Origin of the sequence: Rhodococcus sp. SMB37 (genome assembly GCF_004345605.1) — a bacterium.
Taxonomy (GTDB): Bacteria; Actinomycetota; Actinomycetes; order Mycobacteriales; family Mycobacteriaceae; genus Rhodococcus.
On sequence record NZ_SLVY01000019.1, the window covers coordinates 1 to 115,343 of the forward strand.

Here is a 115,343-nt window from a genome sequence, read left to right on the forward strand (position 1 = left end):
GGAATCAGTCTTCTTCCCTGCCATTGTTCAATGATCAAGTAGCACGGCATCAATCACGCGCAGCGACACACCCTATTACCGAAGCATCTTTAGGTTAGGTTTGCCAATGCTATTTATGAATGGCGTTCACTTTAGGATGTACGACTGCAGGACGCAAGGGTGAAGTTCATGCACATCCATTGCGCGGCAACGCACTGACATCCGGTCCCGGCAACAATGACGCACCGGCTGTGATGCGCGATCGCGCACACCACAGCCGGGTCGATCGAACTATGCGACAGCGACCTCGTTCGGCTGGTCCGGGAGCTCGGTGGATTTCACGATCACACCGCTCGTGAGATCGACGGCGTGAATGGTGTTGCTCGCAGGCTCGGTGACGTATCCGATATCGCCGTCGACCACGAGGGCCGGGTGCGGGTTCTGCCAATCGTCCGGCCCTTCCCACGGTGCGATCACGGGGTACTGGCCCCTCATCTCGCCTGTGGCCGGGTCCATGACATAGATGGATCCGTCGGTTGCGAGAACGTAGGCCTGGTCGTTCGGTCCGCGAGCGATGCCGCGCCAGGTGTACTCGATACCGTCGGGCAACTCGATCGCTTCGTACGTGTGCGCTTCGGTGTCGATCAAGGTCACCATGTTCAACAGGTAGCCCTCGGCGTCGGGGTCGTTCTTGTAGTCGCCGACGATGAGCGGGCTCGTTTCCGATACGTAGGCGTTGCCCATCCGTCCGTATTCGTCAGGAGCGGTGAGCTTCTCGAACGCGCCGTCATCGTAGAGAAGAGCCCCGTCCTCGCAACCGAAGACCACAGCCTCATCGGCTGCTGTTCCTTCCCCGTGGACGCCCGGGCATTCCTCGCTTCGCGCCACCTCGTTCGACTCCGTGTCGAGTGCCCGCACGCCGGTACGGCCGTCGGCGTTGCCGATGGTCGTGAGAAGCGTGCCGTCCTCGAGGACGATCGACACCCCGTGGTGGGCCTCATCGCCGGGGACCATCCGGGTCGAAGGCAACTCGTCGTTGTTCGTCAGCAGCGCGTCGGTGTCGAACACGACGGTGTTGCTGGTGCCGTCGTCGTAGAGGACGGTCTTGCCATGGTGGCGGACGACGTGCGCCGGAGTCTCGGCCTCGAAGACGAGATCGGTCAGTTCCGGTGTGGCGGTGTCGAGTACCTGGAAACCGCCGGTGGTCGTCACGAGAAGATGGCGGCCGTCGCCGACTGCATTGAGCCGGGTGAACTCTTCGGAGTCGAACTCGCCGAGAATCTCGAGGGTGTCCCCATCGAGTACTACCAGCCCGTTCTCGATCGCGACCGCAATGCCTCCATCGGTCGAGGCGTCAGCGGAGGGCGAAACGGTGGTCGGGTCGGTTACCGTCTGCTCATCCGAGCCGCTACATGCGGTGGCCAGCAATGCGGCGCCGACTGCAGCCGCAATTGCTCCTTTTCCGGGCACATGTCGTAGTCTCATCGATCTTCCTCTCGGTATACGGTTATCAGGGAGATAGCCCGGCGGTGATGCGCTCGGTGTTGGCGCGCATCATCTCCAGGTAGGTTTCGGCGCCTTGTCCGGGTTCGGTGAGCGACTCCGTGAACAGTTCGATCACGTCCACGTCGACGCCGGCTTCGTCGGCGAGGACCTGGACCAGGCGGTCGGGTTGTGACGATTCGGCGAAGATCGCCGGTACACCGGATTCGACGATGGCGGAAGAAAGTTCGCGCAGGTCGCTCGCGCTGGGCGACGCGAGCGTGGTACCCCCGGGGATGATCGCGCCCACAACACGGAAGTCGAATCGTTGAGCGAGATAACCGAAAACGTGGTGATTGGTCACCAGATTGCGCCGGTCTTCGGAAACGGAATCGAACGCCGCGATCATTTCCATGTCGAGTTCTTCGAGTTCCGCGCGGTAACGTTCGGCGTTCTCGTCGATCATCTCCTTGTCGATGCCGTCGATCGATACGAGCGCGGTTTCGAGTGCGTCCACAACGTCGCGCATGCGCGCAGGGTCGGTCCAGAAGTGCGGATCGGGTGTACTTCCATTCTCCTCGGAGTACGCCAGAACGTCGATGGTGTTACCTGCGACGAACGTGTCCGCGCCCGCATCGGCTGCGCGATCGAGGTGCTGCTGCAGCCCTTCTTCGAGGCCGAGCCCATTCGATACCACCAGATCGGCTCGACTCAGAAGGGTTGCTTCCTGTGCTGAGATCTCGAAGGAGTGGGGATCGGCATTGGGTTTCATGAGCGTGGTGACCTCGGCGGCATCACCCACAATGTTCTCCACGACGTCCCCGAGAATGTTGGTGGTCACGACGACCGTCGGCCGGTCCTCGTTCTCGCTTGCGCTTCCGCAGCCTGCGAGAGCGAGCATCCCTGCCAACGCCGCACCGACCAGACGGGTTCGTCGCATCATCGCCCCGTCTCCGCGAAGAAGGTCGGCGTGGTGGGCGTTTCGAGCATGCGGGCAAGCCGTGCGTTGTCGGCGTAAGCGATCTCGTAGACGACGCCTTCTGCCGGAGCGTTGAGATATGCACGCTGCCGGTCGACGGTCAGTTCGATGCTGTCGAGCAGTGCAGGATCTGCGAGGCTCCGAGCCAACAGTGGCTCGGTAGCTGCGACTTCATCACCCGAGCTGCCGTCGTAGACCCGAACGCGGCCACTTCGATCGAGGGCGACAATATGCTCGCCCGCATCATCTGCGGCCGACACTCGCAGGAGTGGCTCGGTGGTCGGGATCAGCTGCCAGGTGCGGGCACGGGTGTCCAGTAGCCAGATGCCGTCGTCGCCGGCCCGTGCGGCGACACTCGGGCGCCCTTTGCGATTGTCGAACTCCACCGCGGGCTGCGTGTGGGTCCCTTCCGGATAGGGGAGGTGCTCGAAGGTCACTTCACCGTCTCCCGCTGTCGCGAGTAGAGCGCCGGTGGCGCAACCGATCACGACTCCGACTCGGGTGGTGATGGTGCCCTGTGCGTCGGGGCATTCGACGCTCGACCCGTCGACGGGTGTCCCATCGGCGCGGTGGAAACGTACCTCCGTGGCCTGTCCTCGATCTCCTGCATGGGTGACCAGGGCCCCGCCTCCGAGGGGGACGGCAAGTCCTGAATGTTGTCCTGTTTCGATCCGGAACAGTTCGCGTATTTCCCCTTGCGAGAGGGCTTCGTTGTCCAACAGCACCGCCTCACCGGTGAGCGGGAAGAAGAGGCCGGTCCCGCCGATGGTCGAGGTGTTCGATGTCGAAACTGTCGCTGCGCCTTCGCCGGTGACCTTGCCGAGCAACTTCGGGTCCGCTCGGTAGTAGTGGAAGTGGTCGACGTGGTCCCAGGTCCACACACCGCTGTCGACGATGTCGACTCCCTGTGGCGTCGTCGAAAACAGGTATCGTCCGTCGGTTGCCACTGCGGACGGTGCGGAGATGGTGCCCAGCTCTGTGGTGGTGTCGTCGAGAAGATCGAGCATGCCAACGGCGCCCGCGGCGTCGATGCTCACCAGGTGCAGTGGTGGCTCGGCTACCTCTTCTGCTCCTGTGATCGCGCCGTGGCCGTCACCAGTGGGTTGACTGTCTTCCGGTATCGGAGGGGTCGAACCGGCTGTCTGTGTGGTGCAGGAAGACAGCGCGATAGCTGTGGTCGCGGCAAGTGCGGTCAGAATCCCGCGTCGTAACATCATCTGCTTTCTGATCGAGAAGTGTTCAGGTCAACGGGCTTCGGAGCGGATCGAGACCGGCGGTTCGTCTCCGGTATGCGTGAACTCCCCGGCCGCGTGCACGTCGCGGTCGTGGCGAGTGCGGAAGCGCTTGTGTGTGTTGCGAGTGATCGCGGACGCCAGGGCCAGCGAGACGGCGCAGAACGCGATCGAGGCGCCGGCCGCGGTTCCGGCGTGCCATGAGGCGAGGAGGCCGGAGGTGACGGCCGCGAACCCGAACGCCGTGGCGAGGAGCATCGTCGAGGGAATGCGTCCGGTCCACTGGTGCGCTGCGACGACCGGGCCGAGCAGCAGGGCCACAACGAGGAGCGTTCCGACCGCCTGGTACGACGCGACCACGGCGAGGGTGACAAGTGCAACCAGCATCACCTGTGCGAGCCGCGGGCGGAGACCGAGGGTGTGGGCGATGCGAGGGTCGAACGCGGAGGCGACGAAGGAACGGTGGAACGTGGTTGCAATACTGAGCGTAATCATGAGTGCGCATGCGAGGGTGACGATCTCCACAGCCCGGATTGCGAGAATGTCGCCGAACAGGATGGTCGTCGCATCGGTGGCGAAGCTACGCGAATGGGAGACGACGATGATGCCACTCGACAGCATCGCGACGAACAGTAGGCCGATGGTCGTGTCATACGACAGGCGGCCTCGCCGTTGCAGGGCGCCGATCGCTGCGCTCATGGCTCCGGCGCTGATCGCTCCGCCCGCCAGCACCGGCAGGCCCAGAACTGTAGCCAAGGCAACCCCGGGCAGCATTCCGTGGCCGATCGCTTCACCGAGAAAGGCCATGCCGCGGATGACGACCCAGGTGCCTACGACACCGCAGATGGCTGCGACGAGGGTACCGCCCAAAAGGGCGCGGACCATGAAGTCGGTGGTGAAGGGATCGCTCAGCCAGGACACGAGGCATGAGCGTAACTAGTAATGACAACGATTACCAATTGCTATAGTCGCATGAATGAATACTTCGACCTCTGCGTTGACAGCTCGATCCCTGAGCTACGCCTACGACGGGCGGGACGTCCTGCACGATGTCTCCGTGACGCTCCCTCGTGGAACTGTGACCGCAATCGCCGGACCCAACGGTTCAGGTAAGTCGACATTCGTCGAGTTGCTTGCGGGAGTTCGAACTCCACGTTGCGGAGAGATCTCACGATGCGGCGCGGTGGCGCTGGTCGTCCAACGGCCATCCGTCCCCGACACCCTGCCGGTGACCGTCTTCGATGTCGTCACCATGGGAACCTGGGCGCGACGACTGGGCCGCCGGAGTACTCGCAACGTGGTCGCCGAGGCGATCGAGAAAGTGGACCTCATCGGATTCGAGAAGCAGCCACTCGCCGCACTCTCCGGCGGGCAACGGCAGCGCGCCCTCCTCGCCCAGGGGATCGTGCAAGAGGCACCGATCCTGCTTCTCGACGAACCCGCTGCCGGGCTGGATTCGGCCAGTCGCCGACGCACGCGCGAGATCCTCGCCGAGTATGCGACTCGTTGGGGAGCGGCAGTTGCATGCGTAACCCACGATGACGAATCCATCGCGGCCGCAGATCGCGTGCTTCGGCTCGAATCAGGACGCGTAGTGGTGACTTGAAAGCGAGTGGTCGGTCTTCGCACTTGATGTTCGACGCCCTGGTTGTGCGCGCCCGTCAGGGTTGGTAGTCGGGGTATTTCGTGTGCAGTTCGAGATAGCCGGCGACGTTCGCCTCGAGCCAGTCGTCGCCGTCGCCGGGGGTTCGGCCGTCGCAGACCGCATCGCCTTCGATGCAGACTCGTTGGACGGGGATCTCACCGAATTCGCTGCGCGCGCCGCCGAGCGTCACGCCGGGGACGATGGGGCCGGGGAACAACGTCTCGACGCCCCGGGTGTCTCGGGGATCCGAGTACAGGATGCCGCTGATCCGGGCGGGTGGGACGGATCCGTCCTCCGCGATCTCGGCGAGGACGTCGCCGGCGATGGAGGCGCCCTGCGAGTAGCCGAGAATCAACAGATCAGTGTCGGGGCAGGTGCTGTGCCGGGCGGCGATGGTCTCGCGGAGACGCTCATGCCCGATCTGCTTGGACCTGTCGTAGGCGATGGCGCCGTCGTCGTCCAAGCCGTCGCCGTCGTCGTGCGAACCGGTACTGGGCATCGGTACGACCACCGCGGGGTAACGGATGTGTTCGACAACGGTGCCCGGGCCACGATGACGGTCGGAGATCTCTGCGAGTGGCGAATCCGGGTCGATCGAGTCCGGAGTGCTGAAGCCCTTGGTGCCGTCGACCGCGAGGACGTAGCGGTCGGGGCACGGACTCGTATCGTCGGCAGCAGCGGTGGGGGCGGTGACCAGCACGGCGCCTGCGGTGGTGATCAGTCCGGCGGCGAGCATGCAGAAAAGACGAGTGTGGGTACGAGTGGTCCGGGGCATGCGCGGTTCTCCTGGTCGGCCCCCGACAGGCGATGATCGAAGTCGATACTAGCGAACTCCCGGTCCGCGAGCCTGTCTACTTTGTCGCTTTCGGAGTGAAGGTGATCACAGTGCGCCAGGCGGTAGCCCCGTCATCCGCAGGGTGAGGTTGAGCCGGCCCTGCGTCATTCCGAGTTCGGGCGGGCAGGTGTCCGGAACTATCGACGGCACACCGTGATACGCAAACCTCGACGGTCCGCCGAACACGAAGAGATCCCCGGACTCGAGCCGTATGTCGGTGTAGGGCATGCCTCGCGTCTCGCAGTTTCCGAATCGGAAGACGCATGCGTCGCCGAGGCTCAGCGACACGATCGGCTCGGCGACGCGTTCGTCCTTGTCCTGATGCATTCCCATCCGGGAGTCGGCGTCGTAGAAGTTGATCAGGGCCGTGTCCGGTTCGTAGTCGTCGGCCGGGTGGGAGTACGTGTCGGCGACCGCTCTGCGGCCGAGGTCGGCGAGCCAGCGGGGTAGAGGTGCAACAGGTGCGTCGTCGACATCCACCGCCCTGCGCGTGTAGCGGTACGGAGACCAATGCCACCCCAGGCAGACGGTCTGCACCGACATCACCCCGCCTCCGGGGAGCGCGGTGTGTCGCATGGGCGCGGGGCCGCGCGCCCAGTCGCGGCACGCGTCGACCAGCCGTCGCTGCATCTCGCGGTCGAGCCACGCGGGCACATGCACCGCCCCGGGCGCGACCTCGTGACGTGCGCGGGGAAGCGGTAGCGGTTCGTTCACGGTCGCGGCTCCTCGATGTGCTCGTCGTCCACGGTGGTCAGCGGTCACGTGCCGATCACGTATAAATACAGAATGCCGAGCTCCGACACCGATGACACCTTCGACGACTCTCCTCCGTCGATGGCGCCGTCGTCGTTGCTGCGGGATCTACCGGTCACCGAGCGGGGGTTGCGGACGCGGTCGTCGTTGATCGCCGCTGCTCGGACGGTGTTCGAGAGCACCGGTTACCTCGATACCCGGCTCGTCGACATCACGAAGCATGCGAAGTGTTCGGCCGGCACGTTCTACACGTACTTCTCGAGTAAGGAAGAGATCTTCGCGGCGGTGCTGGAACTGGCGCAGGAGGACATGCTGCATCCGGGCATGCCGCGCGTGGCAGACGAGGACGATCCGGCCGCGGTCGTGGAGGCGAGCAACCGGGCGTATCTCGAGGCGTATCGGCGCAACGCAAAGCTGATGGGGCTGCTCGAGCAGGTCTCGCACATCGATCCGGTTATCCGCGAACTGCGTCAGAAGCGGGGCGACGCCTTCATTCGCCGCAACGCCCGCAGCATCGCGCATCTCCAGGACCGCGGTCTGGCCGATCGCGAAGTCGACGCGTTGCTGGCGTCGAGGGCGCTGTCGGGCATGATCAGCCGGCTTGCCTTCTCGCACTTCGTCGTCAACGAGGACGAGTCCGTGGACATGGACGCGCTCGTGTACACCGCGACCCGGCTGTGGGTCAATGCGCTGCGGATACCGCAGGGAACCTGACCCGTCCCGGGTGCTCGGTCGTCGTACGATGCGGGCATGACGACGACTCGCATCGCCGCCCTCGCTCTCCTTGCAGCCGCGGCCTGCGTTGCCTGTAGCCAGCAAGAAGTCACCGTGACCCGCAACGGCACCACCGTCTCGACGGTGGCAGATCCCGACGCGGCGGAGGGTATCGACCCGTGTGCCGCACTATCCCGCGAGACTCTCGACCTGTTGGGAGCGGGGGAGGCGATGCCGCGCGAGTTGTCGGCCGAGCCGGGATGCGAGTGGTCCGGGGTGAACTCGTACATCACGCCCTCGGCGACGTTGTGGGTGTCCGGGAGATCCGAGCCCGAGAATGTCTGGGAGACCACAACCGTCGCGGGTGTCGAGGTCGAGATCTGGACCCTCACCCCGGAGATGGGTAGGTACATCGCCCGTTTCGACGACCTCACGTTGTCGCTGAACTATCTGCGCGCACGAAGTGAGGTTCCCGCGGGCGAGGCCTTGGACCTGCTGATGGCCGACGTGCTTCGCGCGTACGGACGCGCCGAGACGTAGGAGTCCTCCGCGGGTCGTGCGGCATTGCGGACCCGTGCGACCGCGACAGTTGAAGTTGACGCCGTATTCAACTTATAGTGCGGGGACGAGGAGCACGGCTGTCGGGAGGCAAAGTGGACGTTGCAGGGAAAGTCGCCATCGTGACCGGCGGGGGGAGCGGGATCGGTGACGCCCTTGCTGCCTGCCTCGCACACGCGGGAGCCCGTGTCGTGGTGGTCGACCTCGACGCTTCCGCTGCCGAGAAGACGGTCGCGCGCATCCTGGCGGAACACCCCGACAGTGCCGTCGCCGCCGGTGCCGATGCATCCGATGCCACCGCGATCGCGCGGGTCATCGAGATCGCCGAAACCCGCTTCGGGCCGGTCGATCTGTACTTCGCGAACGCCGGAATCACCGGCATGCACGGACTCGACCTCGACGACGCCCAGTGGGAGAGCATCTTCGACGTCAACCTCCGGGCGCACATCCGCGCCGCGAAATTTCTCGTCCCGGGATGGGTCGAGCGTGGTGAAGGGTACTTCGTGAGCACCGCGTCCGCGGCAGGTCTACTCACCCAGATCGGTGCGGCAGGATATTCCGTCACCAAGCACGCCGCCGTCGGATTCGCAGAATGGCTGTCGGTGACCTACGGCGACCAGGGCGTCCGCGTCAGCTGTATCTGCCCGATGGGTGTCAACACGCCATTGCTGTACGCAGGCAGCAACTCCGGAGAGTCGCTCGGAGACCTCGGCACCCGAGCCGTGACGTCCTCCGCGGCCGTGCTGGAACCCGCCGACGTCGCCGAGATCGTGCTCGACGGAATCCGGGAAGAGCAGTTCCTGATTCTTCCGCACCCGGAGGTACTCCAGATGTACCGGAACAAGGGTGCCGATTACGACCGGTGGTTGCGCGGAATGCGGCGCTACCAGCGATCTCTGATGTCCGAGTCCTGATCAACTCTTCGAGGAGCTTGTCGTGTCTTTGTTCGACCTGTCACCGCGCGCCGAAAAATATCGGGCGGACCTGCTGGATTTCATGGATTCCCACGTCTACCCGGCCGAGGCCGTCTATCACCGCCAGATGGAGGAAGCGGGAGATCCGCACTTCCACCCGCCCATCATGGAGGAACTCAAGGCGGAAGCGCGTTCGCGCGGTTTGTGGAACCTTTTCCATCCGCATCCGGAGTGGGGCCCGGGGCTCACCAATCTCGAGTATGCGCCCCTCGCGGAGATCATGGGCCGGAGCCCATTGGCGTCGGAGGCCTGCAACTGCGCCGCACCGGACACCGGCAACATGGAGGTGTTCACACTATTCGGAACAGAGGAACACAAAGAGAAGTACCTGAAGCCGTTGCTCGACGGCACTATTCGCTCGGCCTTCGCGATGACCGAGCCCGACGTCGCGAGTTCGGATGCCACCAACATCGAGATGTCGATGGTTCGTGACGGCGACGACTACATCCTCAATGGGCGTAAGTGGTTCGCATCCAACGCGATGCACAAGAACTGCAAGGTGCTCATCGTGATGGGCAAGACCGACCCCACCGCGGCCCCTCACAGGCAGCAGTCGATGATGGTCGTCCCCATCGACGCCCCCGGTGTCACCGTGGTGCGCAACCTGCCGGTCTTCGGCTACCACGACCGCGAAGGCCACGCCGAGATCCTGTTCGAGGATGTGCGCGTGCCGTCGAAGGATGTTCTCGCGGGTGAGGGCGAAGGCTTCGCGATCAGCCAGGCGCGTCTCGGGCCCGGGCGCATCCACCACTGCATGCGCGCGATCGGCGTGTCCGAACGCGCCCTCGAACTGCTGTGCCGACGTGCACAATCGCGCGTCACATTCGGCAGGCCCGTCGCTGACAACGCCAACATCCAGGACTGGATCGCCGAGGCCCGCATCGAGATCGAGATGATCCGCCTTCTCACCCTCAAGACCGCGTATCTGATGGATACCGTCGGCAACAAGGAGGCGCGCACCGAGATCGCGGCGATCAAGGTCGCCGGACCGAATATTGCACTGAAGATCGTCGACCGGGCGATCCAGGTCCACGGTGGTGGCGGAGTCACCGACGACTTCCCACTCGCCATGGCGTACGCGCATCTGCGCACACTGCGTTTGGCCGACGGTCCCGACGAGGTGCACAAGCGCGCGATCGCCAAGCAGGAACTGCGCAAGTACCGAGACCTACGGCCTACGTCATGACGGGGTTCGATCTGACGGGCAAGACCGCGATCGTCACCGGCGGCTCCCGCGGTATCGGACTGGAGACTGCCCGCGGTCTCGCACAGGCGGGAGCGAATGTCGTCGTGACCTCACGCAGCCAGGAATCGGCGGATGCCGCCGCGGCCGACATCGGCCCGGCTGCACTCGGTGTGGGAGCACATGCCGTCGACGAGGACGCTGCGCGGAGTTGCATTGCCCTGACTCTCGAGAAGTTCGGCCGCATAGACATTCTCGTCAACAACGCAGGCACCAATCCGTCGTACGGCCCACTGATCGAGCAGGACCATGCGCGGTTCGCGAAGACATTCGACGTGAACGTGTGGGGTCCGGTGTTGTGGTCGTCGTTGGTGGTGAAAGCGTGGATGGGTGATCACGGCGGCAGCATCGTCAACACCGCGTCGATCGGTGGCATGAAGTTCGAAGCGAACATCGGGGTGTACAACGCGTCGAAGGCCGCGCTGATCCACCTCACCAAACAGCTCGCGCTCGAGTTGTCGCCGATGGTCCGCGTCAATGCCGTGGCACCCGGTGTCGTGAGAACCAAGCTGGCCGAAGCACTGTGGAAGGACCACGAGCCCCGGGTCGCGGCCTCCACCCCGCTCGGGCGCATCGGTGAACCTATCGACGTCGCCTCGGCTGTGCATTATCTCGTCTCCGATGCAGCGCAGTGGATCACCGGTGAGGTGATGGTGATCGACGGTGGCCGGTTGCTCGGCAACGCGCAGTCGTTCCGGCAGGGAAGTGCACACGATGTCTGACACCGCGGTGGTCGGGATCGCGACCGAAGCGGTCACGGCGTGGGTCGCCGGCATCGTGCCGGAGTTCGCGGGGCCGCTGACGTTCGAGCGGATCGGGCTGGGGCAATCCAACCTGACCTACCTGATCAGCGACGCATCCGGCCGGCGGTGGGTGCTGCGCCGGCCGCCCCTGGGTGCGCTGCTCGCCTCCGCACACGATGTTGCGCGGGAAGCCCGGATCCTCTCGGCCCTCGAGCGCTCGGCCGTTCCGGTACCGCGCGTGCTTGCGGTGACCGACGACCCGTCGGTCACCGATGCGCCGCTCGTCCTGATGGAATTCGTCGACGGGCTCGTCGTCGATCGGATGACCGTGGCCGAGAAACTCACGCCCGGGCAGCGACGCGCGATCGGGATCCGGCTGCCGCGAACACTCGCGGCGATCCACGCCGTCGACCTTGCCGAGGTGGGACTGGCGGATCTCGCGAGCCACAAGCCCTACGCCCAGCGCCAGCTCACCCGGTGGTCGGGTCAATGGGAACGCTCCAAGACGCGGGAGATACCCGATCTCGACGATCTCACTCGACGGTTGCTGGCCAACATCCCGGAGCAGCGGGAAGTAACACTCGTGCACGGCGACTTCCACCTGCGAAACCTCATCACCGCACCGGAGAACGGTGATGTGCGAGCTGTCCTCGACTGGGAGTTGTCCACGCTCGGAGAACCCTTGGCGGACATGGGAAGCACGCTCGCATATTGGAGCGAACCGGGCGAGCGCACCTCGGGGGATTTCCCGGCAACCCAGCTCGACGGCTTCCCGAACCGCGCCGAACTCGTGGAGATGTATCTTGCCGAGACCGGCCGGGACCCAGCCGCACTGAAATTCTGGCATGCGCTCGGTCTGTGGAAAGTAGCCATCATCGCCGAAGGTGTGATGAGACGCGCCCGCGACGACCCGCGCAACAAGGCAGCCGCCAGCACACCGACCGTGGAGCGCATCGACGCACTCGTCGGCGCCGCCCGGGCGGTGGCCGCCGATGCCGGAATCTGACCGACCGACACCACTGAACTGAAGGCTGTGATTGCGTGAAAGCATGGCGTGTACACGAACTCGGTGAGCCTCGAGATGTGCTCCGATTCGAGGAGATCGACGACCCGGTGGCCGGGCCAGGGCAGTTGCTCGTCCGTACCCTGGCGGCGCCCGCGAACTTCCCCGACGTGCTGTTGTGCCGGGGAAAGTACCAGGTGAGGCCTTCGCTGCCCTTCACCCCGGGCGTCGAACTGTGCGGCGAGGTCGTCTCCGTCGGAGAGGGCGTCACCCGTTTCTCCTTGGGCGACAGGGTGATCGGAAATCCGAATCTGCCTCTCGGCGCGTTCGCCGAGCGCACCCTGATGGACGAGGCAAACGCCTTCGCTGCGCCGGCGTCGCTTGACGATGCCGAGGCATCCGCGCTGTTCATCGGCTATCAGACCGCGTGGTTCGCGTTGCATCGCCGAACGCAACTGCTCGAGGGGGAGACCCTTCTCGTGCACGCTGCTGCGGGAGGTGTCGGCAGCGCTGCAGTACAGCTCGGGAAGGCGGCCGGTGCGCGCGTCATCGGTGTGGTGGGCGGACCGGAGAAGGCCGAGTACTGCACGCGACTCGGTGCTGATCTTGTGATCGACCGGCACACGGACGATTTCGTGCCTCTGGTCAAGGAGTTCACCGGCGGCAAGGGCGCGGACGTCGTGTTCGATCCCGTAGGCGGCGATGCCTACGCCGGGTCGACGAAATGCATCGCGTTCGAGGGGCGGATCGTGATCATCGGGTTCGCGGGCGGAACAATCCCTACCCCGGGCCTCAATCACGCACTGATCAAGAATTATTCGATCATCGGACTGCACTGGGGTCTCTACAAGGAGTACAACCGCTCGGTGATCGAAGAATGCCACACCGAACTCGCAGCACTCGCGGCGTCGGGGGCGATCGCTCCTCTCGTCAGCGAGCGGTTGTCGCTGCCGGAGGTCGCGGACGGAATTGCGCGGCTGGGTGAGGGAACGACCGTGGGCAGGGTCGTATTCGTGCCGTAGCCGCACGCCACGATGCAGGATCGGCCGACGGTTCGAGACCGTCGGCCGATTCTGTCTGCTCGTCAGTTCTTGGCGTACTTGATTCCGAGCGTGAGCGCGATCGTGATGGCGCACATGACCACGAGCAATGCACAGACGGCACCGAGAGCGGCCACCGTCGGGGTCGACGTCCCGGGGACCACCAGGGTGGCGAGCAGGACGGTCGTGATCGACGTTCCGACCGCCATCGCCGCGGTGCGCACGACCGACTGGCTTCCGGTGATTTCGCTGGTGTTGTGCTCGGGTACGAACTCGACCAGCAGGTTCGGCAGAGCGGTATAGGCGAAGGCGGTCGCGATGGACACGGTGACGACCAGCGCGGTCATACCGACCACGGAACCACGGAATACGAAGAATGCGGCACACGCGATCATGAACAGAGTGGTGCCGAGCAGCAACGATGCCCGCGCGCCGACTGCCGCAGCAATCTTGCCTGCGAGTGGGGTGAAGAGCATTCCGATCATCGCGCCGATGAACGAGAGCATCCCGGCGTGGGTCGCCGTGAGACCGAGCCCGAACGGCGCCGTGGTCGGGGTCTGCATGATGATCGGGATGAGCATGGTCGTCACGCCGATCGGGCCGATACCCAGCGCGATCGTGGCGAGCATGGTGAACGAGACGTTGCGTTCGGCGAGCAGGCGAAGGTTGATGATCGGGGACTCGCGGCTCAGTTCCCAGCGCACCCACCAGGTGAAGATCGCGATTCCGGCCACAAGGAGACCGAGCACTCGGGTATCGCCCCAGCCCCAGGACTTGCCCTGGGTGAGGGCCAGCAGGATGGCGGTCACCGAGATCGCGAGGCCGACCGCGCCGACGAAGTCGACCTGCTGACGTTCGGTATCGCGGTGACGCCACGGCAGCACGGCTTCGACGAGGACGACGCACCCGATGGCATAGACGGCGGTGACGACGAACATGTACCGCCAGTCGCCGAGATCGATGAGCACGCCTGCCACCAGGAGCGAGGCGGCACCGGCTGCTACTGCGGACCCGGCGATCAGCGCGATCGCCATCGGCACCTTCTTCGCCGGGAGGTGTTCACGGGCGAGTCCGATACACAGCGGCAGAATCGCACCCGCGACACCCTGGATCGCGCGTCCGATGATGATCGCCCAGAGTGAGCCGAAGGCCATGCTGATGATGGATCCGACCGCTGCGCAGATCAGGACGACGATCAGGACGCGTTCTCGGCCGTACATGTCGCCGAGGCGGCCGCACACCGCGGCCGAGGCTGCGGCCACCAGCAGGAAGGCCGTCACCGTCCATCCGACCGATGCTGCGTTCGTGTCGAAGACCTGTGTGAAGGTCGGGAGCGCGGCGTACATCATCGATGTCTCGAATGCACTGATGATCTCCACGGCGATCAGCACGGACACGATCAACCAGACCGGCCTGGTTCGTTCGTATCGCCGTTGTGCGCGTGTCGACCGGGGCCGGTCGGGTATCACCGATGTACTCATGCGAGCTCCTGAATTCCGTGAGGCTTCGAGGAAGCACGGTATGGTTGTGCGCGTGGTCACATCGGCTGGATACCGGTGAGTGGGACGTTCGGCCGGGTCTATGTCAGGTCTGTGTCCGCGACCTGTCGTCCACTGTGATCGCCCTGGTCAGTGACTCGGCAGCGAATCGGGTGAGTTCTGTGTGGTCGAGATCGGCTGCCCAGTTGTGGACGATGGTGTCGGCTACACCCTGGAGGGCGGACAGAACGAAGGGGAGCATCGACGGGTCGTCCCGGAGGACGCGGCCTTCGGCTTCCGCGGCTTCTGTGAGTGCGGCATGGAGTTCGGTGTTGTACTCCCGCGCGGTCCGCCGCACCTCTCGTACCGACTCGCGTTCGGCGCGGTTGTCGCCTTCGATGTCGCGCCAGGTGGCGGTGAAGCGGCCGACTCGGCCCCACTGACGCGTCGACTCGGGGAGGACCGCCGCCAGCAGGGCGGCGACTCCCCGGTCGCGGGGAATAGTTGCTACGAACGAACGGGACTCGATCTGGCTCTCGTTGAGCAGTGAGGTGAAGATGTCCTGTTTGTCGGTGAAGTACTGGTAGATCAGTCCGACGCTGGTTCCGGAGCGTTTCGCGACCGAGCGGATCGTCAGCGCTGCGTACCCGCCCTCGTCGAGCAGGGCTGCGGCCGCATCGAGTGTGCGGCGACGCCGGGCCTCCGCGTCTCCGTAAATCGATCTCTTGCTCGATTCGCCCATCGTCCCACCGTAGCCGGGGTGTCGTAATTGCCGATGCCCGCATCGGCGTGGCGCTGCCGAATGAGATCGAACATTGTTCGAAATAGGATTGAACAATGTTCGTTCTGTGGTTAGAGTCTCATTCATGGACCACGGCGCCGTCTCGGCGACACAATCGATTCATCCCTCCCGGAGCGCCGGCGATGCGCTCGCTGCCTCTGAATTAGCCACTGCAGCAGGGGAATTGCTCCTCGGCCTCCGGCGCGATACCGAGGTTGCGGACGCGGACCCGGATCAGCTCCGGCGGATGGGAGACCTGCGGAGTCACGACTACCTCACCCTCGCACTGGCGGAGAGGTTTCCCGACGACTCGGTGCTCTCGGAAGAGGGTGCCGATGATCATGCGCGGCTCCGAGCGGATCGCGTCTGGATCGTCGACCCGCTCGACGGCACCCGCGAGTTCGGCGAGCACGGCCGCACCGACTGGGCCGTGCACGTCGCCCTTGTCGAGAACGGACTGCTGACGGTCGGAGCGGTCGCGATGCCCGCCCTCGGGGTCACCTACTCGACGGGTGATACTCCCGCGACCCTCTCGCCGTTACCGCGAACTCCTCGCGTGGCCGTGTCCCGCACCCGCAAACCGGAACCCGTCCTCGCCCTCGCGCGCGCGCTCGGTGGGGAACTCGTGGAGATGGGATCGGCCGGCGCGAAAGCCATGGCCGTCGTGCGCGGCGAGGTCGATATCTATGCCCATACCGGAGGCCAGTTCGAGTGGGATTCGGCGGCACCCGTAGCGGTTGCTCGCGCCGCAGGCCTGCACGTCTCACGGATCGACGGCTCCGAACCCCGCTACAACCAGAAGGACCCCTGGATGCCCGACATGTTGATCTGCCGCCCCGAACTGGCCGGCAAAGCACTGGAGGTGCTCGGACGATGAGCAGTCCCACTATCGGTAAGAACCTGACACACCTGGAGCGTCTCGAGGCCGAGAGCATCCACATCATGCGGGAAGCGGTCGCCGAGAGCGAGAACCCCGTGATGCTGTACTCGGTCGGCAAGGACAGCGCCGTGATGCTGCACCTCGCCCGCAAGGCGTTCTACCCGTCGCGCCCGCCCTTCCCGCTGCTCCACGTCGACACCACGTGGAAGTTTCGCGAGATGTACAAGCTGCGTGACGAGACCGCTGCCGCAGGAGATCTCGACCTGGTCGTCTACCAGAACCCGGAATGTGTCGAGAAGGGCATCAACCCGTTCACGCACGGATCGGCGACCCACACCGACATGTGGAAGACCGAAGGTCTCAAGCAAGCCCTCGACCTCCACAAGTTCGACGCCGCATTCGGTGGAGCCCGCCGCGACGAAGAGAAGTCCCGCGCCAAGGAGCGCGTCTTCTCGATCCGCTCCGCCGAGCACCGCTGGGATCCGAAACAGCAGCGGCCCGAACTGTGGCGAATGTACAACGTCCGCAAATCGCCCGGTGAGTCCCTGCGGGTGTTCCCCCTGTCGAACTGGACCGAACTCGATGTGTGGGAATACATCAGACAGGAGAACATTCCGATCGTTCCGCTCTATTTCGCGGCGAAGCGACCCGTCGTCGAGCGCGACGGCACCCTGATCATGGTCGACGACGACCGGATGCCGCTGCTGCCCGGGGAGGTTCCCGAGCTGAAGAGCGTGCGCTTCCGCACCCTCGGTTGTTACCCGCTCACCGGCGCCGTCGAATCCACGGCCGAGACGTTGACCGACATCATCCAGGAAATGTTGCTGACCACTACCTCCGAGCGCCAGGGTCGCGTGATCGACCACGACTCCAGCGCCTCGATGGAGAAGAAGAAGCAGGAAGGGTACTTCTGATGACTCAGCCTTCGGAGCTGATCACCGACGACATCGAGCAGTACCTCGCGCGGCACGCGAACAAGTCCATGCTCCGCTTCATCACGTGCGGTAGCGTCGACGACGGCAAGTCCACCCTGATCGGCCGCCTGCTCTACGAGTCGAAACTGGTCTTCGAGGATCAGCTTTCCGCACTCGAAGCGGACTCACGCAAGGTCGGCACCCAGGGCGAGGGCCTCGACTTCGCGTTACTCGTCGACGGCTTGGCCGCCGAACGCGAACAGGGCATCACCATCGACGTCGCATACCGGTACTTCTCGACCGAACAGCGCAAGTTCGTCGTCGCGGACACCCCGGGCCACGAGCAATACACCCGCAACATGGTGACCGGGGCTTCCACCGCCGACCTCGCAGTCATCCTCATCGACGCCCGCAAGGGTGTGCTCACCCAGACCCGTCGGCACTCGTACCTCGTCTCACTCCTCGGCATCCGCCACGTGGTGATCGCCGTCAACAAACTCGACCTGGTCGACTACTCACAGGAGGTCTTCGACGACATCGTCGCCGAATACACGAGTTTCGCGAACGAGATCGGGCTCGGAGGCGTCGTCGCGATTCCCATGTCGGCGTACGTCGGTGACAACCTCACCGAACGCAGCTCCAACACACCCTGGTATCAGGGGCCGACGCTGATCGAGCATCTCGAGGACGTCGAGATCGACGACGACTTGCGCAATGGCCCGTTCCGTATGCCGGTGCAGTGGGTCAACCGTCCCAACCTGGACTTCCGCGGCTTCTCCGGCCAGATCGTCGGCGGAACTGTTCGACCGGGCGACCGGTTGCGAGTTCTCCCCAGCGGCAAGGAATCCGCTGTCGCGCGGATCGTCACCATGGACGGAGACCTCGACGAGGCCGTCGCCGGTCAGTCGGTCACCATCACCCTCGCTGACGAGATCGACGTCAGCCGGGGAGATGTGCTTGCCGGAGCGGAGGCGCTGCCCGGTGTGGCCGACCAGTTCGAGGCGCACGTGGTGTGGATGGGCGAACACGAAATGCTGCCCGAGCGTCCCTATGTGTGTCAGATCGGGACGATGACCGTGCAGGCCCGCATCACCAAACCCAAGCACAAGGTCAACGTCAATACCCTCGAGAAGACCGCGACGAACACACTTGCGCTCAATGAGATCGGTGTGTGCAACATCAGCTTCGATCGGCCGGTGCCGTTCGACGCCTACGCTGCGAACCGCGATACCGGCGGATTCATCCTGATCGACCGGCTCACCAACACCACGGTCGGTGCCGGCATGATCGCGCATTCGCTGCGACGGTCCGACAACATCCATTGGCAGGCCGTGGACGTAGACGGTGATGCACGCAGGGCGCTCAACGGTCACGGTTCACACGTGCTGTGGTTCACCGGCCTGTCCGGATCGGGCAAGTCGACCATCGCCAACGATCTCGAGCGCAAGTTGTATGCGTTGGGCTGCCACACCTATCTCCTCGACGGCGACAACATCCGGCATGGACTCGGCCGCGACCTCGGATTCACCGAGGCCGACCGGGTGGAGAACATCAGACGTGTCACCGAGGTGGCCCGGCTGATGGCGGATGCCGGCCTGATTGTCCTGGCGTCGTTCATCTCTCCGTTCCGTGCTGACCGCGACGCGGCACGCGAAGTGATCGGCCCGGACCAGTTCTGCGAGGTGTTTGTCGACACCCCGATCGAGGTCGCCGAACAGCGAGACCCCAAGGGCCTCTACAAGAAGGCGCGCCGCGGCGATCTGACGAACTTCACCGGAGTCGACTCCCCGTACGAGCCGCCGGAAAATCCCGAACTGCGAATCCGCACGACCACGACCACGCCCGAGGAAGCAAGCGGGCTGGTAGTCGAATTCCTGCGCGACCGCGGCATCATCGCCTGACCACTTTCGTCGAGTAAGTCGTTCATCACCAGAAGGAGGGCCCTGTGCCCAGTCGTGACGAAATCTGCTCCGTCATCGAATCGTATGTGAAGCATCTGAGCAATCATGAGGTGGATCAACTCGTGTCGCTCTTCGCGGCCGATGCCGTCCAGCACGAGCCGCTGGGCATGAATACCTACCGGGGGATCGAGGAAATCCGGGAGTTCGACACCGAGTGCGCGAAGGTGGAGTTCTCGGTGACGCGATACTCGCCCATCACGGTCTTCGGCCGGTACGCCGCCACACAGTTGAGGATCCAGCGCGAGGGGATGCGCGAGTTCCTCGCCACCGACCTGTTCGAGTTCGACGACGAGTGCCGGATCGTCTCGCTCAGCGTCGTGATCGATATCGAAGCCCACGCGGATCAGGCCGGATCGCGGTGACGAGAGCCGCGATCCGGCCTGCTCAGACGACCCCCCGACTGCTCGATAACAAGATCGTGGTGGTCTCGGGCGTGGGGCCGGGGCTGGGCCGATCCGTTGCGATCCGTGCCGCAGAGGCAGGCGCACGGGTCGTGCTGGCAGCGCGTACTGCCTCGCGGCTCGACGCTGTCGCGGAGGAGATTCGGGCAGGCGGCGGCACCGCTTTGTGTGTGCCCACCGACCTCACCGACGGGGAGTCGGTGCAGTCTCTCGCGTCGAGCGCGCTCGAAGAGTTCGGCCGGATCGATGCGGTGGTTCACAACGCGTTCGTCGTGCCCGCGCATGGCGGGCTGCTCGACGCCGCGCTCGACGACATCCGGCAGGGCGTGGACATCAACGTGCTGGCCTCGCTCGCTCTCACGAAGGCGCTGGCCCCGGCGCTCGTGGAGTCGCAGGGTTCGGTCGTGATGATCAATTCGATGGTGATCCGGAACCGATTGCCGAACTTCGGTGCCTATCGGGTGATGAAATCGGGCCTCCTGGCGATCGCCAGGAGCCTGTCGGTCGAGCTCGGACCGAAGGGCGTCCGGGTGAATTCGGTGGCTCCGGGGTACATCTGGGCCGATTCGGTGAAGCGGATGTTCGAACGGCAGGCGGAGCAGCGTGGTGTCGATCCGGACGTGATCTACGCCGAGGTCGCGGCAGGCACCGATCTGCGCCGGCTGCCCGAGCCCGACGACATCGCGAACGCGGTCGTGTTCCTCGCCTCCGATTTCGCGCGGGCGATCACCGGGCAGTGCCTGGATGTCGACTGCGGTCACACCCACCACTGAGACATTCTCGCAAGGACATTCTCGCAAGGAGTATGGATGACACACGATTACGACGGCATCGGTTCCATCGAGGACCTGCACCAGGCCGCGCGTGAGGCTGCCGGATACAGCGACTTCGGCAGCGACGACTACCTCGAAGGGCTGCAGGTTCTTCTCGACTCCTTCGAACGCGAGGCCGATCTCACCCCACAGGGGCGGATGATCGCCCGCAAGATGATCGTCAGTGCACTCTCGGGTCGCCTGACCAGCGAAGCCGGATTCTCCCGCTACCCCGCACACGTCGACGTCGCGGTCGAGCGACCTGTCTTCGTGTGCGGCCTGACGCGGACGGGGAGCACTGCGCTGCACCGGCTGCTCAGCGCGGACCCGGCGCATCAGGGCGTCGAGATGTGGCTTGCTGAATCACCACAGCCTCGCCCCGCTCGCGAGACATGGTCGGAGAACGCGGATTTCCTCCGGTCGGATGCCTTCTACCGGGCCCGCCAGGAGAATGAGGCGGATCTCATGAAGGTGCATTTCATGGGAGCGGAAGAAGTCGAGGAATGCTGGCGGCTGCTACAGCAGACGATGCTCTCGATTTCCTTCGAGTGCGTGTCGTACATACCGTCCTACTCGACGTGGTTGGCCGAGCAGGACTGGACTGAGACCTACGCGAGGCACAAGAAGAATCTGCAGCTGATCGGGATGAACGACCCGGGGCGTCGGTGGGTGCTCAAGAGCCCCAGCCATGTGTTCGCGATCGACGCGATCATGCGCGCCTACCCGGACGCATTGATCGTGCGCACATTCCGCGATTCACACACGTCTATGGCGTCCACCTTCAGCCTCGCCGAGCAGGGCAAGCACGACATGTCGGATGCGTTCGACCGCGAGACCATCGGGCGTACTCAACTCGAGTTGTGGGCGCGGGGTAACCGGGAGTTCAACGAGGCTCGCGCCCGCTACGACGCGGAACAGTTCATCGATGTCGACTACCGGGATTTCGTCGCAGACCCGACCGGCACGGTCGAGAAGATCTACGCGCAGTTTGCGATGCCGTTCACGGACGCCACACGTGCTGCGGTGGAGGCGTCGCATCAGGGCAGCCTCGCCGAGCATCGTCGCCCGTCGCACGTCTACTCGCTCGAAGACTTCGGGATCACGGCCTCCGACGTCGACCGGGCATTCGCCGCCACCGCCTGAAGCGGACCTCGGAACACCGACCGAAGAACAGGACCATCATATGAACGCGACCTGGGAGAAGTTCTGCGCCGATCTTCTCGAGACCGGCAACATCCTGCAGGACGAGATCGTCCCGCAGGACTCGACGACCCAAGCCGAAGGTGTCCGCTACCTGAGCCGGCTGCTGCGCTACGCCACCATCAACTGCGTCGAATACACCGATCCACGGTGGCCACAGTTCACCTCGGCGCCGAACCCGAACATGATGACGAAGATCGGTGCCGACAACCCCGACAACCTGTACATGCGCGCGAACATTTCCGGTAGGTACACCTACCGGATCACGGGCACGCGGGGGACCGTGCCGCTCGTGACGTTCGGGTCGCGGGTCAACCGGTACCACATCGACGGCACCATGCTGCAGACCGGCGACCTGCACGGCCACGATCTCGACGTCGACGAACACGGGCGGTTCACGTTCATCGCGAGCGTCGACGCACCCGCAGAAGGGTCGTGGCTGCCGCTCGCCGCGGACAGTAACCTCATCTCGGTTCGGCAGACGTACCGGGACCGGCGCAGCGAGGTTCCCGCCGAGCTGTCCATCGAATGCCTGAACCCCGACGGTGAATTCGTCCCGTTGAGCTCGGAAGAGATGTCCGGCCGCCTCGGAAAGGCCATCGGCATGGTCCGCGGCACCGCGAACACTTTCCTGGAATGGTCGCGCGAGTTCCAGGGGCAGCCCAACGAGATCTTCGACCGCGGACAGGAAACGTTCCAGAACGCCGGTGGTGATCCCACGATCTTCTACCTGCACGGCTACTGGAAACTCGCCGCCGACGAAGCCTGGGTGATCGAGACCGAGGTGCCGAACTGCGAGTACTTCAACTTCGTGCTGCAGAACTTCTGGGTCGAGTCGCTCGACTACAACCGGACCAACATCTACATCAACAACCACACGGCGAAGCTGAACGACGACGGCACGTTGACGATCGTCGTCGCCGCGAAGGATCCCGGATTCGGCAATTGGATCGATACCGATTCGCACACCGAGGGCACGTGGGCGATGCGCTGGATCAAGGCCGATTCGCATCCGATCCCGGCGTCGCGGGTCGTGAAGTTGTGAGCTCAGTGCCCATGAAGAGATCAGGGCCCATGAAATGGGCACTGCCCGCCGCGATGATCGAGGCGCGCGACCTGCCGGAGTTCGCCCGGGTCGCCGACGAATGCGGCTACGACGCGATTGCATTGCCCGACTCGGTATTCTATCCCGAGACGGTGTCGGCCGACTACCCGTATTCACCCGACGGTAAGCGGATGTGGGCCCCGGAGACGCCGATGCCGGACCCGTTCATCGCGATGACCGCGATGGCTGCTGTCACGCAGCGAGTGCGGTTCTACACCAATGTGCTGAAGCTGCCGCTGCGCGATCCACTGCTCACCGCGAAGCAGGTGGCGACAATGGCGGTGATGTCGCAGAACCGCATCGCGGTCGGCGTCGGACTGTCGTGGATTCCCGAGGAATTCGAGTTCACCGGTACCGAGATGCGCACTCGCGGTGCGCGCACCGACGAAGCCATCGCGATCGTCAAGGCGGTGTGTTCCGGCGAGGGGCCGCAATGGGTCGAATTCCACGGTAAGCATTACGATTTCGATCGTCTGATGATCAGTCCGGCGCCTGACCGGCCCGTCCCGATCTACGGCGGCGGTCACAGCGAAGCGGGTCTGCGGCGCGCGGCGCGGCTCGGAGACGGCTGGATCTCGGTCAATACGGATACCGAAGCGCTGGCATCGGCGATCACACGACTGACGGAGCTCCGTTCCGAATTCGGCCGTGCCGATGTGCCGTTCGAGATCGATGTGTCGCCGACAGACGTCTCCGATGTCGAGGGATACCGACGCCTGGCCGATATCGGGGTCACTCGCGTGCGGGTGGCGCCCTGGCGGATGTACGGCGTGGATCCGTCGGATCCGCAAGCCAGGCTCGACGCGATCCGACGGTTCGCCGACGACGTGATCGGTGTTCAGTAGGCGCCGACGCGGGCGATGAACGCGTCCAGATTGGACCGGACGCGCTCGATCCGGCCGTCGAGTGGGGAGTCGTCGCGGTACAGACGGCCCCCACTCGGCGTCTTCTTGCGGCGTGCGTAGAGCGAGCAGCCGAGGTCGGCGCACATGTAGGTGCCGACCGTATTGCCCCGGCGTCCGGCGTCGCCGGTCTTGCTCGCCGCCATGAGGTGCACTCCGCCGTTGGGGTGCGTGGTCTGGCAGATCGAGCACATCTGCGCGGGGCGGCGGCCACCGGACTCGTGTCGCAGTGCGACCCCGACGATGCGGTCGCCCTGCTCGGCCACCACGTAGCAGCGGCCGGGATACGACGGGTCGGTCCAGCCGAGGAAATCGAGGTCGTCCCAGGGCAGACCGTCCAGGTCGGCGGGGACGGACAGGCGCTTCGCGTCACCTTTCGAGCAATTGATGAACGACGACCTGATGTCGCGTTCGCTGACCGGCAGCATGGATGCGCCTTCCTTCTCGACTGCGTTCGACGTTCGCCGACGCTACGGACCTTCGTTCGCTGAGGCAACAGAATTTCCGTCGCGGGACTCCCGGTCGTGACCGTCGGCGTCGTGACCGTCGGCGAGTTTGCGGAGCAGGCGGGCGAGCTCTGCGCGTTCGGCGGCGTCGAGCCGGGTGAACACTTCGGCCGCGTCGGCGTCGCGTGCGGCGTCGAGCTCGGTCAGTAGGCGTCGCCCGTCAGAAGTGAGTTGTACGCACACCGCGCGCCGGTCGGCCGGGTCGGGTAGTCGCTCGGTCAGACCGCGGGACTCGAGCCGGTCGACGACTTCCGTGACCGACCGCGGCACGATGCGCAGCGACTTCGCGACGACCCCCAACCGGGCCGGTTCGTCTGCGTTGCCGATCACCCGCAGCGCCCGGTGTTCGTGCGGGGACAGCTCCCAGGGCCGGATTCTCTCGTGCCACCGTTTTCGCAGCGTACGGGTGGTGGCCATGAGAAGGTCGCGGAGTGTGGCGGGGGAGTCCGACATGACGTTCACCATACCTCAGTTGACTGTTACCTCTTAATGAGGCAACCTCACTAAGTACGAACGAATCATGAATCGAGGTGGTGCGCACATGATGCAGCCCCCACCCGGCCAGGGCGGCGGCAGAGGCCGCGGATCCAAGGTCGACCCCAAAGACATCGAACAGCTGAAGGAATCACCCGTCAGCCTGCGGCGCATCGGCGCCCTGTTCGCCCCCTACCGCTGGCAGATCACCGTCGTCGTTGCGCTCATCGTCGCGTCGTCGGTCATCTCGCTCGCGAACCCCTTCCTCGTCCGCGCCGTCATCGACGACGCGATCCCGCACCAGAACGTGAGCCTGCTGCTGTGGGTGGTGGGCGGCATGCTCGCCGTCACCGTCGTCAGCTCCCTGCTCGGCGTCGCTCAGACGTGGATTTCCACGACCGTCGGGCAGCGGATCATGCACGATCTGCGAACTCGCGTGTTCTCGCACCTGCAACGGCAGTCGTTGAGCTTCTTCACCCGGACTCGCGGTGGTGAGATCCAGTCGCGGCTGACCAACGACATCGGTGGAATGCAGTCGGTGGTGACCTCCACGGCGACGTCCATCGCCTCCAACGTCACCACCGTGGTCGGTACCGCCGTCGCGATGACGATCCTCAGCTGGCGACTGGCGCTACTGTCGCTGATCGTGCTGCCGCCTGCCATCTGGCTCACGCGCCGTGTCGCGATGATGCGACGCGTGATCACCGCTCGCCAGCAGCGCCGCATGGCCGATATGCAAACGCAGATCGAAGAGGGGCTGTCCGTCAGCGGAGTGCTGCTCGTCAAGACTCTCGGCACCGGGCCCGCACTGTCCGGTAAGTTCGCGCAGACCTCCGACGAGCTCGCAGATCTCGAACTGCACGCGCAGCTGTCCGGACGCTGGCGCATGGCCACCATGAACATCGTCTTCTCCGCGATCCCCGCGGTGCTCTATCTCGTCGCCGGCCTGCCCGCTACCTCCGGCGGCATGACGATCGGTACCCTCGTCGCCTTCACCGGCCTGCAGGCGACCCTGTTCCGGCCGCTGATGAGCCTGCTCGACGTCGGAATCACCGTCACCAGTTCGCTCGCGCTGTTCAGCCGGATCTTCGAATACCTGGACCTCACCGTCGAGATCGACGACCCGGAGAGACCGGTCCACGTCGACCGCGAACGGGTCGCGGGTGCAGTGCGATTCGAGAACGTCGACTTCCGGTACGACGGCGCGCACCGCCTCGCACTCGACGACGTCACCCTCGACGTGCCTGCCGGTGCTCAGATTGCCCTCGTCGGCGAGACCGGTTCGGGCAAAACCACACTCGGCGGTCTCGTCGCGCGGTTGTACGATCCGACATCGGGGCGCGTCACGATCGATGGTGTAGATCTGCGCGACATGTCGCTCGCCGATGTCGCCGCGCTCGTCGGTGTGGTCTCGCAGGAGACCTACCTTCTCCACGCGACGGTGCGTGAGAATCTGCGCTACGCGAAGGCCGACGCGACCGACGTGGAAATCGAGGACGCCGCCCGCGCCGCGCGTATCCACGACCTGATCGTGTCGCTGCCCGAGGGTTACGACACCGTCGTCGGAGCACGGGGCCACCGCTTCTCCGGTGGTGAGAAGCAGCGGCTCGCCATTGCGCGGACGTTGCTGCGCGACCCGCGGATCCTGGTGCTCGACGAGGCCACCAGCGCATTGGACAACGAAACCGAACGCCTGGTGCAGCAGGCGATCGACACCGCGCGACACGGCCGTACGACGATCACCATCGCGCACCGCCTCTCGACGGTCCGCGACGCCGATGAGATCGTCGTACTCGATCAGGGCAGAATCGCCGAACGAGGTAGCCACGACACGCTTGTCGCGCTCGGCGGCCGGTACGCGGCACTCGCTGCCCGAGTCGAACAACCCGTCGCCGCGTGAGATGAACTCGCGCGCGGACTTTCGCTTCCCGCCGCCACGATCGTGGATGTGGGAAGCGAGAATCCGCGCGGGAAGCTCAGCGTGGATCAGGCTCTCAGCGTCGCGCCACCGTCGACGTACAGGGTCTGCATGGTGATGTGCCGTGCACGCGGCGAGAGCAGGAACTCGATCGACTCGGCGATGTCGACCGGTTCTGCGATGCGTCCCAGCGGGATGCCGACCTTGAACTGCGCGAGGTCGCCCGTGATGGCGCCACGTGCTCCGTCATCGTCGTCGGGGTCGGCCCACAGCGTCCGCTGCATTGCGGTGTCGGTGGAACCGGGTGCGACGATGTTGGCGCGGATCCCGTATTGCGCGAGTTCGAGGCCGAGAATCCGTACGAGCATCGTCGCGGCAGCCTTCGACGACCCGTAGGCTCCCATACCCATGCGGGGCACACCAGCAGAATTCGAGCCGACCACCACGATGGATCCGGACCTGCGGTCGCGCATGGTGCGTCCGACGGCCCGCAGCACCGAGACGAGTCCGGTGACGTTGATGTCGTGGATGCGTTGCCATTCGTCCGGATCGCAGTCGAGGATCGAGGCGACGGAGAACACTCCGGCGACGTGGGCGAGGCCCTCGATCGGGCCGTGGGTGCTCTCGATGTCGGCGATCACGGTGTCCACGGCGTCGCGGTCGCGAATATCGAGTTGGTAGGAGGGAGCAGGGCTCTCCAGCATTGCTGCCGTCTCGTGCACTCCGTCGAGATCACGATCGGCGAGGACGACGCGATGCCCCGAGGCTGCGAGTGTCAGGGCGGTTGCCCGCCCGATGCCCTGGGCTGCGCCGACGACGAGAGTGACCGGCGCGGTCACCGTCGAACTCCGAGGGCATCGAGGACGGTTCCGAATTTCACTGTGGTCTCGGCCAATTCGTCGGACGGATCGGAGTCGGCGACGATGCCTCCGCCGGCGTGGGCGGTGAGGGTCGTGCCGTCGGGTTCGAGGATCGCGCAGCGGATGGTGACCATCCATTCGCCGTCGCCGTTCTCGTCGCACCAGCCGAGTGCTCCCGCGTAGAAGCCGCGGTCTCCTTCGAGTTCGTGAATCAGATCGCGGGCGGCCTCGGTGGGGGTACCGCAGATTGCGGGTGTCGGATGGACGGCAAGTGCCAGGTCGAGGGCGGTCACCGACGGGTCGCGAAGTCTGCCCGACACCGGCGTTCCCAGATGCCATAGCTGCCGAGTGTTGGTGAGGGAAGGGTGATTCGGAATGTCCAGTTCCGAGCACAGCGGCTCGAGCGATGCCCGCAGGGAATCGATCACGTGGGCGTGTTCACCCAGGTTCTTGGCGGATGCGCGAAGTTCCTCGGCGGTGGCGCGGTCGAGTTCGGGGTCCGAACTCCGGGGTGCGGAACCGGCGAGCGGATGAGCGGTGACGAGGTCGCCACGTCGGCGGATGAGTACCTCGGGGCTTGCCCCCACCAGGTGACGTCCGGACCACTGCGCGCCGGCCGCGCTGAGATCGACGGAGAAACCGTTGCCGACGGTGTCGTGGGACACCAGAGCGGCAAGAAGTGCTTCGGGATCGATGCGGCTCGCGGCCTCGAGAGTGAGGGCTCGGGCGAGGACGACTTTCTCCAGCGTGTTGTCGTCGGCGCGGAGCAGGCCCAGCGCCGTGGTCACGCGGTCGACGTGTTCTTCCTCTGCAGGCATGACTCCGGAGATCCGGATCGTCGGTAGCGCAGGTGTTTCTGTGGTGAATACGGTGGCGGTGTGGTCGAGAACCTCGGGCGCGGTGAGCGCTGCCGGGTGGTCGGGGGCGAAGGGCAGTGCTCCGACCACGGCGCGAACCCGTCCGGTGCGCAGTGCGGAGGCGGCGTCGGCGGCGGAGTCGAAGCGGTCGTGAACACCGTGGGCGAGCACGGTGCCGTGAGGACGGGACAGCGCGAACGGAGGGGGCCCGGTCCGTCCGGCCCGGTCGGTTGCGGTAGCGACGGCGACCGGTGCTTGCATGCTCACACCTTTCGGTTGCGGCTGATCGGTCGCGGCGGCTGCGTACGACCGGTGACGAAGATATACGGTTAGCCTTACCTTTGCGAGCGCTTCGGGGCGCGTCACGTGGCCGGGTGGATCGGATCCCCGAAAATTTCGGACGAAACAGGATGAATGGGGCGCTTGGTCTGGCCAATCCTTTCGGTTAGCCTAACCAATCGTGACCGGGGCAACGCGCCACGGTGTGTAAGAACATGTAGGAGAAACACGATGCGGGTTCTGGAACGGAGCCGGGCGCGCAGCGCCGCAGTGCTCGGCGCGGCGGCCTTGTTGACTGTCGGACTGGTGGGATGCTCGAGCGACGGTGACAGCGACAATGCCGATGGGGGTGCTGACACCGCTGCCTCCTCGGAGACACGGACGTTCGAGGCGCAGAACGGTTCCATCGAGATCCCGGCCGACCCGCAGCGTATCGTCGCCTGCGGCTACGCGGTGCTCCCGCTGATCCAGGCGGACGCCAACCTCGCTGCAGTGTGCGAGTGGACGCGCGAGACCGAGAACATGGACGAGGAGACGCTCGCCGCATACGAGGAGCTGCCGAAGGTCGCTCCCGACATGTCGGTCGCCGACCTCAACTACGAGGCAATCACCATGGCAGAGCCCGACCTCATCATCATGGGTGTTCCCGCGATGGTCCAGGAGCAGCTCGACATGGCCACGCTGGAATCGCTTGCACCCGTGGTGTTCCTCGGCCCCACCATTCCGAGCGAATGGCGCGAACTCGGCGAGCAGTACGCCGATGCGGCGAACGTCAGTGACACCTACGGCGGTTTCAAGGAGGAGTACGACGCGCGCGCTGCGGAACTCGCCGACAAGTATGCCGACACGCTCGGCGCCCTGACATTCGCCGGCGTATGCAGCGAGTGTGGAACGAACCCCGGCGAGTACATGCGCGAATACGGGTCGTCCTACACCACGAACCTGCTCGGCGACCTCGGCTTCACATTCCCCGGAGAGCCGGTCGACCCCGAGGACTCGCATGGGGAGTATCTCTCGTTCGAGCAGCTGCCGGAGAACCTCGGAGACGTCGATGTGATCGTCTACGGCGTCGAAGCGGATGGCTCGGTCACCCCGGAACTGCAGGAACTGTTCGATTCACCGCTGTGGCAGGAACTGCCCGCAGTCAAGGCCGGTAACCTCGTCGCCGTCGAGCATGCCAATGCGGCAACCTACGAAACAGCGCTTCTCGCACTCGATTCCATCGACGCAGCGCTAGAGAAGCTGCCCGCCAACCAGTCGCAGTAATACTGCCTCGTAGCGGGTGTGAACCTGCGGCACCGCACGCCCGAACGGCCCCCGCGCCCGGGGGCCGTGTGCGTGCCCGAACGAATGTTCGCGTATCAGGGGCGCAGAGCGTTCTTGGTGGTGCGTGCCCACGACTCGATAGCCGAGTAGCTGTCGCCGACACCCTGTGTGTAGGCCACGAGAGCTCCGTACAGGTGCGCTCCTTCGGTGGCCAGTTCGATTGTGCTGACCCAGTGGGATGCGCGCGCCATCACGGCCGCGGAGATGTCGAGGCGATCGCGTGTCTCCCTCGAAACCGAGGTGAACGACTCGTCCGCGATCTGGAACGTCTCCTTGACGCCGCGCCAGTAATACTCCGCGTCCATTGCCGCGCGCAGTGATTCGTAGTCGGTCGTGTCCTGCATCGCCGTGGCATTCCGCAGTTCGTTCGACGCCTGGCCGGACGAGCCGAGGGGGATGTACGTGATGTCGTCGGTGGATCTGTTGTCGCCGCGTCTGGTCCTCACCGGAGAGATGGTGCCCCATCGTGCGGCAGAACGAAACAAGCGGTTCCGTTACGATCACGACACGGTCGCGGAGTTGTCTCGAATGGGGTTCGGCGCACCTGTCGCCGCGGGTCGTGCTCGTCCTGATTCGTCATCGTCCCCAGCACGCCAGGGGAACCTGATCCGATTCGGCCGGGTCAGCTTTCAGCTGCGTCGGCGTTCCTGGCCCGGCCTGTTCGGTATCAGGGCGACGCAGGCCGAGAGCACGAGCGCGCACACCAGAACGGCTGTGAACACAGGGGAGACGGACGACGCGAGTTGTCCGGCGTCCGGGGTGGCCCCGTCGACCACACCGGAGCGAGTCAGTGCGGCGTTCGCGAGTGCGCCGAACACGGCCACGCCCACAGCACTGCCGATCGAACGAGCGAATGCGTTCGCTCCGGTCACGACTCCACGTTCCGACCATTCCACGCTGGACTGGGCGGCGATGAGCGACGGACTCGCGATCAGGCCCATGCCCAGGCCGATGACGACACAGCACCCCGCGACCTGCCACGGCGTCGAATCCGGTCCGGTCTGCGTCAGGAGGGCCGTGCCGGTCAGGAGCGGGACCGCACCGATGAGGCCGGTGGTGCGGAACCCGAGGCGCAGGTACAAGCGCCCCGACTGGGATGCGGCTACCGGCCAGCCGAGCGTCATCGCCGCCAACGTGAATCCAGCGACCAGCGCGGTCGTGCCCAGCGAGCCCTGCACGAACGACGGCACGTACGACGTCAGGCCCAACACCACCGCACCGACCAGGCACGACACCGCGCTGGTGGTGATCAGGACCCTGCGGGTCAGCACCCAGATCGGCAGGATCGGCTCGGGCACCCGGGTCTCGATCACGACGAACAGCACGAACAGCACCGCACCGGCCGTGAAGATTGCAATGCTCGTCGTCGACGTCCATGCCCACGCCTGTCCGCCTTCGAGCAGCCCGAGGATCACCAGCGCTGCACCCACGGCGAGTGCGGAGGCGCCGGCCCAGTCGATGGACCGTCGCGGGCCGTTCGGCTTCGACTCGTGGAAATTGCGCACGAGCACCCACGCCGCAATTGCGCAGAGGAGCACGTTCACCGGGACCTCGCCAGGATGCCCCGCCGCTCACGGCAGGCAGGAATGGCGTTCGACATGTCGGACCCTTCTGTTGTCATGAGGAGATGAGGACCGCGTACAAGGCCCGGGCCTACCCGGACCCCGAACAGGCGACGCTGCTGCGCCGCACGTTCGGCTGCGTGCGCGTGGTGTGGAACAAGACCCTCGCCGACCGGCAACGCCGGTACACCACCGAGCAGAAATCGACCTCGTACAAGGACACCGACGCCGCACTGTCCGAGTGGAAGAAAACCGAGGAGCTTGCGTTCCTCGGCGAGGTGTCCTCGGTGCCGCTTCAGCAGACGCTGCGCCACCAGCACGCCGCGTTCCAGTCGTTCTTCAAGGGCGTCGCCAAGTACCCACGGTTCAAGAACCGGCATTCTCGCCAGTCCGCGCACTACACCCGCTCGGCGTTCCGCATCAAACCGGACGGGTTGTGGCTGGCGAAGACCACCGCGCCGATGAAGGTGGCGTGGTCCTGGCCGGACATCGACCTTGCCACGCTCGACCCGACAATGGTGATCGTCTCCCGCGAGGCGGACGGCCGGTGGTTCGTGACGTTCGCCGTCGACACGACCGACCCCGCGCCGCCACCAGAGGCGCCTGGCGCGGATGCAGAAGGGATCGAACAACCGCGCCAGACAACGTTCGAGGGTGGCACGCAAGCACTCCCGTGTCCGCGATGCCCGCCGTGACTTCCTCCACAAGACCAGCACGGATCTCGTGGCGCGGTTCGACACCATCGCCGTCGAAGACCTCGCCCCGCGCAACATGGTCCGCAACCGCCGGTTGGCGAAGTCGATCAGCGAATGCGGGTGGGGTGAGTTCCGGTCGATGCTCGAGTACAAGGCGGAGCGGGCCGGTCGCCGGTTCGTGGTGATCGACCGCTGGTTTCCCAGCTCGAAGACGTGCAGCGTGTGCGGGCATCTGCTCGCTGTGCTGTCCCTCGGGACACGCCGCTGGTCGTGTCCCGACTGCGGTACCCGGCATGACCGGGACGTCAATGCCGCGAAGAACATCCTTGTCGCCGCCGGGCCGGTGGAGACACGAAACGCCTGTGGAGGCGATGTCAGACGGTACGGGTCTTCCCGTCCGCACTCGCCGGTGAAACAGGAACTCCCGGATGTGAGTCCGAGAATCCCCGTCTTTCAGGGCGGGGAGTAGTCAACCAGAAGATCCACCGCCACGACAGGAAGTCCGAGAACACACCACCGATTGTGGGGCCCACGATCGACGACATCCCCCACACACTGGCCAGGTAACCCTGCGCCTTCGCGCGCTCCGCGACCGTGTAGATGTCGCCCGCGATGGTCTGGGCCATCGGCAGCACCGCGCCCGCCCCGATCCCCTGCAAGGCGCGGAAGGCGATCAGTGCCGGCATGCTCCACGCCATCGCGCACAGCACCGAACCCGCCGCGAACATGCCGATACCGAACAGCAGGACCGGCGTGCGCCCGAATATGTCGGACAGCTTTCCGTACACGGGCACGAGGACGGCCTGAGTGAGTAGATAGCTCGAGAACAGCCAGGGGAACTGGGTGAATCCGCCGAGGTCACCGACGATTGTCGGTATCGCGGTTGCCAGGATCGTACTTTCGAGCGCCACCAGCGCGGTCGCGAGCATCAGGGCGATCAGGATCGGTCCTCGCTCCGACCGGAAGCCGACGTCCACGCGGTCCGACACGGCCCTCACACCTCCCATTGGTTCTGCCGCGTCGTCGTCCGGGGGAGCGATCTTCGTGGCCTCTTCCGTCGATTGTGGTCGATGGGATATCCGCCACGGCGTGCGGTACGCGTCGGTGTGGACCACTAGGGTGTCACCGTGCGTCCTTCACTCGAGTCCTACTCACACCTGGCAGGCGGCAAGGTCCGCGACCTCTACATCGTCGACGACGGGCACCTGCTGCTCGTGGCCAGCGACCGGATCTCGGCCTACGACCACGTCCTGGAGACCCCGATCCCCGACAAGGGGCGGGTTCTCACCGCGATGAGCGTGTTCTTCTTCGACCTTCTCGACGCGAACAACCACCTCGCCGGTGAACCCGACGACGAGCGGATTCCCGCCGAGGTCCTCGGACGCGCGCTGATCGTCAAGCGCCTCGAGATGGTGCCGGTGGAATGTGTGGCCCGCGGCTACCTCACCGGCTCCGGTCTCGCCGACTACCAGGCCACCGGCTCGGTGTGCGGCGTGCAACTGCCGGAGGGGCTGGTGGAGGCATCCAGGCTTCCCGAGCCGATCTTCACGCCCGCGACGAAGGCCGCACTCGGTGATCACGACGAGAACGTCAGCTTCGAGCAGGTCGCAGAGAAGATCGGGCTGAACCTAGCGATGCAGCTGCGTCAGGACACCCTCGACATCTACGACCGCGCCTCGATCTACGCGTACGAGCGCGGCATCATGCTCGCCGATACCAAGTTCGAATTCGGTCTCGACAAGGCCGGCAATCTCGTGCTGGCCGACGAGGTGCTCACCCCCGATTCGTCGCGCTACTGGGATCTGGCCGAGTACGAAGAAGGCAAGGTACAGCCGAGCTTCGACAAGCAGATCGTCCGCAACTGGTTGACCAGCGCCGAATCCGGATGGGACCGTGCAACCGACACCCAGCCTCCGGCGTTGCCGCAGCACATCGTCGACAAGACTCGTGCGCGCTACATCGAAGCTTACGAGCGCATTTCCGGACTGTCCTTCGACGATTGGATCGGCTGACCACGATGACCTCCCCGACCCCGCCCGTTGCCACGAAGGTTCCCCGAGAGCGCATCCATCACGGCCACACGTTCGTCGACGACTACGAGTGGCTGCGCGACAAGGACAACCCGGAGGTGATCGCGTACCTCGAAGCCGAGAATGCGTACACCGAAGCACAGACTGCGCATCTGGCACCGGTGCGGGAGGCGATCTTCGAGGAGATCAAGTCGCGGACGCAGGAGACCGATATGTCGGTCCCCACCCGCATGGGCGAGTGGTGGTACTACGCCCGCACGGTCGAGGGTAAGCAGTACGGAATCCAGTGCCGGTGCCCGATCACCGACCCGGACGACTGGACTCCGCCGGAGATCACGGCGGGCACCGAACTGCCCGGCGAGCAGGTACTGCTCGACGGCAACGTGGAGTCCGAGGGGCACGACTTCTTCTCCGTCGGCGCGTTCTCACTCAGCCACGACGGCACGCTGCTCGCGTACTCGACCGACGTGGTGGGCGACGAACGGTACACGCTGAAGTTCAAGGACCTCACCACCGGTGAACTCCTCGCCGACGAGATCCCCGGCACCGCACCCGGTGCCACGTGGGCGCTCGACCACAGCCACATCTTCTATCAGACGGTCGACGAATCCTGGCGCCCCGACACCGTGTGGCGGCACCGGCTCGGGACCGCCGTCGACGACGATGTGAAGGTCTTCCACGAGCCCGACGAGCGGTACTGGGTGTCGATCGGTGCCACGCGCAGCGAGAAGTACCTGATGATCTGGGTGGGATCGAAGATCACCACCGAGGGATGGGTTCTCGACTCCGACAATCCCACAGGTGAGTTCCGTGTTCTGCTGCCGCGGCGTGAAGGTGTCGAATACGGCGCCGAGCACGCCGTGGTCGGAGGCCAGGACCGGTTCCTGGTGTTGCACAACGATGTCGACCCGGACACCGGCGAGAAGGCGGAGAACTTCGTCCTCGCGGAAGCTCCCGTCGATGATCCGTCGGCGCTGCGCACCCTGATCGAACACCGCAAGGACGTCCGCCTCGAAGATGTCGAGGCGTTCGAAGGCCACCTCGTACTGAGCTACCGCCGCGAAGCGCTCACCCGGCTCGCGGTGTGGCCGCTCACCGACGACGGATACGGCGACCTCCACGAACTCGAATTCGACGAAGAACTGTTCGCCGTCGGACCGGGCGGCAATCCCGAGTGGAAGCAGCCCGTGCTGCGACTCGGGTTCACCTCGTTCATCACCCCGACCCGCGTCTACGAGTACGTCGTGGGCACCGGCGAGCTGCTGCTGCGCAAGTCGCAGCCTGTGCTCGGCGACTTCGATCCGTCGCGCTACGAGCAGCGACGTGAGTGGGCGACGGCCGACGACGGCACGAAGATCCCGGTCTCGATAGTCGCGAAGAAGGGCACACCTGCGAACGCCCCGACCCTGCTGTACGGGTACGGCTCGTACGAGGCCAGCATCGACCCGGGTTTCTCGGTCGCGCGACTGTCGTTGCTCGACCGCGGCATGGTGTTCGCGGTCGCGCATGTGCGCGGTGGTGGCGAGATGGGCCGGCACTGGTACGAGAACGGCAAGTCGCTCACGAAGAAGAACACCTTCACCGACTTCGTCGCGTGCGCGCGGCACCTCGTCGACACCGGCGTGACGAGCCCCGGTCGGCTCGTTGCCGACGGTGGCAGCGCGGGCGGACTGCTCATGGGCGCGGTCGTGAACATGGCACCGGAGCTGTTCACGGGCGTCCTCGCCAACGTGCCGTTCGTCGACCCCCTCACCTCGATCCTCGACCCGTCGCTGCCGCTGACGGTGATCGAGTGGGACGAGTGGGGTAATCCCCTCGCGAACCCGGAGGTGTACGAGTACATGCGCTCGTACAGCCCCTACGAGAACGTCGAGGCGAAGGACTATCCGGCGATCCTCGCCATCACGAGCATCAACGACACCCGTGTGCTGTACGTCGAACCCGCCAAGTGGGTCGCGAAGCTGCGCGCGACGAAGACGGGCGATTCGGCGTTGCTGCTCAAGACCGAGATGAGTGCCGGCCACGGCGGTGTGTCGGGCCGGTACGAGAAGTGGCGCGAGGTGGCATTCGAGTTCGCGTGGGTGCTCGACATTTCCGGCGCCCTTCGCGCGTGAGAGGGTTCCTGCGGCAGACCTGCAGGTGACGCAGTCTCGGTAGAATGCCGACGAGGTGCACGATGCCCTCCGGATGTACGCCCGTCAGGGCGCCCATCCGGAGGGCATCATCCGTTTCCGGCGGCGGCGCGACGCGCCATGCCCCGGCCTAGGCCTGTACTGATAGACCCTAGGTAGGTTAGGCTCCCATTACTGATACCGGGTGAGGGGCGGATTGTGTCTACGGAGCGTGTCCAGGTTCTGTGTCGAGTTTCTGGCTCATGTTGTGCCATTGACGGATTCGCGTACGAGGACGCCCGTGGATCTGCACTCCACCTGCTAGGAGCCCACTTCCGCGCGCGAACGAACGCCGGGGACGGGTCATCCGCAGTGCTCGGCACCGTGCTGACCCAGTGCTCGGCACCGTGCTGACCCACTGACGTACCGACCGCTCGGAGCCGCCGCGACATCGGTAGCTCCGCCATGGGCCAGGAGAGCCGAGTACATGCGACTGCCAGTTTTCTTCGAAGCGCCTGCGACACCGCTGCGCACCAAGCACATAGAAGTCACGGAATCCACGACTCCGCGAGAGCTGACGCTGCGAACGATGTTCGCTGCGAAGAAGTACACGGTTCCCGGTGGTCTTCTGCTGATCATCCACCAGCTCTGCGGGGCGCTGGTTCCGGTCATCATGGGCGTGGCCATCGACCGTGCGATCAGCCCGAACGACGCGGGTCAGCTGGTGCTGTGGGTCGCCGTGCTCGCCGTCGATTTCGCCCTCGTGTCGTTCACCTTCCGGTTCGGATCCCGCATCGGATTTCTCGGGATGCAGTCGATTCAGCACCAGGTGCGAACGAGGATCACCGATCGGATCCTCGATGCGCGGGGATTGGGTGGTCCGCGACGCCAGCCCGGAATGCTGTTGAGCATTGCGACATCCGACGCACGTCAGCTCGCCATGGCCGTCGCGATCGTCGTGTATCCCCTGGGCGAATTCGCTGCCGTGGTCTTCTCGGCGTTGATTCTGCTCTTCATCTCGTGGCCGCTCGGACTGGCGATCCTGGTGGCGGCGCCGCTGATGCTGTGGGTCATGGACCGTGCAGGTTCGCCGCTGCGCAGACGAAGCATGCAGGAACAGCAGGTGGCAGGGGAGGCGGCAGGAACTGCAGCGGACCTCGTGGGTGGCTTCAGGATCGTCAAGGGACTGGGCGCGGAACACGAGGCGGGACGCCGGTACCTGGATGCCAGCGAACGCGCGCTGCAGGGCACGCTCAAGGCCAATGTCGCGCGTGCGGGATACCTGGGGTCGATGGAGATCGTCTCCGGACTGTTCATCGCCGGAGTCGCGATCGCTGCCGGATTGATGGCGGTCGGCGGTGAGCTCACCATCGGCCAGCTCATCACCGTTGTCGCAGTGACCCAGTTCGTGATGGGACCCCTGCAAGCATTCGCGGCGAACTTCGGCGCCATCTGGGCCCAGGCGTTGGCCTCTGCGGAACGCGTCCTCACGGTGCTGCAGGCCCCGTACTCGAACGAAGACGCCGCCGACGCGCCTCCCCGGAACGGCTTCGAACTGCGATTCGACGGTGTTGCGTGCGGTACCGCGGCCGATGTCGATCGCCGCATCCCCGAAGGGGATTTCGTCGCTGTCGAAACCGATGCGGCCACCACCTCTGCGTTCGCCGACATGCTTGCCGGGCGGGTGAATCCGGACGTCGGCGCAATCACCGTCGGTGGAGTGGATGCCCGCGATATACCCCATGTCTCGCGCCCCCGAACCCTGCTCGTCGCCCCGCACGAGAGCGACCTGTTCGAGGGAACGATCGGGGAGAACATCGCCGCAACCGACGGTGTCACCGACGACGCCGTGACCCGCGCTGTCTTCGCAGCAGCCTGCGACGATGTGCTGGCTACACTTCCCGACGGACTGGCCACCGATGTCGGAGAGGCCGGTCGGCTGCTGTCCGGCGGGCAGCGGCAGCGCGTGTCGCTGGCACGGGCACTCGCCGCGAACCCGGACATCCTGGTCCTGCTCGACCCGACGACGGCCGTCGACTCGGTGACGGAAGCGACCGTCGCCGGGCGCATCGCGGCTGCGCGGGCCGGAAAGACCACTATCGTGTTCACCTCGTCGCCGGCGTTGTTGGCGGCAGCATCGAGCGTGTGGCGTATCGACGCCGCCTCCGGGGAGATGAGCACCGATAACGATTCGACGCTGATGGAGCCTTCGCGATGACCACCCAGTCGATTTCCGAATCAGCGAAATTTCCGATCGCCGACGCGAGATCCGTGTGGCACGAGGTCCGTCGCGCACTGCACGGACAGGGCACCCGCCTGATCACGGTCGTGGCGACCATGGTCGTCGGAGCCGCGCTCGGCCTCGTTCCGCCGTGGGCTCTCGGCCGCATGGTCGACGCCGTCATCGACGGAAACGGTACGGGCCGGATCTGGCTGCTGGGCGTGGCCATGATCGGCGCGGCACTTGTTTTCGCCGGATTCACGGCACTGGGAGTCATTCTGTCTTCCAGGCTCTTCGAGACGATTCTGGCGCGACTGCGTGAGCGGATGTTCACGACGAGCCTCTCGTTGCCTCTCGAACGTGTCGAGGCGGCGGGTAGCGGCGATCTCGTATCGCGGGCCACGGACGACGTCGAAGAAGTGTCCCGAGCGATCAGTACGGTTGTGCCGGCGCTGTCGACCTCGTTGTTCACGGTGCTGCTCACCGCCGTGGGACTGACCGCGCTGGACTGGCGATTCCTCGCGGTGCTCGTGGTGGCCCTGCCGATCTATGTGTTCGCGGTCCGCTGGTACCTGCGCAAGGCGCCGGCGATCTACGCGGCCGAGCGGGCGGCGATGGGGCTTCGAGCACAGCAGGTTCTGGGCGGGGTGCGGGGGCTCCGCACTGTGCACGCGTACGACCTGTCGCCGCGACTGGCAGACCGCATCGGATCCCACTCGTGGGAAGTCGTGCGCTGGTCGATGCGTGCACGCATCGTGCAGAACAGGTTCTACGGACGGCTCAATTCCGGCCAGTTCATCGTCATGGCAGGCCTGCTCGTCGCCGGATACCTCCTGGTGGGTTCCGATGCACTGACGGTGGGGGCGACGACGACGGCAATGCTGCTGTTCCTCAGGTTGTTTGCGCCGATCGACGACCTCCTCCTCGTCATCGACGAGTTGCAGTCGGCGCTCGCATCGCTCGCACGGATCGTCGGTGTGATCGAGGTCCGTGCCGCAGAGGAGAGCGAAGGAGAGAGCGGTGACGATCGGACTGCCGAATCTCGGACGCCCGGTCTGCCGTCGCGGGGCGCGCTCGCAGTTCGGAACGTGACGTTCGGCTACGCGCCCGGACGAGACGTCATCCGCGGCATCGACCTCGATGTCGCACCCGGCGAAATCGTCGCCGTCGTGGGATCGTCGGGCGCGGGTAAGTCGACGCTGGCGGCACTGCTCGCCGGCGTCCGGACCCCCGATTCGGGCGCCATCCGGTTCGGCGGCGTCGACATCGTGGATGTACCGGAAACCGAGCGCGCGCAGCGGATCACTCTGGTCACACAGGAGGTGCATGTCTTCGCCGGATCGTTGCGTGACGATCTGGCCCTGGCCGATCCGGGGGTCGACGACGCCGCCATGGAGGCGGCGTTGCGGACCGTGCTCGCCGGTGACTGGTTCGATCTGCTTCCCGACGGACTCGACACCGTCGTCGGGGATGCCGGCCATCAGCTCACGCCCATGCAGGCCCAGCAACTCGCCTTGGCACGACTGGTGCTTGCAGACCCGCCGATGGTGATTCTCGACGAGGCCACGGCCGATGCCGGCAGCGCCGGCGCATCGCTGCTCGAGCGTGCCGCTCGCGCGGCGCTCGACGGACGCAGCGCCCTCGTCGTCGCACACCGCTTGGGGCAGACCCGAGATGCGGACCGAATTCTGTTGATGGAGAACGGAAAGATTGCGGAGCAGGGTACTCACGAGCAATTGATCGCACGCGGCGGCCGCTACTGCGAACTGTGGGATGCATGGAGCATGCATCGGCAGTGACCGTGCGCGCGGTACAGGACTTTCAGGCACAGCGGGGCAGAGCCGAACCTCCCGCTGAAGACCGAAGCGAGAGGGATGCAATGGCAATACCGAGAATTTCCGTTCACACGAAGCCCGTGCACGACGGGACGAGCCCACCTCTCTCTCCGCTTCGGCTCGACGGAGTGGTGGACTATCCAGCAGAATTCGCCGCACAGTACCGCGAGAAGGGGTACTGGATCGGGCAGACACATTCGGCGCTCCTCGACAGTGCTGTGTCGGCCCATCCGGATCGGCCGGCGGTAGTGGATCCGCGGCGCACAGTGACCTACGCCGAACTCTCGGAACGAGTGCAGGTCATCGCGGGCGCATTCGCCGCCGAGGGACTCGGCCGCGGCGACCGCGTGATCGTCCATATGCCGAACACCGTCGAGTACGTCGAGGTCGTGTTCGCGCTGTTCGAGATCGGTGCCTTGCCGGTGTTCGCCCTGGCTGCGCACCGCTCCGCAGAGATCCACCAGTTCTGCACCGCGGCAACGGCCCGCGGGTATGTCACCGTCGACAAGTTCGGTCTCACCTCGTACGGGGACCTCGCGACCGAGATCGATACCGATTTCCCCGAGGTCTCGACCTTCGTGATTCCGGTCGGAGACGAATCCTGGGCAGCGGGCCGGCCCTTGCCTCGGGTCGACCGCTCGCTGCCCTCGGACGTGGCGTTCCTCCAGCTCTCGGGCGGTACCACCGGCACCCCGAAACTGATCCCGCGCACTCACGACGACTACCTGTACTCGGTGCGGGAGAGCGCGCGCATCTGCCACATCGACAGCTCCTCGGTGATGCTCGCGGTCTTGCCGATCTCGCACAACTTCACGATGAGCTCGCCGGGTCTGCTGGGAATGATCGCCGTCGGTGGTTGTGTGGTGATGGCCCCGGATCCCAGCCCGGACACCTGCCTGCGACTGATCGAAGAACACGCGGTGACCCACGCGGCGCTCGTACCGCCGGTACTGATCGCGTGGCTGAACTCGTCGGCTCTCGCCGATCGCGACATCTCCTCCCTCGAATCGGTCTGGGTGGGCGGCGCGAAACTCCCGGAGGAAGCGGCGCGCCGCGTCGCCCCGGAACTCGGATGCACTCTGACCCAGGTGTTCGGCATGGCCGAAGGGCTGGTCAACTACACGCGCATCGGTGACGACGACGCGACCATCACCACCACACAGGGACGTCCCATCTCGCCCGACGACGAGGTGCGGGTCGTCGACGACGCCGGCGTGCCGGTGGCCGACGGGTTGGCGGGTCACCTGCAGACGCGCGGTCCGTACACGATCCGGGGCTACTACCGGGCGCCGGAACACAACCGGAAGGCGTTCACGGCCGACGGGTTCTACGCGACCGGCGACATCGTGGTCCGGGACCCACGCGGGTACCTCACGGTCGTGGGCCGAAGCAAGGACCAGATCAATCGCGGAGGCGAGAAGATCGCGCCGGCGATGGTGGAGAACCACCTGCTGGCACACCACGAGATCCATGACGTATCCGTCGTGGGTATTCCGGACGACGCTCTGGGAGAACGTATCTGTGCGTACGTGATCCGGCGCGATCCCGAGTCCGGGACGCCCACGGCGTCGCAGCTGCGCGCGTTCCTCCGCACCGAACGGCAGGTGGCTGCGTACACGATCCCGGATCGATTCGAATTCGTCACCGAATTTCCGACCACCTCGGTCGGCAAGATCGACAAGAAGAGCCAGGGGTCATGACACTCACTGAAGGGCACGCCGCCACGACCGTTTCCCCCACGCTGCTGCCGCTGACCGGAGCGCAGCTGGGAATCTGGAACGCGCAACGACTCGAACCGGATTCCCCGTACTACCTCGTGGGTGAGGTACTCGAGATCGACGGCTCCGCGGCGGGGGTGGAAATCGATCTGGCGGTGCTCATCGCGGAGATCTCGGCGACCGTCACCGAGGCCGAGACGATGAGATTGCGATTCGTCGAGACCGAAGACGGACCCCGCCAGTGGATCGCCCCCGGCGAGGCGCTGTCGATCCCCGTCCTCGACCTCGGCGACGAGGAGAATCCACACGCCGCAGCAGACGAGGCAGTCACCCGGATCCGCACCGAAGCCGCCCGCGCAGCCCGCGACATGGAGGACCGGGAACTCTTCACCTACACCCTGCTCCGGTTGTCGTCGACGCAGGTGTGGTGTGTTCAGCTGTACCACCACCTGATCGTCGACGGTTACTCCGCGGCGATGATCTCCCGTCGGTTGGCGACGCGCTACACCGCTGCGATGACCGGAAAGCGTCTCCGCCCGAATACCTTCGGCTCGATCGCCGATGTCGTCACCGAGGATGTGGAGTACCGGAACTCCGAGCAGGCGGCGCTGGACCGTGCCTATTGGACGGCGCGCCTCGATCCGCTGCCCGAGTTGCACGGCCGCCGCGGCGGCGCCGACCTCGGATCGGCTGCGCAGACGCATTCCGCGCGCGCGATCCTGGATGCCGACGTCAGGAAGCGGCTCGAGCAGATCGCCGGCGAGTGCGGATGCACGTGGGCCGACCTGCTTATCGGCGCCTACGCGGGATTCGTTGCACGACTGCACGGAACCACCGACGTCGTGCTGGCGTTGCCCATCATGGTGCGCACCACGCGCACCGCGCTCACGACTCCGTCGATGGCCGTCAACGTGCTACCACTGCGCGTCTCGGTGTCGCTCTCCGATGACATCTCGGCGCTGGGATCGACGGTCGCGACGGCGCTGGGTGAGCTGCGCGAGCACCAGCGTTATCGCGGTGAGGACCTCGTACGTGACCTGGCCGCACCCGGAGCGGGTGCCGTGCTGCACGGTGTCGGGATCAACCTCAAGGCATTCGATTTCGACCTCGACTTCGCCGGGGCCGTCGGAACCTTGCGCAACGTCGCGGGTGGCCCGCCGGAAGAACTGGGACTGACGGCCACACCCATCGACGGTGGGCGAATGATGCTCGGGTTCGAGGTCGACGCCCGCACTGTGTCGGCGGCCGAGGTCGACGCTAGGGTCGAGGGGCTGGCCACGCTCGTGCGTGCGCTGTCTTCACCCGATCACCCGCCGCTCGGCCGGGTGGATCTGAGCGGACGAGGACCCGCCGACGGGTGGAGTCCGGCCGCGCTGCCGGGTGCGGGGTCGCGATCGGTCGCCGACATGTTCGCGGACATGGTGGCTCTCCACGCCGGCGACGTCGTGCTGACCGACTCCGAAACATCCCTGACTGCGCTGCAACTCGCGGAGCGGAGCTACCGGCTCGCTCGGCTGATCCGATCTCGCGGGGTCGGGTCGGACGACATCGTGGCGATCGCGCTTCCGCGGACCTCCGACATCGTGGCATGCATCTTCGCGGTCTGGGAGGCCGGTGCCGCCTACGTGGTGCTCGACCCGGCGTACCCGACGGAGCGTCTCGACGGCCTGGTCGATCTTGCACGCCCGTCGTTGCTGCTCTGCAACGATGAGCCCCCGGTCACCAATGCGGAATGCGACATCGTGCGACTCGGATCGGCGCCGATCGAGTCCGAGCTCGCCGCACTCGCCGGCGACCGGTTGAGTGCCGACGAACTGGCGACCACTCCCAACCCCCACGACATGGCCTACGTCCTGTTCACCTCGGGCTCGACGGGCACCCCCAAGGGCGTGGTCGTCCGCTCGGGCGGCCTCGCGCATCTTGTTCATCGACAGCGCGGCACCGTGTACGCCGACGCGCGTGCACGCGCCGGTGGACGGCAATTGCACGTCGCCCACACCACCTCGTTCGCATTCGACGCTTCTCTCGATCCGCTGTTGTGGATCATCGACGGACATCGAATCCATCTCTACGGCAGCGATATCCAGCGCGACGCCGATATGCAGATCCAGAAGTTCACGGACGACGCGATCGACGTCGTCGACACGACCCCGTCCATGGCAGCGTTTCTCGTCGAGGCGGGACTGATCTCGACGTCCTCCGAGAACACGCGACACTCCGTCGGCACGATCGTCGTCGGTGGTGAAGCACTGCCCTCTGCGCTGGCCGAACAGCTCGGGCGGAGTCCGGTCCGGGTCTACAACATGTACGGGCCCACCGAGGCCACCGTGGACGCGATCGCGGCCGAGGTCACCGGCTCCGATGTGCACATCGGTACGCCGCTGGAAGGTACCGCGGCGTACCTCCTCGACGCGGCACTGCAGCCCGTCCTCGAGGGGGAGACCGGTGAGCTGTATCTGGCCGGACCTCAACTCGCCCGTGGCTACCTCGGGCGTCCCGGTGCTACGGCCGACCGTTTCGTCGCAGATCCGTTCGGCGCAGTTCGTTCCGGTGCGGGGGGCGGTCGGATGTACCGCACCGGAGATCTCGCACGCTGGAATCCGGAGACCGGTTTCGAATACCGTGGTCGTGCCGACGACCAGGTGAAGATCCGAGGCCACCGCGTCGAACTGCGCGAGGTGGAAAACGCGTTGTCGCAGTGCCGTTCCGTATCCGCTGCGGTCGCGGTGGTCGTCGGATCCGGACTGTCGGCGAAGCTCATCGGCTACGTGACGTCCGACGATGACGTACTGGCGGGCGACGACATCCGGCGTGAGCTGCTGTCCCGGGTGCCGGATCACCTGGTTCCCTCCGCCGTCATCGTTCTCGACGAGATGCCGGTGACGGTCAACGGCAAGATCGATCGCAAGCGACTGCCGGATCCGCTCGGCTCCGGTGCTGCGAGCGGCGGAGAGAACCGCAAACCCGGCACGTCTGCGGAATACGCCCTGTGCGCCGTCATCGGCGAGGTGCTGGGTGTCGCAGAGGTATCGCTGGACGCAGACCTCTTCACACTCGGCGGCGACAGTATCGGTGCGATCAGCATCAGCAGCCGTCTGCGCACCCACGGCCTCGTGCTCACTCCCAAGGAACTGCTGTCCGGTCGCGATCTGGCGACCCTCGCGCAGATCGGTCGCGAGTTGGTCGACGATGCCACGGAGATCACGGACGACACCGGAATCGGGTCGGCGCCGACCACACCGATCATGCGCAACATTCTGCGCGTCGACACCGTCGACGACGTGGCCTCGTACGCGCAGTGGACCGCAGTGGAGCTCGACGGCGACATCGACCGTGACGCGCTGGTCGCGGGCGCACAGACCCTGCTGGATCGGCACCCGGCGCTGCGGATGATCGTCCGTGACGGTGACACCGCGGACATCCCGGCCCCGACCGACGTGGCCGTGCAGATCGCGGAACGCGGACCGGTCTCCGCGGACGACTTCACTCGTGAGGTGGCATCGTGGGTACGTGAGGCTGCAGCCGGACTGTCACCAACTATCGGAGACCTGCTGCGTTTGATCATCGTTCGCATGTCCGACGGCAGCGATCGCGTGCTGACGGTGGTGCATCACTTCGCTGTCGACGCCGTGTCCTGGAACGTCCTGATGGCCGACCTGGTAGCGGCGTGCGGTGGTCGGGCACTCCCGCCCACCACCGGTGAGTCGTGGCGTCATCGTGCGGCCGAGTTGGCTTCCCTCGGTGCGGTGCACCGATACGTCGACGAACTGGATGCGTGGCGTGCGGTCCTCGGGTCGGGATCGCGGGTGCTCGTCGAATCCGATCTGCGTCGCGGAATCGACACCCACTCGACGACGACAGTGACGCGAACGGACACCTCGCCCGCAGTCACCGCCGCCGTCCTCGACAACCTGTGCTCCAAGTATCGCGCACGCCCCGACGAGGTACTGCTCGCGGCACTGACCGTCGCGATGCGTGCGTACCGCGGAACGTCGACCGGTGACTTCCCGGTTCTGATGGAGGGGCACGGCCGCGACGCAGACGCGGGCGTCGAGCGTGGATCGACCGTCGGCTGGTTCACCACGGAATATCCGGTCTCGGTGCCCGCCGAGATCATCGACTCGGACGAGCGTCTGGCCGAAGCGACGGGTGGCGGGCACGTGCTCGCCGAGATCCTCCACGAGATCAAAGCGCGTCGGCGGGCGTTCCGCGACAACGGAATCGGATACGGGGTGCTGCGATTCCTGGACGAGGCCGGTGAACCGCTCACGACACTTCCGGCCCCTCAGATCGTGCTCAACTACCTCGGTAAACCCGCGGCTCTGTCGGGCGACGGGTGGCGCACGGTCGGAGACGACGGATTCGGAGTGGTGGAGCCGGACGGACGAACGCTCACGGAAGTGTTGGCGATCAACGCGTTCGTGCACGACGGCCCCGACGGTCCGGCGCTGTCGATCGAATGGACAGCCGCAGGCGAACTGCTCGACGCGGTATCCGTCACCGCACTCCAGGACCACTTCGGCCGAGCGCTGGAAAGCCTGGCGGCGCACGCGGCGTTGCACCCCGGTGGCCTGAGCGCGGCCGACTGCGACGACGTCGCCGTAACTCAGAGTCAGATCTCCGCTCTGGAGTCCGTGACCGGACCGTTGGCCGAGATCCTGCCGCTCTCGCCGCTGCAGGAAGGTCTGCTCGCGCATGCGGCGCGCTTCACCGATCACGACCCGTACGTCCTGACGGCGGTCGTCGATCTCGCCGGCGAACTCGACGTCGACCGGTTGCGATCCGCTTTCACGGCCGTCGTCGCCCGGCATCGGAATCTGTCGGCCGGCTTCCATTTCGAAGGTGTGGACGAGCCTGCGGCGACGATCCCGCGGGTCGTCGATATTCCGTGGCGTGTCTCCGATCTCGGTCATCTTCCCCCGGCTGCGGCAGCCGCCGCGGCGGCAGAGGCACACCGCAGTGCCGCAGGCCGGGTATTCGACGTCAGGCGTGGTCCGCTGCTAGCGGCACATGTGCTCCGGCTTCCCGGGGCGCGGACACAACTGATCCTCAATGCGCACCATCTCGTGACCGACGGATGGTCGACCCCGATCGTGTTGCGCGAACTGGTCCACCTCTACAACCAGGGCGCCACCGGCCTGCCGATTGCCCCGGACTACGCCGACTTCCTGCGGTGGCTTGCCCGCCTGGACAGGGACGCACTGCACGCAGCGTGGCGTCGGCGTCTGGAAGGCCTGACGGAGCCGACCCTGGTTGCCCGAGGGGAGGGTACCGCGGAGCACCCCGTGGCAACCGAGATCACGGTCGACGACGCGCTCGGTGCGCGGCTCGCGGAGGCAGCGCGCGAGAACGGGCTGACCGTCAATACCTTCGTGCAGGGGGCGTGGAGTGCCGTGCTGTCTGCGCTCGTCGGGCGCGGCGATGTGGTCTTCGGTACTACGGTGTCCGGTCGACCCGCAGATCTCGCGCGGGTCGAAACGATGGTGGGTCTGTTCAGCAACACCGTGCCGGTCCGCATGCGCATGGACGATCGCCCGCTGCGGGAAGTGTTGCAGGACAGTCAGCGTGAACAGTACGACCTCGGCGACGCCGAGCACCTGCCGCTGTCCGAGATCGAGACCTGCAGCACTGTGCGAGGGAGAACCGGTCTGTTCGACACCCTGGTGGTGTTCGAGAACTATCCCGCGAGGTTCGGTGCGGACTCTGCGGACTCCGGCGATTCGACCCACATCATCGGGATCGGCAACATCAGCACGACGCAGTACCCGTTGTCGCTGCTGGCGCCCCCCGGCGACCGCTTCCGGCTGGTCGTCGACCACGACCCGGTGGTCGTGGACGGGCGAACGGCGGAGATGGTCGCGGCGGCGCTTCCGATCGTGATCGCCGAGATGATCGAGGACCTGGATCGTCCGGCGGCCGAGTTCGTGCCGGACACGATCGAGATGCTGCCGGCACGGAGCATCGCCCCGCGCGTGCCTGCGGCCACGGTGGTTTCGGGTGCGCCGCACGTCGTGGACACTGTCACGGCGCGGTTGGGTGAGGTCCTCGAGACCGCGTTGCTACCGGACGACGACTTCTTCGATCGCGGTGGGCACTCGCTGGTGGCGATGCGCGCGGTGAGCAGTCTGCGACGGCACGGCATCGTCGTCACGGTCGCCGACATCTTCGCGGCGCGCACGCCCCGGGCGCTTGCGGCCCGCGCGCAGACCGTCGACGCTCTCGAGGTGCCGGATGCACCCGCACAGGAAGCGCCCTCCGGTGAGCCGGTTCTGTCGTCCGCGCAGGAACGTCTGTGGATCGTGCAGCGGCTGGACAGCGTATCCCGAGCTCACGACGTTCCCATCGTCCTCGAGCTGTCCGATGCTCTCGACACGCAGGCCCTGAACGCGGCATGGCGAGATCTGCTGGAGCACCACGTGATTCTCCGTACCTGCTATCCCGCCGGGGACAACGGTGAACCCCGAGTTCACGTGCTGCCGGAGAGTGCGATTCCCGAACTGCGCGACCGCAGCACGGGCCTCGACCTCGACACCGCTGTGCGCCTCGAAATCCAGGACCCGGAGTCGGCATTCGACATCGAGTCCGACGTGCCTGCACGTGCAGCCCAGCTCCGGGGTCCCGGATGGGTGGCCCTCGTGATCGTGATCCACCACATCGCCGTGGACGGTGCATCGGTGCCCGTGCTTCTCGACGCTCTGGCCCTGGCATATCGCGAACGGCTGGCGGGGAGAACCCCGCAACTGCCCCCTGCTGCACCCGCTTTCGACGAATTCGCCGCGGCAGACCGGACACGGACGAGGTCTGCAGAGGCAGACCGTGCGCTGCAGTACTGGTCTGCACAGCTCACCGCCCTGCCGTCCGAACTCGAACTACCGACTGATCGGCCACGCCCGCGACAGTCGACGTATCGATCCGTCGAAGCTTCACGCCGGCTCGACGAGACGACGACCAGCGGTATGCAGCGTGCTGCAGTGCATCACGGGGTATCGGCACTGATGCTGCTCGAGGCCGCGGTCGCGTTGACGTGGCAGCGGTTCGGAGCAGGCACCGACATTCCTCTGGGCACGACGGTCTCGGATCGGGAACTCCTCGAGGACGGACGATTCCGCGACACTGTCGGGTACCTGGTGAACACGACCGTGCACCGGATCGATCTGAGCGGAAACCCGACACCCGGACAGGTCATCGACCGGGTGCGCACCGCCGGGCTCGGCGCATTGGAGCATCAGCACGTGCCGTTCGATCGTGTCGTCGACGCGATCGCACCGGAGCGTGCGGCCGGACGCCACCCGCTGTTCCAGACGATGGTCGGGCACGAGGTCCTCGGCGCACCGATCGCGCTGGGAGATGTCACCGCAACTCCCGTCGAGCCGATCGATCCACCGGCGCGCATGGACGTCGCCGTCTGGCTCCGTGAGCGCGATGCTCAGGCCGAGATCCGTCTGGGAGCGGCGGCCGACCTGTTCGATGACGACACGGTCGCCCATATGCTCGACGAGCTGATCCTCACGCTCACCCACATCATCGAGCAGCCGGACCGGCCCATCGCACAACTCGATCGCATCGTCGCCGAGAACGGACCGACGCGCGACGTGACTCCACGCACGGTGGTCGAGCGGTTCCTGCACCAGGTCAGCGAGCGACCCGAGGCCACAGCCATCGTCGCGGACGGGCAGGAGACGAGCTATCGCGACGCGGGAGTTCGTGTGGACGCGGTAGCACGCGAATTGACCTCACACGGGGTGCGGTCCGGAACCGTCGTCGGTGTCGCGGTCGGCAGGGGCGGGGACCTTCCCGTGGCACTGCTCGCGGTACTCCGGTGCGGTGCCACCTATCTGCCGCTGGACGTCGACTACCCCCGTGATCGCGTGCGGTACATGATCGACGACGCACGGCCGGTCTGTGTCCTGACATCGGACGCCACGGTCGACGACGTCGCATGGATGGACCTACCGACGGTGCGGGTGGACGCCGCAGTTGCCGACTCGCATGCGGATACAGCACTGCCGGAGGTGCCCGTCGCCGACGACGGGTTGGCCTATATCATCCACACCTCGGGGACGACCGGAAAACCCAAGGGTGTCATGGTGACCTCGTCCAATCTCGCGGCCTTCGCGGATGCCGTGAGCACGCTGGGATGGGTCCGCCCGGACGATCGCGTGGTCGCGGTGACCACGGTGTCGTTCGACATCGCGGTGCTCGAACTGCTGTGCCCGCTGGCGGTCGGCGCGTCCGTCGTGGTGGCTCCGCGCGCGTCGGTGATCGACCCGGAGAAGCTCGCTGCGCTGATCACGACCACCGGCGCCACGGTCGTGCAGGCGACCCCCTCGCTGTGGCGACTGCTCCTGACCGTGCCCTCGGTGCGCGTGACGCGTGCTCTGGTCGGCGGTGAGGCAGTACCCGCAGAACTGGCGGAGCAGCTGACCACCGTGAGCGACGAGGTCTGGAATGTGTACGGCCCCACGGAAGCCACGGTGTGGGCGACGGCGGATCGGCTCACGAAGGACGCGCCGGTCACGATCGGTGAACCCTGGATCGATGTGCAGGCCCGCATCCTCGACGACCTCCTCCGCGAGGTTCCGGAAGGGGCGTTCGGCGAGCTGTACCTGGGTGGCGCACAGATCGCGCGCGGCTACCTGAATCGACCGGCGCTGACCGCAGCCCGCTTCGTCGCCGATCCTCGGCGGCCGGGGGAGCGCCTGTACCGGACCGGCGACGCGGTACGCACACGCCGCGGCCGGATCGAATACCTGCGACGCACGGACGACCAGGTCAAGGTGCGCGGATTCCGGATCGAGCTCGGCGAAGTAGAGACCGCGTTGCGGGCGCTGCCCGGCGTCGGAGACGCGGCAGCGAAGGTCGCTGCGATCGCGGACGGAAGCGCCAGACTCTTCGGGTATGTCGTCGTCGCCGACGGTGCGACGACCGATCCCGCCCGGATGCGTCAGTCACTCGCAGAGGTGCTACCGGATCAGTTCGTTCCCCAGTCGATCACCGTTGTCGAGACACTGCCCCGCACATTGAACGGCAAGCTCGACCGTGCGGCCCTACCATCTCCGATGGCGCCGGCGTCGGTGAGCAGTGCGCTCGCGGCCACCGCTGAACAGGTACCGGCATCGGTTGCCTCCGATCTCGCTGCTGCAGCGGAAGAAGTGCTCGGAACCGAGATCGACCTGCAGTCGAACTTCTTCGCGCTCGGCGGTGACAGCATTGCCGCGGTCCGGTTCGTCTCGTCCGCGTCCGGGCGCGGTGTGCGCATCGCGGTCGCCGATGTGTTCGAGTGCGACACGCTCGCAGAATTGGCCGACCGTGCCGTACGGATGGTGACCGGAGAGGACGGGGCGCACGAGCGTTCCGAACTCGTCGAGATGGACTCCGCCGCACGAGCACTCGTGGAGACCCAGTATCCGGGATGGCAGCAGGTGCTGCCGCTGACACCGCTGCAACGGGGCATGTACTTCCAATCCGTCACCGGCGGACGAGGTGCCACGGACAGCTACCACGTACAGCACCGCTTCACGTTCCCGCAGCCCGTCGACCGTCGGGCGCTGGCAGCTGCCCTCGTCGCGATCGTTCGGCGGTACCCGAACCTCGGTGCCGCGTTCACACATTCGATGTTCCCGGAACCGGTCGCGATCCTTGCGCCGGTGTCGCTCACGGTCGAAGAACAGTCGGTCGACTCGCCCGCAGACTTCGATTCCGTTGCCGCGGACGAGTTCGCACGACCCTTCGAGCTCGACCGCGCGCCGTTGGTGCGCGCGGTCCTGGCGACCGGACCCGATTCGGCAGAGCACCTGGTGCTGACCCAGCATCACCTGCTGTCGGACGCGTGGTCCCAGGGAGTGCTCTTCACCGAGCTGTTCACTCTCTACGGCGTCGCGAAGATGCTGGTCGGGTTGCATCAGGAGGGCGGTGAGGGCGATCGGGAGGTGACGGCGGCGTTGCAGCGCGTGCTGCTTCCTGCAGCCGACTTCACCGATCACCTGCGCTATCTGGCCGACCGCGACACCGTGGTTGCGGCGAAGGCGTGGGCACTGAACCTGGCCGACCTCGGCGAGCCGACATTGGTGGCACCGAACGCGGACCCCGGCACGATGTCTCTGCCGAGCCGCGTCACGGCCGGGCTCGACGACTCGGTACGTGACGAGATCGTGGCGGTCGCAGCGGAGCACGGCGTGACCGTGTCGACCGTGATGTCGCTCGCGTGGGCGCTCACGTTGCGCCGGTTCACCGGCCGCGACGACGTGGTCTTCGGGTCCACCGTGTCGGGTCGCGACCCGCTCGTACCCGACGTCGATCGCATGGTCGGGCTGACACTGAACACCGTGCCCGTCCGGGTGCGGCTGCGCTCGGCGTCGACCCTGTCGGACATGCTGCGCCAGTTGTTCGTCGAACAGAGCGGTCTGATCGAGCACCAGCACGCCGGGCTGGGCGAGATCGCCCGGGCCGCCGGTTTCGGGGTGCTGTTCGACACGTTGCTGGTGTTCCGCAATGTCGGTGGGGACGCGGCGCGATTCGGTGTGTTCGAACGCGCAGGGATCATCGCTGCAGACGCGACGGACGCCACCCACTATGCGATCACCGTCGATGTCGACCCCCGGAGTCGAAGCGGCGCGATGGAGGTGACCATCGAGAACCGCCCCGATCTCGTCGACGACGAGACCGCCGCGTCGCTTCTCGAGATCATGACCGGCATGCTCGTCGAGATCGCAGGACTTCGGGCGCGGGGCCGGGTCACGGTGGCCGAATCCGGTCGCGGACACGGCGAACTCGAACGCACCGCACTGACGGCGCCCCGCGTGGCGATTCCGCTGCCCGGCGCCGTGGAGGGAAGTATCGACACCCTCCTGTGCGAACGTGCTGCCTCCACCCCCGATGCACCCGCATTGACCTGTGGTACCGAGACGTTGACCGCTCGGGAATTCGACGACCGCGTGACCGCGCTGGCGCGGTACCTGGCTGCGTCCGGTGTGGGCGCAGGCGATCTGGTCGCACTGATGCTGCCGCGAATCGCCGATCACGTGGTGGCGATCTTCGCGGTGATGCGCACCGGCGCCGCGTACCTGCCGCTCGACCTCGAGCATCCGGGTTCGCGACTGCGGGAGATCGTGCTCGACAGCGGCGCCCGCACTGTGATCACGGCCGATGCGCGGACCGAGCGGGTGGCAGAGGTGGCTTCCGGTCTGCCAGGGGTTTCCGTCGTCGATCTCGCAGAGCCCGCGGTGGCCGAGGTGCTGTCGGGGGCTCGTCCCGCACCGAATGTGCCGATGCACCGCATCGGTGGACCCATCCATCCGGACCAGCCCGCCTACGTCATCTACACGTCGGGATCGACGGGTAAACCCAAGGGCGTCCAGGTCGGTCATCGTGGTCTGACGACGATGTACCACAATCACCGTGACGAGATCTTCCGCGGGACAGAGCAGCTCGTCGACGGCCGGCAGTTGCGCATCGCGCACACCGTGTCGTTCTCCTTCGACATGTCGTGGGAAGAGCTGTTCTGGTTGCTGGCAGGCCATCACGTGCATGTCATCGACGAGGCGGCGAGAGCCGATCCGCGCACGCTGGTCCAGCATTATCGAACTGTCGGAATCGACGTCGTGAACGTGACACCGTCGTATGCACGGGAACTGATCGCTGCCGGTCTGCTCGACGACGAGCGGGCTCCGAAGCTGGTGATGCTCGGCGGCGAGGCCGTTCCGCAGGAATTGTGGACCCGGTTGCGTGAGCAGGACGGAATCGACGGCTACGACCTCTACGGACCGACCGAATTCACCATCAATGCGATGGGATCGGCCGTCGCGGACAGTGAAAGTCCCTGCCTCGGTCGGCCGATCCGCAATGCCTGCGCACGTGTCCTCGATTCCGGGCTGCGCCCGGTCGCCGTCGGAGCGGTCGGTGAACTCTACATGTCCGGTGACGGTGTCGCGCACGGGTATCGAGGCCGGCACGGACAGACGGCATCGGTGTTCGTCGCTGATCCGTTCGCAGCCGGAGAGCGGATGTATCGCACCGGCGACCTCGTGCGGTACCTCGCCGGCGGCCGCGTGGAGTACCTGGGACGGGTCGATCGCCAAGTCAAGATTCGCGGCATCAGAATCGAACTCGGCGAAGTCGAGTCGGCGCTCGAAGCGTTGCCCGGTGTGACGCGAGCCGCCGCAACGGTCCGATCGAACGGCCCTGTGGCGCGGCTGATCGGCTACGTCGTGGGTGAGGGGGCCGACTCGGAGAGCGACCTGCGCGCACAGCTGCGTGAGATCGTCCCCGCGCATCTCGTGCCCGCGCAGATCGTGCGAGTGGACACCATCCCGCTCACGGTCAACGGCAAGCTGGACCGCGCGGCGCTGCCGGAGCCGCCGCGTCGCAACGTCGCTGATTCGCTGCGCACGCCGACCCAGTGGACGGTGGCCGCCATCTTCTGCGAGCTGCTCGGATTGGACGAAGTGGGAGCCGACGACGGCTTCGCCGACTGCGGGGGCGACTCGCTGGCGGCCATGCGGATGGTTTCTCGGCTCGAGCGCGACACGTCCGTTCGAGTGGACGTCCGGGAGCTCCTCGAGCGTCAGTCGGTTGCGTCGGTCGCGGAACTCATCGACTCCCGGCGTGACGGCGGTGTCGACGAGGTACCGGACGATGTGATCCGATTCGGACGGGACGGAACAGGTGAGCCGTTGTTCTGCATCCATCCGGCCGGGGGCTACGCCTGGCAGTTCGCATCACTGGCGTCGATGCTCGATCGCCCGGTCGTCGGGCTGCAACTTCCCCAGGGAGATCGTCCGGGTACCTTCGACGAGCTCGTCGAACATCACGTCCGTGCGGTACGTCGTGAACAACCGCGAGGGCCGTACCGCCTGCTCGGATACTCGTTCGGCGGAACGCTCGCTCACGCGATGGCCGCGATGTTGACGGAGGCGGGCGAGACGATCGCCTTCGTCGGCCTCGTGGACAGCGAGCCGCTGGATGGGCGAAACTCCGACGTTCCGGCAGCACCGGCACGTGAGCTTCCGGCGGAGTTGGCAGACGACATCGCCGCGAACTTCACTTACACATCGTTGCTCCTGAGGACTGCGAAGGCACCCGGATACTCGGGCATCGTCACGTTGTTCGAGGCGCAGCGCGGAAAGCCGTCCGATGGCTTCGCCGACCGGTGGCGACGGATTCACGGCGGCGAGCTCGTCGTTCACGTGGTGGACGAGGACCACGACGGCATCGTGTCGGAGACCGGATGGCGGCAGATTCTGCCGGCGCTCGAGTAGGTCCACCACGTCGAGGTTCAGCAAGTTGAGGTTCGGCTCGGCGCCGGTGGGTGCGGAGAAGAAAACTGATTCGAAATCGGAAGGACGACACTGTGCTCACTCGTGAGACCGTCATCGGAGACATCGCGACGGCCCTGGATCAGCCGCCCGAGTACATCAGCGACGAGCTGAATCTGCTCGACGAGGGGCTGGATTCCATTCGGATCATGGGGCTTGTGGAGCGATGGCGGTCTGCGGGCGTTCCGGACATCGATTTCCCGACGCTCGCCGCCGATCCGACCGTGGCACACTGGGTTGCCGTCGCGCTCGGCGAGTACTGATTTTCGAAAGAAAGGTCTATCGATGGCTGGGACCGCCCGTGAAGTCGAGGTATTTCCGATCTGTATCCGAGAGGTGGACGTCCTCCGAGTCGAGGATGTCACTCCCGGCATGCGCCGGGTGACGGTCGGTGGTCCGTCGATGGACAGTCATGTTCGAGACGGTGTTCAGTTGCCTGCGGTGCGGACCAGCGGTTTCGACGACGACGTCAAGCTGTTGCCGGTCGACCCCCGGACCGGAGAACTGCCGTTCGAGGTGCCGCGAAATTCCGACAGCGGCGCTGTCGAATGGCCGTCGGGATCGTTCCAGTACGCCCGGACCTACACGGTTCGTTCCTTCGACGAGGACACGCGCGAGATGGCGATCGATTTCGCCATGCACGAGGGTGGATTGGCCTCCGACTGGGCGAATCGCGTGCAACCGGGGGAGACGGTCCTCATGGCAGGGCCGAAGCACTCGGCCGGTCTCCCCGCCGGCGTCGACTGGATGCTGATCGCCGGTGACGAGACGGCGCTGCCCGCGATCGCGCACTGCCTCGAGCAACTCCCCTCGGATCTGCCCGCGACGGTGGTGATCGAGGTTGCCGAGCCGTCGCATCGACAGGAGCTGAAATGCGAGTCGCCCCTGGACGTGACGTGGCTGTTCCGCTCCGAGAACGACGGTGAGTCGCGGTTGGTCGAGACGGTGAAGGCAGCGCAGTGGAGGCCGGGGCAGCCGTACCTGTGGGTCGCGGGCGAGACTCTGACGATCAAGCCGCTGCGGCGCTGGGCGAAGCTGGACAAGGAGATCGCCAAGCAATTCGTGGAGATCGCTGGGTACTGGCGTCACCGCGAGGTCGCGCAGACAGGACCGGCGTCACCGGTCGCTGCTGACGTCGAGATCGACCCGGACGAGCAGCTGCACGAGATGTCGGAGTTGCTGCCCCCGTTGGCGATCAGGACGGCGGTCACCGTCGGGTTGTTCGAGGCGATCGACGGCGGTGCCGACACGGCGGAGACGGTCGCCGCCGAGTGCAGGACCCACCCCGGTGCAACCGCGAAACTGCTGCGCCACCTCGTGCTGATGGACCTGGTCTCGGTGGACGAGGGGCGCTTCGCGCTCACCGAGATGGGGTCGATCCTGGCCGATCAGGACGCGTTCGCCAGTCAGGCTCTGCACTTCGACAAGATTCACACCCGCCTCGACATGGCGTTCCTCGGACTGCTCGAATCGGTTCGGACAGGAGCGCCCGCGGCAGGACACAGCTTCGCGGACAAGCAGAAGGATCCCGGGTTCGTGGACGGCTTCCACGAGGAGGTCGCCTTCGGATCCGTCTACCGCGCGCCGGCACTGCCCGATGCCGTCGATCTCGACGGCGTACGTACCGTCGCGATCTACGGAGAGGGCGCCGGGGTGTACGCCGACAACCTCGCCCGGGTGCTGCCGGACCTCGAGATCTCCCTGGTGGGGCTCCCGGCGCAGAACACCAGGAATCTGGGTGATGTTGCGGAGTCGCGCCGGGACCGGATCAGGCGTATCGACGGGAGCGAGTTCACCGCCCTCGCAGCACCCGTCGACCTGGCCGTTGCGGTCGAGATGGTCGACTGCCATCCGGATGCTGACGCGCGAATGCTGATCGGGGCGCTCGGTGCATCCGCGCGTCGGGTCGTGCTGGTGACCGATCTGCTCGACCCGGAGACCACCGACGACCACGACACCGAGGCCGACCTCCTGAAATTGTGTCTCCACGGATCGGGTCAGCGCACCGAGGCCGAGCTGTCCGCTCTGATATCGAAATCAGGCTGTGGAACACCGCGCTTCGGAGCGATCGGCTGGGGATCGACGGTCGTGGAGTTCACCGGTACTCACTGACAGGGTGCGTCACGTTCGTCGGGCGTAGCGCACCTGCGGACGACCGGCCTTGCCGTATTCGGTGAGTCGCACGAGCGCGCCGTCGTCGGCAAGACGTTCGAGATAACGCCACGCCGTCACCCGCGACACCCCGATCCCTTCACCTACCTGTGCGGCGGTGCACGGCTCGTCGACCTCTCGGAGGAAGCCGACGATCCGGTCGAGTGTCGCGGGGGCGATGCCCTTCGGGCTCGACGCGCGTGTGTCGGATGTTCGCAATGCCGCCATCGCGCGATCGATCTCGTGTTGTCCGGCGGCTCTACCCGCGCTGTCGAGTGCCTCGCGGTACGACACGTAGCGTTCGAGCTTGTCGCGAAGCGCTGCGAAGGTGAACGGCTTGAGCAGATACAGCACGATTCCGCGGGCGACGGCGGTGCGCACCACCTCGAGTTCGCGCGCCGAGGTCACGGCGATGATGTCGGGACTTGGGTGGAACACGCTGAGCGCGGCCGCGATATCGAGTCCGCTGGTGTCGGGCAGTCCGATGTCGAGGAGTACGAGGTCGATCGGTTCACCCGCGTGAGCGGCCGCGGCAACCGTGCGCAACGCGTCCTGCCCTGTATGTGCGACACCGGAAACCGTGAATTCCGGTAATCTGCCCAGATATTCGCGGTGCGCGTCCGCGATGAGAGGTTCATCTTCGACGATGAGTACACGAATCATGATTCGGTACCGTCCCTTCCGGGCCCCATCGGGATCTCGACGACGACCATCGAAGCGAGTGACGACTCGGTGTGCACCGTGCCGCGGTACCGGTTCACGACCTGGCTGACAAGCGCCAGCCCGAGACCGTGATGATCGGACTTCGTGGAGTATCCGCGCTGTGTCGCGTGGGCGAGTGTCTCCGCGGTCATCCCCGGTCCGCTGTCTGCCACTTCCACGACCATCGTCGACCCCTCCTGCCGTATTGCGACTTCGACCCACGGGTCGTCGGAAGCGCGTGACGCATCGATGGCGTTGTCGACGAGATTGCCGACGAGGGTGACGAGATCCCCGGTGCTCATCGGCGGGGTGGACTCGAGCGCGGTGTCCTCGGTGACGGTCAGCGCGACACCGCGGGTCGAGGCGTCGCTGGACTTTCCGAGCAGCAGCGCAACCAGAGCAGGTTCACGGACCGCTGTGGTGAGGCGATCCATCAGCGACTGCGACAACGCCAGCTCGTGGGTAGCGAACGAGACCGCCTCGTCGGTGCGACCCAACTCCACCATCGTGACGATCGTGTGCAGCCGGTTCGCCGATTCGTGCGCCTGGGTTCGCAGGGACTCCGCGAACCCCCGCACAGAATCGAGTTCGCCCAGGACGTTCTGCAGTTCGGTGTGGTCGCGGAGCGTGACCACGGCGCCCAGTCGTCGTCCTTCCCAGAGCACTGCGTCACTGTTGACCACGAGCACCCGGTTTCCGGTCACATGCATTTCGTCGCGCACGTCGTCGCCCCGGCGGGCAAGCTCCCGGAGGGTTTCGGGGAGGTCGTCGAATCGTGCGGCGCGGTCGGAAGGAACTTCGAGCAGGCGGCGGGCTTCGTCGTTGATCACGTCGATCCGCGGTTGGGAGGAAGCGTCGGTACCGAACACCAGCAGACCTTCGCCGATGGAGTGGAGGACGGCGTCGTGGTGCTCGTAGAGCAGACGTAGCTGCCGGGGGTCGAGTCCCAGCGTCTGCCTCCGCAACCGGCGAGCGATGAGATAGGCACCCGCCGCGCTGACCGCGACCCCGGCCGCAACCACACCGATGATGGTCGGAAGACCGTCCAGGAAGCCCTGCCAGATCCGCTGCCGGGTCACTCCGACGGACACGAAGCCGACGAGTTCTTCATCCTGACCGTAGACCGGCGCGACCGCACGGATGGACGGGCCGAGCGACCCGGTGTACGTCTCGGCGAAGGTCTCGCCCGCGCGTGCCGACTCGGTGTTCCCTGTGAACGGGCGTCCGATCTCCTCCGGAGTCGGGTGCGTGAGCCGGATCGCGTCCTCGGTCATCACCACCACGAAGTCGACGCCGGTCGCGGCGCGCACTTCCTCGGCCCGCTCTTGCAGCGTCCCCACGGGGTCACCGGCGGAGATGCCCTCTGCGACCTCGGGAAACCGCGCGATGGTATCGGCGATCTCGATCACTTCTCTGCTCGTTGCCCGGTCCGCCTCACGGCGTTCGTCGACGATGAACAGGGCTCCGGCCGCCACGACCATCACAGTGAACACCACCAGCTGCAGGATCAGCAGCTGTCGGGCGACGCTGAGTGGGCGGTGCTGTCGGGGTTCCGGCATATGTCCTCGCGCATTCGACGTGCATGAACTCAATGCACGCAATCTTCTCCCGCGGCTTTCCGGGTACCACCATTTTCCAGGGTGGACGTGACTCCGGTCACCAGACGCGAAGGGCGCACAATGAGCATCAGTAAGAGCGGTTCCACACGCCGCGACCGTACCCACTGGCTGTATATCGGCGTCATCGTCGCGGTGGTCGCCGGGGTGGTCGTCGGATGGTTGGCCCCGGAAACGGGTAAGTCGCTCGGTGTCCTCGGCACCATGTTCGTCGATCTCATCAAGATGATGATCAGCCCGGTCATCTTCTGCACGATCGTGCTCGGCATCGGATCGGTGCGCGCCGCGGCCAGCGTCGGACGCATCGGCGGTCTCGCCCTGATCTACTTCATCGGAATGTCGACGGTCGCTCTCGCGATCGGTCTCGGCGTCGGCAACCTTCTCGATCCGGGTTCGGGTCTGACGCTGGACCCGGAGACCACAGGCTCGGGTGCCGCACTCGCCGAGCAGGCGCACGCCGCGGGCGGCACCGCCGATTTCATCGCCTCGATCATCCCCACGTCGCTGCTGTCCGCTCTCACCGCCGGTAGCGTGTTGCAGACCCTGTTCGTGGCGTTGCTCGTCGGATTCGCGATCCAGGGCATCGGGAAGTCCGGAGAGCCGATTCTGCGCGGTGTCGCGCATGTCCAGAAGCTCGTGTTCAAGATCCTGACGATGATCTTGTGGCTCGCCCCGATCGGCGCGTTCGGTGCGATCGCGAACGTGGTCGGTCAGACAGGCCTGAACGCGGTGGTGCAGCTGGGCGCTCTGATGCTTGCCTTCTACCTCACGTGCCTGGTGTTCGTGTTCGGTGTGCTCGGCTCGCTGCTCAAGGCCGTCGCCGGAGTCTCTGTCTTCAAGCTCGTCCGGTACCTCGCCCGCGAGTATCTGCTGATCTTCGCGACTTCGTCGTCGGAGTCCGCTCTGCCTCGTCTGATCGCCAAGATGGAGCACCTCGGTGTCGAGCGCACGACGGTCGGTGTCGTGGTGCCCACGGGCTACTCGTTCAACCTCGACGGCACCGCCATCTATCTGACGATGGCTGCGCTGTTCGTCGCCGACGCCATGGGCAGTCCGCTCATGTTGTCGGAGCAGGTGTCGCTGCTTGTGTTCATGGTCATCGCGTCGAAGGGTGCTGCGGGAGTCACCGGCGCCGGTCTCGCGACATTGGCGGGCGGCCTGCAGAGTCACCGGCCGGATCTGCTCGACGGTGTCGGGCTGATCGTGGGTGTCGACCGATTCATGTCGGAGGCGCGCGCCGTCACCAACTTCTCCGGCAACGCCGTCGCGACGCTGCTGATCGGCACGTGGACTCGCTCGGTCGACCGCGAGCGCGTCGATGAGGTGCTGTCGGGCCGGGTGCCGTTCGACGAGAGCATGCTCGGTGACGACGACATGCCGGAACCTCCCAAGGAACCGTCGCGGCTCGAGAAAGTCTCTGCTGTTGGGCCGTAGTGCCGTAGTCAGGGTGAATTCACGCTCCGCCGCACGAGTGGCGGGTTGGTAGAGACCTGTCGGTATGCCCGCCCGGTCAGCAAGTCAGTCGTCGGTAGCGGTGTTGCCATTCGCGTTGCGAGACTTGGACAACGATTCCATAAGACCGCGCATGGCACGCATATCGGAGCGTAGCTCGTCCAGTTCGGAGCGGAGGTCGTCCACTGTGTCGATGGGTGGTTCGGCGGGCGCCGGTTCGCGCTTCACCTTCGTCGGCGACGGGGGCGGCGTCACGGTGGTTGATTCGGTTCGTGCCGGGGCGAACCCGTCGAAGAAAACCGATGTGACAGTGGCGGTTATCGATTCGATGTCGGCGGCGAGGGTGTCTCGGTGCCATCTGACCGACTGGAAAACGCACTCTCGCATCATCCGCTGGAACTCGAATACGTCTATACCGGAATTGAATTCACCATTGCGTACTCCTTCATCGACAACGTCGAACCATGCCCGGTGCGAGGATTCGACGGAACCGGCGATCTCCGTGTACTCGGGGAGCGCACCGAGGTTCTCGATCTCGTTCTGATAGATCTCTGTGGCGTAGGGATGCTGGTCTGCGACTTCGAGTGAGACTCGGACCATGAGCCCGAGACGATGGCGGGCCGTCTCGGGCTCGGCCCGGACGCTCTCGTAGTTGCATACCAGGTCCGTCAGGAAACTCCTCAGGATCTCGGAAACGATGGCATCCTTGGAACTGAAGTAGTGGTACAGCGTCCCGGAATTCAGCCCGACCGCGTCGGCGATCTCGCGGATTGTGGTGGCTGACATTCCTCGTTCGGAAAAAAGCCGAGCCGATTCGGCCAGGATCTTCTGACGCCGACTGGCTGTCACTGTTCACCTCTCGTGTTCGGGTCTGACGATCTGTGCATGCGCCGCCGCATTCGAGGCTATCAGCAGGTCAGGGCTGTTTACCTGAGCCACGTCAATGCGCTCTTCGCTCGTTGTGGCCACGTTTGCCGAGCATGCGACCCAGGTGGGGTCGAGTTGCTACCGGTAGGGGTGTGATGCGGGGAACTGCCTTCTCACGAGTCGAACCATGTCCAGTTCCAAGGCTCGATGTTGCGTAGTACCCCGGCGAACAAGAGTTCGAAGCCTTGTTCGAGCGGTTTCGGCTCGAGCTCGATCCCGCGCCGTGCCCGATCGGCCAGATACAGGGCTGGGTCTCCGTCGAGAAACACCATCACGATCCGCACCTGACCCGATGAAGTGCGGTCGTCCTCTGCGAACGTGACCCCGTCGTCCGAATCGCGTCCCACGTCGAGTGTGGTGCTGTAGCTCGAGAAGGTCCACACCCCGGCGACCTCCTCGCATTCCAGCAGGGCCGGTATTACTTCGCGGTCCTGCCTGGCAAAGAACTGCTCGCTCACACTGCCGTTGGGGTCCTGGACCCGAGTCGCGACCAGCGAGATTCCCCGGTTCGGACGCATCGGCAGCGCGTCCGCGCTGACCAGGCAACGCGGGCTCACGTAGCCCTTGACCGGCATGAAGGTGCCCATCACCAGACGCCGACTGAGGCGGACATCGGGTCGCCGTCCCATTTGGAACGTCCGGACCGCGAGGTCTTGCCATTGGGCGAGGCTCTCGTCGACGGGGTCCCGGAACCAGTAACTGTTGACGTAGTGCACTCCGTCGAGCGCTTCGCAGGTCCGGGTGGATTCTGCGCAGTCCGGGCTGTGCACCCACCGCTCGCCGTGGACGACACCGTCCAGAGCCAGATTTTCGGGCCGATGGTCGAGCTGGTGCCAAGCGTTGTACTCCGCGTGCGAAGTCGGGTCTACCACCTGGGTGAACGAGAAGAACACCTTGCGGCCTAGCATTGTGCTGCCTCGGCGAGTGCCGGCGCGACCCGGGTGAATAGCAGTTCCACGTGGCGGTCGACCAGCGCGTCGGGCATCCCCGGGAGCCCGGCCCACAGATAGACGTGCTCCACTGGCATGGAATGAGTTCGGAGACGGATCTCATGGGCCGCCACCTCGGGTGTGGCGACGGTCAGCCCCGGCATCGCCCCCGTCAGATCGAATTCGGCGATCAACTCGATCTCCAGATCGGTGGCGCTGCGCACATCACCACGCCTGCTCGCATATGTTGCCTGTTGGTGTGCGAAATGCGGGATCAGTCGTCTTGTAGTCGCCTCGGGATCATCGGCCACAATGATGTTGAGCATGCCACCGCGGCGGGCCGCGCCCGCGCCGTGGCCGCCCTCCTCGAGACCGGTGAGGTACGGCGCCGACAGAGCCGGGTCGAGCGAGAGTAGTCCGGCTCCGAGACGTCCGGCCCGGGCGGCGCCGCGGGGCCCCTGATATCCGAGCCACATCGGCACCGGTGCCTGCGCCGGTCCCGGCGTGACACCGCCATCCGACAGTAGATTCCGCACCGCGGCGAACACTGTGTCGGTGACGTCGTAGCGGGTGCGAAAGTCCGATCCGAATGCGTCGAATTCCTCTGAGGACCACCCGGCGCCGAGCCCGAGTTCGAGTCGCCCGCCCGAGACCAGGTCTACGAGCGCGGCCTCTTCCGCGATGTGGACGGGATGGCGGTGGGGCGCGAGCAGGACGGCCGTGCCGATCCTGATGCGCTCGGTTCGGGCGGCGATCGCGGCGGCGAGGGTGAGCGGTTGCGGTAGGTAGCCGTCCTCGAAGAAGTGGTGCTCTGTCAGCCACACCGAATTTGCGCCGAGTTGCTCGGCCCAGGCAACCCGATCGAGCATCGCACCGTAGTGCTCAGCGCGGGGGCGTTCCCATCGGGTCGGGTTGCGCATGTCGAGGAAGAGTCCGAGCTTCACGAAAAGCGGTGTCCTGTCCGTCGGTGTGGTCGAATGAATGAAGTGGCTGGGCTCAGTCAGCGGCGGGAGGGGCAGGGCCATCGAAGGCACGATCTCTGCGGCGGCGTTGTCGCCTGAATCGGCGGCGCCGCACACGTCGACATCCGCGCAGTCGCGCGCGTCCTCGATGTCGGCCCCTCTACCGATCTCGGTTTCGAAGGTGGTTTGCCACTGGGTGAGCTGCTCGGAGGTCCAGCCGAACTGTGTGCGTTCGTCGAGCAGGCGATCGGCGACCCTTGCAACCATCGCCACCCGCGGTGCGCGTCTCGACTCGACCTCCCCGAGAATGTCTGCGGGGGCCAACGGCCGTGTCTTTGTGCGGTAGTGCGCCCAGGTGGCCTCGAGAGCGTCGGATTCGGCACAGTCCCTGAGCAGTTCGGACCAGTAGTACTCGCCGAATCCGTCCGGGGGCGCGTACTGTTCGATTCCGGACCGGATCCGAAGGATTTCCCGGCACGTAAAGACGTCGACGGTCTTGACCCTGGTCACGACGCGATCACATTCGGTGATGCGGCCGTTACGGATTCGAGCGCCACCCGGCGGATATCGCGCCTGCCGAACTTGCCGCCCGACGAGCGCGGAGCAGCTGGTCGACGGCCGGATGTGTTCAGCCTTCCGTCCGATGTCTCGGAGCGCTCGGGAGTGGCAACGGCTTGTACCTGCACGATCTCGTGCAGCGGGTCGATGCCCCACCAACCCGACTCGACGTACTGCCGTGCAGTCGCCGCGTCGATCGAACTCATGGACTGGTTCCTCCTGTGCGGGGGTGGCGGGTGTGCGGAGTTACTCGGACTGCGGGTCCCCGGAGACCTCTTTCGACCACACCAGGTCCTGATCCCCCCACGTGCGCGGTGGGCGGGAGAAGACCTCCTCGAGCATCGGCATGAAGAACTCGAGGGGTTCGGTGTCGTAGTCGGGGTCGAACGACTCCTGGTCCCATGCTCCGCAGAAGTGGGCGCAGGTGTCGAAGTAGGGGGAGTCTCGATACCGGTCACGACTGTCGGTCGGAATCCCGAGCTTGTCGCCGTAATGGTAGGTCTGGAAGACACCGTGGTGTTTGACGATCCACACCGCCTCGTCGTCGAGCACCGGCCGCAGGATCGCGGCAGCGACCTCGCTGTGATTGTCCGGGCAGAGATCGTCGCCGATGTCGTGTAGGAGGGCGGCCACCACGAGATCGACGCGGGCACCCTCCCGGTGTGCACGGGTCGCGGACTGCAACGAGTGCTCGTAGCGATCGACGCGGTAACCGAAGGTGTAGCCCTTCATCGACTCGAGCAGACGCACAACCGTCGCGAGCCAGTGGTCGCGACGATGGACCGCGGCCTCGTCCCGGATCAGTTCCATCTCCGCGGCGGTGGCGTCGTCCATCCGGGAGAATTCGACGGTACGGGTGTTGTCAACCATGTCAGCTTCTTTCGGTCTCGGTCTCGGTCTCGTTGGTCGATGCGTCGGGCCGGGCAGTCAGCCCGGGCTGACACTGGTTTCGCTCGGTGTGTCCGTCACCGCGGTGAGGGCGAGGCCTTTGGTCTCCTGGGTGAAGTAGGCGGCGGCGGCAACAGCCAGTGCGAGCACGATGACGTACCAGGTGAACAGGTCCGGCGTACCGCGGGAGGTCAGCCACGAATTGAGGTACGGCGCGGTACCTCCGAAGATCGCAGCCGCGAGCGACACCGCGATTCCCGTACCTGCGGCGCGGGACTTCGTGGAGAACAATTCGGCGAACCAGGCGACCTGTGTACTGGCCGCGAGCGCCTGGATGACGAGCGCCAGGGACATCGCCACGACCAGGGTGAGAGCCGAACCGTCGAGCATGCCCGACAGGGGGAAGGCGAGCAAGGCCACCAGCAGTCCCCACGCGATGTTGTTGGGACGACGTCCGAATCGGTCGGCGAGGAGTGCCGCGAGTGGGAGAGCGAGGATGAAGACGATGTTGGCGACCACGCCGGCCCACATCGCAAGTTTGTCGTTCACGTGGTGGAAGCTGATGGCGTACGCGGGAGCGTTGACCGACCAGGTGTACGAGAAGACCGATGTGCCGCCGACGAGGAGAACGACGCGCAGGATCGAGGTCCGCTGCGCCCAGATGTCGCGGAGCGCGGAGCGTGCCGACGACGGTGTCCCGGTGCTCGCGGCCTGGTCGGCGAAAGCTGCGGATTCCTCGAGGCCGCGACGCAGGTAGAGCGCGAAGAATCCGAGCGCACCGCCGATCAGGAACGGGATGCGCCAGCCCCAGTCGGCCATCGCCTGGGAGTCGATCGCGGTACGCATCACCGCGCCGAGGAGGGTGGCGAGCACCGTTCCTCCGACGGTGGACATGATGACCGTGGTACCCCACAGTGCGCGGTTGTCGGGCCGCGCCACCTCGGCGATATAGGTGTATGACCCGCCCTGCTCACCGCCGTGTGCTACGCCCTGGATGCAGCGGACGACGAGCAGCCACAGCGACGCGAACACGCCGATCCGCTCGTAGGTGGGCGCGATCGCGATCAGGACACTCGATGCTGCGACCAGTGTCATGGTCAGCACCATGACGAATTTCCGTCCGCGCCGATCGGCGACCAACCCGAAGATCAGGCCGCCGATCGGGCGCATGACGAACCCGACCGCGAACACCGCCATCGTCGACAACAGGTTCGACACCTCGTTGGTCGAGTGAAAGAACTGGTTGGAGAAGTAGACCGCGAAAATCGCGAACACGGTCCAGTCGAACCACTCCAACGTGTTTCCCATATTGACGGCCAGAATCATCCGAGCCCGGCCCTTGACCCGGGATCGGATCGCCGGCGTCGGACTCTCCGCAGGATCGTTCTGTGTTGGTGAGGCGGTCATGCCGGTTCTCCTTGTCGGGAGGGGTGCGGTGGGGCAGTGGGAAGGGCGGAGCAGTCTCAGCGCTGGACGGTTGTTGGAGGGGACCCGGTGCCGTCGTGTGAGGTTCCTCGGTTTTCTGCTCCTGCCCGATTCGGAATCGGGACGAGGGGCACGAGAACACGGAGGACTGCGCGCTGTATGGCGAGCATCACAAATTTAGGGCGATCCGCAAAATATGTCAATCAAGCGTTTGGCTGGCTATGGCGGGACGTGGGATGCGCGATGTGCATCTCTGACGACTCGGGCTGCACGGTATGTGTGCAGATCGGGGGACCTGGGGGCCGGTCGGTGGTCGCGGGTGCGGGGCTGGGTGCTGTTCGTCGACGGCGTGGGGTTCCCCGGTGCGAGGGCTTACATCAGTATCTTTTGTAAGATAGAGTTCCGACACGTCCGAATCTGTGACCCCAATCTCACCCCATGGAGGCGCTGTGACCGTGTACGACGAATCGACGGCCATTGAAGGTGGTCCGGATTCGATGGGTGAGTGGCGACCGCGTGCCACGCCTCCGATCGGGGTCGATCTCAACAACGAGCAGAAACTCGCCTGCGCGTTCCGGATTCTGGCGCGCGACGGCTTCAGTGAAAACATGGCCGGCCACATCACCTGGGCCGATCGGGACGACGACAGCCTCCTGATCAACCCGTGGGGGCTGTGGTGGGACGAGGTCGCGGCTTCCGATGTGTGCCGTGTGGACGCGAACGGTGCTGTGATCGAGGGCAAGTGGGATGTCACGCCCGCTTACCACATCCACACCGAACTGCACCGGCGTCGTCCGGACGCCCGGGTGGTCATCCACAACCACCCGTACTACGTGACCGTGCTGGCCGCTGTCGGTGTTCTGCCGATGATCGCGCACCAGACCGGCAGTCTGTACGACGACGACCTGTCCCTGGTCGACGAGTACGACGGTGAGATCAACGACGCCGAGCTCGGTCGGGGTCTCGCCGACCAGATCGGCGACCGCAACAACGTCATCCTCGCCAGCCACGGCATCATCACCACCGCCGACACGATCGAACTCGCGGTCTACCGCGCAGCCTCGATCGACCGGTTCTGCCGGCTGGCGTACGACATCCTGCTGCTCGGCAAGGACCCACTGCCGATCGAGAAGAGCATTCGAGTCGCGATGCAGAAGGCGCTCGTCGAGCGAGCGGCCGGTGTCTACTGGGCCGGCGCCGTGCGCAAGCTGCTCCGGACCGACCTCGACGTTCTCGACTGAAGACTTCCATACCCCAAAATTTGCGGCTGCGTAGGTAACGCAGCCGGATTCGCCGACCCCCGACAATTGAGGAGCGTGCGAGATGGCCAATCTCGACGAACTGATCCACAACACCGACTTCACCCAGAACGTCAAGGGAAAGGTGACCTTCCTGCCCGAACCGGAGAGGGCGCACCGGCCTTTCCCCTTCATCTCCGTCGATGATCACATCGTCGAGCCCAAGGACGCGTTCGAAGGTCGTCTGCCGGCGAAGCTCGCCGACCGAGCACCCAAGGTCATCCACCGCGACGGCGCGGATATCTGGGTGTACGACGGTAAGGAGATCCCGAACGTCGGCTTCAATGCGGTCGTCGGACGCCCGGTCGACGAGTGGGGTTTCGACCCGCAGCGCTTCGAGGATATGCGCCGTGGTTCGTGGGACATCCACCACCGTGTCAAGGACATGAACCTCTCGGGTGTGTATGCGTCCCTGAACTTCCCGTCGTTCCTCCCCGGATTCGCCGGCCAGCGTCTACAGCTGAGCACCAATGACCAGGAACTGGCGCTTGCTGCGACGCGCGCCTACAACGACTGGCACCTCGAGGGATGGGCGGGCCCGTATCCGGACCGGATCATCCCCTGCCAGATCCCGTATTTCCTCGACCCCGAGATCGGTGCGCAGGAGATCTACCGCAACGCCGAGCGGGGCTTCAAGGCGGTGACCTTCTCCGAGGGTCCCCACGCCCTCGGGCTGCCGTCCGTGCACTCGGGTCACTGGGACCCGATCATGCGGGCGTGCGAGGAGACCGAGACCGTCATCAACCTGCACATCGGCTCGTCCAGCACGTCGCCGAGTACATCGGAGGACGCTCCGCCTGATGTGTCCGGCACGTTGTTCTTCGGCTATGCCATGTTCGCGACCGTCGACTGGTTGTTCTCGAAGATCCCGGTGCGCTTCCCGAATATCAAGATCGTAATGTCGGAAGGTGGAATCGGTTGGGTTCCTGCACTTCTCGACCGTCTCGATCACATGAACACCTACTCGTCGATGTACGGCACATGGGAAGGCATCGACATCTCCCCAGCGGACGTGCTGAAGCGGAACTTCTGGTTCTGCGCCGTGGAGGATCCGTCGACGATGGTTCTGCGTGACCGGATCGGGATCGACCACATCCTGCTGGAGGAGGACTACCCGCACAGCGACAGCCTGTGGCCCCGGACCATGGAGGTCGTCAGTGAGTCCATGAAGGGACTCTCTGCCGACGAGCTACGCAAGATCACATGGGAGAACGCATCCAAGCTGTACCGGCATCCAGTGCCGCAGAGCGTGATCGACGATCCGAACAGCTTCTGACCGAGTGCTGGGCGGGTCCGGCCTTCCGGTCGGGCCCGCTCAGCCGAAGAACAGGCGGTCCCGCGCGACCGCGGGATCGAGCGAGACCGCAGGTCGGTCCGGGTCGTGCGGATAGGTTTGTACATCTCGGAGATGCCGGGCCGCGATCACCCGCGCCGATGCGGCGTCGCCGTCCTCGATGCACTGCAGGATCTGGCCGTGTACGGCCAGCGCCTGGGTCCGTTCTGCCGGCGGAATCCGTTCCGGGTCCGCTCGCTCGCTTGCCCAATCCGTGACGTGGCTCGACCACAGGGCCTCGAGGGCTCCAGCCAGCACGATCAACGACCGGTTTCCGCACAGCTTCACCACGGATTCGTGAAACCGTCGCGAGAGTGCGGTCGCGGCAACAAGATCGTCGACTTTCGACAGTGATTCCTCGTGCAGGGCGCGCAGAACCGGAACCACCTCGGTGGCACGGTCTCCGCGTTCCGCGCACAGCGCCGCGCACATCGGCTCGACCTCGTGCAGCGCGCGACCGACGTCGTCGATGTCCGTTCCCGACATCGCGAGCACCATCGAGAGGCTGTAGGCAACGTTTCCGGGGGTGGGCCGGTGCACGACGGCTCCGCCCCGGTTACCGCGGCGGACACGGACGAGACCCTCGGCCTCGAGAATGCGCAGGGCCTCACGTAGGGACTGGACGTTGACCGGGTACTGCTCGCGCAGTTCGGCTTCCTTCGGCAGGAGGTCGCCCTCGTTCAGATCGCCGCGCAAGATCCGCTCGCGGATCTGGTCTGCCACCATCTCGGCGAGTCGCCGCCAGCGCAGGCTGCCCGGGTCGGAGACTGGCGACTTCCGGTCTTGTGCGTGTGCGGGCACTGCCGCCGCATCCTTCCGATCTCGGGAGTCCATGAGTATAAAGTTACCAAATTTACTGAACTTGGCCTGCAACCTATCGAGCCGTTTCCGCGGGTCGGAAGCGAATCACCCTAGCGTCCATAGCGGCAGTTCGTCGCGGCACACCCGTGCGACATTGGCCGCAGTCATCTTGTACATACGTCGACGGGCCGTCGAACTACCACCGGCGACATGCGGGCTCAGCAGGACATTGTCCAGCTCGAACAGCGCACTGTCGGACTCGAGCGGTTCGCGCGCAAAGACATCCAGCGCGGCCCCGGCCACGGATCCGGAGCGAATTGCAGCGGCGAGCGCAGCCTCGTCGACGACCGGACCGCGAGCAACGTTGACCACCAAGGATTCCGGTGGTAGCAGCGCCAGCTCCGGTGCGGCGATCAACCTGTGGGTCTGTGCGGTGAGCGGGACTGCGACCACGAGCACGTCCGAGCGCGCGAGGAGGTCATCGAGCGGCCGGTGTCGCAGCGGAGAACCAGGGTCGGGGTGCCGCGAGGTGTATACGACGTCACATCCGAATGCCTGGAAGAGCGCGCCGCAGCGCCGGTTGATGTCGCCGAAGCCGACGAGCCCGACCCGGCGTTCGCCGAGGTCACGACACTCGCGTTGCAGGATCGACGCCTGCGGCCACCGTCCGGCACGCATCTCGGCGTCGGACCACCTGATCGAACGACACAGGTCGGCTGTTGCCGCGACCACCCACTCCGCGACCGAAGCGGCGTTACCACCGGGTGTATTGGCAACGGGTACACCGACTTCGGTCCAGGAATCGACGTCGATGAAGGAGATGCCGACGCCGGGCTGCTGGATCAGCTGCAGGTGTCCGCCCACCGCGGCCTCGGCGGCACCGAGCGGCAGCTGCCCACTCCAGTCCGCAACGACGATGTCGGCGTCCGGCAGCAGGGCCCGCACTTCCTCCGCGGTCCGGACGGCGGGTACGAGAACGGAGCCGGCATCGCCGACGGCGGTCCGCACCGCCCGCTCGACCGCCGGATCCTCCATGAGAATCAGGACCCGGTGGGGCGGGCGGTGCGGGCTGTGCCGGTGCGGCGCAGGGATCAGGCCGTCGATGGTTCACCGGTTCTTCCGGGCAGTCGTGTTGCCGCCAGGCCACCGAGCACTGCGCATGTGGCGATCAACGCGTACGCCCACTGGAACCCGATGCCCTCGTACACCGGCCTTCCGCCGGCCATCGCCTGAATGTTCGCATTGAGCACCACGAACACCACGGTTGTGCCGATACCTGCCATCAGGGTGCGGCTCACCTCGGTGAGGCTGGCGCTGACCACCTGATGGTCAGGCGGCACCGCCGCGATGACGAGATTCGGTATCGCGGCGCCGGCCAGTCCAACACCGAGATGGGCCAGTGCGGTCGCGGTGAGCACGAGCAGTTCGTCGCCGCGTCCGAGGCCCATCGTCAGCGCGCCGACCGCGATGGCGACGGCCGCCGCTACCATGTGCACCTTCGCTCCGTGTCGCCGCACGGTGAGTCCGACGATCAGTCCGCCGCCGACGATGCCGATTCCGTTGATCACGCCGAAGATCGCGAACTCACTGGCCGTCATGCCGAATCCGTAGTCGCCGCCGGCCTCGCGAGGCGTCATGGCCATGATCGCGAGGATCGAGCTGGTCGTGGTGCCGACGCCGTACACCAGGCCCGACGCGAGCACCGTGTACAGCAGCGCCGGACGTCGCAGTTTCCGCAGATCGACCAGCGGTTCGGGGGCGTGGCCCGCCTGCACGATCCAGGCCGCGAACAGCGCGCACCCCACCGCCAGCAGACCGAGAGTTCCGGCGCTGGTCCAGCCCCACTGCGGCGCCGAGCTCACCGCGACCAGGACGGCCGCGACCGAGCTGCCCAGCAGGAGCGCACCCATCAAGTCGGGACGCGAATCCGAGGACCGCACCGGGGATTCCGGCACCATGAGCAGAGCGGCGCCCGCCAGTACCGCCGTGAGGACGGTGACGAACCAGAAGGCGCCCGAAACACCGTGATTGTCGATGAGCCAGCCCGCGAGGAACGGCTGCAGCACGACGACGATACCGGTACCGGTCACGGTGACACTGACCGCGAACGGCACGATCTTCTCGGGGAAGACGTCTCGGATCAGCGAATAGCAGAGGAACGCGACCGAGAAGATCGCACCCTGCAGCGCGCGGCCGAGCAGGAACATCGGGAAACTCGACGCGACCGCGGACAGCAGGGAGCCGACGACGGTGATCGCGAGCACGACCATCAACAGGCGCTTCTTGCCGTACATGTCGGCGAGTTTGCCCACCAACGGCATCGCGATGCTCGCGGTGAGGAACGCGATCGTCATGGTCCAGCCGGCCTGAGTGGTCGCGTACTCGGCCGAGATGGTAGGCAACGCGGTACCCGCGAGGACCGCGGACACCGGGATGATCTCACTGACGAGGATCAGGACGATCAGGATCGTGACGAGCCGTGGCGTCCACCGGTGAGGGTCCTCCGCGACGGCGGCGGTGCCGCCCACCGGCACTCCGCCGTCGACGGTGCCTGTCACTGCGGGAGTCCCTTCGCTCCGGCCGGCGGCGGCGTGTACCGGTGGCCCCACACCGCGCCCTCGGTGATCCGGTAGGTGGGGGCCGCGTCTTCGATTCGTTCACCACCCCATCCGATCTCGGTGGCGTGACCGTCGGGGGAATAGGTGTAGAACGAGAGCATCCGGTCGTTGGTATGCTTGCCCAGCGACTGCATCATCGGGACTTCGAGATCGTGGGCGCGATCGAGAGCCTTGCCCATGTCGTCGAGGTCGACGGTCTCCACCATGAAGTGGAGCAGCGCAGGGCCCGCAGCAGGATTGAGTCCTAGCGTGTGCTGGCGAGCGTTGCAGCCGAGGAAGTAACTGGTGCCGCCGGGCAACGCGAGCGAGTTGCGTTCGGCGAATCCCAGTACCCCTACGTAGAATTCGTAGGTCGCTTCGGTGTCGACACAATTGAGGATGACGTGTCCCATGCCCTGATCGCCCGTGACGAAGCCGGACAGGTGCGGAAGCTCCACACGCCGGTGGCTCAGCACCGGCCCGTAGAAGAGTTCCACCCGATTGCCGGACGGATCGTCGAACGCGGCGAAGCCCGTGACCTGCCGCAGGGCGCACTCCTCGGCGGTGCCGGCGCGGGTCTCGATGCCCGCGGACTCGACACGGGATACCAGGTCTTTCAGATCGGAACGGTTCAGGACCTCGAAGCCGACGGCGTCCAGTCCTGGTACGGCAGACTCGGTGACTACCAGTCGCGGCGGGTAGTGGTCCATGCGGTAGTGCAGTGAGTCCGGCAACGGGCCGTCGACCGGCATCATGCCGATGAAATCGCGGACGAAGGGATTCCACCGCTCCGCCGACTCGACGTTGAGGCGTAGGTATCCCAGGGAAAGGACAGGCATTGCGTACTCCTCGAATTCAGTAGAGGTTGCCGGGTTCGCCGGTGAGCAGGTACCGGCCGTACTCGAAATTGACGATGTCCGGCAGGTTGATGGCATGATGCTGGCCGGCATGGACGTCGCGCCAGACCGATTGCAGGGCACTCGACAGCGCGATCGACCGTGGCCCACCCACCTGGTATGCCTTGTCCGCAGCCGAGACCGCCAGTCCGACGGCCGCGATGTGATCGCGTTTGGTGCGCTGACGCATCGTCATCGTGACCGGCTCGCCGCGCTCGACAGCACCGAAGGCGTCGGCGAGGTCGGCCTGCAGGGTCCGGTACGCGGTGTCGACCTCGAAGTCTGCCACGGTCAGGCGTGCCAGCGTGGCCGCGTGCGGCATCTTGGACGCGTCGACCGCCAAGCGAGACTTGTGAATCGAGACCGCTTCGTCGATCACCCGGCGGGCCATGCCGATCAACGGCACCGCGACGGCATTGACGAACAGGGTGTACCAGGGCAGCCGGAAGAGTCCGGTGGTGTTCACCTCGTTTCCGGGATAGCGCTGCGAATAGAGATCGACGACGTCGTGCGTGCGATGTTCGGGCACGAATGCGCCGTCGACGACGATGTCGTTGCTGCCGGTACCGGCGAGGCCGGACATGAACCAGACGTCGTCGATCGTGTAGTCGGCGCGGGGCAGCAGCAGATGGATGTGCTGCCCGGTGCGCTGCCCCTGCTCGTCGGTGACCATTGCGCCCAGGAAGACCCAGTCGCAGTGGTCACTGCCCGACGAGAATCCCCACCGTCCGGTCAGTTCGTAGCCGCCCGGCACAATTTTGGCGGTGCCGGCCGGACTGTAGGACGAACTGATCCACGCGTCGGGATTCTCTCCCCACACGTCCTTCTGGGCTCGATCCGGGAACAGGCCCAGGTGCCAGGAGTGGACGCCGACGACACCGGTGACCCAGCCCGCAGAGCTCGACAGCCGCGCGAGCTCGTACATCGCGGTGTTGAAGACACCCGGATCGGCCTCGAACCCTCCGTAACGCTTGGGTTGGATGAGTCGCATGATGCCCGCGTCTCGCAGGATCTTCGCGGTGTCCGCCGAGAGTCGGCGCTCTTCGGTACATTCGGTTTCGAGTGCCTTCAGGCGGTCGCCTGCAGCGAGGGCGGTGTCCAGTGCGTCGTGCCGGAACTTCATGTGGGAAAACTCCTTCGGTGCCAGAGGGGGAATCAGCGGGTGAGGAAATCGGTCGTGAGCGACTCGAAGTCGTGCTTGCGTTCGACTTGGGCCCAGTGCCCGCATTCGCCGAGAATGTGCAGGTCCGCCTTGGGCATGCGGCGAAGCGCGAACAGGGCGCCGTCCGGGGGTAGCATGCGGTCGTCGCGGCCCCAGGTGACCAGGGTCCGGTGCGGGATCTCGTCGGTGCGTGCCCACAACGGCGCCTTGCCGGGCAGGGCCAGCGACGCCATGACCGCGCGCATCCGCTCGATGGCCCGGGGCGCGGTGGCGTTGTTCCAGCGTTCCTCGAGCAACTGAGGTGTGATCGTCGCCGGGTCGTAGACCATTGAGTCCACCCAGGCCTCGAGCGCTTCGCGGCTGGGGTCGACGAGAAACGCGTTCAAACGCCGGGCGCCCTCGCTCATCATCGGTCCGAGCAGCGGTGCGTACAGGCCGCCGGGACCCATCAACACCAGTCGCTCGACGCGTTCGGGTGCGATCGCCGCCGTTTCGAGCGCGACCCATCCGCCCATGGAATTGCCGAGAACGTGGGCCTTTTCGATGCCGAGGTCGTCGAGCAGCGTGACCATCGACTCCGCGGCGAGTTCGGGGTACGGACGGTCGTACTCGATATCCGGGCTCGCACCGAAACCGGGCATGTCGACAACGATGGTGCGGAAATTACGCGCGAAAACCGGCAGGTTCTTCGAGAAATTTGACCAGCCGGAGACTCCTGGCCCCGACCCGTGCAGCAGTACGAGGGGATGACCTTCACCGGCCTCGTGGAAGTGCAGCTTGTCGGTGGCCGACGGTCCGTGCGTCGTGGCGTCGTAGTCGAGGGTTTCCATGCGATCCGATCTCTCTGTTGCGGCGAGTGCATTTCGTCCCGACGAAGCCGGGGCCGAGGTCCACGAGGAAGTGGGCTCGGTCTCAGCCGGCCAGGCCGTGTGAGGCGAGTCACGTACGAGGGGTACGGTAACGGCTGTTGCCGCCCCGATCAAGCGAACGGTTGATATTTCCCAATCAATTGATTGATCAACCGCTGTTTTGGCGCTACCGTATGTGTTCGGGCCGTCTGTGATGGCCGACACGATCATGAATTCGGGCCCGGGAGGCAGTGATGGACATCGCGGCGGCTGCACGCTACAGGCAGGCCGGCTGGTGGGGTACGCGTTCGCTCGGTGAGGTCGTCGCCGACCACGCGAGGAGGATTCCCGCGGCGCCGGCGTTTGTCGCCGGCACGGACCGGACGAGCTGGCTTGACTACGACACCTATGCCGACACCATCGCGGCGGCACTGGTGGGCGCAGGAATCGAGCCCGGGGGTCGCGTCGGGGTGCTCCTCCCGGACACTGCGGATGTGCATGCCGCGTTGGTGGGGACCGAGCGAGCCGGTCTCGTGGCGATGGGCATCGGCGCACGTGCCGGCGACGCCGAGATCACGCACCTGCTCGGTCGTTCCGGTGCGGTCGCGCTGATCACGAGGGCGGATGACCGGGGCCGCGACATCGAGCAACTCGGGCAACTCGTGCACGCGGCCGGGCTGCCCGTTCGCGCGCACCTCGTCGTCGGGGCCGGGCGGGTGCAGGCGCTCCGTCGGCTCGACGCCGGACGCTGGCGTGAGGTCCCGGTCGAGTTCGCCCCGGACGACCTGGTGCGTCCGCGCGCCCTCGGTCCGGACGAGGTCTCGATGCTGAATTCCACTTCGGGGACCACCGGCCTGCCCAAGTGTGTGGTGCAGTTCCAGAACCGCTGGATGCACTTCTCCCAACTGGCTGTCGAAGCCGGCGAACTCGGCCACGACGAGGTATTCCTCGCGGCGGTCCCGGCCCCCTTCGGCTTCGGACTGTGGACGAGCCACTTCGCACCGGCGATGCTCGGGGCGCCCGCCGTGCTGCTGCCCCGCTTCACCGCCGACGAGATGGTGCGGAAGATCGCAGAGGAGCGGGCGACTGTCCTGTTCTGTGTCAGTACGCAATTCCGCATGCTGCTCGCCTCGGATCTGGCGGAACAGGTCGATCTGTCGTCCTTGAAAGTCATGTTCACCGGCGGCGAAGCGGTGCCGTACCGGGACGCCGCGAGGTTCGAGGACCGGACCGGCGCCACCGTGCTGCAGTTCTTCGGATCCAACGAGAGCGGCGCGTTCAGCTACACGACGACGAAGGACCCACGGGAGAAGCGGCTGACGACCGCGGGCCGGATGGTGCCCTCGATGACCGTCCGGCTGTACGACGACGAGGGACGGGACATCACCGCAAGTGGCGGGCCGGGGCAGCCTGGCGGCACGGGACCGCTCCTGAGCATGGGGTACTACGACGACCCGGCGGCCAACGACGCGCTCTACGCACCGGACGGCGCGCTGCTCATGGGAGATCTGGTCACCATCGACGACGGCGGCTACCTCACCGTCGTGGGCCGCAAGGCCGAGATCATCATCCGAGGGGGGAAGAACATCTCGGCCGCCCACGTGGAGCGAGAGGTCGAAACCCATCCGGATGTCGAAATGTCGGTGGCCGTAGGACTTCCGGACCACGTCTTCGGCGAGCGGGTCTGCGTCGCCGTCAGCGGAAGTTCCGCTGCCCGGCTGACACTGCCCGGTCTGGCCGCGCATCTGATCGAGCACGGGATGACCAAGGAGTATCTGCCCGAGTACCTGCTCGTAGTCGACGAGCTGCCCCGGTCCTCAGGAGGCAAACTGGCCAAGGGACAGGTCCGGGACCTGGCTCTGGCGGCGCTTGCCGCGGGTGAGCTCGAGGTCGCGGCCGGTGTCGGTCTCCTCGATCCGGTAGGGCGAGGGGCGCAGGGATGAGTTCGGCCGCCACCGCGCGTGGTGGTGTCGTGTCGTTCCGCGGTCGCCGATCGGCGACCGGCGCCCACATACCGGTGTCGGCGATCGGTCGCCGTGTGAGCTCGGCCCGCTGAGAGGGAATATCGTTGTTCCAGTGCTGCTGCGCCGGTAGGAAGGCAGCACGCCCGCGGGTCCCGATTCTGTATCCGCCAGTGAAAAGGAGGTCCGCGTGACCGAGATCGACCAGCCGAACCGTGTGGTCGGCTTCACCAGAATGGACGAGTCCACCAAGGAGGACATCGCACTCATCTTCACCGAGTCGAAGAAGTTCCTCAACGATCGCCTGGTCGACACCATGGTCGACCTGCTCGACTCGCTCAAAGGGCCGACGCTCGGCTACCAGGTCGACCGTTACGAGCACTCGCTGCAGACCGCGTCGAGGGCGTACCGTGAAGGGGCCAGAACCGATCTGATCGTCGCCGCGCTGCTGCACGACGTCGGCGACGCGATGGCGCCGGCGAACCACGCGGAGCTGGCGGCGTCGATCGTCCGTCCATACTTGGATGCGGAATCGACATGGGTTGTGCAACACCACGGAATCTTCCAGGGTTACCACTACTGGGACCGGCTCGGCCTCGATACCGATGCACGCGAAAAATTCCGCGGTTCACCGTATTTCGACACCTGCGCCCACTTCTGTGCCGAGTGGGACCAGGTGTCCTTCGACCCAGGCTACGAGACCTTGCCGATCGATCACTTCGTGCCGATGTTGCGTGAGGTGTTCACCCGTTCGGCGTCAGGGTTCGGCTCGGACTGATCCTGATCGACACCCGCGCATTGCCGTTGCTCGGCTACCGGAAGACGGTGGTTCTACGCGCCTGAGGGAGCAGTGTAGATGGGCACGCTAACTTGGTCGTATGACCACGCCTCTGCAGAACATCGCAATCAACACCCTCTCGGGTGAACCCACCAGCCTCGGCGCGTACGACGGCCACGCGCTGCTCGTCGTCAACGTTGCTTCCAAGTGCGGTCTGACACCGCAATACACCGTGCTCGAGCAGCTCGCGACCGAGTACGCCGATCGCGGCCTGTTTGTCATCGGCGTCCCGTGCAACCAGTTCATGGGTCAGGAACCGGGCACAGCCGAGGAGATCCAGGAGTTCTGCTCCACCACCTACGGGGTCACGTTCCCGCTGCTCGAGAAGATCGAGGTCAACGGCGAGAACCGGCACCCGCTGTACGCTGAGCTCACGAAGCAGGCCGACGCGAGCGGTGAAGCCGGCGACATCCAGTGGAACTTCGAGAAGTTCCTGATCGCGCCCGACGGGACCGTCGTGAACCGTTTCCGTCCCCGCACCGAGCCCGACGCACCCGAAGTGATCGACGCGCTCGAAGAGATCCTTCCGGCCTGATCCCGATCGACACAGCACGAGAACAGAGCACCAGAGATATGTTTTCCACCGACGCGCGCGACGCGTTGTACGACATCATCCGCATGCGCCGCGACGTGCGCGCCGAATTCAGCGGTGACGTGATTCCGGAGGACGTGCTGTGGCGCGTCCTCGGGGCCGCGCACCACGCACCGAGCGTCGGCAACACGCAGCCCTGGGACTTCGTGGTTGTGCAGGACACGCAGCGCCTCGAGCAGTTCGCCGCGCATGTGGCCGGGTGCCGCCAGGCCTTCGCCGACTCGTTGCCGGAGGACCGCAAGGGCACCTTCGACCCGATCAAGGTCGAGGGCATCGTCGAATCGGGCACGGGCATCGTCGTCACCTACGACCCGGAGCGCGGCGGCAAGCACATCCTCGGCCGCCACACGATCGACGAATCAGGCCTGTTCTCTGCGGTGCTCGCGATCCAGAATCTCTGGCTTGCCGCGACCGCGGAGGGACTCGGTGTCGGCTGGGTGTCGTTCTACGACGAGCCCTTTCTCGCCGACTTCGTCGGTGTGTCCGGCCCGGTGCGCCCCATCGCGTGGCTGTGCGTCGGGCCGGTGACCGCATTGCAGGAGGTCCCCGATCTGGAACGGTTCGGATGGCGTACCGGGCGCCCGCTCACCGACGCCGTGCACCGTGACACGGTCGCCGGCACCGCACTCGAACAGGACACCGCCGACGCCTGACATCCCGATACGCAGGCGGCCGCCGACATCCCATGTCGGCGGCCGCCTGCGTATATCCGGACCTGTCAGAGTTCGGTAGCGACCTTCCACGCCGTGTGGATGGCGCCTTCGATGTAGTCGACGCTGCCTGCGTCGCCGACGACCCGCACGTCGAGACCGGAGTCCGCGAGCTGGTCGGCCAACGGTGCCGCAGCAGAGACACCGGACGCGACGATCACCATGCTCGCGCGAGCAGATTTCGTCTCGCCGTCGACGGTGAACTCCACGGTCTTCGGGGTGATCCGCTCCACGGTGGCGTTGCGGTGCACCTGCACACCGATTTCACGAGCGTGCTTCGCGGCGGTCCACCTGCGCGGCATGGCCATCGGAACGCCGAGCTGCTGACCTTCGGCGAGCAGCGTCACGCGGCTACCGCGTTCGGCCATGAACTCTGCCAGCTCGAGTCCGACGAGCGAGCCGCCGATCACGACGACGTCCTTGGCCATCGGCAGGAACTTCAGGAACCGGGTGCTGAGGCTGCGGATCCGTTCGGCGCTGGTGGTGATGCCTGCCAGTTTGCCGAGCTTGCCCATGATGCGTAGGAACAGTGCCTGGTCGGAGACGTCGCCCGTGCCTGTCATGAGCGCACGCATGCTGTCGCCGGTGTGCACGTGCGGCAGGTCGCCGCCGGGAACGGTCGGACGCTCTCGCACTGCGCCGGTCGCGACGATCACCACATCCGGGTTCAGCGCACGCACGGATGCCGCGGTCGCCTCCGTGTTCAGGCGCACGTCGATGCCGAGCCGGGTGACTTCCTGGGCCTGCCACTTCAGCATGCGTCCGTTGTCGGGGGTGGTCAGGCTGGAGAACCACATCGTGCCGCCCAGTCGGTCTGCCTTGTCGAGGACCGTCACGCGGTGTCCGCGTTCGGTGGCGACCCGTGCCGCCTCGAGACCGCCCGGTCCGGCGCCGATGACCACGACGTGCTTGGACGTGGCGCTCCGGACGAACGGCATCAACGTTTCGTTGCCGAGCGTGGGGTTGACGGCGCAGATCGGTGTGGCATCCCAGAAGTTCTCCTGGACGCACACGTAGCAGTTGATACACGGGCGGATCTGCTCGGTGCGGCCCGTCTCGAGCTTGTTCACGAGCTGCGGGTCGGCGAGCAACTGGCGGCCCATCGCAACGAAATCGGTGTGACCCTCGGCGATCATCTTCTCGCCGACCTCGGGCAGCATGCGTCCGACCGTGATGACCGGGATCGACACCCCACGTTTGATGACCGACGCGTTGTCCGTGTAGAAACCGACCTTGTTCGGCAGCGGGCCGTCGGTGAAGTTCGCGAACGCGTTGAGTGCGGTGCCCGTGACGTGAATGGCGTCCGCGCCTGCCTGCTCGAACATGACGGCGGCGGCGGCGGATTCCTCGATGGTGAGACCGTCGGTTTCGCCGTACTCCTGTCCGGCCAGACGCACGATGACGGCGAGGTCGTCGCCGACCTCGGCCTTGACCGCGCGGATCACCTCGACCGTCAGCCGTGCCCGATTCTCCAGCGACCCGCCGTACTCGTCGGTGCGCTGGTTCGAGTATCGGCTCAGGAAACCCCCGAGAACGTAGTTGTGGGCGACGTGGATCTCGACCGCATCGCCACCGGCGGTCCTCACGCGTCCCGCAGCCTCGGCGAACATGCGAACCAGCCACTCCAGGTCTTCCGTGGTGGCTTCGTGATACGTGGCCTTCTTGCCGCCGGAGATGGCAGCCATCTTCTTCAGCTCTTCGGGGGTGTTGTCGATGAACGCGCTCATGTCGCTCGGCGGCTTCGGCGTGCTGGGAACCAGCTGGGGCCGATCCTGAATTGTGTCGATACGTGCGACCTTGCCGTGGTGCGTCATCTGTACACACAGCTTGCTGCCGGCCTCGTGAACTGCGTCGGCGAGCGCTTTGATTCCGGGGATGAACCGGTCCTCGGACAGTCCGGGCTCTTTCATGCTGGTACAGCCCGCGGGGTACGCAACGGCGCAGCACCCGGTGATGATCAGCCCGGTTCCCCCGGCGGCGCGAGCGACGAAATGATCGATGTCGCCCTGCTCGATCTCGCCGTCCTCGCAGAGGTTCATGTCCATCGCGGGTAGTACCACCCGGTTGTCGAGCGACATGGGGCCGATGGTGCCGGGGGAGAGCAAGCTGGGGTACGTCTGAAGCCGGTTCGTCACGGAAAGAAGCTATTCCCAGGACAGGAACCCCGGGGCGCCCGGTCTCGATGAACGAGATGTCGATCACTCACCGCCGGAGCGGCGATACGGGTACGCTTCTGAACCCGCCTGCGGGGTGTCCGTTCAGTGTGCCGACCGGCGAGTACATGTTGTGCCGGTTTTCAAGCCCCCGACGGTTTCCGTTCACTCCTGTGGTGCATCGTGGCAGGCATGAGCGGACAGCTGATCGTGTCGGTATCGGGGATCCGTGACGCCACACGCGACGACGTCGACGAATTCGCGCGGGAGATGGACGCACGCGGCGTCCCGCTGTCGCTGTTCGTGGCGCCGAGGCTCAAGGACCACTACCGGCTGATCAATGATCCGGAGACCCAGGAGTGGCTGCTCGAACGTCGTGAGGGCGGCGACGCGATCGTGCTGCACGGCTACGACCAGGCCGCCACCAAACGTCGTCGCGCCGAGTTCGCGTCGCTACCCGAACACGAAGCCCGTCTGCGTCTGCTCGCAGCCGATCGTGTGCTCGAGGAGACCGGACTGCGCACCCGGCTGTTCGCACCGCCGCGCTGGCTCGCGTCGCCCGGTGCGCTCGCCGCGCTCCCACAGACCGGCTTCCGGCTGATGGCCGACATCGCGGGCATCCGCGATCTCGAACGCGACACCGTCGTCAAATCCCGCGTCTACGGGATCGGGGACGGTGCGAAGACCGAACCGTGGTGGTGTCGCGCCATGGTGATCGGGGCGGGGCGCGTCGCCCGTCGTGGTGAGCTGCTGCGTGTCGCGATCTCGGGTGCGCATCTTGCGAAGCCCGGTCCCCGGCAGGCGATGCTCGACGCGGTCGACATCGCGCTGCATCACGGGGCCGAGCCCAGCGTCTACCGTTGGCAGCGCACTGTATTCGATCGAAGCGTGGCCTGAATCACCGTGTCGAGGCCTGGACCTCTCCCGTTCCGCGCTACTGCTCGGTAATGTTCACGGGCATGGAAGCAGACGTGATCGTGGTGGGGGCGGGGCTTGCAGGGTTGGTGGCCACGGGGGAGTTGATCGACGCCGGCCGCACGGTCGTTCTCGTCGACCAGGAGAACTCGAACAACCTTGGTGGCCAAGCATTCTGGTCTTTCGGAGGCCTGTTCTTCGTGGACAGCCCGGATCAGCGGCGACTCGGGATCAAGGACTCGTACGAACTCGCCCTCCAGGATTGGATGGGCACCGCCGGCTTCGATCGTGACGACGAGGACCGCTGGCCGCGCCGCTGGGCACAGGCCTACGTCGAGTTCGCGGCAGGGGAGAAGTACGCCTGGCTGCGGGAACGAGGTCTGAAGATCTTCCCGATGGTCAACTGGGCCGAACGCGGCGGCTACGACGCCGGGGGTCACGGCAATTCCGTTCCGCGCTTCCACATCACGTGGGGAACCGGTCCCGCACTCGTCGAGATGTTCGCGCGCAAGGTCCGTGACGGTGTCGCCCGCGGACTGGTGACGCTGAAGCACCGCCACCAGGTGGACGAGCTGGTCGTGACGGGCGGCGCGGTCACCGGCGTGCGCGGTACCGTCCTCGAACCGACCACCGCCGCGCGCGGAGTGAAGTCGTCGCGGACCGCCGTCGGCGACTTCGAATTCTCCGCGGGAGCCGTCATCGTCACGTCCGGCGGCATCGGAGGCAACTACGATCTCGTGAAGAAGAACTGGCCGACACGGCTGGGGGAGCCGCCGAAGCACATGCTCACCGGAGTGCCCGCGCATGTCGACGGCAGAATGCTCGAGATCACCGAGAACGCCGGCGGCAACGTCGTGAACCGCGACCGCATGTGGCACTACACCGAGGGCATCACCAACTACGACCCCGTGTGGCCCAACCACGGCATCCGCATCCTGCCCGGGCCGTCGTCGCTGTGGCTCGACGCCACCGGCAAGCGACTCCCGGTGCCGCTGTTCCCCGGGTTCGACACCCTCGGCACGCTCGAGCACATCGTGAGCACCGGTCATGACCACACGTGGTTCGTGCTCGATCAGAAGATCATCGAGAAGGAATTCGGGCTCTCCGGCTCGGAACAGAACCCCGACCTGACCGGCCGTGACATCCGTCTGCTCCTGCAGCGCGTCAAATCCGGCGCCCCCGGCCCGGTGGAGGCCTTCAAGGAACGCGGCGTCGACTTCGTGGTGCGCGACAACCTCGCCGATCTCGTCGCAGGCATGAACGAACTCAGCCCCGACGCGCCGCTGGACTACGCGACGGTCCGGTCGACGGTCGAGGCCCGCGACCGCGAGATCGCCAACAAGTACACGAAGGACCTGCAGGTCGCGGCGTTGCGTGCGGCCCGCGCCTACAAACCGGACCGCATCGCGCGGATCGCGGCGCCGCACCGGATTCTCGACCCCAAGGCCGGCCCGCTGATCGCCGTCAAACTGCACCTGCTCACCCGCAAGACACTCGGCGGACTCGAAACCGACCTGTCGTCGCGGGTCCTCAAAGCCGACGGATCGGCGTTCGAGGGTCTGTTCGCTGCGGGCGAGGTCGCGGGCTTCGGTGGCGGAGGCGTCCACGGCTATCGGGCGCTCGAAGGTACGTTCCTCGGCGGCTGCATCTTCTCGGGTCGGGCGGCGGGTCGCGCCGCCCGGTGATCAGACCTCTTCGTCGTCCTCGTGCTTCAGCACCCGGAACTCGGTGCCCTCGGGCGCCATCTCGGAGTACCGGCCGTAGAAGATCCCGTTGGCCTGGTCGGTGATGATGCCCTGGTGGATCGGCACCGCAACCCGAGGATTGACCGCCCGCAGGTAGTCGACGGATTCCCAGATCTTCAGCCAGGGAGCGGCCGACGGCAGCGCGAGCACGTCGACCTTCTCGTGCGGGATGTAGAGCGAATCACCCGGATGAAGCAGACGAGCCGGGTTCTCGTCGTCGCCGACGAGGTAGGCGGTGTTGTCGATCACGGGCAGCTCGGGGTGGATCACCGCGTGGCGTCCACCGGTGCCGCGGACGGTGAGGGTGCCGACGGAGAACGTGTCGCCGGGACGCACCGCCGACCACTCGCCGTCGAGCATCGACGCCGACTGTGGATCCGAGAACAGCGCGGCGCCGGGATTCGCCTCGAGCAGCGCGGGAAGTCGCGCCGGATCGGCGTGGTCGGGATGCTGGTGGGTGACGAGGATGGCGTCGAGCCCGGTGATCCCCTCGAACCCGTGCGAGAAATTGCCCGGGTCGAACAGGATCGTCGTGCCGTTGTGTTCGAGCAGGATGCAGGAGTGTCCGAAGTGCGTGAGTCGCATGGATCCGAGTATGCCGGGCTCGACCGTTCCGCGTGGGCCGGTAAACTCCAGCGTGTCCGGTGTCCGTCTCCGGGCGCCAGCACTACTACCGAGGAGCAGCACGTGGCGCGTGTCGTCGTCGAAGTCATGCCCAAGACCGAGATTCTCGACCCCCAGGGCCAGGCCATTGTCGGGGCGCTGTCGCGGCTGGGCTTCGCGGGCGTGACCGACGTCCGTCAGGGAAAGCGGTTCGAGCTGGAGATCGACGGCAGCGTCGACGACGCCGAGCTCGAGAAGATCGCCGAGGGTCTCCTTGCGAACACCGTGATCGAGGACTGGACGGTCCGTCGGATCGACGGTGAGGCATGAGCGCCCGCATCGGAGTCATCACGTTCCCGGGAACGCTCGACGACGTCGATGCATCCCGCGCCGTGAAGCTCGCCGGTGGTGAGGCCGTGAGCCTGTGGCACGGCGACGCCGACCTGAAGAATGTCGACGCGGTCATCGTGCCCGGCGGATTCTCCTATGGCGACTACCTGCGCTGCGGCGCGATCGCCCGCTTCGCTCCGGTGATGGGCAAGGTCGTCGAGGCAGCGCAGGGCGGCATGCCCGTCCTCGGCATCTGCAATGGCTTCCAGGTGCTGTGCGAGGCCGGTCTGCTGCCGGGCGCACTGACCCGCAACGCCGGTCTGCACTTCGTGTGCCGCGACGAGTGGCTGAAGGTCGAGGCCACCGACACCGCGTGGACGTCGCGCTACGAGTCCGGCGCCGAGATCCTCGTGCCGCTCAAGTCGGGTGAGGGCCGCTACCAGGCCTCCGAACAGGTGCTCGACGAGCTCGAAGGTGAGGGGCGTGTCGTGTTCCGTTACGCGGGCGACAACCCGAACGGTTCGCAGCGCGGCATTGCCGGCATCTCGTCGGCGAACGGCCGCGTCGTCGGTCTCATGCCGCACCCGGAGCACGCCACCGAGGCACTCACCGGTCCCAGCGACGACGGGCTCGGCATGTTCTACAGCGTTCTCGACGCCGTTGTGAACGCCTGAATTCTGGCAAGACAAGACCCCGCTGTTCATCTGGGCAGCGGGGTCTTGCATTCGGAAACAGAACGAGGGACCTCGTCGCCGTCCCGATCGGCTTCGAGGTCCCTCGCTCGGTTACACCCGGAATTCAACCCCCCGATCGAGTCCCGAGCCGGAGCCATCCCCATCCCCCTCCAATGGCGCCGAGCTCAAGTGTGCCGGACTCGGTCGATCTTGTCCTGAGTAGGAATACGCAAAATTTGGGTATCCACAGTCGGGCCGCTCGGACGTACGCTGTAGCGCATTGTTCGCGATCCCACTGACGAAGGACCGGCACATGGCATTTCCCGATACGGCACCCCTCGATCCCGCTGCCGCGAATCCCACAGCGTCGAGCGAAGCGCCTGTGCCCGAAGAATCTTCGGTGGAACGCATGCTGCGCATCTTCGATGTGACGCCGACCGGGGAGAACAGCTTCACCGGCGAGAGCGACGGCGGAGGGCGACGCGTCGTCGACGGCACTCAACTGCTCGCCCAATCGATCGTTGCGGTGGCGAAACGATTTCCGGACAAGGAGATCCGATCTGCGCGAGCGATCTTCTCGCGCGCGGTCGATGCGGACGAGCCGGTCGATTTCGACATCGATGTCGTTCACGCGGGACGCACCGTGGTCAGCGCGAACGTGGCCGTCTGCCAGAACGGCCGACGGCACGCGATGGTGTCGATTCTCGCGGACCTCCCCACCCCGGATGTGATCCGCCATCACGCACCACGGCCCGACGTCGCCCCGCCCGGCGAAGCACATCGGAACGAAATGCCCATGACCGGACGGGAGCTCAGGGTCGTCGATGTCGTCGACGTCCGCAGCCCCGAGGAGGTCGGGCCGCCCGAACTCCATGCCTGGCTGCATTACGACCCGATCCCGACGCGTACCGACCTGGCCAAGGCGCTCATTGCACACTTCACCGGGCACCTGTCGGTCTCCGCGACCATGCGGGCACACGACGGGGTCGGAACGAGCCAGGCACACCGGACGATATCGACCGGGATCATGACGGTGTCGGTCGCGTTCCACGAGCCCGTCCGATGGGACGGATGGCTGCTCTACTCGCACGAAAGCACGCAGGTGGGAGCCGGGATGTCGTACGTGCGAGGACAGGTGCACACCGAAAGCGGGGAACTGCTCGCCTCGTTCACCCAGGAAGCGATGATCCGGCCGTTGCAGGCCGACCATTCCGCGATACCCGCAAGCGCGCGGTTGTGAGACCGCAGGAACACAGCACAGGAGAGTGCCGATGAGTGTGCACGACGCCGAGCCACGCCCTCAGAGCAGCATGGGCTTCGCGGCCAGGCCGGACTACCGGGTCGATATCCATGCCCGTCGCAACGTTGTCCGCGCGACCCTGGGCGGGGTGCTCCTTGCCGAGACCACAGCTTCCCTGCTGGTCGACGAGCAGGACCACGGCCTGGTGTTCTACTTCCCACGCGCGGACGTCGCGGTGGAGCTGACACCGGCCGCGGACGCCGGGTCGCGGTGCCCGTTCAAGGGCGAGGCCACGTATTGGCGTTTCGACGGGGACGGCGAGCAGCCGCTGTGCTGGAGCTATGAGGAGCCGTGGGAGCAGGTCGCCCGGATACGCGGCTTCGTGGCGTTCTACCAGGACACCGTAACCGTGAGTGTGGGGCAGGCCCATCCTGCGGTGTCGGGGCGCTGAGCTCAGCAGCGAGTGCGAAGATGCTGGTATGCCTTCGATCACGCATGCCGATGCCCAGGGTCTGTGTAATTTCGTCGACCTGTCGCCCTCACCGTTCCATGTGTGCGCGACCGTTGCGGCCACGCTGACCGACAACGGGTTCACCGAACTCGACGAGACCACCGGCTGGCCGGCCGATCCGGGCAGGTACTACGTGATCCGAGGTGGCTCGCTCATCGCGTGGAGCACCGAAGGTGACGACACGAGTCCGGCCCGGCCGTTCCGCATCGTCGGGGGACACACCGACAGCCCGAATCTGCGGGTCAAGCAGCACCCGGATCTCGCGTCGGCGGGGTGGCAGCTCGTCGGTCTCGAACCGTACGGCGGGGCGTGGCTCAATTCGTGGCTCGACCGGGACCTCGGGGTATCCGGACGGTTCACTGTCCGTTCCGGGCACACCACAGAGGACGTGCTCGTGCGAGTCGACAAGCCCGTGCTGCGCGTGCCGCAGCTCGCGATCCACCTGTCGGAGGACAGGAAGGGCGTGCAACTCGACCCGCAGCGCCACGTCAACGGTGTGTGGGGGATCGGCCGCGAACCGCGGTCGTTCATCGAGTACCTCGCGGAGCAGACGGGTATCGACGCCTCTGCGGTCCTCGGCTGGGAGCTCATGACCCACGACCTCGCGCCGAGTTCGCTCGTCGGCGCCGAGGGAGATCTCGTCAGCGCACCGCGACTGGACAACCAGGCCACGTGTTATGCGGGCCAACAGGCGCTTCTCGCCGCAACCGGGCACGTCGCCGAGCACGCGGGGCCGATGCCGGTGCTGGCCCTGTTCGACCATGAAGAAGTCGGCAGTATGTCCGACCGCGGGGCGTTCTCCGATCTGCTCAACACCGTCCTGGAGCGCATCGTGTTGGTGCGCGGCGGTGGGCGCGACGAGTTCCTCCGCGCTCTGGCGGGGTCGATCGTCGCGTCCGGCGACATGGCCCACGCGACGCATCCGAACTATCCGGACCGGCACGAACCCGCTCACCGGATCGCGGTGGGAGGCGGTCCGGTCCTCAAGGTCAACCAGAATCTGCGGTACGCGACGGACGCGGAGGGTGCCGGTGCATTCGCCCTCGCCTGCGAGCAGGCCGGTGTCCCCCTGCAGCGGTACGTCCACCGGGCGGATCTGCCGTGCGGTTCGACGATCGGTCCGATCACCGCGTCCCGGACCGGCCTGACCACCGTCGACGTCGGGGCGCCGCAGCTTGCGATGCATTCGTCGCGGGAGTTGATGGGTGCTGCGGATGTGACGACGTATGCGGATGCGCTTGCCGCGTTTCTCACACCGCGCTTGTCGCATTCCTGAGACCGGCGCGCCGGCCGATGCGAGACTGAGGTCGTCCAGTCCGGTTCGCGATCGGGGGTGTCGAGGTGAGTGTTCCGTCCTTCCCCGATCACCTGCTGAGCCTCGACGAGTGGGCGCGGCTCCCCGAGTACGACCGCTTCCACGTGGAGCTCTGCGAGGGCGTTCTGGTCGCGTCGCCGCGACCCGGGTCGGCGCACAACCACGCGGCGCTTGCGCTGGCGTTGCAGCTCGACGACCAGCTCCCCGGCAATCTGTGTGTGCTCGGTGGGGTGGAGGTCCTGGTGATGCCGGAGCCGCTCACGGTGCGCGTGCCCGATGCCATTGTGGTCGATAGGGCTCTCGTCGATGCGGATCCCGATCGAGCTCCGTCCTCCGAGGTGCGGCTGGTGCTCGAGGTCACCGTCGACGGCACCGCCCGCACCGACCGCGTCACGAAGTTCTCGGAGTATGCGGAGGCCGGGATTCCGCAATACTGGATCGTCGATCTCACCGGTCCGCCAGTGATTGCGGTGTTCACACTCGACTCCGGTTGGTATCGGTACGACGGTGAACACAGCGGCGCACCGACGCTGACCGCAGCGGGGAACGAGGTCACCGTGGACCTCCGCGGACTCGCCGAACAGGGCGCTTCCGCACCTGCCGATCAGAGGGCTGCTGCACCTGCCGGACGCAGTGGGAACGGGCCTCCGGACAATGGCCGTGCAGTGGCCGCAGACACTGCCACGGCACCGGAAGCGCCGGAGGGGCCCACCCCCCGATAGACTGACTCCCGGCAGTGCCCGCCCGGCCTGCTGTTTTCGATCCCAGAGTGAAGGGACCCGACGCCCAGTGTCATCGCACGTGGATACCGTCACCCACGCCGCCGAAACCCCCGATGTCGCTCAGCCCTATCGGGAGCTGGGGCTGAAGGAAGACGAGTACACCCGCATCACGGAGATCCTGGGGCGCCGCCCCACGGACGCCGAGTTGGCGATGTACTCGGTGATGTGGTCCGAACACTGCTCGTACAAATCGTCGAAGGTGCACCTGAAGTACTTCGGTGAGACCACCACCGACGAGATGCGTTCGTCGATGCTTGCCGGCATCGGTGAGAACGCCGGCGTCGTCGACATCGGCGACGGCTGGGCCGTCACCTTCAAAGTCGAATCCCACAACCACCCCTCCTACGTCGAGCCCTACCAGGGTGCGGCGACGGGTGTCGGCGGCATCGTCCGCGACATCATGGCGATGGGTGCACGCCCGATCGCGGTGATGGACCAGCTGCGCTTCGGCGCGGCCGACCACCCCGACACGCGGCGTGTCGTCGACGGTGTCGTGCGTGGCGTCGGCGGTTATGGAAACTCCCTCGGCCTGCCCAATGTGGGCGGCGAGACCGTGTTCGACTCGTCCTACCAGGGCAACCCGCTCGTCAACGCCCTGTGCGCCGGCGCGATGCGCGTCGAGGATCTGCACCTGGCGTTCGCGTCCGGCACCGGTAACCGGATCATCCTGTTCGGTGCCCGCACCGGCCTCGACGGCATCGGTGGCGTATCCGTTCTCGCGTCCGAGACCTTCGACGACAGCGAGGGCGGGGGCCGCCCGAAGAAGTTGCCGAGCGTTCAGGTCGGCGACCCGTTCACCGAGAAGGTGCTCATCGAGTGCTGCCTCGACCTCTACCGCGAGAAGCTCGTCGTCGGGATCCAGGATCTCGGCGGTGCCGGGCTGTCCTGCGCGACGTCCGAGCTCGCCGCTGCCGGTGACGGCGGCATGCACATCAACCTCGAGCGTGTTCCGACGCGCGCGACGGGCATGACCCCGGCCGAGGTGCTCTCCTCGGAGTCGCAGGAGCGCATGTGCGCGGTCGTGGCGCCCGAGAACGTCGACGCGTTCATGGCCGTGTGCAAGAAGTGGGATGTGCTCGCCACCGACATCGGTGAGGTCACCGACGGTGAGCGTCTCGTCATCACGTGGCACGGCGAGACCGTCGTCGACGTGCCGCCGCGCACGGTCGCGCACGAGGGCCCGGTCTACGAGCGTCCCGTGCAGCGCCCCGACACCCAGGACGCGCTCATCGCCGACACCACCGCGAAGCTGAAGCGTCCCGAAACGGACGACGAACTGAAGGCCACGCTGCTGAAGCTGCTCGCGTCGCCGGCGCTGTGTAGCCGCAAGTGGATCACCGAGCAGTACGACCGGTACGTGCGTGGCAACACTGTCCTCGCCGAGCACGCCGACGCCGGCGTGGTCCGTATCGACGAGGAGACCGGTCGCGGTATCGCGCTGGCGACCGATGCGTCGGGCCGCTACACGCAACTCGACCCGTACGCAGGGGCGCAGCTCGCGCTCGCCGAGGCATACCGCAACGTCGCCACCACCGGTGCTACGCCGAAGGCCGTGTCCAACTGCCTGAACTTCGGGTCGCCGGAGGATCCGGGCGTGATGTGGCAGTTCCAGCAGGCCGTGCGTGGCCTCGCCGACGGCTGCGCGCAGCTGGGTATCCCGGTCACGGGCGGCAACGTCAGCTTCTACAACCAGACCGGTTCCACACCGATCCTGCCGACGCCCGTCGTCGCGGTCCTCGGTGTGATCGACGATGTGCACCGACGCATCCCCACCGGCCTCGGACTCGAGCCCGGCGAGACGCTGATCCTGCTGGGGGAGACCCGCGACGAGTTCGACGGATCCATCTGGGCGCAGGTGGAGCACGACCACCTCGGCGGTGTGCCGCCGAAGGTCGACCTCGAGCGCGAGCGTCTGCTGTCGGAGATCCTCCTCGCCGGGTCGCGTGACGGACTGATCTCCGCCGCCCACGACCTGTCCGAGGGCGGGCTCGCCCAGGCTGTCGTCGAAGCCGCACTCGCGGGAGAGACGGGATGCCGGATTCTGCTGCCCGAGGATGCGGATCCGTTCGTGACGCTGTTCTCGGAATCCGCGGGCCGGGTGCTCGTCGCCGTCCCACGTACCGAGGAGTCCCGGTTCACCGGTATGTGCACGGCGCGCAACCTGCCGTGGGTCCGGATCGGCGTCGTCGACGAGGGATCGGACTCGGTCGAAGTCCAGGGGCACTTCTCCGTGCCCATGAGCGAACTCCGCGAGGTCTACGAAGGCACCTTGCCGGCGCTGTTCGGGTAACCGAATGGCGGCTGCCCAGGTCGACAGGCTGGCAGCGATAGAAGCCCGTCAGGGGCAGATCATCGCTGCAGTCACCGATTTCGGTGAACGCCACCCCCTCACCGCTCGGGTGTTGGGGTGGCTCAGCCTCGATACGACCGGGATAGCATTCGCCGCTCTCTTCTTCTGCTGGTCACTGTCGCCGTCGCTGCTGCCGCGCGACTGGCTGTTCCAAGGCATCATCGGCGGGATCAACGCCGCGATCGGGTACGGGCTGGGCTGCGTCGTGGGCTGGGCCGTCACCCGATTCGTGCTCAGGGGCAGATCGTGGTGGCCTCTGCCGTTGCCCGTCGAACGAGCGATCATGGTGGCGGTGCCCGTCGCCGGAGTTCTCGCTGCGCTGGTCGCGCTCGTGCTCGCAGCCGGTCAGCAACGGCAGCTTGCCGCACTCATGAATGCCGAGGGCACCACGACGTCCGGCTACCTGCGAACATGCCTGCTGAGCCTGGCCGTTGCCGCGCTGTTGATCTCGCTGTGGCGCGGACTGCGTGACATCGGCCGCTGGATCGCCGGGCAACTCATTCGCCGCACACGGATGCCGGTGGGCCTCGCGCGAACCCTCGCGGTGATGCTGGTCGTACTCGCAACCTTCATGCTCATCGACGGTGTGCTTCTTCGTGTCGCCTACGCGATCACGAACTCGGCATTCAGCCTCCAGGACGACACCACCCGGCCAGGTGCGCTACAGCCGCTGGACCCTTCGAAATCCGGAAGCCCCGAATCCTTCGCGCCGTGGGAGACCCTGGGTTTCGAGGGCCGGAACTTCGTGTCGCGGGGGCTGGACGCCGACGAACTCACCGCGATCAACGGCGAGCCCGCGCAGGAGCCGATTCGCGTCTACGTCGGGCTCGGCACTGCCGAAACACCCGAGGAACGTGTGGATCTCGTCGTCGACGAGCTCGAGCGGACCGGCGCGTTCGACCGCTCCGTGCTGGCGCTCATCCCCACGACGGGGACCGGCTGGGTCAATCCCACGGCCGCGCAGGCGATGGAACTCGTGCACAACGGCGATGTCGCGATGGTCGCGTGGCAGTACTCGTTCCTGCCGAGCTGGATCTCGTTCCTCGCCGACAAGGAGAAGGCCGCGGCTGCGGGCGAGATGTTGATCGACCGCGTGCACCAGCGGTGGCTCGAGCTCCCCGAGGACCAGCGACCCGAACTGTTCGTCTACGGCGAGAGCCTCGGAACCCAGTCGGGTGAGGGTGCTTTCGACAGTCTTGCCGACATCCGGGAGACGGTCGACGGTGTGCTGTGGGTCGGACCGCCGAATTCGAATCGGCTGTGGGGTCAGCTCGTCGAGCGCCGAGATCCGGGCAGTACCGAGGTCGAGCCGGTGTATGCCGATGGTCTCGTCGTACGGTTCGCGGACAGTCGGCAGGAGATCGGTGTTCCCGACACTCCGTGGTTGTCGCCACGTGTGCTGTACATCCAGCACGCGTCGGATCCCGTTGTGTGGTGGTCGCCGGAACTGCTGTTCACACGGCCCGATTGGTTGTCGGAGCCGCCGGGGCCGGACCGGCTGCCGCAGATGCGGTGGTTCCCGTTCGTCACGTTCTGGCAGGTCTCCGCCGATCTGACGAATGCAGCGGGGGTGCCGGACGGGCACGGGCACAACTACGGCACCACCGTGCTCGACGGATGGGTGGCGGTGACGCAACCCGAAGGGTGGACCGACACCGACACGGAACGGGTCCGGATCGCGTTGGAGGCGCTGCGCAAGACCCAGGGGCCGGAGAAGTGAGGGTCGGGTCGTGGCGCGGACCGGTCGCCGCGGCCGCTGCGGTCGCGCTCGGTGCGGTTCTTCCCGCAGCCCCCGTCGGTCCGCGTGGCCGCGCGCTGCTCGCCGTCGGCGCCGGGATCGGCGCCGTGGCGCTGACCCGCGCGTCGGGTCTCGATCGACACGCTTTGGGCCTCGATGTGTCGCGGTTGCGTGCCGGTCTGCGCTGGGGGGCGGTTGCGGCGGGCACGATCGGGGCCGGCTACGTCGTCGCGCTGGCCGTTCCGGCGCTGCGCGCCCACTTCGTCGATGGCGACCGAGGCCGGCGCGAGGATTTCTACGAATGGATCGGACTGCACATTCCGGTCGGCACCGTCCTCGCCGAGGAACTGCTCTTCCGCGGTGCGTTGACGGCCCTCGTCGGGCCCCTTCCGCAGGCGGTGGCCTTCGGACTGTGGCATGTGCGTCCTGCGATCGTGGCCGGCGACAACATTGCGACCACAGTGGCCGTCACAGGCTTGTCGGGCCTGGCATTCGCCTGGTTGCGCAGGGGAAGCGGCAGCGTGCTCGCTCCGGCCCTGGCTCATCTCGCGGTCAACGTCGGGGGAGCGATCGCGGTACGGGTTGCTACGGCCCGGACCGCGTCCGAACGGGTGTAGTCGGCGAATTACGCTGGGTTGCCATGGCACCGCGCAAGACCGTCGATCCCGCTGAACTCCGTGCGGCCCTCCTCCGGGTCGGGCCGTGGGTGTCGGGCGGCAGTGACGAGAAACCCGCGAGGGCCGACCTCGCGGCGGCAGTGAGGCTCAGCGCACGGACGCTCGAGCAGATCGCGCCCGGTTCCAGTGTCGAGGTGCGGGTGCCACCGTTCGTGGCGGTGCAATGCATCGAAGGCCCCCGGCACACGCGTGGGACGCCCCCCAACGTCGTGGAGACGGACCCCCGTACGTGGCTGCGCCTCGTGGTGGGACTCGAGGTGTTCGACGATGTGGTCGATACCGGCGGCGTGGACGCGTCGGGCACCCGTACGGGCGAAATCGCGCACTGGCTTCCCCTGCTGCGCCTCTGATCCGGGAGCCCGTTCGGGCGTGTGGTCGGGGACGTCCCGGACGGCACGTAGAATGAAGATGCCCCGATTTTGTCCAGCCCCAGGGAGCACCCCGGTGACCAGTGCCGATCTGTCGGTTCACACACGCAATCTTCTCGCCTCAGACGAACCCGAGAACGAGCCGCGCGAAGAGTGCGGAGTCTTCGGAGTGTGGGCTCCCGGCGAGGACGTGGCGAAACTCACGTATTACGGGTTGTACGCTCTTCAGCACCGAGGCCAAGAGGCCGCGGGCATCGCTGTCTCCGACGGTTCGCAGGTGCTCGTATTCAAGGATCTCGGCCTGGTGAGCCAGGTATTCGACGAGCAGACGCTCGCCGCGATGCCCGGCCACATCGCCGTCGGCCACTGCCGCTATTCGACGACGGGGTCGACGACATGGGAGAACGCGCAGCCGATCTTCCGCACGACCGCGGCCGGCACCGGCATCGCCCTCGGCCACAACGGCAACCTCGTCAACACTGCCGAACTTGCGCAGAAGGCTCGGGAGCTGGGCGCGCTCGACCAGAATCGTCCGGGCGCCGCGTCCTCCGATTCCGATCTCGTCGGTGCGCTCCTCGCCCATGCGGCGGCGGACAACACGATCGAGGGCGCCGCAATGAAGCTGCTGCCGACGCTTCGTGGCGCGTTCTGCCTGACGTTCATGGACGAACACACCCTCTACGCGGCTCGCGACCCCTGGGGCATTCGTCCGCTGTGCCTGGGCCGCCTCGATCGTGGCTGGGTGGTCGCCAGCGAAACCGCGGCGCTCGACATCGTCGGTGCGTCCTTCGTTCGCGACATCGAGCCCGGTGAGCTGCTCGCCATCGATTCCGACGGTGTCCGGTCGTCCCGTTTCGCGGCGCCCGAGCCGAAGGGTTGCGTCTTCGAATACGTGTACCTGGCACGCCCCGACTCGACGATCGGTGGACGTTCGGTGCATGCGACCCGCGTCGAGATCGGCCGGCGCCTCGCGAAGGAACACCCGATCGACGCGGATCTCGTGATTCCGGTTCCCGAATCCGGCACTCCCGCTGCGGTCGGTTACGCCCAGGGCTCGGGCCTGCCGTACGGGCAGGGTCTGATGAAGAACGCCTACGTGGGCCGCACCTTCATCCAGCCGAGCCAGACGATCCGTCAGCTCGGTATTCGGCTCAAGCTGAATCCTCTGCGCGAGGTCATCCGCGGCAAGCGTCTCGTCGTCGTCGACGACTCGATCGTGCGTGGCAACACCCAGCGTGCACTGATCCGCATGCTGCGTGAGGCCGGTGCGCTCGAGATCCACGTCCGGATCGCGTCGGCCCCTGTGAAGTGGCCCTGCTTCTACGGCATCGACTTCGCGTCGCCCACCGAGCTCATCGCCAACGGTGGCGGTCACCGGGACACGAATGTCGACGAGCACGACTACGACGAGATGGTCGAGATGGTGCGCCGGTCGATCGGTGCCGACTCGCTCGGCTACATCTCGATCGACGGCATGATCGGCGCCACCGAGCAGCCGTCCTCGCGCCTGTGCGCGGCGTGCTTCGATGGGCAGTACCCGATTGCGCTGCCCACCGAGTACGCGATCGGCAAGAACGTCCTCGAAGGTGTCGTCGATGCGGAATCGGTCACTCCGACCGTCCTGGACAACGCCAACGCGGATGTTCTGAGCCGCCCGTAGATCCGGTTCCGGTACCGTGAGTGCGCGGTCGGCTCTCTCGGGCCCGCTTTCGCATGCGTTCCGACGGACACCGACCACCCTGCATTTCGGTCACGAACGTGCCGTCACGCAACCGACAACCCTATTCACAACTCGAAGCTGGAGCCGACAACCCATGACCGAGGAGACAACCCCCGGAGCTTCCTACGCAGCGGCAGGCGTGGACATCGAGGCGGGCGACAAGGCCGTCGAACTGTTCGCTCCGCACGCGAAGAGGGCCACACGACCGGAGGTGCTCGGAGGTCTCGGGGGCTTCGCGGGCCTGTTCGCACTCAAGGGCGACTACAAGGAGCCGCTGCTTGCCGCGTCCACCGACGGCGTCGGTACGAAGCTCGCGGTGGCGCAAGCACTGGACAAGCACGACACCGTCGGTCTCGACCTGGTGGCCATGGTCGTCGACGATCTGGTCGTGTGCGGTGCCGAGCCGCTGTTCCTGCAGGACTACATCGCTGTCGGGCGCGTCGTGCCCGAGCGTGTCGCCGAGATCGTCTCCGGCATCGCCGAGGGCTGTGTCCAGGCCGGCTGTGCCCTCCTCGGAGGCGAGACCGCGGAACACCCGGGCGTGATGGCCGACGGCGACTACGACCTGTCTGCGACCGGTGTCGGTGTGGTGGAGGCCGAGAAGCTCCTCGGACCCGACCGTGTCCGCCCGGGCGACGTCGTGATCGCGATGCGCTCGTCGGGACTGCACTCCAACGGATACTCCCTCGCGCGCAAGGTGCTGCTCGAGATCGGCAAGATGAGCCTGACGGCCCATGTCGACGAGTTCAGCCGCACACTCGGTGAGGAACTGCTCGAGCCGACGCGGATCTACGCGAAGGACTGCCTGGCTCTTGCCGCTGAGACCGAGGTGCGCACCTTCTGCCACGTCACCGGTGGCGGGCTTGCTGCCAACCTGGGACGCGTGATGCCGAAGGGCCTCGTCGCGGAACTCGACCGCACCACGTGGAGCCCGGCACCCGTGTTCGGCCTCATCGCTCAGCGCGGTCGGGTCGAGCGTGCTGAGATGGAGAAGACCTTCAACATGGGCGTCGGAATGGTCGCGATCGTCGCGCCCGAGGACGTCGACCGCGCCCTTGCGGTGCTCACGGCTCGGCACATCGAGAGCTGGACTCTCGGGACTGTCCGCAAGGCGCAGGACGCCGATGGTGAGCGTGCGCTGCTTCTGGGCGATCACCCGCGCTTCTGATTCTCACGGGACCGACCGGAAATTCGCAAGAGGTCGGGGTGCTGCGTGTACGCAGCACCCCGACCTTTGCCATGTTGTGAAGATGTGGCTGTCGCTACCTGATTGTGGGATCGACCCGGACAACCGAAAGCCGGCGAGTGTCGTGGACACTCGCCGGATCTTGCGGAACTACCGTTGTGCCGGCACTTCCGACCCGACTACACCACCAGCGGAGGGGGAGCCGATGATTCGGCTCCCCCTCCGCTGGTGGTACACGTCTGGTCAGCGGCGCCAGTCGTCCTCGTGGTCGTCGTCCCAACCGGAGGAACCCTGGTCGGCGAAGACCTCGTCCCTGTGCGAGTTCGTTGCACCGCCCGCCAACTCTCGTTGAAGGCTCTCGAAGTCGGTGGACGGCGAGCTGTACTTGAGTTGCCTTGCAACCTTGGTCTGCTTTGCCTTAGCTCGGCCGCGGCCCATGGCCAACCCCCTCGCGCTTTGACGGGGCGGCCTGGGGAATTTGGCGGCCCCGGTGTGTTGAGTATTTTCCTGTGCCCCACTTTAGCCTGGAAAACTCAGTTCCGCTCCCACCCACCCGGCCAGGCCGGTGTCCGTTACATCTCATTCACACCCGACCTGCGGTAATACAGTTTTCACATGTGTGAAGATGCGGCTCAGAACACCTCCGGTACGGCCCGTACGGTGCCCACACGTACGCCACCGCCGAGCACGGGTTGTGAGGCGAGCGCCGCGAGGTCCTCGTCGGCAGTGACTCCGAGCCGGGTGAGGACCGCAGCGGTGAGGGGGAGCCGGGCACGCTCGTGACCATCATCGATCTTGAACGCGAAGGCCGATCCATCCGGGAGTGCGCCCGCATGGATGCCGTCGGCTCCGGCCTTGCTCATCAGTCCCGGAACGGCCTGCATCAGCCGCAGATCGTCCTTGCCCGATCCCGAGATGAGGAACGGATGCTCGCGGATCGCATCGGCGACGGCGCGTTCGGGCGTGTCGGGATCAGCGGTCGCCAGCCGGGAGTACGCGCGGGCCAGGTTGATCAACGGCACCGGGACGATGGGAAGTCCGCATCCGTCGATACCGAGATCCGTCTCCTCGATGTCGCCCGTGAGATCGAGGATCGTCTCCACCACCGCCTGCTGCAGCGGGTGGCCGGCGTCGAGGTAGTTGTCGACAGGCCATTCGTTCGCGGCGCAGGTCGCGAGCATCGCGGCATGCTTGCCCGAACAATTCATGTAGGTGGGACGAGGGGCACGACCCGCCGCGAGTACCTCTGCGCGGGCAAGTTCGTTGCCGGGCAGATCCGCTGGACACTGCAGTGCGCCTTCCTCGAAGCCGGAGTAGGCGAGCAGCTCCTCGACGAGTTCGATGTGGTCCGATTCGCCTTCGTGCGAAGCCGTCGCGATGGCGAGTTCGGCGGTGTTGCGTGGGGTGAAGCCCAGCCGCAGCATCGCGGTCGCCTGCAACGGCTTGTTCGACGAGCGCGGGTAGACGGGGGTGTGGACCTCGCCCAGCGAGACGATCACCTCACCGCGCGGATCCAGGATCACCAGGGATCCCCGATGTATGCACTCCCGGAATCCGGAGCGCACCACTTCGACCAGTTCGACGCTCAATATTCCACCCGTACCTCTCGTCCTGCGACACGTTTCCGGGCCTTGGCCACGACGCTCGGCGACAGATCGTTCTGCTGTTCGAGCATCACTGCGATCCGCTCGGGATCGCGTCCGGTGAACAGATCCCGCACGGTGACCCCGTGCTCGGGCACGCCCTCGACGACGATCCGGTCGCCCGCCTGCACCGGTCCTTCGACGATCACCTTCAGATAGACGCCGGTGTCACCGCGGGCCGCGAACCGCTTGACCCACCCCGGTTCGCCCGACCACACGCCGAACGTGCCGCAGGGCGTGCGGGGGCCTGTCACTTCGAGCAGGAGACCGGCGTCGCCCACCCGCCACCGCTCGCCGATGACCGCGTCGCTGGTGGCGATGCCGCTCGTCCGCAGGTTCTCCCCGAACCATCCGGCGGGAAGGTCGCGGCCGAGGTCGCCGGCCCAGCGCCGGGCCTCGTCGTCGTCGTACACGTAGACGGCCTTGAAACGTCCACCGTGGTGCTCGGTGTCGCATTGACGGTCGCCGTCCAGGCCGAGACGACCGACATGGACGTGACTCTCCACGGGGCGCTTGTCGATCCCGGTGACGGGGACGCGGCGCGTGCCGCTGGCCCGGATCTCGTGCACCACACACACGGCGTCGACCCGGCCGGGATCGGGTGCCGAACTCACCGGCCGCGCAATCGGTCGACCGCGAGGCGGCCGGCCTGGACCGTATCGTCGACCGGCACCGAATCCGGGTCGATCGCTGCCGCGCAGGGGCCGACGACGAGTGAAGTGTCCGGCGCGATGTTCCGCTTGACGAGGGCCAATGCGATCGGACCCAGCTCGTAGTGATCGACGACGGTGCCGAGCCGCCCGACCGACCGACCTCCGGCGGTGATCGCCTCACCGGGTTCGGGGCGACCGTCGGCCGAGCCGTCGAGGTGCAGCAGCACCAGGTGCCGTGGGGGTTTACCGAGATTGTGCACGCGGGCCACGGTCTCCTGGCCGCGATAGCAACCCTTGTCGAGGTGTACGGCGCCTGCCTCTGCGGGGCTGCCGATCCACCGCGCCTCATGCGGGATGGTGCGGTCGTCGGTGTCGAGACCGACCCGTGGCCGGGCGTCGGCGACGCGCAGTGCCTCGAACGCCCAGATCCCGGCTGCGCGGGCTCCGGCCGTGGTGAGCGCAGCGAAGGTCTCGGCGAGCTTCTCGCCCGGCACGAGGAGATCGTAGGAGTGCTCGGTGGGCCACGGCATTCGCCGCACGAATCCACCGCCGGGGAGCGGGACGGCCGCATACGTCTCGGTGGGTAAGGCCTCGAGGCCCAGTGCGGCGAGGATCGGCGCACCGCCGGCATCGGGACCCAGCAGCGTCAGCACCGCGAGTTCGTTACCGTCGCGCGGCTCGGCCTTGGCCCAGAACACCATCTTGGCGAGGAACCCGAGGAGTTCGGGGCCGCGGTCGTGTTCGGTGTCGATCCATGTGACGCCGTCGAGGTCGGTCTGCACGAAGTGGTGCTCGACGCGCCCGTTCAAGTCGAGACTGAGGTTCTCTGCGGAGGCGCCGTCGGGCAGTGACTGCACGTGCTGGCTGGAAATCGTGTGCAGCCAGCTCAGGCGCTCGTCGCCGGGGATCGCGATGACGAAGCGGTTGGAGCGGTCGACGACGGCGACGGAGGTGATGGCGGCGCGCTGTTCGCCCAGTGGGTCCCCGTAGTGCCATGGCAGGCCCTCATCGGGACTTCCGGGCGGTGACGCGACGGCATCGGGGAAGGTGAGCAACGGGCTCTCGGACACGATCGGAAACTCGGCCACGACACCAGTCTATGGGGAAGCGATCGGCGGGGGAGTAATGGATAGGGTGGGCGGCATGGCTGATCGGGTGCTGGTGACGCTGGATGGCGAGGTGAGGGATGCTGATGCGCCCCTGCTGCACGCCGACGATTCCGGAGTGCTGCGAGGGGATGGTGTCTTCGAGACGCTGCTGGTGAGAGGTGGTAAAGCTCGCGCGATCGAGCTGCATCTTGCACGGCTCGCTTCGTCGGCATCCGCGGCGGATCTACCCGCTCCCGAGCTCGACGACTGGCGACTGGCGATCGACCTCGCCGTCGAGCAGTGGGGAGACACGCGCGAAGGCGCACTTCGTCTCGTGTACACCCGAGGCAGAGAATTCGGCGAGGCACCCACCGCGTTTCTGCTGGTGACGCCGGTGGCCGAGCGCGTGAACGCCGCGCGGCGCGACGGAGTCTCCGTGGTGTCGCTCGAGCGCGGATTCTCCGTGGACCTGGCGCAGAAGGCGCCGTGGCAACTCCTCGGCGCGAAGACCCTTTCTTATGCGACCAACATGGCCGCGCTGCGGCACGCGGAGTCCGTCGGGGCCGACGACGTGATCTACACGAGCAGCGAGGGCCATGTCCTCGAGGGCCCGCGGTCGACGGTGGTGATCGCGCGCGGTCGAGCCTTGCTCACCACACCCCCGGAGCAGGGCATCCTGCCGGGCACCACCCAGCAGGCACTGTTCGACGCGGCACGCGGTCACGACTTCACAGTGCGCTATGAGGCATTGCGGCCCGCCGACCTCATCGTCGCCGACGGTGTGTGGCTGTTGTCGAGTGTGGCGCTCGCCGTGCGCGTGCACACGCTCGACGGCCACTCGCTGGCCACCGACGCGCTCGACGGGGAGATCGAGAAGTTGGTCGACAAGGCGATCGACACCGCACGCTGATACTCGAGTGAGCTCGGCCTCGGCTGTGGCCGCGGTGTGGTTGTGGCCACCGATGGTGGGCGACACCGACATTTTCTACTACCGTTCGTAGTAACAAGCCGTGGTGCATGTGCGGCCGCGGTCTTGTGCGCAGAATCCGACGTGGGCCCCCGCGTTCGGACTTCATCCAGGTACTGGGCTCCACCTGTACTGGTTCGACTCGGAGTGGCAATGGACGTGCTCGACCTGTCCCGATGGCAATTCGGGATCACGACGGTATATCACTTCATTCTTGTTCCGTTGACCATCGGGCTCGCTCCCATGATCGCGATCATGCAGACGATGTGGGTGGTCACGAAGAAGGATCACTGGTATCGGCTCACCAAGTTCTTCGGGAAGATGTTTCTGATCAACTTCGCACTCGGTGTGGCCACCGGAATTGTGCAGGAATTCCAGTTCGGCATGAACTGGAGTGAGTACTCGCGCTTCGTCGGCGACGTGTTCGGTGCGCCGCTCGCGCTCGAAGGCCTCGTCGCCTTCTTCATGGAATCCACCTTCCTGGGACTGTGGATCTTCGGCTGGAGTCGCCTGCCGAAGCTCGTACACCTCGCGACCATCTGGCTCGTCGCCATCGGCGTCAACGCCTCCGCGTACTTCATCATCGCGGCCAACTCGTTCATGCAGCACCCGGTGGGTGCCGTGTACAACCCGGAGACCGGTCGCGCAGAGCTGACGAGCATCTGGGAACTGCTCACCAACAACACCGCGCTCGCGGCGTTCCCGCATGCCGTGGCAGGCGGCTTCCTCACCGCGTCGACCTTCGTCGCCGGTATCGGAGGCTGGTGGATGGTGCGGAACATGCGACGCGCCAAGAAGCTCCGCGAGTCCGAAGGTGCCGAGTTCGACGTGCTCGAAGCCGAGCGGCTCGAATCGGATTCGCGGATGATGTTCCGCCCCGCGACCCGGCTGGGCCTGCTCATCATGATCGTCTCGGGTATCGGCCTGTTCGTGACAGGCGATGTCCAGGCCAAGCTCATGTTCGAGCAGCAGCCCATGAAGATGGCCTCGGCGGAATCGTTGTGCCATACCGAAACCGACCCGAACTTCTCGATCCTCACCATCGGTACCCACAACGACTGCGACGGCGTGATCCACGTTCTCGAAGTGCCGTTCGTGCTGCCGTACCTCGCCCAGGGCGAGTTCACCGGAGTGACGCTGCAGGGTGTCGAAGACCTGCAGGCCCAGTACGAAGAGCAGTTCGGCCCAGGCAATTACAAGCCCAACTTGTTCGTCACCTACTGGTCGTTCCGCGCGATGATCGGCCTCGCGGCGGGATCCGCAGCACTGGCGCTCGCCGGCCTGTGGGTCACCCGACGCGGCCGGGTGCCCGATCAGAAGTGGTTCGGTTGGCTCAGCATCGCGGCGATTCCCACACCGTTCCTCGCGAACAGTGCAGGCTGGATCTTCACCGAAATGGGCCGCCAGCCCTGGGTGGTCCACCCGAACCCGACCGGTGTCGACATGATCCGGCTCACCGTCGAACAGGGTGTGTCGGACCACGCTCCCGCGACCGTGATCACCTCGCTCGTCGCGTTCACCCTGGTCTACGCCGGCCTCGGTGTCGTGTGGTTCTGGCTCATCCGCAAGTACGCGATGGAAGGCCCGCTGGAGCACGACGCGCAGCCACCCGGCGAACACGACGACGAGTCCGACGACAACGGGCAGCCGAAACAGCTGTCCTTCGCGTACTAGGAGACGGTCATGGGGCTTCAAGAAGTCTGGTTCATCCTGATCGCCGTACTGTTCACCGGATACTTCGTCCTCGAGGGATTCGATTTCGGTGTGGGCATGCACATGCCGGTACTCGGGCGAGGCAGGGACGAGACCGCCGACACCCGTCGGCGCGTGCTGCTCAACACCATCGGGCCCGTGTGGGACGGAAACGAGGTGTGGCTGATCACCGCCGGCGGCGCGTTGTTCGCCGCGTTCCCCGAGTGGTACGCGACCCTGTTCTCAGGGTTCTACCTCCCGCTACTACTGGTCCTGCTCGCGCTCATCGTCCGCGTGTGCGCCATCGAATGGCGCGGCAAGATCGACGATCCGACGTGGCGCCGCCGCTGCGACTGGGGCATCATCTTCGGGTCATGGGTGCCCGCGGTGCTGTGGGGCGTGGCATTTGCGAACATCATCCGCGGTGTCGCAATCGACGAGAACAAGCAGTTCGTCGGGGGATTCTTCGATCTGCTCAACCCTTACGCGCTGCTCGGCGGCGTCACGACCGCACTCGTGTTTGCGCTGCACGGGGCAGTGTTCATCGCTCTGAAGACCGCGGGTGACGTGCACGAGGACGCGGTGAAGCTGGCCCGGCGGCTGGCGATCCCGGCCATCCCGGTCGCGGGTGGGTTCGTACTGTGGACCCAGCTGGCCTACGGCAAGGACTGGACGTGGATCCTCGTGGCCGTCGCGGCGCTGTCGCTGTTGGTGGTCGTCGCACTCACTGCCGCCGAACGTGAGGGCTGGGCATTCGCGTTCACCACCGTCGCGATCATCGCGACCATCGTCCTGCTGTTCGCGTCGCTGTTCCCGAACGTCATGCCGTCCACCCTGGATCCGGCATGGTCGCTGACGATCGAGAACGCGTCGTCGAGCCCGTACACCCTGAAGGTCATGACCTGGGCTGCGGCGATCATGACCCCGATCGTCCTGATCTATCAGGGCTGGACGTACTGGGTTTTCCGCCAACGGATCTCGACCGGCCAGATTCCCAAGTCCATCGGGCTGACAATCGGATCGAAGTGACCGTCGAGTCCGCTGCTGTCCCCGCCGACGTGCGTGCACGCCGGCGGGGACCGATCGACCCGCGGCTGTGGCGTCACTCCGCGGCGGCGCGCGGGTACCTCATCCTCACTGTGGTCACGTCGCTCGTCGATGTGGTGATGGTGATCGTGACCGCGCTCATGATCGGCACGGTCCTTGCCGGGATCATCACCACCGACGCTCGGTCGCTCGGGGACTGGACCACCGAACTCGGCGTCCTCACCGTGGCCATCGTCGTGCGGGTCGCTGTGACCTGGCTGCATGCGCGGTACGCGCACCGGTCCGCAACGCGTGTGATCGCCGAACTCGAACACGAAGTCCTCGATGCCGCGTCGGGTCTGCCGCCCCGCGAACTCGATCCGCGCCGCGACGAGATCGCCACGGTGCTCACCCGCGGACTCGACGGACTCGGCGACTACCTCACCGGCTACATCCCGGCACTGCTCCTGGCCGTCACGCTCACCCCGATCACGGTCGTCGTCATCGCCACGCAAGACCTCACATCCGCGATCATCGTCGTGGTCACGCTACCGCTGATCCCGATATTCATGATCCTCATCGGATTCCTCACCAAAGGGAAAGCCGACCGCACCCTGTCGGCGATGACCACGCTGTCGTCGCAACTGCTCGACCTGGTCGCGGGGCTGCCGACCCTGCGCGCACTGGGCCGTGAACGCGGACCGGAAGCCCGTGTCCGCGAACTCGGTGACGATCATCGCCGCACCACGATGTCGGCGCTCCGCGTCGCGTTCCTGTCGGGCACCGTGCTCGAATTCCTCGCTACCCTCTCGGTCGCGCTCGTCGCGGTGGCCATCGGCATGCGCCTCGTCACCGGTGGGATGCCCCTCGAGGCAGGCATCATCGCACTGGTCCTCGCCCCGGAGGCCTACCGGCCACTTCGCACGGTGGGCAGTAAGTTCCATGCCGCCGAGGACGGGATGGCCGCCGCAGACAGGGCATTCGCGATCCTCGACAGCGCGGGGACCGGTGCGACCCGACCCGGATCGGCAGCATCGAGCGAGCGTCCCGGTCGGAGCCGCGAGGTCGCACCGGAGTTGGTGTTCGACGGGCTGAGTGTCGGGAGCCGCGACGGATACGCCCCGCACCGACTCGACGCGATCTGCCGACCCGGCGAGATCACCGCCCTTTCCGGACCCAACGGCAGCGGCAAGTCGACCGCACTGCTCGCGCTCCTCGGCCTCGCCGAACCGGCGGAAGGACACGTCACCGTCGACGGCATCCCGGCGGAAGGCACCGATCAATGGTGGGAGCGGGTCGCCTGGCTGCCGCAGCGACCCGTGCTGCTCCCCGGAACCCTCGCCGGCAACCTGTGGCTCACCGGCGTCGACCCCGCGAACCCCGAACTCGACGACATCTGCGCGGCCACGGGATTCGACGCCGTTCTCGCCGAACTTCCGGATCGGTGGAACACCGTCGTCGGTGCCGACGGAACCGGTCTGTCGCTGGGCCAGAGGCAACGGCTGGCACTCACCCGAACTCTGGCGTCACCGCGAGAAGTCCTGCTGCTCGACGAACCCACCGCGCACCTCGACGACGCCACCGAAGCTACCGTCCTGGACGCCCTTCGCGCTCGTGCACGGGCAGGCCGCACCGTCGTGATCGTCGCGCACCGACCGTCCCTGCTCGCGATCGCGGACCGGGTGGTCGCGGTGGAAGGTGGTGTCCGATGAGTGGTCATTTCCTGCGCAGGGCCATGGCGCTGCTCGAGCTCGAACCTCGCCGCGTGATCATCGCTGTGGTCGCGGGTGTCGCGACGCTCGGTAGCGCACTGCTGCTCGCGGGCATCTCGGCGTGGCTCATCGTGCGCGCGTGGGAGATGCCGCCGGTCCTCGATCTGACCGTCGCGGTCGTCGCGGTGCGTGCACTGGGTATCTCGCGCGGACTCTTCCGGTACTTCGAGCGGCTCGCCACACATGACACCGCGCTGCGCGGCATGACATCGGCGCGATCGCGGCTCTACGAGCGCCTCGCGGAGGGGGATCCCGCTGCTTCCGCAGGGCTGCGACGCGGGGATCTGCTCTCACGCACCGGCTCCGATGTCGACGCACTCGGCGACGTCGTGGTGCGTGCCCTCGTGCCCATCGCCGTCGCGGTCGTACTGAGTCTCGCCGCCGTGATCACGGTCGGGGTGATCGTCCCTGCCGCCGGCGCCGTTCTCGCCATCGCTCTGCTGCTGGCGGGCGTCGTCGCACCGTGGCTGTCGGCGTCCGCCGCGGCCCGTGCAGAGGCCGACGGTGATGCCGCCCGGACCCGCTTCGGCGAGGACGCCGTGACCGCACTCGATCACGCCGCAGAACTACGTGTCGCGGGGCGTTTGACCTCCGTGACGGACCGTGCGCGGGCCGCGAATCTCGAATCGGTGCGTGCCACCGACCGTTCGGCCGTCCCTGCCGCATTCGCGGATGCGGCAGCACCTCTCGCGGTGGGGGCGAGTGTGCTCGGGGCTCTCCTGATCGGTGTCACCGCATTCGGATCGGATGCTGCGACGATGAGCCCTACGACGCTCGGCATCCTCGTGTTGCTGCCGTTGTCCGCGTTCGAAGCCACCGCGGCGCTCCCTGCTGCGGCGCAGACCCTGACCCGCGCTCGACTCGCGGCCCGGCGCATCGTCGACCTACTCGACCGTGCAGATCGCCCCGTGCCCCACGGCACCGCATCCGCGGACGGCCCCGGCAGACTCCGTGCCGACGGGTTGCGCAGCGGATGGCCGGGTGGCGTGTGCACCCGACCCGTCGACCTGGACGCTGCGCCTGGTTCGCGGGTCGCGATCGTCGGAAGCAGCGGTAGCGGCAAGACCACCACGGTGATGACACTGGCCGGGTTGCTGGCACCGGCAGGTGGTTCGGTCACCCTCGACGGTGTGGATCTCGCGGAGATCGATCAGGCTGCTCTCCGCCGACGTGTTGCATTCTTCGCCGAGGACGCCCACATCTTCGACACCTCGATCCTCGAGAATCTGCGCGTTGCCCGGGGAACCGTCGACGAGTCCGAGGCGCGGGCTGCGCTCGCGTCGGTCGGTCTGGGGGAGTGGGTCGACGCACTACCGAACGGTGTCGACACGGTGCTGGCCTCCGGCGCCCGCGACATCTCGGGTGGCCAGCGACGCCGGTTGCTCCTGGCACGAGCGATCCTGTCGCCGGCGGAGATATTGCTGCTCGACGAACCGGCCGAGCACCTCGATGCCGAGGATGCCGCGCATCTGCAGCGGCAACTCCTCGATTCCGGTTCGGGACTCGTCGATCCTGCCCGTACGGTCGTCGTGGTCACGCACAGCCTGCCCGCGGGCACCGCCGCTGACCTGGTGGTACGCATCGAGAAAAATGCGTTGCCGACGCCGTGATCCGCGCGTACTTTCTCAGGTACACGAGAAAGGAGGTGGTCTGGAAGTGATTGATATTCGGACGCGTGAGGTGACCATCCGCTAGCAGTGTGACGACGGAATTCACCCGCCGCACGCGGTAGGCGAATCCCAGGTGGTCACCCGGCCCCCGAGCACCGGTCTGTCCGGACCGGATCCGACATTCGCGGAGGAATTCCGTGGAGAGTCGGCGGCTCGGGGGTCGTTCTTGTGTGCTCGACACCGTAAATGTGAGGAAACCGTCGCGTGCACATATGGGTGAATCGGGTATGGCGGCCGAGCCGGTGGGGTACATGTAGCGGATGCCGATCTTGCAGCGCGCTCATGACGCCCTCCGGCTGCGGACATCGCCGGGCATCTTCTTCGCGTCGGCGGCGGTGGCGATCTTGTTCGTCGTCGTGACGATCGCTTTCACCGACGCCGTCGACCAGATCTTCAGCACCGCGTCGACCTGGATCATGACCAACCTGGGCTGGTTCTACATCCTAGGCGTCACGACCTTTCTCCTCTTTCTGGTGGGGATTGCGCTCACCCGATACGGCCGGGTCCGGCTCGGTGGCGACGACGAGCGGCCCGAGCATTCGAACATCACCTGGTTCTCGATGCTCTTCGCCGCAGGCATCGGTACGATCCTGATGTTCTGGGCTGTTGCCGAGCCGATCTCGCATTTCGCGAACCCGCCGATGTAGGATGTCGAGCCCCGTTCGGTCGAGGCCGCTCAGGAAGCGATGGGCTTCGCCCTCTATCACTTCGGCCTGCACACCTGGACGATCTTTGCGTTGCCGGGTCTGTGTTTCGGATACTTCATCTACAAGCGGCACCTGCCGCCCCGGGTGAGTTCGATCTTCGCGCCGATTCTCGGCGTCCGTATCTACGGCCCGATCGGCCACGCCATCGATGTCCTCGCGATCCTCGGCACGGTGTTCGGTGTCGCGACATCGGTGGGTCTCGGAACACTGCAGATCAACGCCGGTCTCGCGCAGCTGTTCGACCTCGAAGAGTCCGGATTCATCCAGATCGGGCTGATCGCGATCGTGACAGTGATGGCGGGTATCTCGGTGGCACTCGGACTCGACAAAGGCATCAAGCGGTTGTCGAATCTCAACATCGGTATGGCCGTGGGTCTTCTGGTGTTCGTGCTGGTCACCGGGCCGAGCCTGTTTCTGCTCAAAGGCATGATCGAATCGGTCGGAATCTATGCGGAGGCCCTGCCGCGGCTCGCATTCTGGAACGACACCTTCGCGAGCTCCGGCTGGCAGAACACGTGGACGGTGTTCTACTGGGCGTGGACCATCACGTGGTCGCCGTTCGTCGGAATCTTCATCGCCCGGATCTCGCGCGGCCGCACGATCCGAGAATTCGTCGGTGGCGTGCTCGGATTACCCGTGCTGTTCTCGGTGATCTGGTTCAGCATCTTCGGCATGGGATCGTTCGACATCGAGCTCAACGGCGAAGGTGGGCTCGTCGAGCGCGTCGTTGGCGACGGCGACATCCCCGGTGCACTTTTCGAGTTCCTCGGGCATTTCCCGTTCACGGGATTCGTCTCGTTCATCGCCATTGTGCTCGTGGTGATCTTCTTCGTCACGTCGGTGGATTCGACCGCGATGGTGCTCGACATGATGGCGTCCGGGCACGAGGAGAAGGCACCGATCCATCAACGTCTCTTCTGGGCGATCCTGATGGGTCTGGTCGCGTCGACCATGCTCGTCGCGACCGGCAAGGACGGCCTCGACGCGCTGCAACAGCTGATCACGGTGGTCGGTCTGCCGTTCTTCGTGATGGGTTTCGTGATGATGTACAGCTTGGTGCGGGGAATCCGCGAAGACCTCGGTGAGCGCCCGGAACCGGTCACCCGTCAGTGGCCTCAGGTGCATACAGCCGAAGCTCTTGCTGCGGCCGAGGAATTGCCCGCACCCGAAGTCGTGGTGGTCACGCACGCGATCCCGGAGGTGGGATCGGGCACTACCGACGACGAGGACCACGACAGCAACGCCGGGGACCGCAAGGGACCGGAGTCCGGTGCCGAAGACCCGTCGGAGACGAGGTGATCGTCAGCCGACGTAGCGGGACAACCGCGCTGACATGCGCGGGACCAGTTCGCCGTCGGCGATGACGCGTTCTTCGACGTAGGCGAGGTCCCCGCCTTCGACGATGCCGTAGAGCCGCTTGGCTCCTCCCACGTCCTCGCCGGACTTCGTACGGATCACCACGTCCGTCGCGAGCTCCCACGACGACTGGGTCAGGGCCGTTCCGTAGTACAGCTCGACGACACCGGCGCTGTGGGTGAGGAGCAGCTCGACGGTTTCCGGGTCCTCGCTGCCGGCGGCGTCGGTACCCGACACACGCCAGAAGCCGCTCTCTCGACGGTCCGGTGCACTGAATTCGCCGGCGTCGTCGAGACGCCACGAACGTGCTTCCCACGCTAGGTAATCAGCGCCGCTGTGCGTGACGACGATCTGCTGACCGAAGCGGTAGTCGCCCGTCTCGGGATCGTGTCCCTCACCCTCGCCGCGCCACACACCCACCAGCGGCAGTAACGCGAGCATCGCCGGGTCGAGATCGGGGCCGAACCTCAGGTTCGCGGTGTCTTCCGGGCCGGGCAGGCCAGGTAGAGCCGAGATGTTGCGCTCGGCTGTGGCAGCCGCGCGCTTCTCGGCCTCCGCGATCGCGTCGTTACCGCTGCGGCGTGAGTCGTCCGATTCCGCAGTCACTAGTCTTGAGTGACCAGGCGGTAGATCGTGTACAGCGCAAACCAGGTGATGAGCAACGCTGCGAGGACCAGGAGAACTTCGAAGAAAATGACCACGCGGCCATCTTAGACCTCGGCAGGAATACCCGCCGACGACGGGTCCGGGTTGTGCAGGAGCGAACCGGCATTCACGATGTCATGGAACGCAGAAAGGGCCTGAGTCCGGTGTGATTCCGGACCCAGGCCCTCGCTGACCGGGGGGATACTACTTCGCGACGGTGACGTCGACGTTGTGCACGCCGGCTGCAGTCGGGCTCACTGTCGCGGTGCCGTTGCCCGTGCTGGACAGCGCGCGGATCTTCCAGTCGCCGGGCGCGGCGAAGAACCGGAAGTCACCGGTCGCCGACGCAACGACCTCGGCGGTGAATTCATCGCCACCGTCGAGCAGGCGGACGAAGGCGCCACCGACGGGCTGTCCGTCGGCTGCGAGAACACGGCCGGTGATGACCGTTTCCTTCTCGGTGTCGACGTTCGACGGAAGAGTCTGGGACTGGACGGGTGCTCCACACATGTTCTTATGCTCCCAATTCGATCGGTGCGCCGACGAGTGAGCCGTACTCGACCCAGCTGCCGTCGTAGTTCTTGACATTCTTCTTGCCGAGGATCTCCTGCAGCACGAACCAGGTGTGGCTCGAGCGCTCGCCGATGCGGCAGTACGCGATGGTTTCCTTGCTGTCGTCGAAGCCCTTCTCCGAGTAGAGAGCGGTGAGGTCCTCGTCGGACTTGAAGGTGCCGTCCTCATTGGCGGTGGTGCTCCACGGGATGTTGATCGCCCCGGGAACGTGTCCGCGCTGCTGGGCCTGCTCCTGCGGGAGGTGCGCGGGAGCGAGGATCTTGCCGGAGAACTCGTCGGGCGAACGCACGTCGACGAGGTTCTTGCTGCCGATGGCGTCGATGACCTCGTCACGGAACGCACGGATCGACGTGTCGGGCGCGGAGGCCTTGTACTCGGTGGCCGGGCGGGTGACCTCGTCCTTCGACAGCGGGCGACCGTCGAGTTCCCACTTCTTACGGCCACCGTCGATGAGCTTGACGTCCTGGTGACCGTACAGCTTGAAGTACCAGTAGGCGTACGCCGCGAACCAGTTGTTGTTGCCGCCGTAGAGCACGACGGTGTCGTCGTTCGCGACACCCTTCGCAGACAGCAGAGCGGAGAACTGCTCCTGGTTCAGGAAGTCGCGGCGGACCGCGTCCTGAAGATCCTTGCGCCAGTCGAGGCGGATCGCGCCCTCGATGTGACCGCCTTCGTAGGCGGAGGTGTCTTCGTCGACCTCGATGAAGACGGTCTTCGGCGCTTGCAGGTTCTTCTCGGCCCAGTCGGCGGAGACCAGAACATCGGAGCGAGCCATGGTTGTTCCTTTCGTGATGAATCTGAAGGACTTGTGGGTGGAACTGCAGTGTGGGTGGAACAGCAACTCAGGTCGTCTGAGGCCGCAACCGGATGATCAGCGGGTAGATGCGGCAGCCGAGACACACCCCGAACGCGGCATTCAGCAGGGCTGCGAACAGAGCGAACCCTGCGGCGACGATGCCGAGCGTGACGGCGCCGGTGAGCAATGCGACGGTGCCGATCAGGGCGAAGACGAATCCGACCCCCTGCGCGAACCGCAACGGTGGGGTGGGCTCGGTCTCGGACGGTGGCCCGAGGCGGGGGGCGACCACGGTGGCGAAGAGTGCGCCGTACGGGCTGCGTCGCGGGCCGAGTGCCGCGCCGAGGGCGAACACGACGGTCTGAGCGGCGAGCAGGATACCGGCCACGGACGGCGTGAACGAGGCGATCACGAGGACCGCGACGAGAACCGCTGTGGTGATCCAGGCCGCGAACCGAGGTCCGCGAACGTCTACCTGGGCAGCAGACGAGGTGGTGAGAGACATGTATGTACTCCTGCATGATCGATATCGCTGGGGCGAGTCGAATCGCGGTAGGTCGACCGCGTGTGGATCAGCAGGTACAACAAGAGCCGCCGAGGCGGCACAGGTCGACTGTGCGGCGTCGGGTGAGCATCAGCTCTTGGCAGGTGAGCACGTGTCGCAGTCTAACCGAGAAACCGGCATAAGGAAGGGGCGGGTGCCGGTCGGCGTCACAGCGCGGCCAGCGCTTGCCTCAGGTCGTTCGCCGTCGGAACCCCGGAGACTCGGAAGCGCTGGCGTCCGTTGCCGTCGAACAACAACGTCGTGGGAAGTGAGAGTACGCCGAGTTCTGTGGCCAGCGAGGAATTTTCATCGAGATCGAGTTCGATGTCGTGAACCGGTGTCCCGGCGTCGCCGGGGTTCTCCACCACCGCGGACACTACCCGGCGCACTGCAGCGCACGGCCCGCACCACGGAGCGGAGAAATGCAGTATCACCGGCTCACCTGCGCCGACTCCGACTCTGCCGAGTTCCGGGCTCGCCACCGAGGGGCCACCGTCCGGTTGCTCCCTCAGCCGGCCGGACTGCGCGCGAAGCACCACGCCTACGACGCACGCCGCGACGACCACGACCGCAAGGACGGCCAGCGCGATCACGAGGGGCGCTGCACTTCCGCGAGGTCGATGGTCACGTTGTGTGCCTCGCCTTCGATGACGATCCGCGAGCCACGTGCCTCCACCGAGGTGGGATACACGCCGAACGGCAGATCCTGCGGCTCGATCGTGGCGGTGAACAGTCCCAGCACCAGAGGCTTCAACGGTTCGGGAACCGTGAAGTCGGCATGTCCCTCAGGGCCGAAGTACAGGTCCGACGCGACGATCTGTACCTGGTCGCCGTCCAGCACCAGGTCTGCCTGGACACTGACCCGCGCCGAGAGCGGACCGACGGGCACAGTGCCGGTGAGCACGACACCGCCGGCTGTGGTCGGACCGGATCCGCCCGATCCGCCCGTGCCGTCGGACTTGCTGTCCGGCGGCGCAGAAATCTGCAGGTCGGGGATGTCGAGCGCCTGACCGAGTTCGGTGGCGTCGATCATGACGCGGCCGAACAGCAGGTCGACCGGTACCGACCGGATCGATCCGTCGAGGAGTTCGGATGCTTCTGCGTGGGCTCCCACCAGGTTCGCTTCGACCGTGATGTCGCCGAGCATGTCGGTGGGGACCCGATCCGCGGTGATCTCGACGTTCTCGTAGTGCCCGTTGCGTGCCTGCAGGAGAAACGGGAATCCGTGGATCGTCACCGCGGGATCGGACTGGAGGGCTCCACCCTCACGCAGCGCCCGTGACAGCCGGTACTCGGACCAGGCCGCCGCTCCGAAATCGACCAGTAGAGCGAGGCCGACGAGGACGACGAGGCCGTAAATGAGTTTGCGCACGCCGACCATTGTGACGGAGCGTACCGCGCCGCCTTCTGCCAGCTAACACGCCGGTAACAAATGGGGGGTTAATCTGTAGCACGTCGTTCATCCGGAACGGTCCACCCAGGCAGTGCGAAGAAACGGAGGCCCGGTGGAACTTCTCCTTCTGACCTCCGATCCGAATCCTGATGCCGTGCTGCCGTCGCTGTCGCTGCTGGCACATTCGGTGCGGCCGGTCCCGACCGAGGTGTCGTCGTTGCTCGAGGCAGCAACCGCAGATGTCGCGATCGTCGACGCGCGGACGGATCTCGCCGCAGCGCGCGGATTGTGTCGCCTGCTCGGGGGAGCGGGATCGGCCATCCCCGTCGTCGCTGTTCTCACCGAAGGCGGGCTCGTCGCGGTCAACCCCGAGTGGGCGCTCGACGACATCCTGCTCACCGGCACGGGACCCGCGGAACTCGACGCCCGGTTGCGGCTGCTCCTGGCGCGCTCCGGTGGAGCGGTCGGCACCGAGACGTCCGGGCGGATCACGCTCGGCGAACTCACCATCGACGAGGACACATATACGGCGAGGTTGCGCGGAAA

At 66.0% G+C, this 115,343-nt stretch carries 92 protein-coding genes and 4 pseudogenes (1 of these 96 running past the window's edge); 55 read left to right on the forward strand and 41 right to left on the reverse strand.

The window, feature by feature from the left end; all coding sequences use genetic code 11:
* Positions 1-270 precede the first annotated feature (270 nt).
* From aztD to aztB, 4 genes are all read right to left on the reverse strand, one after another.
* Positions 271-1,464, reverse strand: a complete 1,194-nt coding sequence (gene aztD / locus EV641_RS24505; protein WP_054717392.1) for a zinc metallochaperone AztD — start codon at positions 1,462-1,464, stop codon at positions 271-273.
* 25 nt (positions 1,465-1,489) lie between these two features.
* On the reverse strand, positions 1,490-2,404 hold the full coding sequence (gene aztC / locus EV641_RS24510; RefSeq protein ID WP_347238250.1) for a zinc ABC transporter substrate-binding protein AztC: 915 nt from the start codon (positions 2,402-2,404) through the stop codon (positions 1,490-1,492).
* Entirely contained in the window at positions 2,401-3,477 is a 1,077-nt protein-coding gene (locus EV641_RS24515) for an ABC transporter (protein ID WP_199233381.1), read from the reverse strand. The genes aztC and EV641_RS24515 overlap by 4 nt, the downstream gene beginning before the upstream one ends.
* A 207-nt stretch (positions 3,478-3,684) precedes the next feature.
* Positions 3,685-4,593, reverse strand: a complete 909-nt coding sequence (gene aztB, locus EV641_RS24520; RefSeq protein WP_132475305.1) for a zinc ABC transporter permease AztB — start codon at positions 4,591-4,593, stop codon at positions 3,685-3,687.
* 55 nt (positions 4,594-4,648) lie between these two features.
* Between aztB and aztA the strand changes: the two genes are divergently transcribed.
* Positions 4,649-5,278, forward strand: coding sequence for a zinc ABC transporter ATP-binding protein AztA (aztA, locus tag EV641_RS24525; RefSeq protein ID WP_132475308.1), 630 nt, complete (start codon positions 4,649-4,651; stop codon positions 5,276-5,278).
* A gap of 55 nt (positions 5,279-5,333) precedes the next feature.
* Here aztA and EV641_RS24530 read toward each other — a convergent pair whose 3' ends face one another.
* Positions 5,334-6,092 (reverse strand): PE-PPE domain-containing protein, encoded by a 759-nt coding sequence (locus EV641_RS24530; protein ID WP_054717394.1) that lies wholly within the window; start codon positions 6,090-6,092, stop codon positions 5,334-5,336.
* A 105-nt stretch (positions 6,093-6,197) separates the two neighbouring features.
* Entirely contained in the window at positions 6,198-6,866 is a 669-nt protein-coding gene (locus EV641_RS24535) for an alpha-ketoglutarate-dependent dioxygenase AlkB (protein WP_132475311.1), read from the reverse strand.
* 72 nt (positions 6,867-6,938) lie between these two features.
* On the opposite strand from EV641_RS24535, the gene EV641_RS24540 reads away from it, so the two are divergent.
* The 7 genes from EV641_RS24540 to EV641_RS24570 all read left to right on the forward strand — a co-directional run bounded on the left by EV641_RS24540 (position 6,939) and on the right by EV641_RS24570 (position 13,162).
* Positions 6,939-7,619, forward strand: a complete 681-nt coding sequence (locus tag EV641_RS24540; RefSeq protein WP_054718900.1) for a TetR/AcrR family transcriptional regulator — start codon at positions 6,939-6,941, stop codon at positions 7,617-7,619.
* Between the two features lie 36 nt (positions 7,620-7,655).
* Complete coding sequence (locus tag EV641_RS24545) at positions 7,656-8,159, forward strand: hypothetical protein (RefSeq protein WP_132475314.1); 504 nt, start codon at positions 7,656-7,658, stop codon at positions 8,157-8,159.
* 113 nt (positions 8,160-8,272) lie between these two features.
* Positions 8,273-9,091: an SDR family oxidoreductase gene (locus EV641_RS24550; protein ID WP_132475317.1), complete on the forward strand. Its 819-nt coding sequence runs from the start codon at positions 8,273-8,275 to the stop codon at positions 9,089-9,091.
* Between the two features lie 22 nt (positions 9,092-9,113).
* Positions 9,114-10,337 (forward strand): acyl-CoA dehydrogenase family protein, encoded by a 1,224-nt coding sequence (locus EV641_RS24555; protein ID WP_132475320.1) that lies wholly within the window; start codon positions 9,114-9,116, stop codon positions 10,335-10,337.
* Positions 10,334-11,116 carry an SDR family oxidoreductase gene (locus tag EV641_RS24560; RefSeq protein ID WP_054718889.1) on the forward strand — a complete coding sequence of 261 codons (783 nt, stop codon included), beginning with the start codon at positions 10,334-10,336 and terminating at the stop codon, positions 11,114-11,116. The genes EV641_RS24555 and EV641_RS24560 overlap by 4 nt, the downstream gene beginning before the upstream one ends.
* Positions 11,109-12,143, forward strand: a complete 1,035-nt coding sequence (locus EV641_RS24565) for a phosphotransferase family protein (RefSeq protein ID WP_132475323.1) — start codon at positions 11,109-11,111, stop codon at positions 12,141-12,143. The genes EV641_RS24560 and EV641_RS24565 overlap by 8 nt, the downstream gene beginning before the upstream one ends.
* 35 nt (positions 12,144-12,178) lie before the next feature.
* Positions 12,179-13,162 carry an NADPH:quinone oxidoreductase family protein gene (locus tag EV641_RS24570; protein ID WP_054714000.1) on the forward strand — a complete coding sequence of 328 codons (984 nt, stop codon included), beginning with the start codon at positions 12,179-12,181 and terminating at the stop codon, positions 13,160-13,162.
* 62 nt (positions 13,163-13,224) lie between these two features.
* Here the strand turns inward: EV641_RS24570 and EV641_RS24575 are convergent, their stop codons facing one another.
* Positions 13,225-14,661, reverse strand: a complete 1,437-nt coding sequence (locus EV641_RS24575) for an MFS transporter (protein WP_199233382.1) — start codon at positions 14,659-14,661, stop codon at positions 13,225-13,227.
* A 103-nt stretch (positions 14,662-14,764) separates the two neighbouring features.
* On the reverse strand, positions 14,765-15,400 hold the full coding sequence (locus tag EV641_RS24580; protein ID WP_054714009.1) for a TetR/AcrR family transcriptional regulator: 636 nt from the start codon (positions 15,398-15,400) through the stop codon (positions 14,765-14,767).
* Between the two features lie 124 nt (positions 15,401-15,524).
* Between EV641_RS24580 and EV641_RS24585 the strand changes: the two genes are divergently transcribed.
* Genes EV641_RS24585 through EV641_RS24620 form a run of 8 tightly spaced genes read left to right on the forward strand, consistent with a single transcriptional unit; the run spans position 15,525 to position 23,557 of the window.
* Complete coding sequence (locus tag EV641_RS24585; protein WP_132475326.1) at positions 15,525-16,316, forward strand: 3'(2'),5'-bisphosphate nucleotidase CysQ; 792 nt, start codon at positions 15,525-15,527, stop codon at positions 16,314-16,316.
* A gap of 11 nt (positions 16,317-16,327) precedes the next feature.
* Positions 16,328-17,233: a sulfate adenylyltransferase subunit CysD gene (gene cysD / locus EV641_RS24590; protein WP_132475497.1), complete on the forward strand. Its 906-nt coding sequence runs from the start codon at positions 16,328-16,330 to the stop codon at positions 17,231-17,233.
* Positions 17,233-19,134, forward strand: coding sequence for a sulfate adenylyltransferase subunit CysN (gene cysN / locus EV641_RS24595; protein WP_132475329.1), 1,902 nt, complete (start codon positions 17,233-17,235; stop codon positions 19,132-19,134). The genes cysD and cysN overlap by 1 nt, the downstream gene beginning before the upstream one ends.
* A gap of 44 nt (positions 19,135-19,178) precedes the next feature.
* Positions 19,179-19,556, forward strand: coding sequence for a nuclear transport factor 2 family protein (locus tag EV641_RS24600; protein ID WP_054714012.1), 378 nt, complete (start codon positions 19,179-19,181; stop codon positions 19,554-19,556).
* Positions 19,553-20,368 (forward strand): SDR family oxidoreductase, encoded by an 816-nt coding sequence (locus tag EV641_RS24605; protein ID WP_241997447.1) that lies wholly within the window; start codon positions 19,553-19,555, stop codon positions 20,366-20,368. Before EV641_RS24600 ends, EV641_RS24605 begins: the two co-directional genes overlap by 4 nt.
* A gap of 36 nt (positions 20,369-20,404) precedes the next feature.
* Positions 20,405-21,550 carry a sulfotransferase gene (locus EV641_RS24610; RefSeq protein WP_054714015.1) on the forward strand — a complete coding sequence of 382 codons (1,146 nt, stop codon included), beginning with the start codon at positions 20,405-20,407 and terminating at the stop codon, positions 21,548-21,550.
* A gap of 40 nt (positions 21,551-21,590) precedes the next feature.
* A complete protein-coding gene (locus tag EV641_RS24615) occupies positions 21,591-22,652 on the forward strand; it encodes a DUF1214 domain-containing protein (protein WP_132475332.1) in 1,062 nt (353 codons plus the stop codon).
* A 29-nt stretch (positions 22,653-22,681) separates the two neighbouring features.
* Positions 22,682-23,557: a TIGR03619 family F420-dependent LLM class oxidoreductase gene (locus EV641_RS24620; RefSeq protein ID WP_132475335.1), complete on the forward strand. Its 876-nt coding sequence runs from the start codon at positions 22,682-22,684 to the stop codon at positions 23,555-23,557.
* On the opposite strand, the gene EV641_RS24625 is transcribed toward EV641_RS24620, so the two are convergent.
* Complete coding sequence (locus EV641_RS24625; RefSeq protein WP_132475338.1) at positions 23,551-24,042, reverse strand: FBP domain-containing protein; 492 nt, start codon at positions 24,040-24,042, stop codon at positions 23,551-23,553. The genes EV641_RS24620 and EV641_RS24625 overlap by 7 nt on opposite strands.
* Positions 24,043-24,084: 42 nt before the next feature.
* Entirely contained in the window at positions 24,085-24,573 is a 489-nt protein-coding gene (locus EV641_RS24630; RefSeq protein ID WP_241997448.1) for a MarR family transcriptional regulator, read from the reverse strand.
* A gap of 88 nt (positions 24,574-24,661) precedes the next feature.
* Here EV641_RS24630 and EV641_RS24635 point away from each other — a divergent pair, with 88 nt between their 5' ends.
* Positions 24,662-26,494 carry an ABC transporter ATP-binding protein gene (locus EV641_RS24635; protein WP_132475344.1) on the forward strand — a complete coding sequence of 611 codons (1,833 nt, stop codon included), beginning with the start codon at positions 24,662-24,664 and terminating at the stop codon, positions 26,492-26,494.
* Between the two features lie 86 nt (positions 26,495-26,580).
* On the opposite strand, the gene EV641_RS24640 is transcribed toward EV641_RS24635, so the two are convergent.
* On the reverse strand, positions 26,581-27,351 hold the full coding sequence (locus EV641_RS24640) for an SDR family oxidoreductase (protein ID WP_132475347.1): 771 nt from the start codon (positions 27,349-27,351) through the stop codon (positions 26,581-26,583).
* Positions 27,348-28,490, reverse strand: coding sequence for an isochorismate synthase (locus EV641_RS24645; RefSeq protein ID WP_132475350.1), 1,143 nt, complete (start codon positions 28,488-28,490; stop codon positions 27,348-27,350). The genes EV641_RS24640 and EV641_RS24645 overlap by 4 nt, the downstream gene beginning before the upstream one ends.
* Before the next feature lie 249 nt (positions 28,491-28,739).
* On the opposite strand from EV641_RS24645, the gene EV641_RS24650 reads away from it, so the two are divergent.
* Positions 28,740-29,774, forward strand: coding sequence for an ABC transporter substrate-binding protein (locus tag EV641_RS24650; protein ID WP_132475352.1), 1,035 nt, complete (start codon positions 28,740-28,742; stop codon positions 29,772-29,774).
* Between the two features lie 95 nt (positions 29,775-29,869).
* On the opposite strand, the gene EV641_RS24655 is transcribed toward EV641_RS24650, so the two are convergent.
* Positions 29,870-30,280 carry a hypothetical protein gene (locus EV641_RS24655; RefSeq protein WP_054714447.1) on the reverse strand — a complete coding sequence of 137 codons (411 nt, stop codon included), beginning with the start codon at positions 30,278-30,280 and terminating at the stop codon, positions 29,870-29,872.
* A gap of 183 nt (positions 30,281-30,463) precedes the next feature.
* Positions 30,464-31,378 (reverse strand): annotated as a pseudogene (locus EV641_RS24660) (MFS transporter); the annotation flags it as partial.
* 83 nt (positions 31,379-31,461) lie between these two features.
* On the opposite strand from EV641_RS24660, the pseudogene EV641_RS24665 reads away from it, so the two are divergent.
* Positions 31,462-32,560, forward strand: a pseudogene (locus tag EV641_RS24665) (RNA-guided endonuclease TnpB family protein).
* Between the two features lies 1 nt (position 32,561).
* On the opposite strand, the pseudogene EV641_RS24670 reads toward EV641_RS24665, so the two are convergent.
* Positions 32,562-33,098 (reverse strand): annotated as a pseudogene (locus tag EV641_RS24670) (MFS transporter); the annotation flags it as partial.
* Between the two features lie 120 nt (positions 33,099-33,218).
* Here EV641_RS24670 and EV641_RS24675 point away from each other — a divergent pair.
* The 8 genes from EV641_RS24675 (at position 33,219) to EV641_RS24710 (ending at position 57,431) form a co-directional block, all read left to right on the forward strand.
* Positions 33,219-34,103: a phosphoribosylaminoimidazolesuccinocarboxamide synthase gene (locus tag EV641_RS24675; RefSeq protein ID WP_054714436.1), complete on the forward strand. Its 885-nt coding sequence runs from the start codon at positions 33,219-33,221 to the stop codon at positions 34,101-34,103.
* 5 nt (positions 34,104-34,108) lie between these two features.
* Positions 34,109-36,235, forward strand: coding sequence for a S9 family peptidase (locus EV641_RS24680; protein ID WP_132475358.1), 2,127 nt, complete (start codon positions 34,109-34,111; stop codon positions 36,233-36,235).
* Positions 36,236-36,719: 484 nt separating this feature from the next.
* Positions 36,720-38,450, forward strand: a complete 1,731-nt coding sequence (locus tag EV641_RS24685) for an ABC transporter ATP-binding protein (protein ID WP_132475361.1) — start codon at positions 36,720-36,722, stop codon at positions 38,448-38,450.
* Entirely contained in the window at positions 38,447-40,252 is a 1,806-nt protein-coding gene (locus EV641_RS24690; RefSeq protein WP_132475364.1) for an ABC transporter ATP-binding protein, read from the forward strand. Before EV641_RS24685 ends, EV641_RS24690 begins: the two co-directional genes overlap by 4 nt.
* Before the next feature lie 80 nt (positions 40,253-40,332).
* Positions 40,333-41,988, forward strand: coding sequence for an AMP-binding protein (locus tag EV641_RS24695; protein WP_132475367.1), 1,656 nt, complete (start codon positions 40,333-40,335; stop codon positions 41,986-41,988).
* Positions 41,985-55,262: a non-ribosomal peptide synthetase gene (locus EV641_RS24700; protein ID WP_132475370.1), complete on the forward strand. Its 13,278-nt coding sequence runs from the start codon at positions 41,985-41,987 to the stop codon at positions 55,260-55,262. Before EV641_RS24695 ends, EV641_RS24700 begins: the two co-directional genes overlap by 4 nt.
* A 92-nt stretch (positions 55,263-55,354) precedes the next feature.
* Positions 55,355-55,582 carry a phosphopantetheine-binding protein gene (locus EV641_RS24705; protein WP_241997449.1) on the forward strand — a complete coding sequence of 76 codons (228 nt, stop codon included), beginning with the start codon at positions 55,355-55,357 and terminating at the stop codon, positions 55,580-55,582.
* 22 nt (positions 55,583-55,604) lie between these two features.
* Positions 55,605-57,431 carry a siderophore-interacting protein gene (locus EV641_RS24710; protein ID WP_132475373.1) on the forward strand — a complete coding sequence of 609 codons (1,827 nt, stop codon included), beginning with the start codon at positions 55,605-55,607 and terminating at the stop codon, positions 57,429-57,431.
* A gap of 9 nt (positions 57,432-57,440) precedes the next feature.
* Here EV641_RS24710 and EV641_RS24715 read toward each other — a convergent pair whose 3' ends face one another.
* Together EV641_RS24715 and EV641_RS24720 are read right to left on the reverse strand one after the other, a co-directional pair.
* Positions 57,441-58,133 (reverse strand): response regulator, encoded by a 693-nt coding sequence (locus EV641_RS24715; protein ID WP_054806565.1) that lies wholly within the window; start codon positions 58,131-58,133, stop codon positions 57,441-57,443.
* Positions 58,130-59,731 (reverse strand): sensor histidine kinase, encoded by a 1,602-nt coding sequence (locus EV641_RS24720; RefSeq protein ID WP_132475376.1) that lies wholly within the window; start codon positions 59,729-59,731, stop codon positions 58,130-58,132. Before EV641_RS24720 ends, EV641_RS24715 begins: the two co-directional genes overlap by 4 nt.
* A 120-nt stretch (positions 59,732-59,851) precedes the next feature.
* Here EV641_RS24720 and EV641_RS24725 point away from each other — a divergent pair, with 120 nt between their 5' ends.
* Complete coding sequence (locus EV641_RS24725; protein ID WP_132475379.1) at positions 59,852-61,222, forward strand: cation:dicarboxylase symporter family transporter; 1,371 nt, start codon at positions 59,852-59,854, stop codon at positions 61,220-61,222.
* An 84-nt stretch (positions 61,223-61,306) separates the two neighbouring features.
* Here the strand turns inward: EV641_RS24725 and EV641_RS24730 are convergent, their stop codons facing one another.
* The 6 genes from EV641_RS24730 to EV641_RS24760 form a co-directional block, all read right to left on the reverse strand.
* Positions 61,307-62,089 carry a TetR/AcrR family transcriptional regulator gene (locus EV641_RS24730; protein ID WP_277874525.1) on the reverse strand — a complete coding sequence of 261 codons (783 nt, stop codon included), beginning with the start codon at positions 62,087-62,089 and terminating at the stop codon, positions 61,307-61,309.
* Positions 62,090-62,280: 191 nt separating this feature from the next.
* The gene (locus EV641_RS24735; RefSeq protein WP_132475385.1) at positions 62,281-63,075 is read right to left on the reverse strand and encodes a hypothetical protein; all 795 of its coding nucleotides are present in this window, start codon (positions 63,073-63,075) and stop codon (positions 62,281-62,283) included.
* On the reverse strand, positions 63,069-64,568 hold the full coding sequence (locus EV641_RS29970) for an LLM class flavin-dependent oxidoreductase (RefSeq protein WP_241997450.1): 1,500 nt from the start codon (positions 64,566-64,568) through the stop codon (positions 63,069-63,071). The genes EV641_RS24735 and EV641_RS29970 overlap by 7 nt, the downstream gene beginning before the upstream one ends.
* Positions 64,565-64,822 carry a hypothetical protein gene (locus tag EV641_RS24750; protein ID WP_132475388.1) on the reverse strand — a complete coding sequence of 86 codons (258 nt, stop codon included), beginning with the start codon at positions 64,820-64,822 and terminating at the stop codon, positions 64,565-64,567. The genes EV641_RS29970 and EV641_RS24750 overlap by 4 nt, the downstream gene beginning before the upstream one ends.
* A gap of 40 nt (positions 64,823-64,862) precedes the next feature.
* Positions 64,863-65,486: an HD domain-containing protein gene (locus tag EV641_RS24755; RefSeq protein ID WP_054716780.1), complete on the reverse strand. Its 624-nt coding sequence runs from the start codon at positions 65,484-65,486 to the stop codon at positions 64,863-64,865.
* 57 nt (positions 65,487-65,543) lie between these two features.
* Positions 65,544-66,911, reverse strand: a complete 1,368-nt coding sequence (locus EV641_RS24760; protein WP_241997451.1) for an MFS transporter — start codon at positions 66,909-66,911, stop codon at positions 65,544-65,546.
* A gap of 515 nt (positions 66,912-67,426) precedes the next feature.
* Here EV641_RS24760 and EV641_RS24765 point away from each other — a divergent pair.
* Both EV641_RS24765 and EV641_RS24770 read left to right on the forward strand, forming a co-directional pair.
* Entirely contained in the window at positions 67,427-68,170 is a 744-nt protein-coding gene (locus tag EV641_RS24765; protein WP_054716787.1) for a class II aldolase/adducin family protein, read from the forward strand.
* Positions 68,171-68,252: 82 nt separating this feature from the next.
* On the forward strand, positions 68,253-69,503 hold the full coding sequence (locus EV641_RS24770; protein ID WP_054810437.1) for an amidohydrolase family protein: 1,251 nt from the start codon (positions 68,253-68,255) through the stop codon (positions 69,501-69,503).
* A gap of 39 nt (positions 69,504-69,542) precedes the next feature.
* Here the strand turns inward: EV641_RS24770 and EV641_RS24775 are convergent, their stop codons facing one another.
* From EV641_RS24775 to EV641_RS24800, 6 genes are all read right to left on the reverse strand, one after another.
* Positions 69,543-70,394, reverse strand: coding sequence for a GntR family transcriptional regulator (locus EV641_RS24775; protein ID WP_241997452.1), 852 nt, complete (start codon positions 70,392-70,394; stop codon positions 69,543-69,545).
* Between the two features lie 72 nt (positions 70,395-70,466).
* The gene (locus EV641_RS24780) at positions 70,467-71,396 is read right to left on the reverse strand and encodes a 2-hydroxyacid dehydrogenase (RefSeq protein ID WP_132475391.1); all 930 of its coding nucleotides are present in this window, start codon (positions 71,394-71,396) and stop codon (positions 70,467-70,469) included.
* A 56-nt stretch (positions 71,397-71,452) separates the two neighbouring features.
* Positions 71,453-72,919 (reverse strand): MFS transporter, encoded by a 1,467-nt coding sequence (locus EV641_RS24785; protein ID WP_158289211.1) that lies wholly within the window; start codon positions 72,917-72,919, stop codon positions 71,453-71,455.
* Positions 72,916-73,797 (reverse strand): VOC family protein, encoded by an 882-nt coding sequence (locus EV641_RS24790; protein WP_132475397.1) that lies wholly within the window; start codon positions 73,795-73,797, stop codon positions 72,916-72,918. The genes EV641_RS24785 and EV641_RS24790 overlap by 4 nt, the downstream gene beginning before the upstream one ends.
* A 16-nt stretch (positions 73,798-73,813) precedes the next feature.
* Positions 73,814-74,977 (reverse strand): acyl-CoA dehydrogenase family protein, encoded by a 1,164-nt coding sequence (locus EV641_RS24795; protein ID WP_132475400.1) that lies wholly within the window; start codon positions 74,975-74,977, stop codon positions 73,814-73,816.
* 32 nt (positions 74,978-75,009) lie between these two features.
* On the reverse strand, positions 75,010-75,846 hold the full coding sequence (locus tag EV641_RS24800; RefSeq protein ID WP_054719589.1) for an alpha/beta fold hydrolase: 837 nt from the start codon (positions 75,844-75,846) through the stop codon (positions 75,010-75,012).
* A gap of 272 nt (positions 75,847-76,118) precedes the next feature.
* Between EV641_RS24800 and EV641_RS24805 the strand changes: the two genes are divergently transcribed.
* The 4 genes from EV641_RS24805 to bluB all read left to right on the forward strand — a co-directional run bounded on the left by EV641_RS24805 (position 76,119) and on the right by bluB (position 79,908).
* Positions 76,119-77,807 carry a class I adenylate-forming enzyme family protein gene (locus EV641_RS24805; protein WP_132475403.1) on the forward strand — a complete coding sequence of 563 codons (1,689 nt, stop codon included), beginning with the start codon at positions 76,119-76,121 and terminating at the stop codon, positions 77,805-77,807.
* A gap of 208 nt (positions 77,808-78,015) precedes the next feature.
* On the forward strand, positions 78,016-78,603 hold the full coding sequence (locus tag EV641_RS24810; protein ID WP_241997453.1) for an HD domain-containing protein: 588 nt from the start codon (positions 78,016-78,018) through the stop codon (positions 78,601-78,603).
* A gap of 100 nt (positions 78,604-78,703) precedes the next feature.
* The gene (locus tag EV641_RS24815; RefSeq protein ID WP_054719685.1) at positions 78,704-79,198 is read left to right on the forward strand and encodes a glutathione peroxidase; all 495 of its coding nucleotides are present in this window, start codon (positions 78,704-78,706) and stop codon (positions 79,196-79,198) included.
* Positions 79,199-79,236: 38 nt separating this feature from the next.
* A complete protein-coding gene (gene bluB, locus EV641_RS24820) occupies positions 79,237-79,908 on the forward strand; it encodes a 5,6-dimethylbenzimidazole synthase (RefSeq protein ID WP_132475406.1) in 672 nt (223 codons plus the stop codon).
* Positions 79,909-79,973: 65 nt separating this feature from the next.
* Here the strand turns inward: bluB and EV641_RS24825 are convergent, their stop codons facing one another.
* Positions 79,974-82,100, reverse strand: a complete 2,127-nt coding sequence (locus EV641_RS24825; protein ID WP_132475409.1) for an NAD(P)/FAD-dependent oxidoreductase — start codon at positions 82,098-82,100, stop codon at positions 79,974-79,976.
* Between the two features lie 210 nt (positions 82,101-82,310).
* Between EV641_RS24825 and EV641_RS24830 the strand changes: the two genes are divergently transcribed.
* Positions 82,311-83,015, forward strand: a complete 705-nt coding sequence (locus EV641_RS24830; protein ID WP_054806039.1) for a DUF2334 domain-containing protein — start codon at positions 82,311-82,313, stop codon at positions 83,013-83,015.
* Between the two features lie 62 nt (positions 83,016-83,077).
* Complete coding sequence (locus tag EV641_RS24835) at positions 83,078-84,718, forward strand: FAD-binding dehydrogenase (RefSeq protein WP_132475412.1); 1,641 nt, start codon at positions 83,078-83,080, stop codon at positions 84,716-84,718.
* On the opposite strand, the gene EV641_RS24840 is transcribed toward EV641_RS24835, so the two are convergent.
* Positions 84,719-85,363, reverse strand: a complete 645-nt coding sequence (locus EV641_RS24840) for an MBL fold metallo-hydrolase (RefSeq protein WP_054714500.1) — start codon at positions 85,361-85,363, stop codon at positions 84,719-84,721. It lies immediately after the preceding gene.
* A gap of 102 nt (positions 85,364-85,465) precedes the next feature.
* Here EV641_RS24840 and purS point away from each other — a divergent pair, with 102 nt between their 5' ends.
* The 12 genes from purS to purM all read left to right on the forward strand — a co-directional run bounded on the left by purS (position 85,466) and on the right by purM (position 98,254).
* A complete protein-coding gene (gene purS, locus EV641_RS24845) occupies positions 85,466-85,711 on the forward strand; it encodes a phosphoribosylformylglycinamidine synthase subunit PurS (RefSeq protein WP_054714511.1) in 246 nt (81 codons plus the stop codon).
* Complete coding sequence (gene purQ / locus EV641_RS24850) at positions 85,708-86,385, forward strand: phosphoribosylformylglycinamidine synthase subunit PurQ (protein ID WP_054714503.1); 678 nt, start codon at positions 85,708-85,710, stop codon at positions 86,383-86,385. The genes purS and purQ overlap by 4 nt, the downstream gene beginning before the upstream one ends.
* 409 nt (positions 86,386-86,794) lie before the next feature.
* Positions 86,795-87,625: an acyl-CoA thioesterase domain-containing protein gene (locus EV641_RS24855; RefSeq protein WP_054714514.1), complete on the forward strand. Its 831-nt coding sequence runs from the start codon at positions 86,795-86,797 to the stop codon at positions 87,623-87,625.
* Positions 87,626-87,656: 31 nt separating this feature from the next.
* A complete protein-coding gene (locus EV641_RS24860; RefSeq protein ID WP_241997454.1) occupies positions 87,657-88,076 on the forward strand; it encodes a DUF427 domain-containing protein in 420 nt (139 codons plus the stop codon).
* A 28-nt stretch (positions 88,077-88,104) separates the two neighbouring features.
* Positions 88,105-89,412, forward strand: coding sequence for a M18 family aminopeptidase (locus tag EV641_RS24865; protein ID WP_054714505.1), 1,308 nt, complete (start codon positions 88,105-88,107; stop codon positions 89,410-89,412).
* A gap of 65 nt (positions 89,413-89,477) precedes the next feature.
* On the forward strand, positions 89,478-90,173 hold the full coding sequence (locus EV641_RS24870) for a Uma2 family endonuclease (protein WP_132475418.1): 696 nt from the start codon (positions 89,478-89,480) through the stop codon (positions 90,171-90,173).
* Between the two features lie 67 nt (positions 90,174-90,240).
* Positions 90,241-92,523, forward strand: a complete 2,283-nt coding sequence (gene purL, locus EV641_RS24875; protein ID WP_132475421.1) for a phosphoribosylformylglycinamidine synthase subunit PurL — start codon at positions 90,241-90,243, stop codon at positions 92,521-92,523.
* A 4-nt stretch (positions 92,524-92,527) separates the two neighbouring features.
* A complete protein-coding gene (locus EV641_RS24880) occupies positions 92,528-94,303 on the forward strand; it encodes an alpha/beta-hydrolase family protein (protein ID WP_132475423.1) in 1,776 nt (591 codons plus the stop codon).
* Entirely contained in the window at positions 94,300-94,938 is a 639-nt protein-coding gene (locus tag EV641_RS24885) for a CPBP family intramembrane glutamic endopeptidase (protein ID WP_241997455.1), read from the forward strand. The genes EV641_RS24880 and EV641_RS24885 overlap by 4 nt, the downstream gene beginning before the upstream one ends.
* Positions 94,939-94,961: 23 nt before the next feature.
* On the forward strand, positions 94,962-95,348 hold the full coding sequence (locus EV641_RS24890; protein WP_054718062.1) for a sterol carrier family protein: 387 nt from the start codon (positions 94,962-94,964) through the stop codon (positions 95,346-95,348).
* Positions 95,349-95,442: 94 nt separating this feature from the next.
* Positions 95,443-97,026, forward strand: coding sequence for an amidophosphoribosyltransferase (gene purF / locus EV641_RS24895; RefSeq protein WP_054718057.1), 1,584 nt, complete (start codon positions 95,443-95,445; stop codon positions 97,024-97,026).
* Positions 97,027-97,180: 154 nt separating this feature from the next.
* Positions 97,181-98,254 (forward strand): phosphoribosylformylglycinamidine cyclo-ligase, encoded by a 1,074-nt coding sequence (purM, locus tag EV641_RS24900; RefSeq protein ID WP_132475429.1) that lies wholly within the window; start codon positions 97,181-97,183, stop codon positions 98,252-98,254.
* A gap of 261 nt (positions 98,255-98,515) precedes the next feature.
* Here the strand turns inward: purM and EV641_RS24905 are convergent, their stop codons facing one another.
* The 4 genes from EV641_RS24905 to EV641_RS24920 form a co-directional block, all read right to left on the reverse strand.
* Complete coding sequence (locus tag EV641_RS24905) at positions 98,516-98,710, reverse strand: DUF3073 domain-containing protein (protein ID WP_054718054.1); 195 nt, start codon at positions 98,708-98,710, stop codon at positions 98,516-98,518.
* 194 nt (positions 98,711-98,904) lie between these two features.
* A complete protein-coding gene (locus EV641_RS24910; protein WP_054718051.1) occupies positions 98,905-99,861 on the reverse strand; it encodes an asparaginase in 957 nt (318 codons plus the stop codon).
* Entirely contained in the window at positions 99,858-100,529 is a 672-nt protein-coding gene (locus EV641_RS24915) for an MOSC domain-containing protein (protein WP_132475432.1), read from the reverse strand. Before EV641_RS24915 ends, EV641_RS24910 begins: the two co-directional genes overlap by 4 nt.
* Positions 100,526-101,656 carry a folate-binding protein YgfZ gene (locus EV641_RS24920; protein WP_132475434.1) on the reverse strand — a complete coding sequence of 377 codons (1,131 nt, stop codon included), beginning with the start codon at positions 101,654-101,656 and terminating at the stop codon, positions 100,526-100,528. The genes EV641_RS24915 and EV641_RS24920 overlap by 4 nt, the downstream gene beginning before the upstream one ends.
* 55 nt (positions 101,657-101,711) lie before the next feature.
* Between EV641_RS24920 and EV641_RS24925 the strand changes: the two genes are divergently transcribed.
* The 6 genes and pseudogenes from EV641_RS24925 (at position 101,712) to EV641_RS24950 (ending at position 110,789) form a co-directional block, all read left to right on the forward strand.
* Complete coding sequence (locus tag EV641_RS24925) at positions 101,712-102,566, forward strand: aminodeoxychorismate lyase (protein ID WP_132475437.1); 855 nt, start codon at positions 101,712-101,714, stop codon at positions 102,564-102,566.
* 210 nt (positions 102,567-102,776) lie between these two features.
* Positions 102,777-104,297, forward strand: a complete 1,521-nt coding sequence (locus EV641_RS24930; protein WP_132475440.1) for a cytochrome ubiquinol oxidase subunit I — start codon at positions 102,777-102,779, stop codon at positions 104,295-104,297.
* A gap of 9 nt (positions 104,298-104,306) precedes the next feature.
* Positions 104,307-105,344, forward strand: coding sequence for a cytochrome d ubiquinol oxidase subunit II (gene cydB, locus EV641_RS24935; protein WP_132475443.1), 1,038 nt, complete (start codon positions 104,307-104,309; stop codon positions 105,342-105,344).
* The gene (gene cydD, locus EV641_RS24940; protein WP_132475446.1) at positions 105,341-107,053 is read left to right on the forward strand and encodes a thiol reductant ABC exporter subunit CydD; all 1,713 of its coding nucleotides are present in this window, start codon (positions 105,341-105,343) and stop codon (positions 107,051-107,053) included. The genes cydB and cydD overlap by 4 nt, the downstream gene beginning before the upstream one ends.
* Positions 107,050-108,723 carry a thiol reductant ABC exporter subunit CydC gene (cydC, locus tag EV641_RS24945; protein WP_132475449.1) on the forward strand — a complete coding sequence of 558 codons (1,674 nt, stop codon included), beginning with the start codon at positions 107,050-107,052 and terminating at the stop codon, positions 108,721-108,723. The genes cydD and cydC overlap by 4 nt, the downstream gene beginning before the upstream one ends.
* Positions 108,724-109,043: 320 nt before the next feature.
* Positions 109,044-110,789 (forward strand): annotated as a pseudogene (locus EV641_RS24950) (BCCT family transporter).
* Positions 110,790-110,792: 3 nt separating this feature from the next.
* On the opposite strand, the gene EV641_RS24955 reads toward EV641_RS24950, so the two are convergent.
* The 6 genes from EV641_RS24955 to EV641_RS24980 form a co-directional block, all read right to left on the reverse strand.
* Entirely contained in the window at positions 110,793-111,452 is a 660-nt protein-coding gene (locus tag EV641_RS24955; RefSeq protein ID WP_132475452.1) for an FABP family protein, read from the reverse strand.
* Between the two features lie 243 nt (positions 111,453-111,695).
* On the reverse strand, positions 111,696-112,001 hold the full coding sequence (locus EV641_RS24960) for a DUF1416 domain-containing protein (RefSeq protein WP_054716598.1): 306 nt from the start codon (positions 111,999-112,001) through the stop codon (positions 111,696-111,698).
* 4 nt (positions 112,002-112,005) lie between these two features.
* Positions 112,006-112,839, reverse strand: a complete 834-nt coding sequence (locus EV641_RS24965) for a sulfurtransferase (protein WP_132475455.1) — start codon at positions 112,837-112,839, stop codon at positions 112,006-112,008.
* A gap of 67 nt (positions 112,840-112,906) precedes the next feature.
* The gene (locus EV641_RS24970; RefSeq protein WP_132475458.1) at positions 112,907-113,365 is read right to left on the reverse strand and encodes a DUF4395 domain-containing protein; all 459 of its coding nucleotides are present in this window, start codon (positions 113,363-113,365) and stop codon (positions 112,907-112,909) included.
* 206 nt (positions 113,366-113,571) lie between these two features.
* Positions 113,572-113,997 (reverse strand): thioredoxin family protein, encoded by a 426-nt coding sequence (locus tag EV641_RS24975; protein ID WP_132475461.1) that lies wholly within the window; start codon positions 113,995-113,997, stop codon positions 113,572-113,574.
* Complete coding sequence (locus EV641_RS24980) at positions 113,994-114,776, reverse strand: LmeA family phospholipid-binding protein (RefSeq protein WP_132475464.1); 783 nt, start codon at positions 114,774-114,776, stop codon at positions 113,994-113,996. The genes EV641_RS24975 and EV641_RS24980 overlap by 4 nt, the downstream gene beginning before the upstream one ends.
* Before the next feature lie 133 nt (positions 114,777-114,909).
* Here EV641_RS24980 and EV641_RS24985 point away from each other — a divergent pair, with 133 nt between their 5' ends.
* Positions 114,910-115,343, forward strand: the 5' portion of a protein-coding gene (locus EV641_RS24985) for a response regulator transcription factor (protein WP_054716606.1). It continues 289 nt past the right edge of the window; the window shows 434 of its 723 coding nt (coding positions 1-434); it begins with the start codon at positions 114,910-114,912; its stop codon lies off the right edge, out of view.

Bases quoted from the DNA above. Each gene is read 5' to 3' on its own strand.
- EV641_RS24685 (WP_132475361.1), top strand. From the start codon at position 36,720: ATGCGACTGCCAGTTTTCTTCGAAGCGCCTGCGACACCGCTGCGCACC.
- EV641_RS24615 (WP_132475332.1), top strand. From the start codon at position 21,591: ATGAACGCGACCTGGGAGAAGTTCTGCGCCGATCTTCTCGAGACCGGC.
- EV641_RS24905 (WP_054718054.1), bottom strand. From the start codon at position 98,710: ATGGGCCGCGGCCGAGCTAAGGCAAAGCAGACCAAGGTTGCAAGGCAA.
- EV641_RS24650 (WP_132475352.1), top strand. From the start codon at position 28,740: ATGCGGGTTCTGGAACGGAGCCGGGCGCGCAGCGCCGCAGTGCTCGGC.
- EV641_RS24770 (WP_054810437.1), top strand. From the start codon at position 68,253: ATGGCCAATCTCGACGAACTGATCCACAACACCGACTTCACCCAGAAC.
- EV641_RS24865 (WP_054714505.1), top strand. From the start codon at position 88,105: ATGCCTTCGATCACGCATGCCGATGCCCAGGGTCTGTGTAATTTCGTC.
- aztA (WP_132475308.1), top strand. From the start codon at position 4,649: ATGAATACTTCGACCTCTGCGTTGACAGCTCGATCCCTGAGCTACGCC.
- EV641_RS24890 (WP_054718062.1), top strand. From the start codon at position 94,962: ATGGCACCGCGCAAGACCGTCGATCCCGCTGAACTCCGTGCGGCCCTC.
- EV641_RS24805 (WP_132475403.1), top strand. From the start codon at position 76,119: ATGGACATCGCGGCGGCTGCACGCTACAGGCAGGCCGGCTGGTGGGGT.
- purQ (WP_054714503.1), top strand. From the start codon at position 85,708: ATGAGCGCCCGCATCGGAGTCATCACGTTCCCGGGAACGCTCGACGAC.
- EV641_RS24960 (WP_054716598.1), bottom strand. From the start codon at position 112,001: ATGTGTGGAGCACCCGTCCAGTCCCAGACTCTTCCGTCGAACGTCGAC.
- EV641_RS24540 (WP_054718900.1), top strand. From the start codon at position 6,939: ATGCCGAGCTCCGACACCGATGACACCTTCGACGACTCTCCTCCGTCG.
- EV641_RS24860 (WP_241997454.1), top strand. From the start codon at position 87,657: ATGAGTGTGCACGACGCCGAGCCACGCCCTCAGAGCAGCATGGGCTTC.
- EV641_RS24880 (WP_132475423.1), top strand. From the start codon at position 92,528: ATGGCGGCTGCCCAGGTCGACAGGCTGGCAGCGATAGAAGCCCGTCAG.
- EV641_RS24855 (WP_054714514.1), top strand. From the start codon at position 86,795: ATGCTGCGCATCTTCGATGTGACGCCGACCGGGGAGAACAGCTTCACC.
- EV641_RS24775 (WP_241997452.1), bottom strand. From the start codon at position 70,394: ATGGACTCCCGAGATCGGAAGGATGCGGCGGCAGTGCCCGCACACGCA.
- EV641_RS24720 (WP_132475376.1), bottom strand. From the start codon at position 59,731: ATGCCGGAACCCCGACAGCACCGCCCACTCAGCGTCGCCCGACAGCTG.
- EV641_RS24925 (WP_132475437.1), top strand. From the start codon at position 101,712: ATGGCTGATCGGGTGCTGGTGACGCTGGATGGCGAGGTGAGGGATGCT.
- EV641_RS24710 (WP_132475373.1), top strand. From the start codon at position 55,605: ATGGCTGGGACCGCCCGTGAAGTCGAGGTATTTCCGATCTGTATCCGA.
- EV641_RS24700 (WP_132475370.1), top strand. From the start codon at position 41,985: ATGACACTCACTGAAGGGCACGCCGCCACGACCGTTTCCCCCACGCTG.
- EV641_RS24610 (WP_054714015.1), top strand. From the start codon at position 20,405: ATGACACACGATTACGACGGCATCGGTTCCATCGAGGACCTGCACCAG.
- EV641_RS24795 (WP_132475400.1), bottom strand. From the start codon at position 74,977: ATGAAGTTCCGGCACGACGCACTGGACACCGCCCTCGCTGCAGGCGAC.
- EV641_RS24725 (WP_132475379.1), top strand. From the start codon at position 59,852: ATGAGCATCAGTAAGAGCGGTTCCACACGCCGCGACCGTACCCACTGG.
- EV641_RS24735 (WP_132475385.1), bottom strand. From the start codon at position 63,075: ATGCTAGGCCGCAAGGTGTTCTTCTCGTTCACCCAGGTGGTAGACCCG.
- bluB (WP_132475406.1), top strand. From the start codon at position 79,237: ATGTTTTCCACCGACGCGCGCGACGCGTTGTACGACATCATCCGCATG.
- EV641_RS24530 (WP_054717394.1), bottom strand. From the start codon at position 6,092: ATGCCCCGGACCACTCGTACCCACACTCGTCTTTTCTGCATGCTCGCC.
- EV641_RS24585 (WP_132475326.1), top strand. From the start codon at position 15,525: ATGGACCACGGCGCCGTCTCGGCGACACAATCGATTCATCCCTCCCGG.
- EV641_RS24680 (WP_132475358.1), top strand. From the start codon at position 34,109: ATGACCTCCCCGACCCCGCCCGTTGCCACGAAGGTTCCCCGAGAGCGC.
- EV641_RS24690 (WP_132475364.1), top strand. From the start codon at position 38,447: ATGACCACCCAGTCGATTTCCGAATCAGCGAAATTTCCGATCGCCGAC.
- EV641_RS24620 (WP_132475335.1), top strand. From the start codon at position 22,682: ATGAAATGGGCACTGCCCGCCGCGATGATCGAGGCGCGCGACCTGCCG.
- EV641_RS24580 (WP_054714009.1), bottom strand. From the start codon at position 15,400: ATGGGCGAATCGAGCAAGAGATCGATTTACGGAGACGCGGAGGCCCGG.
- EV641_RS24560 (WP_054718889.1), top strand. From the start codon at position 10,334: ATGACGGGGTTCGATCTGACGGGCAAGACCGCGATCGTCACCGGCGGC.
- EV641_RS24830 (WP_054806039.1), top strand. From the start codon at position 82,311: ATGAGCGGACAGCTGATCGTGTCGGTATCGGGGATCCGTGACGCCACA.
- EV641_RS24645 (WP_132475350.1), bottom strand. From the start codon at position 28,490: ATGCAAGCACCGGTCGCCGTCGCTACCGCAACCGACCGGGCCGGACGG.
- EV641_RS24790 (WP_132475397.1), bottom strand. From the start codon at position 73,797: ATGCCTGTCCTTTCCCTGGGATACCTACGCCTCAACGTCGAGTCGGCG.
- cysN (WP_132475329.1), top strand. From the start codon at position 17,233: ATGACTCAGCCTTCGGAGCTGATCACCGACGACATCGAGCAGTACCTC.
- EV641_RS24765 (WP_054716787.1), top strand. From the start codon at position 67,427: ATGGGTGAGTGGCGACCGCGTGCCACGCCTCCGATCGGGGTCGATCTC.
- EV641_RS24750 (WP_132475388.1), bottom strand. From the start codon at position 64,822: ATGAGTTCGATCGACGCGGCGACTGCACGGCAGTACGTCGAGTCGGGT.
- cydB (WP_132475443.1), top strand. From the start codon at position 104,307: ATGGGGCTTCAAGAAGTCTGGTTCATCCTGATCGCCGTACTGTTCACC.
- EV641_RS24815 (WP_054719685.1), top strand. From the start codon at position 78,704: ATGACCACGCCTCTGCAGAACATCGCAATCAACACCCTCTCGGGTGAA.
- aztC (WP_347238250.1), bottom strand. From the start codon at position 2,404: ATGATGCGACGAACCCGTCTGGTCGGTGCGGCGTTGGCAGGGATGCTC.
- EV641_RS24755 (WP_054716780.1), bottom strand. From the start codon at position 65,486: ATGGTTGACAACACCCGTACCGTCGAATTCTCCCGGATGGACGACGCC.
- EV641_RS24695 (WP_132475367.1), top strand. From the start codon at position 40,333: ATGGCAATACCGAGAATTTCCGTTCACACGAAGCCCGTGCACGACGGG.
- EV641_RS24835 (WP_132475412.1), top strand. From the start codon at position 83,078: ATGGAAGCAGACGTGATCGTGGTGGGGGCGGGGCTTGCAGGGTTGGTG.
- EV641_RS24715 (WP_054806565.1), bottom strand. From the start codon at position 58,133: ATGATTCGTGTACTCATCGTCGAAGATGAACCTCTCATCGCGGACGCG.
- EV641_RS24575 (WP_199233382.1), bottom strand. From the start codon at position 14,661: ATGAGTACATCGGTGATACCCGACCGGCCCCGGTCGACACGCGCACAA.
- EV641_RS24800 (WP_054719589.1), bottom strand. From the start codon at position 75,846: ATGGAAACCCTCGACTACGACGCCACGACGCACGGACCGTCGGCCACC.
- EV641_RS24970 (WP_132475458.1), bottom strand. From the start codon at position 113,365: ATGTCTCTCACCACCTCGTCTGCTGCCCAGGTAGACGTTCGCGGACCT.
- EV641_RS24965 (WP_132475455.1), bottom strand. From the start codon at position 112,839: ATGGCTCGCTCCGATGTTCTGGTCTCCGCCGACTGGGCCGAGAAGAAC.
- EV641_RS24780 (WP_132475391.1), bottom strand. From the start codon at position 71,396: ATGGAGGATCCGGCGGTCGAGCGGGCGGTGCGGACCGCCGTCGGCGAT.
- EV641_RS24565 (WP_132475323.1), top strand. From the start codon at position 11,109: ATGTCTGACACCGCGGTGGTCGGGATCGCGACCGAAGCGGTCACGGCG.
- EV641_RS24635 (WP_132475344.1), top strand. From the start codon at position 24,662: ATGATGCAGCCCCCACCCGGCCAGGGCGGCGGCAGAGGCCGCGGATCC.
- aztD (WP_054717392.1), bottom strand. From the start codon at position 1,464: ATGAGACTACGACATGTGCCCGGAAAAGGAGCAATTGCGGCTGCAGTC.
- purM (WP_132475429.1), top strand. From the start codon at position 97,181: ATGACCGAGGAGACAACCCCCGGAGCTTCCTACGCAGCGGCAGGCGTG.
- EV641_RS24545 (WP_132475314.1), top strand. From the start codon at position 7,656: ATGACGACGACTCGCATCGCCGCCCTCGCTCTCCTTGCAGCCGCGGCC.
- cydC (WP_132475449.1), top strand. From the start codon at position 107,050: ATGAGTGGTCATTTCCTGCGCAGGGCCATGGCGCTGCTCGAGCTCGAA.
- EV641_RS24840 (WP_054714500.1), bottom strand. From the start codon at position 85,363: ATGCGACTCACGCACTTCGGACACTCCTGCATCCTGCTCGAACACAAC.
- EV641_RS24760 (WP_241997451.1), bottom strand. From the start codon at position 66,911: ATGACCGCCTCACCAACACAGAACGATCCTGCGGAGAGTCCGACGCCG.
- EV641_RS24930 (WP_132475440.1), top strand. From the start codon at position 102,777: ATGGACGTGCTCGACCTGTCCCGATGGCAATTCGGGATCACGACGGTA.
- EV641_RS24625 (WP_132475338.1), bottom strand. From the start codon at position 24,042: ATGCTGCCGGTCAGCGAACGCGACATCAGGTCGTCGTTCATCAATTGC.
- EV641_RS24630 (WP_241997448.1), bottom strand. From the start codon at position 24,573: ATGTCGGACTCCCCCGCCACACTCCGCGACCTTCTCATGGCCACCACC.